The 115,343-nt window shown below is 39.0% G+C and carries 107 protein-coding genes and 1 other RNA gene (2 of these 108 running past the window's edge); 86 read left to right on the plus strand and 22 right to left on the minus strand.

The annotated features are described in order from the left end of the window. A protein-coding gene (gene abc-f / locus IGK77_RS06575) for a ribosomal protection-like ABC-F family protein (protein ID WP_074799692.1) crosses the window boundary here: on the plus strand, positions 1-568 show its end. Its footprint begins 1,016 nt before the window's first position; the window shows 568 of its 1,584 coding nt (coding positions 1,017-1,584); the start codon falls outside the window, past its left edge; its stop codon occupies positions 566-568. Between the two features lie 118 nt (positions 569-686). On the opposite strand, the gene IGK77_RS06580 is transcribed toward abc-f, so the two are convergent. The 3 genes from IGK77_RS06580 to IGK77_RS06590 form a co-directional block, all read right to left on the minus strand. Further along, positions 687-1,520, minus strand: a complete 834-nt coding sequence (locus IGK77_RS06580) for an undecaprenyl-diphosphate phosphatase (protein WP_071867106.1) — start codon at positions 1,518-1,520, stop codon at positions 687-689. Between the two features lie 153 nt (positions 1,521-1,673). Continuing rightward, on the minus strand, positions 1,674-2,378 hold the full coding sequence (locus tag IGK77_RS06585; protein WP_074799691.1) for a histidine phosphatase family protein: 705 nt from the start codon (positions 2,376-2,378) through the stop codon (positions 1,674-1,676). A 23-nt stretch (positions 2,379-2,401) separates the two neighbouring features. Beyond that, positions 2,402-3,028 carry an MBL fold metallo-hydrolase gene (locus IGK77_RS06590; protein WP_010735633.1) on the minus strand — a complete coding sequence of 209 codons (627 nt, stop codon included), beginning with the start codon at positions 3,026-3,028 and terminating at the stop codon, positions 2,402-2,404. A 319-nt stretch (positions 3,029-3,347) separates the two neighbouring features. Between IGK77_RS06590 and IGK77_RS06595 the strand changes: the two genes are divergently transcribed. Continuing rightward, positions 3,348-5,693, plus strand: coding sequence for an ATP-dependent DNA helicase (locus tag IGK77_RS06595; RefSeq protein ID WP_272018207.1), 2,346 nt, complete (start codon positions 3,348-3,350; stop codon positions 5,691-5,693). Positions 5,694-5,751: 58 nt separating this feature from the next. On the opposite strand, the gene IGK77_RS06600 is transcribed toward IGK77_RS06595, so the two are convergent. After that, complete coding sequence (locus tag IGK77_RS06600; protein WP_019723741.1) at positions 5,752-6,246, minus strand: YajQ family cyclic di-GMP-binding protein; 495 nt, start codon at positions 6,244-6,246, stop codon at positions 5,752-5,754. Positions 6,247-6,420: 174 nt separating this feature from the next. Between IGK77_RS06600 and IGK77_RS06605 the strand changes: the two genes are divergently transcribed. From IGK77_RS06605 to IGK77_RS06625, 5 genes are all read left to right on the plus strand, one after another. Next, on the plus strand, positions 6,421-7,350 hold the full coding sequence (locus IGK77_RS06605; RefSeq protein ID WP_034691361.1) for a YitT family protein: 930 nt from the start codon (positions 6,421-6,423) through the stop codon (positions 7,348-7,350). 247 nt (positions 7,351-7,597) lie between these two features. Further along, positions 7,598-7,936: a metal-sulfur cluster assembly factor gene (locus IGK77_RS06610; protein ID WP_019723739.1), complete on the plus strand. Its 339-nt coding sequence runs from the start codon at positions 7,598-7,600 to the stop codon at positions 7,934-7,936. A gap of 324 nt (positions 7,937-8,260) precedes the next feature. Then, a complete protein-coding gene (locus IGK77_RS06615; RefSeq protein ID WP_081308350.1) occupies positions 8,261-8,686 on the plus strand; it encodes an IS1096 element passenger TnpR family protein in 426 nt (141 codons plus the stop codon). Between the two features lie 340 nt (positions 8,687-9,026). Further along, positions 9,027-9,191, plus strand: coding sequence for a hypothetical protein (locus tag IGK77_RS06620; protein ID WP_019723294.1), 165 nt, complete (start codon positions 9,027-9,029; stop codon positions 9,189-9,191). 226 nt (positions 9,192-9,417) lie between these two features. Beyond that, positions 9,418-9,831, plus strand: coding sequence for a hypothetical protein (locus IGK77_RS06625; protein ID WP_074799689.1), 414 nt, complete (start codon positions 9,418-9,420; stop codon positions 9,829-9,831). A 258-nt stretch (positions 9,832-10,089) separates the two neighbouring features. Here the strand turns inward: IGK77_RS06625 and IGK77_RS06630 are convergent, their stop codons facing one another. After that, positions 10,090-10,593 carry a phosphoribosylanthranilate isomerase gene (locus IGK77_RS06630; RefSeq protein ID WP_074799688.1) on the minus strand — a complete coding sequence of 168 codons (504 nt, stop codon included), beginning with the start codon at positions 10,591-10,593 and terminating at the stop codon, positions 10,090-10,092. A 251-nt stretch (positions 10,594-10,844) separates the two neighbouring features. Here IGK77_RS06630 and IGK77_RS06635 point away from each other — a divergent pair, with 251 nt between their 5' ends. Genes IGK77_RS06635 through IGK77_RS06655 form a run of 5 tightly spaced genes read left to right on the plus strand, consistent with a single transcriptional unit; the run spans position 10,845 to position 12,619 of the window. Continuing rightward, positions 10,845-11,333, plus strand: a complete 489-nt coding sequence (locus IGK77_RS06635; RefSeq protein ID WP_074799687.1) for an ASCH domain-containing protein — start codon at positions 10,845-10,847, stop codon at positions 11,331-11,333. Beyond that, positions 11,323-11,781, plus strand: a complete 459-nt coding sequence (locus IGK77_RS06640; protein WP_074799686.1) for a GNAT family N-acetyltransferase — start codon at positions 11,323-11,325, stop codon at positions 11,779-11,781. The genes IGK77_RS06635 and IGK77_RS06640 overlap by 11 nt, the downstream gene beginning before the upstream one ends. Positions 11,782-11,795: 14 nt before the next feature. After that, positions 11,796-11,933, plus strand: a complete 138-nt coding sequence (locus IGK77_RS06645; RefSeq protein WP_169823222.1) for a hypothetical protein — start codon at positions 11,796-11,798, stop codon at positions 11,931-11,933. A 23-nt stretch (positions 11,934-11,956) separates the two neighbouring features. Continuing rightward, complete coding sequence (locus IGK77_RS06650) at positions 11,957-12,148, plus strand: hypothetical protein (RefSeq protein ID WP_086334607.1); 192 nt, start codon at positions 11,957-11,959, stop codon at positions 12,146-12,148. A gap of 24 nt (positions 12,149-12,172) precedes the next feature. Continuing rightward, entirely contained in the window at positions 12,173-12,619 is a 447-nt protein-coding gene (locus IGK77_RS06655; RefSeq protein WP_074799684.1) for a GNAT family N-acetyltransferase, read from the plus strand. Positions 12,620-12,704: 85 nt separating this feature from the next. On the opposite strand, the gene IGK77_RS06660 is transcribed toward IGK77_RS06655, so the two are convergent. Beyond that, positions 12,705-13,283 carry a helix-turn-helix domain-containing protein gene (locus tag IGK77_RS06660; protein ID WP_074799683.1) on the minus strand — a complete coding sequence of 193 codons (579 nt, stop codon included), beginning with the start codon at positions 13,281-13,283 and terminating at the stop codon, positions 12,705-12,707. Positions 13,284-13,543: 260 nt separating this feature from the next. On the opposite strand from IGK77_RS06660, the gene arsC reads away from it, so the two are divergent. Both arsC and IGK77_RS06670 read left to right on the plus strand, forming a co-directional pair. Next, positions 13,544-13,978 carry an arsenate reductase (thioredoxin) gene (gene arsC, locus IGK77_RS06665; RefSeq protein ID WP_074799682.1) on the plus strand — a complete coding sequence of 145 codons (435 nt, stop codon included), beginning with the start codon at positions 13,544-13,546 and terminating at the stop codon, positions 13,976-13,978. Between the two features lie 342 nt (positions 13,979-14,320). Next, positions 14,321-14,878, plus strand: a complete 558-nt coding sequence (locus IGK77_RS06670) for a ClbS/DfsB family four-helix bundle protein (RefSeq protein ID WP_071867096.1) — start codon at positions 14,321-14,323, stop codon at positions 14,876-14,878. Positions 14,879-14,931: 53 nt separating this feature from the next. On the opposite strand, the gene IGK77_RS06675 is transcribed toward IGK77_RS06670, so the two are convergent. Continuing rightward, the gene (locus IGK77_RS06675; protein ID WP_074799681.1) at positions 14,932-15,546 is read right to left on the minus strand and encodes a LysM peptidoglycan-binding domain-containing protein; all 615 of its coding nucleotides are present in this window, start codon (positions 15,544-15,546) and stop codon (positions 14,932-14,934) included. A 340-nt stretch (positions 15,547-15,886) separates the two neighbouring features. Between IGK77_RS06675 and IGK77_RS06680 the strand changes: the two genes are divergently transcribed. Continuing rightward, a complete protein-coding gene (locus IGK77_RS06680; RefSeq protein ID WP_071867833.1) occupies positions 15,887-16,321 on the plus strand; it encodes a universal stress protein in 435 nt (144 codons plus the stop codon). Positions 16,322-16,394: 73 nt separating this feature from the next. Here the strand turns inward: IGK77_RS06680 and IGK77_RS06685 are convergent, their stop codons facing one another. Next, positions 16,395-16,649: a glucose uptake protein gene (locus tag IGK77_RS06685; RefSeq protein WP_071867832.1), complete on the minus strand. Its 255-nt coding sequence runs from the start codon at positions 16,647-16,649 to the stop codon at positions 16,395-16,397. A gap of 170 nt (positions 16,650-16,819) precedes the next feature. On the opposite strand from IGK77_RS06685, the gene IGK77_RS06690 reads away from it, so the two are divergent. Together IGK77_RS06690 and IGK77_RS06695 are read left to right on the plus strand one after the other, a co-directional pair. Then, a complete protein-coding gene (locus IGK77_RS06690; protein ID WP_071867831.1) occupies positions 16,820-17,083 on the plus strand; it encodes a hypothetical protein in 264 nt (87 codons plus the stop codon). A gap of 22 nt (positions 17,084-17,105) precedes the next feature. Next, positions 17,106-17,294 (plus strand): hypothetical protein, encoded by a 189-nt coding sequence (locus IGK77_RS06695; RefSeq protein ID WP_065095892.1) that lies wholly within the window; start codon positions 17,106-17,108, stop codon positions 17,292-17,294. Between the two features lie 156 nt (positions 17,295-17,450). Here IGK77_RS06695 and IGK77_RS06700 read toward each other — a convergent pair whose 3' ends face one another. After that, positions 17,451-17,636 (minus strand): hypothetical protein, encoded by a 186-nt coding sequence (locus tag IGK77_RS06700; protein WP_019724087.1) that lies wholly within the window; start codon positions 17,634-17,636, stop codon positions 17,451-17,453. Positions 17,637-17,795: 159 nt separating this feature from the next. Between IGK77_RS06700 and IGK77_RS06705 the strand changes: the two genes are divergently transcribed. Next, positions 17,796-18,167 carry a YxeA family protein gene (locus IGK77_RS06705; RefSeq protein WP_071867829.1) on the plus strand — a complete coding sequence of 124 codons (372 nt, stop codon included), beginning with the start codon at positions 17,796-17,798 and terminating at the stop codon, positions 18,165-18,167. A gap of 92 nt (positions 18,168-18,259) precedes the next feature. On the opposite strand, the gene IGK77_RS06710 is transcribed toward IGK77_RS06705, so the two are convergent. After that, a complete protein-coding gene (locus IGK77_RS06710) occupies positions 18,260-18,682 on the minus strand; it encodes a hypothetical protein (RefSeq protein WP_071867828.1) in 423 nt (140 codons plus the stop codon). Positions 18,683-18,741: 59 nt separating this feature from the next. Continuing rightward, the gene (locus IGK77_RS06715) at positions 18,742-19,491 is read right to left on the minus strand and encodes a C39 family peptidase (RefSeq protein ID WP_071867827.1); all 750 of its coding nucleotides are present in this window, start codon (positions 19,489-19,491) and stop codon (positions 18,742-18,744) included. Positions 19,492-19,763: 272 nt separating this feature from the next. Here IGK77_RS06715 and IGK77_RS06720 point away from each other — a divergent pair, with 272 nt between their 5' ends. Beyond that, entirely contained in the window at positions 19,764-19,961 is a 198-nt protein-coding gene (locus tag IGK77_RS06720) for a hypothetical protein (RefSeq protein WP_010735604.1), read from the plus strand. A gap of 240 nt (positions 19,962-20,201) precedes the next feature. Further along, positions 20,202-20,690: a hypothetical protein gene (locus IGK77_RS06725; protein ID WP_071867826.1), complete on the plus strand. Its 489-nt coding sequence runs from the start codon at positions 20,202-20,204 to the stop codon at positions 20,688-20,690. Between the two features lie 69 nt (positions 20,691-20,759). Here the strand turns inward: IGK77_RS06725 and IGK77_RS06730 are convergent, their stop codons facing one another. Further along, a complete protein-coding gene (locus tag IGK77_RS06730; protein ID WP_071867825.1) occupies positions 20,760-21,356 on the minus strand; it encodes a nitroreductase family protein in 597 nt (198 codons plus the stop codon). Between the two features lie 372 nt (positions 21,357-21,728). Here IGK77_RS06730 and IGK77_RS06735 point away from each other — a divergent pair, with 372 nt between their 5' ends. From IGK77_RS06735 to pheT, 6 genes are all read left to right on the plus strand, one after another. Next, positions 21,729-23,192, plus strand: coding sequence for a peptide MFS transporter (locus IGK77_RS06735; RefSeq protein ID WP_071867824.1), 1,464 nt, complete (start codon positions 21,729-21,731; stop codon positions 23,190-23,192). Positions 23,193-23,335: 143 nt separating this feature from the next. Further along, the gene (locus tag IGK77_RS06740) at positions 23,336-26,866 is read left to right on the plus strand and encodes a PD-(D/E)XK nuclease family protein (protein ID WP_074799680.1); all 3,531 of its coding nucleotides are present in this window, start codon (positions 23,336-23,338) and stop codon (positions 26,864-26,866) included. Next, positions 26,863-30,582, plus strand: a complete 3,720-nt coding sequence (gene addA / locus IGK77_RS06745; RefSeq protein ID WP_074799679.1) for a helicase-exonuclease AddAB subunit AddA — start codon at positions 26,863-26,865, stop codon at positions 30,580-30,582. The genes IGK77_RS06740 and addA overlap by 4 nt, the downstream gene beginning before the upstream one ends. A 66-nt stretch (positions 30,583-30,648) precedes the next feature. After that, on the plus strand, positions 30,649-30,990 hold the full coding sequence (locus tag IGK77_RS06750; protein WP_019724054.1) for a winged helix-turn-helix transcriptional regulator: 342 nt from the start codon (positions 30,649-30,651) through the stop codon (positions 30,988-30,990). Positions 30,991-31,298: 308 nt separating this feature from the next. Beyond that, positions 31,299-32,342 carry a phenylalanine--tRNA ligase subunit alpha gene (pheS, locus tag IGK77_RS06755; RefSeq protein ID WP_071867821.1) on the plus strand — a complete coding sequence of 348 codons (1,044 nt, stop codon included), beginning with the start codon at positions 31,299-31,301 and terminating at the stop codon, positions 32,340-32,342. A 4-nt stretch (positions 32,343-32,346) separates the two neighbouring features. Then, positions 32,347-34,767, plus strand: coding sequence for a phenylalanine--tRNA ligase subunit beta (pheT, locus tag IGK77_RS06760; RefSeq protein ID WP_074799678.1), 2,421 nt, complete (start codon positions 32,347-32,349; stop codon positions 34,765-34,767). Between the two features lie 70 nt (positions 34,768-34,837). On the opposite strand, the gene trpS is transcribed toward pheT, so the two are convergent. Next, on the minus strand, positions 34,838-35,851 hold the full coding sequence (trpS, locus tag IGK77_RS06765; RefSeq protein ID WP_019724057.1) for a tryptophan--tRNA ligase: 1,014 nt from the start codon (positions 35,849-35,851) through the stop codon (positions 34,838-34,840). 253 nt (positions 35,852-36,104) lie between these two features. Between trpS and IGK77_RS06770 the strand changes: the two genes are divergently transcribed. The 8 genes from IGK77_RS06770 to cbpB all read left to right on the plus strand — a co-directional run bounded on the left by IGK77_RS06770 (position 36,105) and on the right by cbpB (position 42,522). Continuing rightward, positions 36,105-36,842: an amino acid ABC transporter ATP-binding protein gene (locus IGK77_RS06770; RefSeq protein WP_010735594.1), complete on the plus strand. Its 738-nt coding sequence runs from the start codon at positions 36,105-36,107 to the stop codon at positions 36,840-36,842. A 13-nt stretch (positions 36,843-36,855) separates the two neighbouring features. Next, on the plus strand, positions 36,856-37,671 hold the full coding sequence (locus IGK77_RS06775; RefSeq protein ID WP_019724510.1) for a transporter substrate-binding domain-containing protein: 816 nt from the start codon (positions 36,856-36,858) through the stop codon (positions 37,669-37,671). A gap of 12 nt (positions 37,672-37,683) precedes the next feature. Continuing rightward, positions 37,684-38,331 (plus strand): amino acid ABC transporter permease, encoded by a 648-nt coding sequence (locus tag IGK77_RS06780; protein ID WP_071867819.1) that lies wholly within the window; start codon positions 37,684-37,686, stop codon positions 38,329-38,331. 14 nt (positions 38,332-38,345) lie between these two features. After that, a complete protein-coding gene (locus IGK77_RS06785; protein ID WP_010735591.1) occupies positions 38,346-39,002 on the plus strand; it encodes an amino acid ABC transporter permease in 657 nt (218 codons plus the stop codon). 214 nt (positions 39,003-39,216) lie between these two features. Then, positions 39,217-40,044, plus strand: coding sequence for a glutamate racemase (gene racE, locus IGK77_RS06790; RefSeq protein ID WP_019724592.1), 828 nt, complete (start codon positions 39,217-39,219; stop codon positions 40,042-40,044). Further along, positions 40,044-41,396, plus strand: coding sequence for a ribonuclease PH (gene rph / locus IGK77_RS06795; protein ID WP_074799743.1), 1,353 nt, complete (start codon positions 40,044-40,046; stop codon positions 41,394-41,396). The genes racE and rph overlap by 1 nt, the downstream gene beginning before the upstream one ends. Next, on the plus strand, positions 41,397-41,909 hold the full coding sequence (locus tag IGK77_RS06800) for a metallophosphoesterase (RefSeq protein ID WP_071867816.1): 513 nt from the start codon (positions 41,397-41,399) through the stop codon (positions 41,907-41,909). It abuts the gene before it with no gap. A 106-nt stretch (positions 41,910-42,015) separates the two neighbouring features. Further along, on the plus strand, positions 42,016-42,522 hold the full coding sequence (gene cbpB, locus IGK77_RS06805) for a cyclic-di-AMP-binding protein CbpB (protein WP_071867815.1): 507 nt from the start codon (positions 42,016-42,018) through the stop codon (positions 42,520-42,522). 278 nt (positions 42,523-42,800) lie between these two features. On the opposite strand, the gene IGK77_RS06810 is transcribed toward cbpB, so the two are convergent. Next, the gene (locus IGK77_RS06810; protein WP_010735586.1) at positions 42,801-43,718 is read right to left on the minus strand and encodes a mechanosensitive ion channel family protein; all 918 of its coding nucleotides are present in this window, start codon (positions 43,716-43,718) and stop codon (positions 42,801-42,803) included. 177 nt (positions 43,719-43,895) lie between these two features. Here IGK77_RS06810 and IGK77_RS06815 point away from each other — a divergent pair, with 177 nt between their 5' ends. Beyond that, positions 43,896-44,909 carry a branched-chain amino acid aminotransferase gene (locus IGK77_RS06815; protein ID WP_071867814.1) on the plus strand — a complete coding sequence of 338 codons (1,014 nt, stop codon included), beginning with the start codon at positions 43,896-43,898 and terminating at the stop codon, positions 44,907-44,909. 66 nt (positions 44,910-44,975) lie between these two features. Here IGK77_RS06815 and fabI read toward each other — a convergent pair whose 3' ends face one another. Then, a complete protein-coding gene (gene fabI / locus IGK77_RS06820) occupies positions 44,976-45,731 on the minus strand; it encodes an enoyl-ACP reductase FabI (protein WP_074799676.1) in 756 nt (251 codons plus the stop codon). A gap of 210 nt (positions 45,732-45,941) precedes the next feature. Here fabI and fabZ point away from each other — a divergent pair, with 210 nt between their 5' ends. Continuing rightward, positions 45,942-46,382 (plus strand): 3-hydroxyacyl-ACP dehydratase FabZ, encoded by a 441-nt coding sequence (gene fabZ / locus IGK77_RS06825; protein WP_074799675.1) that lies wholly within the window; start codon positions 45,942-45,944, stop codon positions 46,380-46,382. A 463-nt stretch (positions 46,383-46,845) separates the two neighbouring features. On the opposite strand, the gene IGK77_RS06830 is transcribed toward fabZ, so the two are convergent. Further along, on the minus strand, positions 46,846-47,598 hold the full coding sequence (locus IGK77_RS06830) for a peptidylprolyl isomerase (protein ID WP_074799674.1): 753 nt from the start codon (positions 47,596-47,598) through the stop codon (positions 46,846-46,848). Positions 47,599-47,784: 186 nt separating this feature from the next. Here IGK77_RS06830 and IGK77_RS06835 point away from each other — a divergent pair, with 186 nt between their 5' ends. The 9 genes from IGK77_RS06835 (at position 47,785) to IGK77_RS06875 (ending at position 57,764) form a co-directional block, all read left to right on the plus strand. Next, entirely contained in the window at positions 47,785-48,876 is a 1,092-nt protein-coding gene (locus tag IGK77_RS06835) for a DUF871 domain-containing protein (RefSeq protein ID WP_071867811.1), read from the plus strand. A 157-nt stretch (positions 48,877-49,033) separates the two neighbouring features. Continuing rightward, positions 49,034-49,966, plus strand: coding sequence for an alpha/beta hydrolase (locus tag IGK77_RS06840; RefSeq protein ID WP_074799673.1), 933 nt, complete (start codon positions 49,034-49,036; stop codon positions 49,964-49,966). A 251-nt stretch (positions 49,967-50,217) separates the two neighbouring features. Further along, the gene (gene obgE / locus IGK77_RS06845) at positions 50,218-51,531 is read left to right on the plus strand and encodes a GTPase ObgE (RefSeq protein WP_034689254.1); all 1,314 of its coding nucleotides are present in this window, start codon (positions 50,218-50,220) and stop codon (positions 51,529-51,531) included. Between the two features lie 264 nt (positions 51,532-51,795). Then, positions 51,796-52,383: a DUF1269 domain-containing protein gene (locus IGK77_RS06850; protein WP_074799742.1), complete on the plus strand. Its 588-nt coding sequence runs from the start codon at positions 51,796-51,798 to the stop codon at positions 52,381-52,383. A 152-nt stretch (positions 52,384-52,535) separates the two neighbouring features. After that, positions 52,536-53,477: a ribonuclease Z gene (gene rnz, locus IGK77_RS06855; RefSeq protein WP_071867809.1), complete on the plus strand. Its 942-nt coding sequence runs from the start codon at positions 52,536-52,538 to the stop codon at positions 53,475-53,477. Beyond that, positions 53,474-54,262, plus strand: coding sequence for an SDR family NAD(P)-dependent oxidoreductase (locus tag IGK77_RS06860; protein WP_074799672.1), 789 nt, complete (start codon positions 53,474-53,476; stop codon positions 54,260-54,262). Before rnz ends, IGK77_RS06860 begins: the two co-directional genes overlap by 4 nt. 9 nt (positions 54,263-54,271) lie before the next feature. Further along, positions 54,272-54,706, plus strand: a complete 435-nt coding sequence (locus IGK77_RS06865; RefSeq protein ID WP_023519574.1) for a LapA family protein — start codon at positions 54,272-54,274, stop codon at positions 54,704-54,706. 233 nt (positions 54,707-54,939) lie between these two features. Further along, a complete protein-coding gene (gene recJ, locus IGK77_RS06870) occupies positions 54,940-57,237 on the plus strand; it encodes a single-stranded-DNA-specific exonuclease RecJ (protein ID WP_074799671.1) in 2,298 nt (765 codons plus the stop codon). A gap of 14 nt (positions 57,238-57,251) precedes the next feature. After that, on the plus strand, positions 57,252-57,764 hold the full coding sequence (locus tag IGK77_RS06875) for an adenine phosphoribosyltransferase (RefSeq protein WP_010735573.1): 513 nt from the start codon (positions 57,252-57,254) through the stop codon (positions 57,762-57,764). A 203-nt stretch (positions 57,765-57,967) separates the two neighbouring features. On the opposite strand, the gene IGK77_RS06880 is transcribed toward IGK77_RS06875, so the two are convergent. Both IGK77_RS06880 and lexA read right to left on the minus strand, forming a co-directional pair. After that, positions 57,968-58,186 carry a hypothetical protein gene (locus tag IGK77_RS06880; protein WP_023519576.1) on the minus strand — a complete coding sequence of 73 codons (219 nt, stop codon included), beginning with the start codon at positions 58,184-58,186 and terminating at the stop codon, positions 57,968-57,970. Between the two features lie 177 nt (positions 58,187-58,363). Next, positions 58,364-58,987, minus strand: a complete 624-nt coding sequence (lexA, locus tag IGK77_RS06885) for a transcriptional repressor LexA (RefSeq protein WP_010735571.1) — start codon at positions 58,985-58,987, stop codon at positions 58,364-58,366. A 151-nt stretch (positions 58,988-59,138) separates the two neighbouring features. Between lexA and IGK77_RS06890 the strand changes: the two genes are divergently transcribed. From IGK77_RS06890 to IGK77_RS07030, 29 genes are all read left to right on the plus strand, one after another. Continuing rightward, on the plus strand, positions 59,139-59,390 hold the full coding sequence (locus tag IGK77_RS06890) for a DUF896 family protein (protein ID WP_074799670.1): 252 nt from the start codon (positions 59,139-59,141) through the stop codon (positions 59,388-59,390). A gap of 98 nt (positions 59,391-59,488) precedes the next feature. Then, positions 59,489-61,483, plus strand: a complete 1,995-nt coding sequence (gene tkt / locus IGK77_RS06895) for a transketolase (RefSeq protein ID WP_438713113.1) — start codon at positions 59,489-59,491, stop codon at positions 61,481-61,483. Positions 61,484-61,740: 257 nt separating this feature from the next. Then, entirely contained in the window at positions 61,741-62,610 is an 870-nt protein-coding gene (locus tag IGK77_RS06900; RefSeq protein WP_074801879.1) for a glucosaminidase domain-containing protein, read from the plus strand. Between the two features lie 133 nt (positions 62,611-62,743). After that, positions 62,744-63,670 carry a cysteine synthase A gene (cysK, locus tag IGK77_RS06905; protein ID WP_071867954.1) on the plus strand — a complete coding sequence of 309 codons (927 nt, stop codon included), beginning with the start codon at positions 62,744-62,746 and terminating at the stop codon, positions 63,668-63,670. A 182-nt stretch (positions 63,671-63,852) separates the two neighbouring features. Next, complete coding sequence (locus IGK77_RS06910) at positions 63,853-64,278, plus strand: Fur family transcriptional regulator (protein WP_019724202.1); 426 nt, start codon at positions 63,853-63,855, stop codon at positions 64,276-64,278. Between the two features lie 373 nt (positions 64,279-64,651). Further along, positions 64,652-66,004 (plus strand): NADH oxidase, encoded by a 1,353-nt coding sequence (locus tag IGK77_RS06915; RefSeq protein ID WP_010735565.1) that lies wholly within the window; start codon positions 64,652-64,654, stop codon positions 66,002-66,004. A gap of 260 nt (positions 66,005-66,264) precedes the next feature. Then, complete coding sequence (locus IGK77_RS06920) at positions 66,265-66,555, plus strand: DUF5960 family protein (RefSeq protein WP_071867953.1); 291 nt, start codon at positions 66,265-66,267, stop codon at positions 66,553-66,555. Between the two features lie 232 nt (positions 66,556-66,787). Next, complete coding sequence (locus IGK77_RS06925; RefSeq protein WP_010735563.1) at positions 66,788-67,492, plus strand: DnaD domain-containing protein; 705 nt, start codon at positions 66,788-66,790, stop codon at positions 67,490-67,492. A gap of 1 nt (position 67,493) precedes the next feature. Then, entirely contained in the window at positions 67,494-68,159 is a 666-nt protein-coding gene (gene nth, locus IGK77_RS06930) for an endonuclease III (RefSeq protein WP_074801876.1), read from the plus strand. A gap of 397 nt (positions 68,160-68,556) precedes the next feature. Further along, positions 68,557-69,132, plus strand: coding sequence for a hypothetical protein (locus tag IGK77_RS06935; protein ID WP_071867951.1), 576 nt, complete (start codon positions 68,557-68,559; stop codon positions 69,130-69,132). A gap of 538 nt (positions 69,133-69,670) precedes the next feature. Then, complete coding sequence (locus tag IGK77_RS06940; protein WP_074801873.1) at positions 69,671-71,167, plus strand: helix-turn-helix domain-containing protein; 1,497 nt, start codon at positions 69,671-69,673, stop codon at positions 71,165-71,167. Between the two features lie 261 nt (positions 71,168-71,428). Then, complete coding sequence (locus IGK77_RS06945; protein ID WP_074801870.1) at positions 71,429-72,781, plus strand: lytic polysaccharide monooxygenase; 1,353 nt, start codon at positions 71,429-71,431, stop codon at positions 72,779-72,781. Between the two features lie 325 nt (positions 72,782-73,106). Then, positions 73,107-74,567 (plus strand): HTH domain-containing protein, encoded by a 1,461-nt coding sequence (locus tag IGK77_RS06950; RefSeq protein ID WP_081367473.1) that lies wholly within the window; start codon positions 73,107-73,109, stop codon positions 74,565-74,567. A gap of 35 nt (positions 74,568-74,602) precedes the next feature. Further along, a complete protein-coding gene (locus tag IGK77_RS06955; protein WP_074801867.1) occupies positions 74,603-76,342 on the plus strand; it encodes a VirD4-like conjugal transfer protein, CD1115 family in 1,740 nt (579 codons plus the stop codon). A 2-nt stretch (positions 76,343-76,344) separates the two neighbouring features. Then, positions 76,345-76,581, plus strand: a complete 237-nt coding sequence (locus tag IGK77_RS06960) for a hypothetical protein (protein WP_010735554.1) — start codon at positions 76,345-76,347, stop codon at positions 76,579-76,581. Between the two features lie 29 nt (positions 76,582-76,610). Continuing rightward, complete coding sequence (locus IGK77_RS06965) at positions 76,611-77,435, plus strand: hypothetical protein (protein WP_071867947.1); 825 nt, start codon at positions 76,611-76,613, stop codon at positions 77,433-77,435. Between the two features lie 15 nt (positions 77,436-77,450). Further along, positions 77,451-77,801 (plus strand): PrgI family protein, encoded by a 351-nt coding sequence (locus tag IGK77_RS06970; protein ID WP_074801864.1) that lies wholly within the window; start codon positions 77,451-77,453, stop codon positions 77,799-77,801. Next, positions 77,743-80,052, plus strand: a complete 2,310-nt coding sequence (locus IGK77_RS06975) for a VirB4-like conjugal transfer ATPase, CD1110 family (RefSeq protein WP_074801861.1) — start codon at positions 77,743-77,745, stop codon at positions 80,050-80,052. Before IGK77_RS06970 ends, IGK77_RS06975 begins: the two co-directional genes overlap by 59 nt. Then, positions 80,045-83,308 carry a lysozyme family protein gene (locus IGK77_RS06980; RefSeq protein ID WP_438713116.1) on the plus strand — a complete coding sequence of 1,088 codons (3,264 nt, stop codon included), beginning with the start codon at positions 80,045-80,047 and terminating at the stop codon, positions 83,306-83,308. The genes IGK77_RS06975 and IGK77_RS06980 overlap by 8 nt, the downstream gene beginning before the upstream one ends. A gap of 19 nt (positions 83,309-83,327) precedes the next feature. Continuing rightward, complete coding sequence (locus IGK77_RS06985) at positions 83,328-84,257, plus strand: hypothetical protein (RefSeq protein WP_071867944.1); 930 nt, start codon at positions 83,328-83,330, stop codon at positions 84,255-84,257. A gap of 38 nt (positions 84,258-84,295) precedes the next feature. After that, on the plus strand, positions 84,296-88,594 hold the full coding sequence (locus IGK77_RS06990) for a hypothetical protein (RefSeq protein ID WP_438713117.1): 4,299 nt from the start codon (positions 84,296-84,298) through the stop codon (positions 88,592-88,594). Between the two features lie 20 nt (positions 88,595-88,614). Then, complete coding sequence (locus IGK77_RS06995; RefSeq protein WP_438713118.1) at positions 88,615-91,191, plus strand: MucBP domain-containing protein; 2,577 nt, start codon at positions 88,615-88,617, stop codon at positions 91,189-91,191. 31 nt (positions 91,192-91,222) lie between these two features. After that, entirely contained in the window at positions 91,223-91,783 is a 561-nt protein-coding gene (locus IGK77_RS07000; RefSeq protein WP_071867232.1) for a hypothetical protein, read from the plus strand. A 46-nt stretch (positions 91,784-91,829) separates the two neighbouring features. After that, positions 91,830-92,009: a hypothetical protein gene (locus IGK77_RS07005; protein ID WP_074798915.1), complete on the plus strand. Its 180-nt coding sequence runs from the start codon at positions 91,830-91,832 to the stop codon at positions 92,007-92,009. Between the two features lie 67 nt (positions 92,010-92,076). Further along, positions 92,077-93,267, plus strand: a complete 1,191-nt coding sequence (locus tag IGK77_RS07010; protein WP_074798917.1) for a hypothetical protein — start codon at positions 92,077-92,079, stop codon at positions 93,265-93,267. A gap of 154 nt (positions 93,268-93,421) precedes the next feature. Beyond that, positions 93,422-96,298 (plus strand): InlB B-repeat-containing protein, encoded by a 2,877-nt coding sequence (locus tag IGK77_RS07015; protein WP_074798919.1) that lies wholly within the window; start codon positions 93,422-93,424, stop codon positions 96,296-96,298. A 54-nt stretch (positions 96,299-96,352) separates the two neighbouring features. Further along, on the plus strand, positions 96,353-96,877 hold the full coding sequence (locus IGK77_RS07020) for a hypothetical protein (RefSeq protein WP_071867236.1): 525 nt from the start codon (positions 96,353-96,355) through the stop codon (positions 96,875-96,877). Between the two features lie 24 nt (positions 96,878-96,901). Beyond that, positions 96,902-97,465: a hypothetical protein gene (locus tag IGK77_RS07025; RefSeq protein ID WP_074798921.1), complete on the plus strand. Its 564-nt coding sequence runs from the start codon at positions 96,902-96,904 to the stop codon at positions 97,463-97,465. A 5-nt stretch (positions 97,466-97,470) separates the two neighbouring features. Continuing rightward, positions 97,471-97,842, plus strand: coding sequence for an LPXTG cell wall anchor domain-containing protein (locus tag IGK77_RS07030; protein ID WP_074798923.1), 372 nt, complete (start codon positions 97,471-97,473; stop codon positions 97,840-97,842). 87 nt (positions 97,843-97,929) lie between these two features. Here IGK77_RS07030 and IGK77_RS07035 read toward each other — a convergent pair whose 3' ends face one another. Continuing rightward, positions 97,930-100,320, minus strand: a complete 2,391-nt coding sequence (locus IGK77_RS07035; protein WP_071867239.1) for a PBP1A family penicillin-binding protein — start codon at positions 100,318-100,320, stop codon at positions 97,930-97,932. Continuing rightward, a complete protein-coding gene (gene recU, locus IGK77_RS07040) occupies positions 100,310-100,951 on the minus strand; it encodes a Holliday junction resolvase RecU (protein ID WP_071867240.1) in 642 nt (213 codons plus the stop codon). Before recU ends, IGK77_RS07035 begins: the two co-directional genes overlap by 11 nt. A 64-nt stretch (positions 100,952-101,015) precedes the next feature. On the opposite strand from recU, the gene IGK77_RS07045 reads away from it, so the two are divergent. From IGK77_RS07045 to IGK77_RS07075, 7 genes are all read left to right on the plus strand, one after another. Beyond that, positions 101,016-101,555 (plus strand): DUF1273 domain-containing protein, encoded by a 540-nt coding sequence (locus tag IGK77_RS07045; protein WP_010735546.1) that lies wholly within the window; start codon positions 101,016-101,018, stop codon positions 101,553-101,555. Positions 101,556-101,644: 89 nt separating this feature from the next. Further along, entirely contained in the window at positions 101,645-102,058 is a 414-nt protein-coding gene (gpsB, locus tag IGK77_RS07050) for a cell division regulator GpsB (protein ID WP_071867241.1), read from the plus strand. Between the two features lie 18 nt (positions 102,059-102,076). Further along, an RNA gene (gene rnpB, locus IGK77_RS07055) (RNase P RNA component class B) lies at positions 102,077-102,447 on the plus strand. A 298-nt stretch (positions 102,448-102,745) separates the two neighbouring features. Next, positions 102,746-103,915, plus strand: coding sequence for a THUMP domain-containing class I SAM-dependent RNA methyltransferase (locus tag IGK77_RS07060; RefSeq protein WP_010735544.1), 1,170 nt, complete (start codon positions 102,746-102,748; stop codon positions 103,913-103,915). A gap of 81 nt (positions 103,916-103,996) precedes the next feature. Continuing rightward, a complete protein-coding gene (locus IGK77_RS07065) occupies positions 103,997-104,461 on the plus strand; it encodes an ASCH domain-containing protein (RefSeq protein WP_074798928.1) in 465 nt (154 codons plus the stop codon). A gap of 63 nt (positions 104,462-104,524) precedes the next feature. Next, complete coding sequence (locus IGK77_RS07070; protein ID WP_071867243.1) at positions 104,525-106,027, plus strand: carboxypeptidase M32; 1,503 nt, start codon at positions 104,525-104,527, stop codon at positions 106,025-106,027. Between the two features lie 30 nt (positions 106,028-106,057). Then, a complete protein-coding gene (locus IGK77_RS07075) occupies positions 106,058-106,732 on the plus strand; it encodes an HD domain-containing protein (protein WP_071867244.1) in 675 nt (224 codons plus the stop codon). A 181-nt stretch (positions 106,733-106,913) separates the two neighbouring features. Here IGK77_RS07075 and IGK77_RS07080 read toward each other — a convergent pair whose 3' ends face one another. Next, complete coding sequence (locus IGK77_RS07080) at positions 106,914-107,240, minus strand: hypothetical protein (RefSeq protein ID WP_071867245.1); 327 nt, start codon at positions 107,238-107,240, stop codon at positions 106,914-106,916. Positions 107,241-107,367: 127 nt separating this feature from the next. Here IGK77_RS07080 and IGK77_RS07085 point away from each other — a divergent pair, with 127 nt between their 5' ends. After that, positions 107,368-108,513 (plus strand): VanZ family protein, encoded by a 1,146-nt coding sequence (locus IGK77_RS07085; protein WP_074798930.1) that lies wholly within the window; start codon positions 107,368-107,370, stop codon positions 108,511-108,513. Positions 108,514-108,588: 75 nt separating this feature from the next. Then, positions 108,589-109,938 carry a DEAD/DEAH box helicase gene (locus tag IGK77_RS07090; protein ID WP_071867247.1) on the plus strand — a complete coding sequence of 450 codons (1,350 nt, stop codon included), beginning with the start codon at positions 108,589-108,591 and terminating at the stop codon, positions 109,936-109,938. Between the two features lie 109 nt (positions 109,939-110,047). Here the strand turns inward: IGK77_RS07090 and IGK77_RS07095 are convergent, their stop codons facing one another. Beyond that, a complete protein-coding gene (locus IGK77_RS07095) occupies positions 110,048-110,476 on the minus strand; it encodes a GNAT family N-acetyltransferase (RefSeq protein WP_074798931.1) in 429 nt (142 codons plus the stop codon). Between the two features lie 380 nt (positions 110,477-110,856). Between IGK77_RS07095 and alaS the strand changes: the two genes are divergently transcribed. The 3 genes from alaS to IGK77_RS07110 all read left to right on the plus strand — a co-directional run. After that, positions 110,857-113,499 (plus strand): alanine--tRNA ligase, encoded by a 2,643-nt coding sequence (alaS, locus tag IGK77_RS07100; RefSeq protein ID WP_074798933.1) that lies wholly within the window; start codon positions 110,857-110,859, stop codon positions 113,497-113,499. A 167-nt stretch (positions 113,500-113,666) separates the two neighbouring features. Continuing rightward, entirely contained in the window at positions 113,667-114,263 is a 597-nt protein-coding gene (locus IGK77_RS07105) for an ECF transporter S component (RefSeq protein ID WP_071867250.1), read from the plus strand. A gap of 38 nt (positions 114,264-114,301) precedes the next feature. Further along, positions 114,302-115,343, plus strand: partial view of a cation diffusion facilitator family transporter gene (locus IGK77_RS07110; protein ID WP_071867251.1) — the 5' portion only. Its footprint extends 98 nt past the window's final position; 1,042 of the gene's 1,140 nt are visible here — the first part of the coding sequence; its start codon is at positions 114,302-114,304; the stop codon falls past the right edge of the window.

Below are 115,343 nucleotides of genomic sequence, written 5' to 3' on the forward strand. Positions count from 1 at the left end.
AAAATGTTTGTTTTCAGATAGCTCTTTTATGGTCTATCGTGGTGAGCGGATCGCCCTATTAGGTAAGAATGGTTCTGGTAAATCAACGCTATTGAAAGTAGTGATGGGGGAAATAGGAGTAGATGAAGGGGTTATTAAAACTGGCGCAAGTCTGTCAATTGGCTATTTACCTCAACGCTTAACGTTTGATCAACCAGAACAACGGATATTGAATTATGCTAAATACCTGATACCCGATGAACAGAAAGCACGACAAGTATTAGCGAATTTTGGATTCTTCAGTGGAGATGTCGCTAAAAGGATCAAAGATCTTTCTGGAGGAGAGCAAGTAAGGCTGTACCTCTTGAAACTATTCCAAAAGAAAATCAATGTATTGATCTTAGATGAGCCTACGAATCACTTAGATATCTATGTAAGAGAAGAAATCGAAGAATTATTGTCTACATTTACCGGTACCATTTTAGCAGTTACTCATGATCGCTATTTCTTGCGAAAGAATTTTGATCAGATATTGTTAGTGGAAAATGAAAAAATCGAAAAGCTGTTGTATGAGGATCATTCATTTTAGATCAAAGAAGTATATAAAAAAAGTAGTAAGCTCAGCGATGTGTGAGCTTACTACTATTTTTTTGCTGTTGCGCTTACCAATCATTTAGCTGGTTTGCGATGAGCATATCAATGATCCATTACATTGCGATGAACCAGTAACCGATCAAGATGATCCCTAGAATGATACGATACCAACCGAAAACAGTAAAGTCATTACGTTTCAAGTAGTTGATCAGGAACTTGATCGCAAAAATCGATACGACAAATGAAACGACAGTACCCACTAAAAGAATAACTGTTTCTTCCATTTGGAAACTGTTACCATCAGCAAGGTATTTCACGATCTTTAATCCACTGGCACCAAACATCACTGGAATGCCAAGGAAAAATGAGAACTCAGTTGCAACGAAGCGGGATGCACCAATCAGGATTGCTCCAAGGATCGTAGCGCCGGAGCGTGAAGTCCCTGGGATCAAAGCCAAGACTTGGAAAGCCCCAATCAGAATCGCTGCTTGGAAAGTCAAATCATTCAGGTTTGACCAACGAGGTGTTTTATTTTTGTTTCGCTTTTCAACAATGATAAAGCCGATACCATAAACAATCAAGGCGATCGCTACTGGTAAAAATTTATAAAAATGGGCATCTAACCAATCGTCCAATAATAAACCAATAATAGCTGCTGGCACACAAGCAACAAGTACTTTTGACCATAAAACCCACGTATCTTTTTTCTCGATCGAGGATTTACTAGGCGCAAAAGGGTTCAACTTGTGGAAATACAAAACAACGACGGCTAAGATCGCTCCTAATTGGATCACGACATTGAACATCGACATGAATTGTGAACTCGCATCAAGCTTGATAAATTCATCTGCTAAGATCAAATGTCCTGTACTACTGATTGGCAGCCACTCTGTGATTCCTTCAATGATTCCTAGAATCGCTGCTTTTATGATATTTGCAAAAAACATAAATTCCTTCCTTCCCAATTAAAATACAACATTTAGTATACCGTTCTTTGTTTCCAAAGCCAAATTGTTTCTTTGAGATTAAAACAAAAATAAAGGAGTTCAAAAAAAGTACATTGAAATCAAAAGACTTCAATGCACTTATTCAACGAGTCATCACATAAAGGATTCTCTTGTTTGTTGCTTTCCTTGTTCGATATAGCTTGTGTCATTGACACTTTCAATTGAAAAACGACCATTTTTATAGGTTACTTTTGTGACACTACCATTTAACAAACCAGCACGAACTGGTTGAGAAGGATCGATCAAGCTAAGAAGAAAAGCAATCGTTAGGCCGTGGGAGACGACTAAAACATTGCCACCATTGTTCTTCTCACACTGATGAGCGATATCTTCAAAACCTGACCAGACACGTTCTTTTAATTCTGCATAAGGTTGCGCCCAGCCAGCAGTATCCGTCTCATAGATGGCATTAGCGATTTGTTCAAAGGTAACATCTGTGGTGAACATCTCATCGTATGTTTGAAAATTTAGTACGCGAGGAATGACACCCCACATCTCCATATCGTAGCCACCTTCTAGCGAACCAAAACACCATTCACGAATCCGTTTATCAATAAAGTAAGGAATTTCTTTTCCTTTTGTATGTTCGCTTAAAATGATCCGTGCCGTTTCGATTGCTCGGCCACTGTCGCTTGAATAGGCGTAAGAAAAATCGATATCTTTTAGACCTTTACCTAAAAAATGGATACCTTCTTGTCCTTGTTTCGTCAATGGTGTGTCACACCAGCCTTGCACACGTTCAATCGTATTGAACATTGTTTTACCATGACGGACGATATACAGGGTTGTTTCACTCATGTTGAACGACCTCCTAAGTTTGATTAAGCGTTAAAAAATGGGTTTGTTTTTTTCTCGTGTTCAATCGTTGTTGGTTCTCCATGGCCAGGATAGACCACAAATTCATTTGGTAGAACAAAAAGTTGTGTCGTGATGCTATAGAGTAACTGCTCTAAATTACCGGTGTAGAGATCTGTGCGACCGATACTCCCTTTAAAGAGTGCGTCTCCAGATATCACGAAGTCATCGAAAATAAAGCTAACACTGCCGGCTGAATGACCAGGTGTTGGAACGACTTCAAATGACATATTCCCAAGACGGTATTGTTTCATTTCAAATTCATATTCCGCAGGAGAAACGATGATATTATCCATATCATCATGGCGACCAAGTCCTGAGAGATTCAAGATGGGATCTCCAAGCCATTCTTGTTCTAATGGACTGACATAGACAGGGATGTCATAGGTATTTCTCAATGCTTCGACAGCGCCAATGTGGTCGTAATGCGTATGCGTTAGTAAAATAGCGACAGGTTGTTGCTGGGTCTTCTTGATTTGTTCTTGGATCATTTCAGCGTCAGCACCTGGATCAATGATCAGAAGCGCTTCGTCGTTGTAGACAAGGTAACAGTTTTCCTCGATTGTTCCAGTTTTCAATTGTAAAACATGCATAAAAGGAAACCTCCAACTTTTAAAAATTTCTTTCTTCTATCGTTCGATATAAGTATAACGCAAATAGAGATCAGAAACAAAAGTGTCTACTTTTATAACAGTAGTTATCTGAATTGTCAGATTATATGAAAAGTGTTTAAAAATTTTAAACGGAAGAATAGAAAATTTTCATTGATTTTTCATTTAGTCTTGTTACATTGAGTGTATCCAAAAATCCAAATTCTATATCCTATATCCCTGCTTATCCGAGCAGGGTGTTTTTGTTTTTTGCGAAACGGTCTATTTTGCGGTACTCTAATACAAGAAGGAGGCGACCAGGGTGAAAAAATCTAAAATATCCGTCCGTCACTTAGTCGAGTTCATCTTGCGTCGCGGAAGTATCGATAATCGAAAGAAAAGTAATCATACCGCCTTAGAAGGTGCAAAAATCCACCGCAAGCTCCAAAAAGAAGCAGGCGAAGAGTATCAAAAAGAAGTGTTCTTACAAACCAGTGTACAGCTTGATCCTTATGAACTGATCGTTGAAGGACGAGCAGATGGTATCTTCAAAAAAGATGGGGTGTACCACATCGACGAAATCAAAACGTCAGAACCACGCTTTGAAGATTTAGAACCCGAACAAGTCGAATTGTTTTTTCATCAAGCAAGAGTGTACGCCTATATTTATAGTCAAGAAAACAACTTAGAGGAGATCAACCTCCAGCTCACTTATTATCAAACCACAGAAGAAGTAATCACACAGAAAGTGGAACATCAGACGAGAGAACAACTGGAAGTGTTTTTTAAAAAACTGACCGAGGATTACCAAGAGTGGCTGATTTTTCAGGAAAATTGGCGTACTGTACGTAATGCCTCATTGATGGCGCTAAAGTTTCCATACGAAGAGTATCGTAAAGGACAAAGGGAACTGGCAGTTGCTGCCTATAAAACGATCCGGACAAAACAAAAGCTGTTCGCAGAAGCCCCCACTGGTACTGGAAAAACGATCTCTACATTATTTCCAGCCTTAAAGGCGATTGGAGAAGATGAAGGAGAACGTATTTTTTACTTAACCGCGAAAACTATTACGAGACAGGTGGCTGAAGATGCGTTAACAGCGTTAAAAGATGTTGGGGCTGAGACAAAAAGTGTGACCTTGACAGCGAAAGATAAGATTTGCTTCTTAGATGAGACAACGTGTAATCCCGACCAATGCCCTTATGCAAATGGCTATTATAATCGAATCAACGAGGGGCTATGGGATTTATTGAACCACGAAAACCAGATCACTCGTGAGGTGATTGAGAAATATGCCAAGAAACATACTTTATGCCCATTTGAACTCTCTTTAGATGTCAGCTTATGGTGTGACGTGATCATCGGAGATTACAACTATCTTTTCGACCCAACGGTTTACTTGAGACGATTTTTTGATGAAGAGAAAAATGAAGATCATCTTTTCTTGATCGATGAGGCACACAATTTAGTCAATCGTTCAAGAGAAATGTATTCTGCTGAGTTATCTTATGGGAAAGCACGTAAGGTCTATGGAGAGATCCCAAAGGAATTTAAAAAACTACGTCGTCGATGGAATCGTCTTCTAAAAGCTTTTGATCAGATTCAAGAAATTGCTCTTGAAGAAGGATGGAACTATCATCATCAAAAAGCCCCAGCAGATTCATTGATCAATGCAGGGTTTCAACTCGGTGAATTTATTCAAGAATGGTTGGCTGAATATCCTGAGCATCCGATGCAAGAGCAAATTTTAGGATTTTATTTTGACTTGAATCATTTTTTAAAAATCAGTGAATTCTATGACGATCACTATGAAACAACTGTAGAGAAAAGTTACCATGATTTGATCGTGAAGCAATTTTGCATCGATCCTAGTTTATTTTTAGAACAATCGTTGAATAAAGGGCGGAGTAGCCTTTTGTTTTCCGCGAGTTTTTCACCACTTTCTTATTATCAAGAAACATTAGGGGGCAAAGAGAGTTTAGCGTATCGCTTACCTAGTCCATTCCCAATTGAGAATCAACAAGTACTTATAGCAAGTTATCTTGAAACGACGTATCGCAAAAGAGAGCAGAGTATACCACGTTTAGTAGAAACGATTCAACGTTTCATTCAAGGGAAGACGGGCAATTATATGATTTTCTTTCCTTCCTATCAATATCTGGACCAAGTCGCCGAAGTGTTCAAAGAAACTTACCCTTCGACTCGCACACTTATCCAAGGAACCAAGTTGAATGAGCAAGAACGAGAAGATTTCTTAGCAGAATTTATAGTCGAACCGCAAGAAACATTAGTCGGCTTTTGTGTACTTGGCGGCATTTTTTCAGAAGGAATCGATCTACGCGGATCACGCTTGATTGGTAGTATGATCGTGGGTGTTGGCTTACCACAAATGAATCATGAGCAAGAGTTGATCAAATCTTACTATGATGAAAAAGAACAGCTAGGTTTTGCTTATGCTTACCAGTTACCAGGAATGAATAAAGTATTGCAAGCAGCTGGGCGAGTAATCAGAGATATGGAAGATCAAGGCATTGTGCTTTTAGCCGATCAACGCTTTGCCTCATCAAATTATCGTAAACTTTTCCCGCCACATTGGCACGAAGCAAAAGAAGTTCGGACAGTTGAGGCATTATCACAAACTATCCATCAGTTTTGGCAAGACCACTAAAAAAGGACGAAGCAAAATGCTTGTCCTTTTTTGATGATATCTCAATAGTACCCATGAACTAACGGTAGTTCGTAAATTGCAATTCAATCGGCAAGTCTAGTTTTCGTAAAAGTGCAATCACTGCTTGGAGGTCATCACGATTCTTACCAGTTACGCGGATCTGGTCTTCTTGGATCTGTGTTTTCACTTTTAGTTTTTCATTTTTGATCGCTGTCGTGATCTTCTTACCATTATCTCGGTCGATCCCATTGACTAGATCAGCAGACTGGCGCGCTTTACCACCTAAAGCGTGTTCCGTTTCAGAAAAGTGGATATTTTTGATTGGCACATTGCGTTTATTCAATTTTCCAAACAAAACATCTTTGATTTGTTCGATTTTAAATTCATCATCACTTAACACAACTAATTTATTTGTATTCTCTAACTTGATCTCAACCGTTGAATCCTTGAAATCGAAACGGTTAGTTAATTCTTTCGTGGTTTGTTGGATTGCATTTTTTACTTCTTCAACAGATACTTCTGAAATGATATCGAAACTTGCATCTTTTGCCATAATGTCCTCCTCGTTCATTCGGTTTTCTTTTATTGTAGCATAGGCTTATTTTTTTTGTGACAACTTTACTAAAATTCTTCTCATTTAAGTAGTCGCTATTTTATTTTCTGGAAGAAACTGTTATTCTTACATTTGGAATAAACTTGAAAAGGAGAGGTGCTTGTGAGCAGATTCATGACTGTCTATCAAAGAAACGAAAATCTTAAGAAAATAGTGGTTATCTTGATGACCGGTTTGTCTGCAGCGGTGGCATTGAATTATTTTTTGATTCCAGCCAACGTCTTTTCTGCAGGAATGAACGGGATCGCCCAAATCATTGCTTCACTATTATCTGAATGGGTCCATATAGATGTCGATACTGGAACGTTTATTTTTCTATTGAATATCCCTGTATTTATACTAGGCTTTCTAAAAGTCGGAAAACGCGCAACTGTACTTAGTTTCATCAACGTTGTTTGTGTGTCAGTCATGACGACAGTTTTACCGACAGGACAGGTAACAGATAATATACTAATGAATGCATTAGTCGGTGGTGTTTTACTTGGCGTCGGCGTCGGTATTTCTCTAAAAATGGGTTTTACGACTGGTGGAATGGACATCATTTCATTGGTTCTTTCTCAAACGACAGGGAAAACCGTAGGAAACTATATGCTGATTTTAAATGGTATTATCGTCGTAGCAGCAGGCTTCCTTTTTAATTGGGAAAGTGCTTTGTATACGATCATCTCGATCTATGCAATGACTCAAGTCATCGATGCGATCCATACGAGTCACCAAAAAGTGACCGCCATGATTGTCACTGTGAAACCAGAAGAGGTGACTGCTGAAATTGCGCAACGCATGGTTCGGGGGATGACTCTCTTACCTTCAGTTGGTGGATATTCAAAACGTGAAGGAAAAATGATCATGATGGTCATCACACGTTACGAAATGTATGATCTTGATCAAATCGTCCATGAGATCGACGAAGATGCGTTCATCAATATTTTACCAACGCATTCCGTTTTTGGTCGCTTTGCCAATGAGAACGAACAAAAAATGTATCGTTCAACAGGGGTTCTTCCTGAAATCAAACATGCATCTAAAAAGGCGAAAAGCAAATAAAAAAGGGATAGACAAACAAATCTACCCCCTTGTTTGTCACCTTTGAACCGAATAACTGGTGGAAAAAGAAGTAAATTCTTAGGAACTAAGAGGATCTATAAAAAATTTGAAAAACAATTTGCGTAGCTGTTACCTTAGTTCTTGAAGTGAAAGACTTCTGTCCAGACCTTGCTAGTCAAATGAATATTTACAAACCCCTTAAAAAAAGGTATGATAAACAAAAATTGTGAGAAGGAGAATCCGAAGAATGAGTGAACAAAAATGGTCTGCTGAAGAAGTAGATGAAATCAAAGAGCGAATTCTCACCGCGTTAGAAATGGTGATTGACCCAGAACTAGGAATCGATATCGTGAACCTAGGTTTGATCTATGAAATCGAATTTGACCCTGAAAATGGAGATACCGTTGTTAAAATGACTTTGACAACGATGGGCTGTCCGTTAGCTGATATCTTGACTGAATCGATCCATGATGCACTAAAAGAAGTGCCAGAAGTGTCGAAAGCAGAAGTCAAATTAGTCTGGTATCCCGCTTGGACAACCGATAAAATGAGTCGTTATGCACGAATTGCGCTTGGGATTCGTTAGGTAATGGTTCTTTAGAAGGTAGATCGGATCTGTAATATAACGAATGATGAAGTAAACGTTGAACTCTTTAACCAACTTTTTTGAAAAGTTGATTAAAGAGTTTTTTATTATGAAAAATGTTGGGTTAGTTGAACGATACAGACGAAAATTAGCAAACTTTAATGTAATCGAAAATAAATAAATTAGTACGTTTTTACTTTTACAAACGATATAATAGTTATAGTAGCTATTCTCATGATCAATTTTGATGTAAAAACCTGTACATAGAACGGGTAGGTTGTTAACTTATAAAATTTTTGGTTACTTTAGAAAGGTTGGATTAAAATGATTTCTCAAAAAGACAATCAAGCAATTGTATTTAGTATTTCAATAGGATCAGGTTGTTATCGGCACATTAGTGTGTCAACAGATGAGACACTTGAAGATTTTGCTGAAATTATCTTGGATTCATTTGATTTTATCAATGATCACGCACATGCATTTTTTATGGACAATTCTGCTTGGAGTGGAAATAAATGTTACTACATGGCAGAAGTTGACATGGGACACGAATACCTTCATACCTGTGACTATAAACTTTATCAACTCGGTCTGAAAAAAGGAGATAAATTCAAGTTTGTCTTTGATTTTGGTGATGATTGGAGATTTCAATGCAAAGTGTTACGTGTCATTGAAGATGATGAAGGAGGCTATGAAGTATTAAAAAGTGTGGGAGAACCACCTGAACAATATTTCAATTTTTTTGAGTGATTTCTAATAAACGCCAAAAGAGTGAATATGAGTGATTATGTTTCAAAATCGTTGAATCTTTTTTTGTCTTAGATAGTACTACTATAAGGATGAAAGTGAATAAAACAGTTCAAAAAAAAATCATTTTGTTTTTTACTAATTATGTGACACTTTTTAGTTTAGAGGTAACCAAATTTTAAATGGAAGATGACAGAAATGTTTATCCGATCAATGAAACTCTGCTTAAAATTTTAAGTATCGTTAGGGATAACGTGTGTACTTTGTATGTAACGTATTTAAATTACTGCGAAGAAATAATATAATCTATCATGTAGTTAATAATAATAAGGAGTCGGTATTTATGGCAAACATAAGTTTGGAACGTCCAATTATTTTATCTAATGAAGATGTCAAAATTATTGAAAATACCCATCCTACAAAAAAATTCTATGACTTATTAGAAAAGAAATCTAGTGATCGTATTAGTAACAAGGATCAAGTACCTAATTGGATGAGAAAAAAATAATATGGACTATACTGTGATTTCATTAAGTAAAAAGATCAAAATGCTGGTTGAAGTAATTAAAGAAGAGGAAATTGAGATTGGAAATAAAGCTTTTAGAAAGAAGGTAAGAGAACGCTTTTCGAACTTTGTAGAATCTTCTTTTTTTTTGTGGAAACAATTCAGAAATGACTGAATTTTAAAACATGATGCCATACAAAAAGAGCTTTATCATGCGACAAGGACGTACTTGATTTTTCAAGACGAAACACAAGAACATCTCTTAGGTTTTTTTACGTTAGCAATCAAAGATTTAGATATTAGCAAGCTTGAAATAAAAGAGAAAAAGAAATTAGTATTTAACGGAAAATCGCCGAGTAAGGTAGGTGTTGCACCCTCTTATCTAATTGCTCATGTTGCAAAGAATGATTATTTTTCTAAAGAATTTTCAGGAGTAAAAATCATTGAAGAAGCTTTATTTATTGTTGACGATGTTAGAAGATCAATTGGTGGAAAATTAATAATACTTGATAGTATTTGTATTCCTAAGGTAATGGATTTATATAAACAATTTGGATTTCGTGAAATTGGAGAAACATTTACATCACAAATTGGACAAGAGTTGCAGTTGATGGTGCTTTCAATGCCTAACTCATTTGATTGATAAATAAATACGTAGAAATTAATTAAGAGTACATCATTTTTTATGATAGCTTCTCTCTTCTAGACGAATTTTTTTGATTACATATAGCTTGTTTGTTTATCGATATAAAAATAAATAAGAAATAGGATCTTAGACTCTCTTAGCGATCAATTAAAAAATTGATAAGAGAGTCTTTTATTCAATGAATGGACTTGATGCAATGCCTAATTAAATATTTTGATTATAAGTAAAAGTAACTCAATCTTGTAAATTCACTTATTACGTATTCCCATCCATGTACTTTTCCAAATACTCGATCTTTGCTAGATCCTTATGATTATTTTTATCTGCACGGTAACTATCTTTAGCGGAACGTTGATAGACTTTCAAATATTGTTCCGCTGTAGGTAAGTAAAAGGAACAGTCGTCGATCCTGATTAGAGATAGTTCATTAAGTGGAATATCTGCAAAGGCGAGAAGACTGTCCATACTGCCAAATTGGATGGTATAAGAATCTTTAGCAAATTCATGTTCGTGTAAATCAACTAGTTGGTAACTCAACGTTTCCATGATTTTTACGATGCTTTGCCAATTGTGCAAGCGATCTTCATCGGGTGCTTCCCAACCACGGGGATCGCCAGGAACATGGATGTCAATGTCTCTTGGTTGCCAGTCGATATCTGTTAAGTAAGACAAGCCTAATGAACCTAGTAGTAGCGGAGTAATCTGTTGCTTGTTTAATTTTTGCGTGATCAATAAAAATTCTTTGAAATAAAGTTCCATGGATTTTCTCCTTTTCTTTGGTTGCATTTATTGTAACAAAGTGGATGTCTAATTTTCCATTTCATCCTGAAAACAAAACTAGATTCTCTCAAAAAGTGAGTCTAGTTTTTTTATTTCTTGTATTCAAGAAGTGAAGTTGGGGAGTAACTATAAATTTAACTGTAGGAGTTGTAAAAAAATGAGTGTGAAAGGCTTAGTTTTCCTGTTTTTGGTATACTTGATTTACTATCAATCAGAAAGTTGGTGACAGATTGAACCTAGAAGCACAAAAATATTGGGAAAGCTTTTGCTTAAAAAATGGTGTGTCACAAGCGTCATTATATGAAATTTTTGCTTTTGGAAATACGAAAGAACACGCAGATGAATTAGCAGATTTGGTATTGGAAGGGAAGAAAACAGGGACAAGCTCAGGGTATGAGCTTTACCAAATGGATAACGAACCATTACCTAAAGTTGGTGACTACTCCGTCGTTGTGAATAGCTCTAAAGTACCGATAGGCATTATCCAGACTGTCGAAGTGATGATCCTACCTTGGAAAGAAATCACCGAAGAACTGGCAGCTACAGAAGGTGAAGGCGACTTATCTCTTATGTATTGGCAAAAGGGACATTACAATTATTTCAAACCTTACTATGGAGAACATGGACTATTGCTCAATGAAGAAACGAAAATCGTCTTTGAACGATTCCAACTTGTTGATCGATATTTGCCGAAAAGTGAGGAAACCAATGCGTATTGATTTAGTAGAAGAAGCAATAGAAAAGAAAAAAATCGTCCAAGAAATCTTGAATGATTTGCCAGAATGGTTTGGCTTGCCAGATTCGACACAAGAATATGTTGAGGAATGCCAAAAGTATCCATTGTGGGTCTTACAAGAAACCAGCGAGCCAATAGGGTTCATCAGTTTGAAAGAAACAAGTAAAGCCACCGGTGAGATCTATTGTATGGGAATCAAAAAAGCCTATCATCATCGAGGATTAGGTAAGCGATTACTAGGGGAGCTAGAATCGTATGCAAGAGAACATTACCTATTTTTACAAGTGAAAACGGTCGCCGAAGGGCATTACGCTATCTATGATCAGACGATTGGATTCTATCGAAGGATGGGTTTTGTTGAGCTAGAAGTGTTCCCAACCTTATGGGATGAATGGAATCCATGTTTGGTAATGATAAAAAGTCTTAACTAAAAAAGAAAGCGAAGATGGAACTCTCGCACATGACAGTTGTCATTCGTGGTCGTAAATGTTCGACAGAAGTCTTTACGGAGGTCTTTGATGCAAAAGAAGTGTATTCGAGTAAGGAAAACAATACTCCTTATTTCCAGAAACATTCTTATTGATCGGTGATCTGTGGGTGGCGTTGATGGAAGATAAGCAGACAAAGCTTCTCAAAACCTACAATCATATTGATTTTCAAATCACTCCGGAACAACTTCTTTGTTATACAGAACAACTTCGTCTTCTAGACCTCAAAATTGAAGAAGGACGTTCGCGGGTAGCAGTAGACATCCATGCGGGCAATCTAAATGATCGTTTGAAGAGGTATGAAGAATAACTATAAGTTTTCAGGAGTAATGGGATGATTAAAAAAGTGAAGAAACTAGACCGAGAGATAATGGATCGGCTACTAACTATTTGGTTAACGACCAATATCAGGATACATGATTTTATTGATGCGACATATTGGTATGAGAAAAAAGAGGTGTTGAAAAAAGAATTGCCAAAAGCAGAAATTTATTATTGTGAAATGAATAGTCAGATTGTTGGTTTTATGGGAATCGTGGACAAATCTTATTTAGCTGGTATTTTTGTAGAGTCAACATATCAAAATAGAAAAATCGGACAAAAACTGATTGAAGCTGCTAAAAAAGAAAAAGAACGAATAAGCTTGCATGTTTATGGTAAGAATAAAGGAGCAATACGATTCTACTTTAGAAATGGCTTTATAAAAGTGGATGAACAAATGGATGAATCGACGGGTGAGAAAGAATACCTTATGATCTGGGAAAACATTAAACAGATCTAATGAGTACAAAAAAATTTGTTTTGGTTCCGATTAACAAAAAACAAGATCGATCCTTGAAGGTTGATCTTGTTTTTTTGCGATATTACTAGCGATTGAATAGCACAAACGGCAGACTTGTGAGTAATGCGATCACCCCACAAATCAATCCAAACAAAAGGACGATTCCTACCTTTTCGATCCGATTTCTAACCTTGTCTCTTTGTTTACGTAGAGGTGCTACTTCTTTGTTTTCCATGAATGCAACGATTTCTTTGTAGGTTTTGATATTCTCTTGTTTTTTGAGTCCCTCGACTTTTATTGCGCCGTACATGCTGACGATCCAAAAGATCAAGGGAAGAGCTAATCGCCAATTACCAGATAAAAACAAGGATGGCCCAATTGAAATCAAAGCAAGGAGCATTGATACGAGCATGACTTTAGTATATTTGTTTATTTCCAGAAGTGTCACATTTTCTTTCATCTTTTCCACATCTCCTTTGACTAATTGATCCAAAGAAACGTCAAACAGGACACTCAGTAACAATAAATTATGAATATCGGGATAGCTACGCTCATTCTCCCAGTTTGAAATCGTTTGTCTTGAAACATATAATTTTTCGGCTAATTCTTCTTGGGATAAAGCTAGCTGTTTACGATATTTTTTTATTTGATGACTCAAGTCCATAGTATCCGCTCCTTCTTATCTCAGTGTGATCGAAGAGGTCAAAATCGACGATCAAAGGTTTTTGTCATTGCCAGATTTAGCATGTAAAAAGTCTTTGACATGCTTTAAAATGCTGTTTTGTCAGTATTCTTGGTTATTTGTTATGTAAATGGCGGATCATTGCATTATTAAAAACCATACGTTTTTTTTGAATAAACTAACGATCCCTTGAATTTATGATATCATACACTTAATCCTAAAAGGATTAATGGATTGGAGGAATGGTTTTGGAGAAGACAACAAGTGTAGAAAAGAAGAAAGTTTATTTTTTATGTACCGGTAATTCATGCAGAAGTCAGATCGCTGAAGGGTATGGTCATGCATATCTGGAGGAGCAATTTGACGTTCGCAGCGCTGGAGTGGAGACACATGGGGTGAATCCACGTGCCGTAAAAGTGATGGCAGAAGATGGCATCGACATTACGAGGCAAACCTCAGACTTGATTGACCCAGATTATTTTAAAGATGCCGACCTGATCATCACTTTGTGCGGCGATGCGTTGGATAAATGTCCAGTGATTCCAGCTCATATCCGTCATGAACATTGGGATTTAGAAGATCCAGCAAAAGCAACTGGTACGGAAGAAGAAATTATTGCTGAATTTAGAAAGACCCGCGAAATTATCAAGGAAAAAATAAAGGATATGGCTAACTAAGGGTAAAAAAACCTGTCTATAATGAAGAAATATGTATTATTCTTTTGGTAACGAGAATTCAATGGAGTATTGAACTGAAGAAAAAGGTGCCTTTGCCATTGTCAGCGTATCAAAGCGAGTACCGTTAAATGACTTGATCAAAAAAGTGTATAGTGATAGGCGGTTCTCAGTCAAGACATGGAATGAAGATCGTTGAATCAAGTGGATAAAGACGAGTAATCATCTAGAATGTATATTCATTCTAGGATATTACTCGTCTTTTTTTTAGAAATCAGGCATACTAGAATTATAGGTAGATTGGAAACGATTTAAAACGTATGTATTTTTAATAAGGAGAAGAATATGAGACCAAAGTCAAAAGAGGAATTATTGATACTCGCAGCTGAAAATTATGAGAAGTTACAGCAGTTGATCGATTCAATACCTGAGGAACAGAGAGAAGCGACATTTGATTTTGAGGAAGTATTTCTTGAAAAGAAAAAAGAAGCACATTGGCGAAGGGATCAAACGATCAAAGACGTGTTGATCCATTTATACGAGTGGCATTGTTTGCTATTAAAGTGGGTGACTGATAATCAAATGGGAGAAGCGGTGCCTTTTTTGCCGGAGCCGTATAATTGGCGAACGACAGCCGAAATGAATCGTGCCTTTACAAAAAAACACCAGTCTACTACGTTACGGCAAGCGTCTGACTGGTTGAAGGAAAGCCATGCAGAAGTGATGTTACTGGCGAAAACCTTCGATGACGATCAGCTGTTCCAAAAAAAACAGTATCCTTGGGTAGGAAATACGACACTTGGCGGTTATTTTGTTTCGGCTACATCGAGCCATTATGATTGGGCGATCAAAAAAATCAAACAAAGTCAAAGGCAAAAACAAAAGGGAACTAACGCGAAATAAGAACAAAAAAAATAGGAATCAATAAGATTCCCATTTTTTCAAAATCGCTCTTTTTAGTACCAACCGTTAGCTAACCAGAAAGCTTTTGCAGCGTCCCAAGAGCCATAACGAGAGGCAACATATTGTTCTGCTACTCTTTCTTGATTGGCAGCAGAGTAGTCACCGTTCAAGTAAGAAGAGTCTAATTGGTAACGGCCGATATAGCGTCCGTTTGTTGCTGTGTAAGAACCGCTAGATTCTTTTTGTGCGATCCATTCTTTGGCATCGTTCGTACCAGTTGAAACAGCTACTTCAGTAGCAGGTGCTTGTTCCACAACTGGCGCTTCTTCTACTACAGGAGCTTGTTCCACTACAGGTGTTTCCACAACTGGAGCTGTTTCTTGAACAGGTTCTACAGGCGCTTGAGTAGCGACAGGAGCAGCTGCTTGTTCACCAGTAGGAATAGTTAATTCTTGACCTGAAAAAATCAGGTGAATGTTTGAGATTGAGTTCGCTTCGGCAATTGTTTGGATCAAGGAGTTGTCACCAACGTATTTTTGAGAAATCGTTGATAAAGTATCACCTGATTGAACAGTGTAGGCTTCGTCTGCGTGTGCAGAAGTACCCATAAATAATGCAGCGCCGGCAGCCAAAGTTGTTCCAAAAAGAATTGTTTTAAGTGATTTCATGAAAGATCTCCTTCGTGTTTTAAAAAGTTATTTGGTTAGCTGTTTTCGCTAACGAGTAATACTTTACCATGGGATTATATTTCATAGGTGAAAGATACGTGACAGTTTGTGACAAATGCTCCTTTTTTGTAACAAGGATATGTATAAATAATGTGCGTTTTAATTAGAAAAACATCATAAAAGGATATTCATGCGTTTTTGACATTTGTTTTTTATTAGAAAAATGCAAAACAAAAAAGTAGAAAATCGGCAAATTAATTTTGATTTGTCGGTAAAAAAGTGAAATTTTTATAAAAATCGATCAAAATGATACAATAGAAGAAACAAGGAGATGGTATGGATGACGAATATGTATGAAAAAATAATGGTGGCAATTGATGGTTCAGAAAAAGCAGAGAAGGCATTTGCCGAAGCGTTAGAATTAGCTAGAGACAATCAATCAGAATTATTGATCGTTTCAATTATCAATAAAATCGAATTGACACACAGTGCGTATGCATTCTCGAAAATTTATGCGGAAGAAAAGCAAAAAACAGAAGTAGAACTATTGAAGAGGATCAATGATGCAAAAGAATTTGGAATCGAAACGATCCATGCAATCGTGGAAACGGGTGATCCAAGAACCTTGCTCGCCACAGTATTGCCGAAACAGGAGTCGATTGATTTGATCGTGATGGGGGCGACTGGTAAAGGCTCGATCCAACAAGCATTGGTAGGATCAACGGCTTCTTATGTAGTGACACATGCGCCTTGCAATGTGTTGGTCGTTAAATAAATTCCGATTCCTGATAAGCTACGTTGCTGATTTCCAACGTGGCTTTTTTAGTCGTGAAGAGTAGTACTGGTAACTAAGGATGTTTGTAAAGGTAATAAATCCATAAGATCAATATCGTTAATGAAATAATCAACCCTAATTCATGTGACAGTAATTTTGGGGTGGGTTCCCAATGCCGAAGGGAAAATATTTTGTGGGAAAAATAAGCGACTGGTAAAAGTGTCAGCAATACGGAAAATTTCCGCTTCGTCCATTTCGTGTAGTAGATTGCTAAAGTTGTCATAAGAAAAAAAGGAACATAAAAAACCAGTTGTCCCATAGTGTCCATACAATATACGCCTCCAAGAAAAATGAAATACTTAAATAAAAATAACACTTTGTACGTACATGCACAAGGGGAGATGTCATAAAATTTCTTGATTTCAACAAAAAAGTTGTTTTTTTGATTCTGAACGTACTTATTGTTATAATTCTTTTAAAGAAAGGGTGTAATGTTTCATGGACCAAGTTGTTTTAGAAGTTGATCTACATTTAGAAAACGATATCCGTATTTGCTATTATATCGTAAGTAATAGTGTGGAACCGCGAGTTTTAATGAATAAAATCGACGGTATTTTATCAAAAACAGATTTCCATCAATTTAATGATGGGGAAGAGAGTTACTATAGTATTCCAGTGGAAAAGGTAATTTACACGAAAGTGAATGTGCGGAAAGATTTAGATACGAAAGAAATACATGCGCCGATATTCACTGATTATTGAAATAAGCTGGAGGCAATCAAAGATGAATCCCTATGAACAAATGATCCAAGAGTTGATGGATGGAAAAATCCAAAAAATAGAGGTCAAACGTGAGGAAGTCATGGCTTTTCGCGAAGCATGGTTAAAAATTGAGAATCGCAAGTTTATTGTTGGAAAGGCCGAGCTGAATGGCAATGTGACGTATCACTATGATCCAACAAGATTGTACTAAAAGCAGGTTTTGATAAAAGTGTGGCTTTTGCAAATACTCATGATGTTTTAGAGTCGCCAGAACCTTAAAAGATCCCCGACAATCGTTGATTGTCAGGGATCTTTTGTTTCTAAATGTGATATTCTGGCTCGAACCACCTTACGAAAAGATGATTGTTCATTTGAACAGATTTTTGAATTTATCCGTTATTCCTTGAAAATCGACATTTTGGAGAAATTCTTGGGCTTTTTCTTTGTAAGGACCTAGTTGTTCTTTATGCTCTTCGAAAAATGTTTTGGCTTCAGTGAAATTACCACTTTGGACCAGATCTTTGATTTTCTGAAGTATTTCTTCTTTATTCATAATGAAACACATCCTTTCTTTCCTATTATAATAGCAAAAATCTATGAAATTTTGTAAAAATAACTTCTGTGCTAAAGTCCGATAAAAAACTCGATCTAGAGACGGATGAATGTGATTTTTTTACAGGCTATACTCAAAGAGTAAAGAGGAGGTAGGAAAATGAAAGTAATCAAAGTATTAGTAGGTGCCGTTGTATTCAGTGGCTTAGCGTTATTTGGCTTAAAGTTTTATACGCAGGGTGCTAGTGGAGAATTGCCAGCAGTTATTGACCAATTGAATCCGTTAGTCACAAAGGGAGAAGTGTATGTCAAAACAAAACAGCCCGATGAAGTCAATTCGTTCGGTACAGCAAAATATATCCAAAAAGCAGTTGATGCAAATGGTAACGAACGCGAGATTGAATTTAATGGGTTATCTGTTTTAAAAAAAGACCGTTACTTGAGATTGACGAATAAAGGCGCTCATGTTGAAACATACGAAGAAATTCCCAAAGAAGAGGTACCTAAAGAAGCATTAGCTATAATTGGTTGATTTTATTTTTATTATGTAAACTAAGTATTGGATTAAAAAATAAGCCTAAGAATAATTGATTAATGACTTAATCATTCGTTCTTAGGTTTATTTTATTTTCTTGCCATGCTCAATTTCAATTGATCGATCCGCCGTTCCAATTTTTTGATCAATCCAGCAGGCAAGCCAATGATTTCTGCGGATGCCAAGACAGAAGAGAGCAACTGATATTCAAGTGCTTCTGCATGGGTTTTACGATAAATGGTGGCTAGACGTTCGATGTACTCAAAATGAGTATAGCCAGTTTGAATGATCAAAAATTTCAACAAATCAATGGCTTTCTCGTAGTCTTGCTCTGAATAATAAGTCAATGCTTGTCGATAAAGTTTGATTTCAAGTAAATCGAGGGAAGCAGGGCTGTATCGGTTCGTCCATTCATTGACTGACACTTTTTTTTGGATATTCCCAGCAGTATCACGGACGAAGATGATTGGGATTTCATTTGGATCCGCCTTTTTATGAATAAATCGTTCCACAGATTCTTGCTCCTTCCATGCGTTGTTAGCTTGAGTATAAGCTATTTTTCTAGGAAATACTAGTTCTTTTCTAAAGTAAGCATTTGTCCGCCCATAGCAGTAAATACTTGCTCAAAGTCATCGATTGGTACCGCACGATTTTTTATGCCATAAGGATCATTGACATAGATCGATTGATCATCGTAGCCAGTTACAACACAGGCATGGACTAATGGCGTGACTTGTACTTCACCGTTTGCAGTCGTCCAAGTCATGAAATCATTTTCTGTCGGCCCTTGAAAATCGATCGTGACAGAAGCCCACACAGGTTTTTCTTCTTTTAATGCATTTTTGATGTCAGTCAAGCTTGCATCCGTTTGCGGTTCGGTATGATAATCGGTTTGTAGGATTTCTTGCGCTAACGTAGCGATTGGTGGAACATAGACACCCATTGCCCAGTCACCACCCCAAATCTCACCAACGAACCCTTCATTTGGATCGCCATGAGTGCCATCAGCATTGAAAACGGGGACATAATTTAATTGTTCGGCTAATTGATTCTTGGTGGTTTCGTAGCCATAGAAGCGCAGCAACATCGATAAGGCGGTTACTTCACAGCCATTCTCTAGTGCAGGTTCATCGAATTGATTTTCAAGAGGTACGTCGAGTAGTACTTGTTTTTCTTCGGTTTTGCTTGTCTGCTCTATGTTTTCCTCCGTTATTGATTTCTGATCTTCTAATTGTTTATTTGTAAAGTAAAAGACGCTTGAAATCAACACTAGCGTTGCCCCACCTAGTAGTAATCGTTTTTTACTTTTTTGTTTTGACATGAAAGACTCCCCCAGACTTCTTTCTATTATAATTGTTTTTTTAAAAAAAACTACATGAATCTGCCTGATCAGATGTAAAAAAACAAGGAAAAACAGTCCCAAAAACGATTTTTTTATTATGTTTAGCTGTTAAAATTTGTGAAAACGAAAACAGTACGCTATAATGCGGATAGATCAAATAAGAGTTTGATCAAAACACCACTAACGAAACACACAGATAAAACGAAATGATTTTCTGTGGCAAACTGTTTGAGTAGTTTAGGAGGATTTTGATGACGGAAGAAATGATTAATTTAGGAGAACAATATTCATGTAGGCCCATTGGTTTTACCAAATCAGTTGTTGGAGAAGTTGTTTCAAAAATGACGAATTGCGCCGTAGTCAAAGTTGCCCAATGCGCTATAGAAGATCAAGAATTATTAGAAGAAAAAGCTAGCATGGTAGTAGCTAAATATGATACATTTGAATAAGAAGATATGGACATGCAACATCGAATGATAATGTTGCAGGTCCTTTTAAGGTTATGAAAGGAGCATTGAACACTAAGGTATCAGACAGAAAAAACGAAAATGCCTATTTCATTTTTGAGTTTTTTGGCTTATGACCGAAGTGCTGCTCCTTGAATACCGTTTGTTCAGTTAGAGGGGACATGATTTACCCCTTTGATTTTCTAGTTTCAAGAGTTGAAAATAAAGGTGTGGATCGATAAGATGGTTTCCTTTTTTACAATAGTTCTTTTTTTATTTGTCATCGTCATGTGCTTATTTCTATGGCTTGTACGACGAGAGATCGTTTATAAAACGGTTCGGAATCGCTGGGTCTATTTAGTTGTTCCTTTCCTTGCTGTACTGGTTCTATGGTATACATTGGTTAGTCAACCAACCACTGATGAGTTAGTGAAAGGCATCTTGGCTTCTCTTGTGTTATTGAGTTTCTTGTTAGATAGTCGAGGACTTACTACAGAAGGGCTAGTTTTGAACAGCTTTGACCGCCGTGGAGTGCCATATTCTGAAATCAACAAAGTCGTTCTTTACCAACCAAAAGATTCGAAAGAAGTCAAAATGAATTTTTTCCGGAACGGTTGGCGTGGCCCGTTATTGAAATTTTCTGTCTCATTAGAAGAATTGATTCCTTTTTTAGCAAAACACTTAAATGATGATGCAGAACTTGATATCATGATCGAGCATGAGGATGAATGATCCATTGAAATGACAAAAAAGACAGCTCCTTCTTTTAAAAGAGGGAGCTGTCTTTTTGTATTAGTGGAATTAGCCAAACACGCGGAAACGATCAGCATCGTTCATATATTCTTTTTCGCCAGCTGGAGATTCAGGTGAACCAAAGACTAATTGTGCACGTAATTTCCAGTTTGTAGGAATCGACCATTCTTTTGCGACAGCTTCATCGATCACTGGATTGTAATGTTGTAGGTTTGCACCTAAACCTTCTTCGCTTAATGCCACCCAAGTATTGGCTGTAGCAATACCATTTGATTGTTCTGACCAATCAGGGAAGTTATCTGCATATAATGCAAATTGCTCTTGCAAGTTTTTGATCACATCTGTGTCTTTGAAGAACAAGACAGTACCGTAACCTTTTTTGAAACTAGCTAATTTGTTTTGAGTATTTGGGAAAGCATCAGCAGGTGTCAATGGACGTAAAGCTTCTTCTGTCATTTCCCATAATTTTTCATGTGCATCGCCAAATAAGATTACTGCACGTGTTGATTGCGCATTGAAAGCAGTAGGGCTTTCTTTGATTGCTTCTTGGATCAATGTTGTTAATTCTTCATTTGATTGTGATACGTTACGGCCTAGATCATAGATCGAACGGCGGTTTTTTAAGATATTTGTAAATTCAGTCATAGATTAGTTCTCCTTTAATTCGCTTTTCTGCGTTTTTTTCTTGATGACAAAACGAAGTATATCATCTTACAAAAAGTAAGTAAAACAAAACGCTCAACAAAATGTAAGAATAGAAAAAAGATGTTCTTTTACATAAAAAATTCGTTACGAGACCGTTTACATACTGAATATACCGACATTTGAGCTTCATGACATGAAGTAGACTATATAATTATTAAAAATAACCTATGTTTTTTCTTATCGTTTTCCCATTAAAATTTTGTTGTATTTATAGAAAATAAGTATATATTTCTTAAATAAATATTTTTACACGGATTTTCGGTAAATATGTGTATTATTTTCTGAAAATTAAAAGAATTGGGGTATGGGAATATGGAAAAACAAGACAAAGGGTTCTTCGGTCAGCCGAAGGGATTGTCTACATTGTTCTTCACAGAGATGTGGGAACGATTCAGTTATTATGGTATGCGTGCCTTACTGATCTATTATATGTACGACACGGTAGCAAATGGTGGACTTGGTTTACCTCGTGCCACAGCGTTGTCGATCATGTCGATCTACGGTTCGTTGATTTATATGTCGAGTATCGTAGGCGGCTGGTTTTCAGATCGTGTGTTAGGAGCCAAAAAAACCGTCTTTATTGGTGGGATCTTCATCATGATCGGTCATGTTGTTTTGGCATTGCCGTTTGGTGTCTCTACTTTATTTATCTCGATGGCACTGATCATCATCGGTACAGCTTTCTTAAAACCAAACGTTTCGGGAATGGTTGGGCATTTGTATACGAAAACCGATTTAAGAAGAGATGCAGGATTTTCGATTTTTTATATGGGTGTCAATTTAGGCGCATTGCTCGCGCCGTTGATCGTCGGTACGATCGGTCAAGAGTATAACTACCATTTAGGTTTCTCATTAGCCGCTATCGGTATGTTCTTCGGATTGTTGCAATATGTGATCCAAGGACGTAAGACATTGGATGGAGTGGGTATGACACCTCCAAATCCTTTGACACAAGGAGAACGCAAAGGATTTATCCGTAATGTTGTGATCGCTTTGGTCGTATTTGCTATTATTTTTGGTGGAGCACAACTAACTGGACATTTAACGATCGATTTCTTTGTTAATACGATCAGTGTCTTAGGAATCGTTCTACCATTATATTACTTTATTAAAATGTTGACTTCAAAAGATGTGTCGGTGGAAGAAAAACCACGAGTATGGGCATATATCCCGTTGTTTTTAGCAGCAATCATCTTTTGGTCATTGCAAGAACAAGGGTCATCGATCCTTGCGTTATTTGCGAGTGAACGAACACAATCGACCTTGATGGGTGTTCCGATCCAAGCAAGTTGGTATCAATCATTGAATCCGATCTTCATCTTTATTTTGACACCTGTGTTCGTTACTTTATGGACTCGTTTAGGCAAACGTCAACCATCAACTGTCGTGAAATTCTCTCTAGGGTTGTTATTTGCCGGATTGTCTTACCTATTACTGATGTTGCCAGGAATGTTATATGGAACAGCTGGAAAAGTCAGCCCACTTTGGTTGATCGGTAGCTTCTTCATCATCGTGATCGCTGAACTTTGCTTATCACCTGTCGGTCTTTCTGTTACGACGAAATTAGCACCTAGAGCCTTTGAATCGCAAACGATTGCGATCTGGTTTTTAGCCGATGCTTCTTCACAAGCCATCAATGCACAAATCGCTCGTTTTTATACACCTGGTACCGAATCAGCGTACTTTGGGATCATTGGTGTCGTAGCAATCGTTGGTGCAGTGATTTTATTTGCAATCAAAGAACCAATCAAAAAATTAATGGGCTCGATCCACTGATTGGATCAGCGTCATTTGTCGGAGAGGACAGTCGTCCATCTCCGGCTTTTTTATTTTCCAAAATTCAAACGATAATAGAACAAATGTTCAATTATCTTTGTTATAATGAAGAGGTATATCAACCAGGAAAAGGAGGCAATAAGGTGTCGTTACAATTTATCTTAGGGAATGGTCAAAAAGACCACCGCAAAGCACTGATCGATGAAGCCGCCGCTTGGCTTGAAAAAGATGAAGACAATCAAGTATTTTTCCTTGTACCTAACTATAATAAATTTGAACAAGAGCAAGAATTACTCGCTGAGATGCGAAAAAAAAGCGGAAAAAGCTCATTTAGCACAACGAATATGCAAGTATTCAGTTTCTATCGTTTGGCTTGGTACTTATTACAACAAACCACGTTGCTGACAGGTAGTGAATTGACCGAATCTGGTTCAGCAATGATCCTTCGCCAAATCCTAGAAAAAAAACAAGAAGAATTGACGATATTTCGTGGAGAAATCCGTAAAAAAGGGTTTATCCGTCAACTACAAGAGCTATACAGCGAACTGCAAGTCGGAAAAATTTCGCCTGTTGATTTGCTCACTTCTGTGACAGGAGAGTCGCCAAAAGAAGAAGACCGACAATTGAAAATGAAGGATCTACAACTGATCTTCTCGGCATTCGAAGAGGAATTAGTCCAACGTGCGCTACAATCTGAAGACGCGTTGACTGTACTAGCAAATTATATGGCGACACAGGATTACCACAAGATCAAGTTTTTAGTGAGTGGTTTTGCCCGGATCAATGCTCAAGAATACCAGTTGCTGCAAAAAATGATGGAAAAAGGGCATCTTGTGGTGGATTTGCTATTGGATCGCCCCTACAAATCTGATCTACCAGATCCGTTGACCTTGTTTTTCAATACAGGGAAGGTCTATTTCCAACTACTTAACGCAGCAAGAGAATTGAATGTTCCTGTCTCTGTCGATCATTATGCACCGAATCGGGAATATCCAAAAGAACTTCAAACCTTACAACAAATGTGGGAAGAGACCTCCAGCCATCAGAAAAGCCAATCTGTTGAACTTGGCGCGCAAGAGACACTACATCTGTGGGAGGCGGAGAATCCAACGGAAGAAGTCCGGCAATTAGCGGTGGAGATCCGACGTTTGGTCAGTCAAGAAGGCTTTCGGTATCGAGATATCCAAGTGTTGACGAAGGATATGACGCTTTATGGAAATCTACTGCGTCCGATTTTTCAAGAGATGTCGATCCCTTTTTATCTGGATGAAGAGCAACTGATGGAAAATCACCCACTGATTGAATGGATCAACAGCTTATTTGCTTTGGATCGTTATCAATACCGTTTAAACGATATCATGCGTTTCTTCAAGACGGAGTTGACGATCGGTCGGACAGATGAAGAGCTCGATCTGGCTACTTGGGAAGCTACTAGAAATCAATTCCGCACGAATTTAGATATCACGGAAAACGTAGCACTAGCTTACAACTACCAAGGCAATTATTGGCTCCGTGAGAAAGATTGGCAATTTGTTGCCTATGATTTTGAAGCAGAACAGCTAGAAGACGTCAAACAACTGGAAGAGCAATCAAATACGATCCGGAGACTTTTTCGTGACATGGTGCCGGTGTTTTTGAAGAACATCAAAAAATGCCAAACAGGTCAAGAAGCTGTCACTTTGTTTTATCGCTTCTTGATCGAAAGCGGCGTGCAACAACAATTGCTTTTCTGGCGAGACCAAGAAGTGGCACGTGGCGGATTAGCTGCAGCTAGAAATCATGAGCAAACGTGGGGGGCGTTGATGGATCTTTTGGACGAGTATTCATTGATCTACGGAGAAACAGCGTTCGACTGGTCATTATTTCAAGAGATCATCACGAGTGGGCTAGAAAATCTTAGCTATGGGAAAATCCCTACGGCAATCGACCAGGTGAGGATCAACCGCTTGGAACTTGTGCGACCTAATCAAGCAAAAGTAACATTTGCGGTAGGCTTGAATGACCAAGTGTTTCCAGATCGTCATGAAACTAAAGGCTTATTATCGAGCGAAGAACGTGAAGCGTTGAATCAAGGTTTAGGCGAGGATCAATTTTTATTCGATCCAGCAAAAGAAAGTATGTCTTTCGAACCTTTCCAAGCGTATTTAGTCTTTGCTTCGGGAACGGAACGTTTGTATTTAAGCTATGCGCAAAGCTATGATACCAATCGCTTGAAAATGTCTCCGTATTTGAAACGAGTCGTTGACTATCTAGGTGTTCCAGTCGAGCCAAAATGCCAGTTGCAATTGACGAGTAAGCCAGATTGTTACGTTGGCACTTACCGTAGTGGGATCAATACGATCAATCGGGTCTATCGTTTAGCAAAAGAAGCCAAACAAGCAGTACCCCTTTATTGGCAACAATTAAAAGAGTTAGTTTTACGCTCTGACCAACGAAATTTTGCATTGACGATTTTTGAAAGTCAAGATCATCTGAATGTACCAGTTTCCTTATCAGAAGAGATGGCAGAAGCTCTTTATGGCAAAGAAATCTACACGTCGATCTCACGCATGGAAAACTTTTATAACTGTGAATATAAATACTTTGTCCAGTTTGGTTTGAAGCTGAAAGAACGTAATATCTATGGGTTGACACCAGCTGCTACTGGGGACTTTTATCATGAATCATTGGATCGCTTCTTCAAATTGTTATTCTCGAATCAACTGTCACTTGTGGCGATGTCGGAGAAAGAGCGACAAGAATTTACCGAAAAAGTCTTACAAGAAGTATTTGGTGAATTACGCTTTGAGATTTTAGATAGCTCTGCACGGATGAACTATATTCGTTACCAATTAGGGCAGACGATCCAAAAAGTGGCATGGGCGTTACAAAAACAAAGTAAGAATACGGGCATGAAGCCATTGCAAACAGAGATTTTATTCGGACAGATCGCTGGCGCACGAGGGATTCCAGGATTGGAAATACCTTTAGACAAGGGTGGGAAACTCCACGTTCGTGGAAAAATCGATCGCATCGATGTAGCAACTGAACAAAGTGATACGTGGTTGAGTGTGGTCGATTATAAATCAAGTGGTCGTTCTTTTGATGTGACGGAAGCTTACTACGGCATGGCGATGCAACTATTGACATATCTTGATGTGGCATTGATGGATGCTGTACGATTGACTGGGAAAGCTGCAGTCAAACCAGCAGGCTCCTATTACTTGCATGTGCATAATCCAGTTTTGACAGATACGACAGATGTCGAGAAAAATACGTTGAAAAAATTCAGCTATGACGGTGTTTTTGTCGATGATCCCGGTCTGTTAGAAGTGCTCGATCATTCATTGGAAGCAAAAGAAAGTTCGTTGATCTATCCAGTGAAGAAAAACGCCAAAGACGAATTACAAAAGGGTAGTTATAGTAAAGAGAAGTTCTATACAGAAGAAGAACTTCAATTATTTATGAACCATAATCGTGAGAATATGCGTTTAGCGGGTGAAGCGATCACCTCAGGGGAGATCAAACTGAATCCAGCTTACAAAGATAAACAACGGATTGCTTGTGAGCATTGTCCGTTCAGAAGTATATGTACGTTTGACGTCATGCTTAAAGAAAATAATTATCATCGTTTAGAAAAGCTGGATAAAGATGAAGCATTGCGCAGAATACTAAAAAGGAGTGAAGACGAGTGACATCAATTCCTTTAAAACCGGAAAATGAACGTTTTACCGATGAACAATGGCAAGCCATTTTTGACCAAGGCGACAACCTGCTTGTTTCGGCTTCCGCCGGCTCAGGTAAGACGACTGTGTTAGTCCGCCGTGTGATCGAAAAGTTGAAAATGGGCGTCAATATCGATGAGTTGCTGATCGTGACATTTACAGAAGCGGCAGCAAGAGAAATGAAAGAGCGGATTCAAGTAGCCTTACAAGAAGCAGTCAATAGTGAAAGTGATCCGGTCTGGCAAAAACATTTTACGAAACAGCTTGTTTTACTGCCTACCGCAAATATCTCGACACTCCATGCGTTTTGTTTAACGGTGATCCGTAAATATTACTATTTGATCGATATCGATCCAGTCTTTCGGATGTTGACGGATGAAACGGAAACGATCTTGATGAAAGAAGATGTCTGGGATGAGATCAGAGAACAACTCTATGCAGAAAATCGCGAAGGTTTTTTTCAGCTGACGATGAATTTTTCAAATGATCGCTCAGACGATGGTTTGACTAACCTCGTATTTTCTCTCTATGATTTTGCCCGAGCAAATCCTGATCCGTTGGCTTGGTTGGATCGTTTACCAGAAGCGTATCGGCTAGAAGAGGGATTAGCAGCTTCTGCATTGTATCAAGAACAGATCCGGCCACTTGTCTTAGCTGATCTCCTTCATTGTACGCAGTTATACGAAGAAATAGTCGTTTTGGCACAAGAAGAAGGACTTGAAAAGATGTTTGATCAAGTCTCACAAGAACAAGCAAGTATCCAACAAATCTATGAACGTTTCCTGAGTGATGAGTTGGATGAAGCTTACCAAGGTTTAGAAAACCTGACGTTTTCGACCTTCAAAAGCAGTCGGAAAGCAGAGTTGAAAGAACGTTCTGCTGAAGTCAAAAACTTGCGAGACCGCGCCAAAAAAATCTTACAACAAATTGGCAAAAGCTATTTCCCAGTTTCGCCTGCACAAATCGAAGAGTTGAGTCAAAAAGCATTACCCCTCGTTGAACAAATGACAGCAGTCACAAAGCTTTTCATGGAAGGTTTCAGTGCGCGCAAACGTGAAAAAGGCGTGCTAGATTTCAATGATCTGGAACACTTGGCGTTGCAAATATTGACGAAACAAACAGAGGAAGAGTGGCTACCAAGCGAAGCATCGGATTATTATCGCAGAAAGTTTAAAGAAGTCATGGTCGACGAATACCAAGACGTCAATCAATTGCAAGAAGAATTGCTCTATTGGGTCAGAGAGCCAGATGAGGAGAGAGGCAATCTCTTTATGGTGGGAGATGTCAAACAGTCGATCTACTCCTTCCGTTTAGCAGATCCAACTCTATTTATCAATAAATATGAGAAATTCTCGGAAGAAAAAGGGGGACGACGAATCGTCTTAGCTGAGAATTTCCGTTCAAGGCAGGAAGTCTTAGCGTTTACCAACTTGATTTTTGAACAGCTGATGGACCCAACCGTCGGACAAATCGCCTATGATGAAGCGGCTCGGCTGGTTCTAGGTTTTTCTGGATTCCCAGAAAATAAACGATTTGCACCAGAAGTCTTGATCTATGAAAAGGAACAAGAAACGACAGAAATCGAGTTGCCGATAGACGATATGTTGGAAGACAAAACAGAAGGTGAACTCTTGATGACTGGCTTGAAGATCCGTGAATTGATCGATTCAAAATTCATGATCTACGACAAAAAAAGTCAAGAAGAGCGCCCAATCGAATTCAAAGATATCGTGTTATTGACACCAACGAAGAAAAATAATTTGACGATTTTAGAAGTATTCAAAACGTTTGATATTCCGTTGGAACTCAATGATGCCCAAAATTATTTCCAAGCGACAGAAATCAGGATCATGATTTCATTGCTCCAATTGATCGACAATCCTTATCAGGATATCCCATTAGCTTCAGTGTTACGTTCACCAGTCGTGGGCTTGATCGAACCAGAGTTAGCACGTATCCGATTAGCCGATAAGGCACATACTTACTATGATGCAGTCTTAGTTTATCAAAATAATAACCAAGATGAATTAGCGGCTAAATTGCTTCATTTCAATGAGCAACTGGAACAATGGCGAGAGTTCGCGCGGCGTTCTTCGATCACGGACTTATTATGGGAAATCTATTACCAAACAGGGTATTTAGAATATGTCGTTGGGTTGCCAGCTGGTGCACAACGTCAAGCGAATCTGTATGCGTTAGTGGATCGTGCCAAAGCTTATGAACAAAGCTCGTTTCGTGGTCTCTATCAATTTGTACGATTTATTGAGAAAATGCAGGAGAAAGACAAAGACTTGGCGGAACCAGTGATTGCTTCTAGTGACAATGCCGTTCGTGTCATGACCATCCATGCAAGTAAAGGATTAGAGTTCCCCATCGTTTTCTTATTAGATATGACGAAGCAATTCAATCTACAAGACTTGAAAAACCGTTATGCCTTCGAAGAAAAACTAGGTGCGGGCGTGCGCTACATGGAGCCAGACACGCGGGTCTTGTTTGACACATTACCTTATCAAGCCATCAAATTAGCCAAACAGAAGAAATTGCTTTCCGAAGAAATGCGTAAATTATACGTAGGACTGACTAGAGCAGAGCAAAAATTGTTTATTGTCGGTTCGTACAAAAGCAAAGAAGACACGTTCAAAGCCTGGTCAGAGGCAAGTGAGCAAACGGATGTAGTGTTAGATCCTGTGATTCGCCTGAAAAGTTCGAGTAGCTTGATGAATTGGATCGGTTACAGCTTGATCCGTCATCCTAAAATGACCGAATATTTTCCAGAAGTCACGCCTTTACCACAACTGAAACATTCACCGGGAGATTTTACGATCACCTGGATGGATCAACAAGCGATTTTAACACAACGTCAAGCATTGACAGTCAAAGGAGAGCAAGCAGAAGAACAAAAAGGAGATCAAACACCATTAACGGCTGAGCTACAAGCACGTTTAGCCTTCACTTATCCTTATGAAGCTTCTGCACAAACAACGAGTTATCAATCGGTTTCTGAGATCAAACGACTGTTTGAAGATCCAGATGATTCTCCAGAGGCACGTTTGACTTGGGAAAGCAGTGATAAAAAAGCCTTTGCCCAGCCTTTCAGGTATACACAAGACCAATTAGCTGAACCACGCTTTGTACAAAAAGAGCGTAAAGTTTCTGCCACAGCTATTGGGACAGCGACACATTTCCTATTACAAGTGCTGCCGCTAGAAAATGTGACGAAACAAAGCATCGAAAACGAATTGACAACCCTCGTCAAAAAACGTTTAGTCGATGAACAAGTAGCGAAACGTGTGCCGATTGATTCGATCTTATGGTTTTATGAATCTACCCTTGGCCGATCACTGATCGAACATCCAGAAAAAGTGAAACGCGAACAACCATTTTCAATGCTTCTACAAGCAGAAAAGGTATTCGATCACTACCCGAATGAAGACGATGAATTATTGATCCATGGGATCGTCGATGGATACCTTGATTTTGGGGAGTACGTGCAGCTTTATGATTTCAAGACTGATTTTATTTTACATCCTGAAAACCCAGAGGAAAGCACTAAGGTCATCAGCAAATACCGCGGGCAATTGAACTTATACCAACGTGCATTGAGTGAAGCGTTGAATAAACCCGTTCAAGATGTCTTTTTGGTTTTGTTACAGGCGAAGAAAATAATAAATCTTAATAAAGAATAAGAAGTGAGCAAACTGGACTTACACTTTGTAAGTAATATGCTATACTCATGAAAAGAGGTGAGTAAGATGGAGCTAACACAGACAGAATTCATTCTGTGTCCCAAATTTGAAAAAACATTCTCGATTTTAGGGAAAAAATGGAATGGATTGATTATCGATGTATTACTCGAAAATGGTCCGCAGCGCTTTGTTGATCTCTCTGCAAAAATCCCGATGGTCAGTGACCGTGTCTTGGTCGAACGATTAAAAGAGCTTGAAAAAGAAAAGATCGTTACCCGTAATTTTTCGTGTAATGAATCCAGCCGTTCAGAATATATGCTGACAGAAAAAGGGGCAGATCTACAAAAAGCGATGGTCCAGTTGCAGCTTTGGAGTGAGAAATGGGTCACACCCGAAGAATGCAGTTGATTTTGCATCAAAAATCTTGTACACTAGTTTTTAGTTGAATAGACAAAAAGAATGTTGACGAAAAAGAGTAGTTTGGCTAAACCAGTATAGGGAGATCTGTCATGGACTGAAAGCAGATCCTGTGTTTGAAAAATGAAGTTCACTTTCCGAGTTCGTCTGAGAGATTTTTCAGACCGGCAGTATATCTGTCGTTATTAAAATGAGTGTACGATCTCGTTGGGATCGTAAATTAGGATGGTAACGCGAAGACCTCGTTCCTTGATAGGAATGAGGTCTTTTTTGTAGTTGAATTTAAAGGAGGAAATCGCATGTCTTTACAAGCACAACTCGAAAGCTTGAAAGAAGCAACGATCGTCAAGATCAAGCAGGCGCAGGATTTGAAAGAACTAAATCAAATCCGTGTCGAAACATTAGGGAAAAAAGGACCGATCACTGAGGTCTTACGAGGAATGAAAGATCTAAGTGCCGAAGAACGTCCGAAAGTGGGAAGCTTTGCCAATGAGATCCGTGATCTATTGACACAAGAAATCGAAGAGAGAAAAGCAGTATTGGAAACCGCTGCAATGAATGAAGCATTAGAAAAAGAAACAATCGATGTCACGCTTCCAGGTCGCTCAGTCAAACAAGGGACACGCCATATCTTGACGCAGATCATGGAAGAAATCGAAGATATTTTTGTCGGCATGGGGTATCAAATCGTTGAAGGATATGAAGTCGAGTCAGACCATTACAACTTTGAACGAATGAATTTACCAAAAGACCATCCAGCGCGTGATATGCAAGATACTTTCTATATCTCAGAAGAAATCTTGATCCGTACGCATACGTCGCCTGTCCAAGCACGTACCATGGAAAAACATGATTTTTCAAAAGGTGCGCTACGCATGATCTCACCAGGAAAAGTTTTCCGACGTGATACGGATGATGCAACACACAGTCATCAATTCCATCAAATCGAAGGATTGGTGATCGACAAGAACGTGACGATGGGTGATCTAAAAGGAACACTTGAAGTCGTGATGAAGAAAATGTTTGGGGAAGATCGCCAAATCCGTTTACGCCCAAGCTACTTCCCATTTACAGAACCATCTGTTGAAGTCGATGTCAGCTGTTTCAAATGCGGTGGTTCAGGCTGTAACGTCTGCAAACACACAGGTTGGATCGAGATCTTAGGTGCTGGTATGGTTCATCCGAATGTCTTGGAAATGTCAGGGATCGATCCTGAAGAATACTCCGGATTTGCTTTTGGACTTGGCCCAGATCGTGTCGCAATGTTACGTTATGGGGTCAACGATATTCGTAATTTCTATCAAAATGACTTGCGCTTCTTAAGTCAGTTCAAGGGGGAGTAAAAGAATGTTAGTATCATATAAATGGCTGAATCAATACGTTGATTTATCAAATGTGACACCGCAAGAACTTGCAGACAAAATGTCAGTCACAGGAATCGAAGTCGAAGGTGTAACTGTACCTGAAGAAGGCTTGAAGAAAATCGTTGTCGGAGAAGTGAAGGAATGTATTCCACATCCTGATTCGGATCATCTATCGATCTGTCAAGTCGACATCGGCGAAGAAGAATTATCACAAATCGTTTGTGGCGCACCAAATGTCAAAGCAGGAATCAAAGTCATCGTGGCTTTACCAAATTCACGGATTGCGGGCAATGTCAAAATCAAAAAAGGCAAGATGCGTGGACAAGTCTCGAATGGGATGATCTGTGCCTTACAAGAAATCGGTTATTCTGACAGTGTCGTACCGAAAGAATATTCAGAAGGCATCTACTATTTGCCACAAGAAGCAGTCAATGGAGAACCAGTCTTTTCTTATCTAGATATGGACGATGCTATCATCGAACTATCGATCACACCTAACCGTGCCGATGCGTTATCAATGAGAGGTGTGGCGTACGAAGTTGGCGCGATCTACCGCCAAACGCCGACATTCAATGATGAAAAATTAGTAGAAGTTGAACGTAAAGCTTCAGAGAAAATTGCGGTAAAAGTAGAAGACGAAGAATTGGTACCAGCATACCAAATCCGCATCATTGAAAACGTCAAGATCCAACCGAGTCCACAATGGCTACAAAATATCTTGATGAATGAAGGAATCCGACCAATCAATAACGTCGTTGATATCACAAACTATATCTTATTATTGTTCGGTCAACCGTTACATGCATTCGACTATGATAAGTTAGGTTCAGAAGAAATCGTGGTGCGTCATGCAGCAGAAGAAGAGAACATCGTGACGTTAGATGGCGAAACGCGCACATTGACCTCAGAAGACTTAGTCATCACGAATGGGCAAGTACCAGTGGCTTTAGCTGGAGTAATGGGGGGACTAGACTCAGAGATTACGGAAACAACGACAACCGTTGCGTTAGAATCTGCTCTATTCGATCCAATCTCGATTCGTCGCACAGCAAAACGTTTCAATTTACGTAGTGAATCATCTGCACGCTTTGAAAAAGGTATCAATAAAGGAACCGTTGGCGAAGCAAGTGATGTTGCAGCGGCGATGATCGTTGCTTTAGCAGGAGGAGAAGTATTACAAGGAGCGGTCAAAGGTTCTGAGTATCAAGCAAAAGAAGTCGAAGTACAGATCACATTGAACCGCATCAACCAGTACCTTGGCACAGCCTTAAATGTCGCTGAAGTAAGTGAGATCTTTGAAGCATTAGGATTCGGCTATCACGTCGATGGAGAAACTTATACTGTTGTTGTGCCTCCAAGACGTTGGGATATCCAGATCGAAGCAGACATCATCGAAGAAGTGGCACGTATTTATGGGTATGATCGTTTGCCTTCAACGTTACCAAGCGGCGAAACAGTTGCAGGTAGTTTGACACAAGAACAAGCGACAACACGAAAGATCCGTACATTACTCGAAGGCAGTGGTCTAACTGAAGCCATTAGTTATGCACTGACAACGGAAGATAAATCTCGTCAATTCGCTTTGAAAGAAACAGCCATCACTCGCTTGGATTGGCCGATGAGCGAAGACCGTTCTGTCTTACGTATGAACCTGATCAGTGGTCTATTGGATAACGTCCAATATAACACTGCACGTAAAAATGCAGATGTCGCATTTTATGAAGTGGGTCGCGTCTTCTATCAAGAAAATGATCCGTTGACTCATCTGCCACAAGAAGTCACTCACGTAGCTCTTGCGGTATCTGGCACATGGGAAGAGAAAAGTTGGCAAAGTAAGCCACAAGCGGTTGATTTCTTTACAGTAAAAGGAATATTAGAGAATGTATTCGAACAACTTTCCATCAAAGAGGAAATCACTTATCAAGCGTTGACAACGATTGATGAGCTTCATCCAGGTCGTACAGCAGCCATTTATTTAGGTGAAACAATGATCGGGTTTGTTGGTCAAGTACATCCTATGACTGCTAAAGCTTACGATATTCCAGAAACGTATGTGGCAGAGTTTGATTTAGCAACAGTCGTGGAAGCATCACAAAAAGGCATCACTTTCCGACCAGTCACAAAATTCCCAAGTGTGACGCGTGACATTGCCATGTTAGTAGCTGAACAAGTGACGAATCAAGAAATCGTCCGCACGATCCAATCAGCTGCTGGCCGATTCTTGACAAATGTCGAACTATTCGATGTCTACCAAGGAGCAAATATTGAAGCAGGGCATAAATCAGTTGCCTATACGTTAAGCTTTGAAAATCCCGAAGCAACGTTGACAGATGAAGAAATCAACCAAGCAATGAGCAAGGTTGAAAAGGCGTTGACAGAAACAGTCGATGCAAGTATTCGTTAAACCTTAATAATAGAAGAAAAAACTGGAACAAAAATCATTCAATGATTTTTGTTCCAGCTTTTTTGTGTGATTACTGATTGAAATAATTGATGCCCATTGCCGCTTTCACTTCAGAAAGTGTGGCTGCCGCAACTTTAGCGGCTTCTTCACTACCATGACGTAAGATATCCATCACGGCTTGTGGGTCCTTCGCCAATTCTTCACGACGTGCGCGGATCGGTGCGAACTCTGCTTCTAATACGTCGATCAAGTAACGCTTGATTTTCACGTCACCGAGTCCACCACGACGATAGTGGGCTTTCATCTCTTCGATTGCTTCTTTGTCTGTACCAAAAACATCTAAGTAAGTAAAGACCATATTGCCTTCGACTTGTCCTGGATCTTGGACATGGATGTGATTTGGATCAGTATACATACTCATGACTTTTTTCTGTAAGACATCGGCAGGATCAGAAATGTAGATGCCATTTCCTAATGATTTACTCATTTTTCCGTTGCCATCGATTCCAGGTAAACGGCCCATCCCTTTAGGAGGGAAGACGCCTTTCGGCTCAACTAGCACTTCACCGTAGGTATGATTGAAGCTTTGGACGATCTCTTGCGTTTGTTCCAACATTGGTTTTTGGTCTTCACCAACTGGTACCAAATTAGCTTTGAACGCAGTGATGTCAGCAGCTTGTGAGACAGGGTAGATAAAAAATCCTGTTGGGACACTTTCGCCAAATTTCTTTTGCTCGATCTCTGTTTTTACGGTCGGGTTACGACGCACACGACCAACACTCACTAAGTTTAAGTAATACATTGTCAACTCAGCTAATTCAGGGATCTGTGACTGGATAAACAATGTTGATTTGGCAGGATCTAAACCAACCGATAAGTAATCTAAAGCAACTTCTAATACATTGGAAGACACTTTTTCAGGGTCTTTCGCATTGTCAGTCAAGGCTTGCATATCTGCGATCATTACGAACAGCTGATTGTTCTCATCCGCTTGCATTTCTACACGTTTTTTCAAGGACCCGACATAATGGCCTAAGTGTAGTTTGCCAGTAGGACGGTCTCCTGTTAAAATAATATTTTTCAAAAAAGAACACCTCTTTGTAATTTCTAAGACTAATACTTAATATCTTACCGTTTTTTTGCAGAATTAACAACAGGATAAACCGAAAATCATTGAAAAAATCAATTAGGAAATCGTTATTTATACAAATGGTAAAAGAAAACAGACAAAGGAATTTTCTTGGAAACTTTACAAGTTGCTTCGCTTTCGGATATAATGTGTTCTATTATATATCTTTAAATGAAATCTTACTAAATAATAATGGGAGTGTAATGTTATGACAATGATTAAATTTGATAGCGTGGAAAAGTATTACGGCAAATTCCATGCGTTGAAAAACATCAATCTTGAGTTTGAAAAAGGGGAAGTTGTCGTTGTCATTGGTCCATCAGGATCAGGAAAAAGTACGATGCTTCGCTGTATCAACGGCTTGGAAACAATCACTTCAGGAAAGCTTTTGATCAATGATGTTGATATTCGCGATAAAAACACAAAATTGACGGAGATTAGAAAAAATGTCGGAATGGTCTTTCAACATTTTAATCTTTACCCCAATAAAACAGTTTTAGAAAACATCACATTGGCACCAATCAAAGTATTAAAACAAGATGAGGCAACTGCTGTAAAAAATGCGGAAAAGTTTTTAAAGACAGTCAATATGCTAGATAAAAAAGATTCCTATCCTTCCATGTTATCTGGTGGACAACAACAGCGTGTAGCGATTGCTCGTGGCTTAGCGATGAATCCCGAAATGCTGTTATTTGACGAGCCAACATCTGCCTTGGACCCAGAGATGATCGGCGATGTCTTGGACGTAATGAAAAAATTGGCAAGAGACGGCATGTCAATGATCGTGGTCACCCATGAAATGGGCTTTGCGAAAGAAGTGGCAGATCGTGTCATTTTTATGGCGGACGGACAAGTATTAGAAGATAGTCGCGATGTGCGCAATTTCTTCGATGATCCAAAAGAAGAACGTGCAAAACAATTTATCAGTAAAGTAATCAATCATTGATAGGAGGAACGATATGCGTAAGACAACATTCACTCGTTTATTATTTCTTTTTGGGCTAGTATTTCTAGTATTGAGCGGCTGTAAAGGTAGCAGTTTGGCAGAAAAAGATATTTTGACTCGTAGCAAAGAAACGAACGAGATCATTTGGGGTGTCAAATACGATACACGATTGTTTGGGATGATGGATATCGAAAGCCGCACAGTTCAAGGGTTTGATATCGATATCGCCAAAGCAATCACGAAGAAGATTTTAGGAGAGGACGGAAAAGCAGAGTTTGTCGAAGTCACTTCTAAAACAAGAATCCCATTATTAAAAAATGGGAATATCGATGCAATCATTGCGACGATGACGATTACCGAAGAACGTAAAAAGCAAGTCGATTTCTCTTCTGTTTATTTTGACGCCGGACAATCATTGCTCGTTGAAAAGGGTAGTCCCATCAAAAGTGTGGAGGATCTAAACGCTGAAACGACTGTTTTAGCGGTAAAAGGCTCGACTTCAGCTGCCAACATCAGAGAACATGCACCTGATGCACGGATCTTGGAGTTAGAGAACTATGCCGAAGCATTTACTGCCTTACAATCGGGGCAAGGCGATGCCATGACAACAGATAATGCGATCTTACTAGGAATGGCAGCGGAGAACCCTAGCTATGAATTAGCAGGAGGAACATTTACCGAAGAGCCTTATGGGATTGCAATCAACAAAGGACAAGAAAATTTCTTGGATGCAGTCAACCAAGCATTAGCAGAAATGGTTGAAGACGGCACCTACGATAAGATTTATGAAAAATGGTTCCCAGATACGACTCAGGGAAAAATTGATTAAGGAGGGAATAAAATGAGTGAATTGATACAAACTTATGGGCCAGCCTTCCTTGATGGATTTAAAGTAACGATCCTATCAAGTGTCTTGGCGCTTTTATTCAGTTTGATCATCGGAACGTTGATGGCGATTTTTCAATTGTCACACAATAAATGGATTCGTGGTTTTGCGAAAGCCTATGTTGAATTTTTTAGGAATATTCCGTTATTGATCATCGTGATGTTCTTCTATGTCGTATTACCACTTTATTGGATCAGCTTTGACGGTTTTCAAGCAGGAACGATCGGGCTGACGATCTATACTTCCGCATTTATTGCAGAAACCGTTCGTTCTGGCATCCAAACTGTGCCAAAAGGTCAAATGGAGGCTGGTCTTTCATCGGGGTTTACTTACTCAGAAACAATGCGTTACATTGTATTGCCACAGGCATTTAAAATCGTTATCCCACCATTAGGCAATCAATTTATCAATTTGGTCAAAAATTCATCGATTTTAGCAATTGTTGCTGGTTTGGATATCATGTACCAAGGGGATTTGATTGCCAGTGAAACCTTCAACACGTTTGATACCTATATCATTGTCGGTTTATTTTACTTGATCATTACCTTACCATTGTCTTATTTGATGGTTTATCTTGAGAAAAAATGGGCAGTTCGTTCATAGAAAGGAGAATCTCAATGGATTTTAGTGGTGCATTTTCATGGATGAATATTCGCTTTTTACTGGAAGGACTAAAAGTAACGATCGAAGTTTCGCTCTTCTCCATCATTTTTAGTTTTCTGATCGGTGGGCTGACAGGTGTTCTTCGTTTTGCGAGTATTCCTTATTTATCAAAAATAGTAGGTTTGATTATCGACATCATTCGTAATCTGCCATTATTGCTTATCATCTTTTTCACTTATTTTGCTTTGCCACAAATCGGTATCCAAATGAACATCTTTTGGTCAGCAGTTGCAGCATTGACAATTTTTGAATCTGCCATGTTATCAGAGATTTTCCGTGCAGGTTTGAATGCTGTGCCGAAAGGTCAGATGGAAGCAGGGCTTTCCACGGGATTAAGCTATGTGGAAACGATGCGTACGATCATCATGCCACAAGCATTCAAGTCAATGATCCCTGCTATCGTCAGTCAGTTGATCTCGTTGATCAAAGACACTTCTTTAGCGGTGATTATCTCGTTGCCAGAATTGACACACCAAGCGCGGATCGTCTACGGTCAAAATACCAATTATGTCTTACCAATGTTCGTTATGATGACTTTCATGTATTTTGTCGTATGTTACGCACTTTCTTTACTTTCTTCTTACCTAGAAAGAAGAAAGTACAGCTATTAGTAGAAAAAATCGTATTTTAAATGGTAATTAAGAAGGAATCCACGAAATTTTTTTAAAAAATTTTTTGTGGATTCCTTCTTACTGTTATCCAAAAATTCCATCGATATACAAGGAGGATCCCAATGTTGGAAAAGAGCCGGAAAGCAGATTGTAGGACTTGATAATTCACGTCAAAAAGTCCACAATATAGAAGGTAGAATTTTTTTGAAAAAGGATGATTCGATTGACAGATAAACGTCCGATCGGTTTTATTGATTCAGGGGTTGGCGGTCTTACAGTCGTCAAAGAAGCATTGAAGCAATTGCCGAATGAAAACATATTATACGTTGGCGATACCGCGCGCTGTCCATATGGACCAAGACCCGCAGAGCAAGTGATCGCTTATACATGGGAAATGACAAATTATTTAGTTGAAAAAGGCATAAAGATGCTTGTGATTGCCTGTAATACGGCAACTGCGGTCGCATTAGAAGAAATCAAAGCAACACTCTCGATTCCAGTGATCGGTGTGATTTTGCCAGGAACGAGAGCGGCAGTCAAGCAGACGAAAAATCATCGAGTAGGGGTGATTGGAACAATTGGTACCGTCAAAAGTGCTGCTTACGAGACGGCATTATTGGATAAAGCACCCGAACTGAAAGTTACCAGCTTGGCGTGTCCAAAGTTTGTTTCAGTCGTAGAAAGTAAAGAATACCGATCATCAGTCGCTAAAAAAATCGTGGCTCAAACTTTGGCTCCATTAGAATTAAAAGGGATCGATACCTTGATTTTAGGTTGCACCCATTATCCGCTCCTTCGCCCAATCATTCAGAATGTTATGGGGGATAAAGTCATGCTGATCGATTCAGGAGCAGAAACGATTGGCGAAGTTTCGATGTTACTTGACTATTTTGAAATCAGTAATTCACCACAAAATGGCCGAACGCTTTGTCAGTTTTATACGACAGGATCAGCTAAAATGTTCCATGAGATTGCCCAAGATTGGTTAGGATTAAAAGAACTGATCGTTGAATCGATTGATTTAGGAGGAAAAGAGCAATGATGCGTCATGACGGAAGAAATGTCCAAGATTTACGTAAAATCACGATTGAAACAAATGTGCTAAAGCATCCAGAAGGATCAGTTTTGATCAGCTTTGGCGATACGAAAGTGATTTGTGCGGCAACGGTTGAAGAGTCAGTGCCCCCCTTTTTAAAAGGGACTGGTAAAGGATGGGTGACAGCAGAATACAGTATGTTACCTCGCGCCACGAATACGAGAAATCGTCGTGAAAGCAGCAAAGGTAAGTTAAGTGGACGGACGATGGAGATCCAACGCTTGATCGGTCGTTCGTTGCGTGCGGTCGTCGATCTCGAGAAACTTGGTGAACGTAGTATCATCGTTGATTGTGACGTGATCCAAGCAGACGGTGGCACACGAACAGCAAGTATTACCGGTGCATTTGTGGCTTTAAGATTAGCAATCGAAAAATTATTACAGACAAAAGTGTTAGCGAATGATCCAATCAAAGAACATTTAGCCGCCATCAGTGTAGGGATTTTAGCTGATGGGACATGTGTGACTGATTTGGATTATCACGAAGACGTGGCAGCGGAAGTCGACATGAACTTAGTGATGACGGAATCAGGCAGATTTGTGGAGATCCAAGGCACAGGCGAAGAAGCTACCTTTGATGGTGAACAATTGAACGAAATGCTTGTTTATGGTAAAACAGCGATCGAATCACTGATTTTTGAACAAAAAAATGTTTTGTTGAGCGAATGGTCAGACACTACGCCTGAACCGACAGAAAAAACGATTGTGATTGCTACTCGAAACGCAGGCAAAGCAGAAGAATTCCGTACCTTATTTGCGAAGGAAGGCTATACAGTCAAAACATTGTTCGATTATCCTGAGATACCTGATGTCGAAGAAACAGGTACAACATTCGAAGAAAACGCCCGGTTAAAAGCAGAAACGATTGCTCAAGTATTGAACCAGCCAGTATTGGCGGATGACTCTGGCCTGAAAGTCGATGCGTTAGGTGGCAGACCAGGAGTTTATTCTGCCCGTTTTGCTGGCGAACATAAGAGTGATGCGGCAAATAACGCAAAACTGCTTTTTGAATTAACCGATGTAGCTGATGAAGAACGCACCGCACAATTTCATTGTACGTTGGTTTTTGCTGAACCAAATAAAGAAAGTTTAGTCGTGGAAGCAGAGTGGCCTGGACGAATTGGTCGGATACCTAAAGGCGAAAATGGCTTTGGCTATGACCCTTTGTTCATTCCTGATGGGTACACTCAAACAGCGGCAGAAATCTCAAGTGAAGAAAAAAATAACCACAGTCACCGAGGCTTGGCCATGGCAAAACTAAGCCAAGTTTGGCAGGCATGGTTGGAAGGAGTGGAGTAGATGCGCTATTTAGTCGTTAGTGACAATCATGGGGATCGAGCAATCATCAAAGAATTGCTGTCCCAATACCAAAATCAAGTTGATTATTTTTTTCATTGCGGTGATTCAGAACTTGACGCAACAGATGAAGTTTGGGAAACTTATTTCGGTGTACAAGGCAATTGTGATTTCGGCACAGACTTTGAGACTAAACGAGTTGTAGATACTGGGCTTGATCGGGTATATATGACTCACGGCCATTTATCGAATGTCCGCTTTGGTTTGACTCAGTTAGCCCTTGAAGCAAAAGAGCAACACGCAACGATTGCTCTTTTTGGTCACACCCATCAACTAGGGTGTGAATTTGAAGAAGGTATCTTGTTCTTGAATCCAGGAAGCATTTCCCAACCTCGAGGAATGATCCAAATCCCAGCATACGCAATCATCGAGAGTACGAAAGAGACACTTGCTGTCCAGTACTATAATCGATCACACAAAAAAATCGATAACATGGCATTTGAATATAAACGCTGACAAACAAACTCTAATTTTTGCTAAAAATAGAAATGTTTGTATAGATTTTGCATCCGTTTTCGGTAAAATAGAGATATTGAAAGAATTTGAAATGGAGGGCCAATACATGATTGGACCAATTGTAAGAGAGTTATTACTGCAAAATCAAGAGACATTTTTGGTTCCAGCAGAAAACGTGGCAAATGTTATGTATCAACATCCGTTATCGCATGGACTATTAGTTTTATCGAAAGTTGGCTACACTAAAATCCCTGTCTTAGGGAAAGATGATCGCTTTGTTGGTCTAGTCAGTCTATCAAATGTTGTCAATAAGATGATGGACCTACAAACAATCAGTATGGAACCATTAGAAGGCCTAACAGTGGCTGATGTAATGGAAACCGATGTACCAACCATTGATGAAAATTGGGAACTAGAAGAAGTTCTTCATTTACTAGTTGATGCTTCGTTCTTGCCAGTCGTCACAGAGGATAAAGTGTTCAAAGGAATCATCACACGAAAAGAGTTACTGAAAGCAGTCAATTACATGGTACACGAATTAGAACGCCAAAATATTGTATCACCAAAAATAGATGTAGATGAATTGAGAGAAAGAATCGATATCGTTAGTTAAAGGTAATTGATCCTACTCACTAAAGATAAAGACATAAAACAAACGAAGCGACGCCCAAAAGTTAGACTATATTTCTAACTTTTGGACGTCGCTTTATTTGTTGTATTAAGGAATGACACGAGTGGGAATAAAGTTGTCCTGAGAATCAAATACTTTAGTCATTTTAGACATTTTTCTAATGATTAAAAAAAGAGGTCAAACCTAAACACTTCTGTTCATTCGGTTTTAGGTGGTAGGAGAGGGCTAATGTCCCACGCCCAGCGTAGACGCTACATAAACTATTTCAACACGATTGGTGTATTTGGGATGCTGTAACCGGCAGCTGTCAGTTCTTTGACATATGAACTCAAAAATTCTTCTTTCAATTCGAACTGTTTACCATTTAAAACGTAGCAGATCGTCCGAATCGCAAAGTTGCTGTTGCCGATATCGACCAATCCAAAGATCGATGGCTCAGTTTGTAATTCCTCTTCGTATTTTACAGCTAACGTTTCATTAACTTTTTGAATGATCTCATAGATCTTATCATAGCCTTCTTCCGGAACGATCCGAATATCAAGAACGACTTGCATATTGGAACGAGAGAGGTTACTGATCGTTGTGATACTACGGTTTGGAATGAAGTGAACGGTACCGTCAACACCTTTGAGTTGCAGTGTCCGGATACCAACGGATACCACGGTTCCTTCGATAGTTAGATTCGTTAATTTGACATAGTCGCCTACGTCCATTTGTTGTTCCATGATGATAAAGAAGCCAGTGATCACATCACTCATAAAGCCTTGTGCCCCTAAACCGATGGCTACTCCGGCAATCCCTGCTCCGGCTAATAGTGAACCAATCGGCACACCAATCACGGATAGGATGGCATAAATAAAGAAAAAGCCAATCGTATAATTGAAAATGGTATTTAAAAGACTTTGTAACGTTTTTAAGCGGCTACCGTTAAGAACGGTTTTTTTTGAATATTGTTTAAAAGATTTGTCGATCAAGTATTTACCGATTCGATTGATGAGTCCAAAAAGAATAATCAAAAAAATAAGGAATAATCCTTTTTGGATCATTGTAGAAAAAATCCCATCCCAATCAATATTATTCCAAAAACGTTGGAACGCATTGAGTTGACTGACCGCTTGATCGGTCAAATTTTCTCCGGTTGAGCTTGTTGTTTCTGCTGTTGCAATGAATGAAAACATAAAATCCCCTTTTCTAATTAGTCTCTTTTGTATTGTAACAAGAACAGCATAAAAATCAAAATAAATCATTAGATAAGCTACCAATCACACTTGCAATAACAAGTGGTTAAAATAAACGATGACAAATGGGAGAGATAGTGCTAAAATATTTCAAAACTGACGATTGGTGGTATGAACATGCAAATAGATTGGGATAACTTAGGATTTTCTTACATCAAAACACCTTGGCGCTTCGTTGCCAAATGGAAAGATGGAGAGTGGGAAAAAGGCGAATTGACCGAGGATAATTATCTGTCACTTCATGAAGGATCGCCCGCACTTCACTATGGCCAACAGTGCTTTGAAGGATTAAAGGCTTATCGCAGAAAAGATGGAAAGATCAATTTATTCCGTCCAGAGCAAAACAGTCGTCGCTTGAACCAGAGTGCCAGACGTTTATTGATGCCCATGGTTCCAGAAAAAATGTTTGTTGATGCAGTGAAAGAAGTCGTAAAGGCAAATGAATCCTTTGTGCCACCTTATGGTTCAGGAGCAACGTTATATTTACGTCCTTTCCTGATCGGTGTCGGAGAAAACATTGGTGTTCATCCAGCGCCTGAGTATTTGTTTGTAGTTTTCTGTACGCCTGTAGGAGCCTATTTCAAAGGTGGATTGAAACCAACGAACTTTATCGTTTCTGGTTATGACCGAGCTGCTCCGAATGGTACGGGAGCTGCCAAAGTTGGTGGAAACTACGCAGCAAGTTTATTACCAGGGACTGAAGCGAAAGAATTAAATTATTCAGATTGCGTTTACCTAGATCCAGCGACGCACACAAAAATTGAAGAAGTCGGCGCGGCGAATTTCTTTGGTATCACTAAAGACAACCAGTTCATCACACCGCAATCGCCTTCGATTTTACCAAGTATTACGAAGTATTCCTTGTTGCAGATTGCGGAAGAACGTTTGGGACTTAAAGCAGTTGAGGGAGATATCTACATCGATCAACTTGATCAATTTGCAGAAGCAGGTGCGTGTGGAACCGCAGCAGTGATTTCACCGATTGGTGGGATCTACTATAAAAATGATTTACATGTCTTTTATAGTGAGACAGAAGTAGGACCAGTAACTAAGCGCTTGTATGAAGAATTGACGGGTATCCAGTTTGGGGATATCGAAGCACCAGAAGGTTGGATCGAAGTCGTCGAATAATGACTGGCTTTAAAAATAACTACAAAAAAATCAGCTCTCACATTGGAGGGCTGATTTTTTATTGGATCAAGATAAGTGAACACCTTTATCTACGTAAATGATATCACCGATGATCCCGCTAGATAGGGGGCTGATCAAGAAGGCACAAGTATTTCCGACTTCTTCGATCGTCACACCTTGTTGATCGGGGGTGCGTGATTCGGATAACTCGATCAATTTTTGGTAATCCTTCACACCAGTCACTGCTAACGTTTTGATCGCACCAGCAGAGATCCCATTGACACGGATTCCTTTAGGTGAGAATTCTGCGGCTAAGTAGCGAATGGCAGCTTCTAGTGAAGCTTTTGCGATGCCCATCATATTATAGTTAGGGATCGCTCGTTGTGAACCAAGATAAGACATACTTACGATGCCGCTGTTGGGAGCTAAGTACTTTTGGGCATACTTCGATACAGCGATCAATGAATAGCTACTGATGTCTTGTGCTAATTGATAACCATCTCTTGAAATATCAGAAACGTTACCTGAAAGCTCTTCTTTGTTGGCATAAGCAACAGCGTGGACCAAGCCATGGATCTCATCGGCATATTCACCAATCGTATCCATCGCTTTTTCGATGCTCTCATCGCTAGCGACATCACACTCTACAGTGAAGGCATCTTCACCGACTAATTTGACTAACGATTTCTTCATCCGTTCATTTTGGTACGTATAGATGATCTCAGCGCCTTGTTGCATCATTGCTTCCGCACAACCCCAAGCAATACTGCGTTTATTCGCAACACCCATGATCACGATTTTTTTTCCTTCTAAAAAAGACATATAGACACTCCTTTGATTCAATAAAAGTTTTGTTTGACGATAATATAAGTGCAAAAAAATAACTTCTTGATTTCTTATTATTCAGTAAAATGCTTTGATTGTCAAACTATTTTTTTGATGAATAAAAAATGATTGCCAAATAATCAAGAATATGATACTTTGATAATCAAAGTATTGATTACGGCTATTGCCCGAAAGAAGGAGTAAACTATGTCATACGCATTATCAGCAACGGAAGTAATGGATCTTATTCCAAACCGTTACCCAATTTGTTACATCGATTACGTGGATTCGATCGATTCAGGAAAGAAGATCATTGCAACAAAAAATGTAACGATCAATGAAGATTTTTTCCAAGGGCATTTCCCTGACAATCCGGTCATGCCAGGAGCGTTGATCCTAGAATCCCTTGCACAAGCAGGTTCGATCTTGATTTTAAAATCAGAAGAGTTCCTAGGGAAACGTGCGTATATCGGTGGGATCAACAAAGCAAAATTCCGCCAAAAAGTCGTTCCTGGGGATGTGATGAAGTGTCATTTTGAGATCATCAAAATGAAAGGACCTGTAGGGACTGCGATTTCTGAAGCTTTTGTTGACGATACAAAAGTGTGTGAATGTGAATTTACATTTATCGTCAATGAGCAAGCATAAAGATAAAAATAAACTTTAGGAACCCATAGAGAGGTTCTAAAAATATCAATAGATATGGCAATAGGGGAGCGGAAAGCAGCTTTCCACAAAAAAAGAATCATCTTCTGAATAGTTTTCTATTCTTGGATGGTCTTTTTTTGTCTATTTAAGACTGTTTTGAAAATGTTAAGTTTTACTAAAGGTGAATATGAAAACAACTATTTTTTAGCGAAAATATAAAAAATAGTTGTAAAGTCCCAGCCATCAAAAGTTTTTAATTAAAAAAAGGGAGTGGGACATTCGTTCACCTCTCCCACCTATAACCGAATAAACGGCGGGAACAAAAAGTAACCTCTTCGAAAATAAGGCGCCATCCACAAAAATTTGAAATACAATTTTCGTGGATGGCGCCTTATTTCTCGAGGCTGAACACTTCTGTCTCCACCTCATTTGATGTTTCAGTAGAAAGTGATTAAATGTGTGTTTATTTTGCTTCCTGTAAGATGTTGATTTTTTCGATCTTCACATCTTCTGTTGGCTTATCTGAGCTATCTGTTTCGACAGCAGCAATCGCATCAACAACGTCCATTCCTTCAACGACTTGACCAAAGACCGTATATTCACCATCTAAACTAGGGTAGCCGCCGTTTTTATAGGCGTCAATAATGGCTTGTGGGTAATCATCTTTCAATAAACCATCATGCATATCATCAGAGTTTTGTACGATGAAGAATTGGCTACCATTACTATTCGGGTCTTGTGTACGAGCCATTGAAAGGGCGCCGCGGATGTTATAAAGTTGGTTTGAGATCTCCGTTTCAAAACCTTCTCCCCAAATACTTTCTCCACCAGTTCCGTTCCCATCAGGATCGCCACCTTGGATCATAAAGTCTTGGATGACACGATGGAAAGTGACGCCATCGTAGTAGCCATCTTTGGCATGAGTCATAAAGTTCTCCACAGCTTTTGGTGCAAGCTCTGGGAATAGTTTGATCTTGATCGTTCCTTTAGTTGTGACCATTTCAACTAGATCTTCGTTATCAGCGACTTCTGTATTCAATTGAGGTAACTCTAAAGAATTTAAATCAATACTTTCTACAGTGCTAGTCTCTGTTGTTTTTTCTGTTGATTCTTTCGTGCTTGAAGAGGCGGTATCTGAACCGTTCGACGTACAACCAGCTGCAAATAATAGCGTTGCAGCCATACTCATAGTTAAAAATAATTTTTTGTGTTTCATAAGTAATTCCTTTCTTTTTTTGTTCGTTGTTATCTTTAATGATAGCAAATTATCAGATAAATACCTACACTTTTTCGAACAATAAGCGAAATTATTTAATAAATAGTAAAAGGTGTAGACCATTTGAAAGCGGTTTGTTATAATGTAAGTGGATACAAAAACGCACATCCAGGAGGGTATCAACACATGGGAAAATTAGGAATTTCAATTTATCCAGAACGTTCAACGTTTGAAAAGGACAAAGAATATTTAGATTTAGCACATAAATACGGATTTAAACGTGTATTCACAAGTTTATTACAAATTGCAGACGATAAAGAAAAAGTCTTAGCAGACTTTAAAAAAGTCGTCGATTATGCCAATCAATTAGAGATGGAAGTCATGGTGGATATCAATCCAGCGTTATTTGAACAGTTAGAGATCTCATATGATGATCTATCGTTCTTCGATGAGATGGGCGCCGACGGCATTCGTTTGGACATTGGATTTACTGGAGCAGAAGAAGCAAAAATGACTCGGAATCCATACAATATCAAAATCGAGATCAACATGAGTTCAGGCACGAATTATGTTGACAATATCATGAGTTATTCGCCGAACACAGATAACTTACTAGGTTCACATAACTTTTACCCTCATCGTTATTCTGGTTTAGGCTATGATCATTTTGTCGCTTGTTCGGAGAAATTCCGCAAATATAATTTGAATACGATGGCATTCGTAAATTCACAAACAGCTGACTTTGGCCCATGGCCGACGCAAGACGGACTTTGCTCATTAGAAGACCATCGTGATCTTGAAATCGCGACGCAAGTCAAACACTTGATGTTGACAGGTTTGATCGATGATATCTCTGTAGGAAATGCTTATGCGAGTGAAGAGGAATTACGTGCAATGTCTGAAGCTTTCTTTGCAAGCTATCCTACATTAAAAGTTGATGTAGCAGAAGATATCACAGAAGATGAACGTATTTGTCTATTCGATAATCTTCATAGTTATCGTGGAGATCGCTCAGAGTATATCTTGCGTTCAACGATGACACGCATCTATTACAAAGACAAACCATTCCCAGCGCATAATACGAAAGATATGACCCGTGGGGATGTATTGATCGATAACGTTGGTTACGGACAATATAAAGGTGAAACACAAATTGCTTTAAAAGAAATGAAGAATGATGGACGAGTGAATGTCGTCGGACGTATCTCAGACGATGAGTTATTCTTACTTGATTTCTTGAAACCATGGTCAAACTTCAAGTTGATCGAAAGTAAATAATTGTGTAATTATAAATATTGAAAAGCCCCGTAAAGCGATCAGAGCTTTACGGGGCTTTTCAATGACGATTATTATTTATTCTAGATTGCATCACACGTCCTCTTTGTTTATACTAATTTTAGACAGTACATCAATGTAAAAGCAAGGAAGGTATAAGATGAAACTTTGGATCAAAATTTTAATCGGCGTGACATTACTCGTGACAGTCGTATTAGTCTTTGCGGGTAATTATTTTTATAACTATGCCGTTGTTCCTTCAGAAAAAGACTTTTTAGAAGGCGATACTCCTGGCACAACAAAAACAAATGAAGAATCGAGTGCACATTCTTGGTTTGCGAACCCTGAAAATCGTAAAGAATGGCAACAGACATCTGCGGATGGATTGAAGTTATCAGCCATTTATCTACCAGCAACAGACAGTCATAAAACAGCGATCGTGGCTCATGGATATATGGGAAATGCGGAAACGATGGCAAATTACGCAAAGATGTTCCATGATCTTGGCTATAACGTATTAGTTCCTGATGCCCGCGGACACGGAAAAAGCGAAGGGGATTATATCGGCTTTGGCTGGCACGAACGGAAAGATTATGTGAAATGGATCGATCAAGTGCTTGAAACAAACGGTCAATCTGAAGAAATCGTTTTATACGGTATTAGTATGGGGGCAGCTACTGTGATGATGACTAGCGGAGAACCATTGCCTACAAATGTTAAAGCGATCATCGAAGATTGTGGCTATTCCTCTGTTAACGAAGAATTGGCTTATCAGCTTAATGAATTATTTAGCTTACCACCGTTCCCATTGATCCAAGTAACTAGCTTGATGACAAAAATCAGAGCCGGCTATTTCTTTGGAGAAGCTGATGCAATCAAACAATTAGAAAAAAACCAATTACCGATGCTGTTTATCCATGGGGATGCGGATACATTTGTTCCTTACGAAATGTTGGACAAAGTCTACCAAGCGACGAACGGACCAAAAGAAAAATATATCGTCCCAGGAGCAGAGCATGCCAAAGCATATTCGATCGATCCTGAGAATTATCAAAAGACTGTAAGTAGTTTCCTAGAAAAATATGTAAAATAACTGTTGTGACCAAAGTGTTTCTTAAAGAACTTTAAGAACTTTCTTGAAACTTTTGGTCACAACGTTTTATTTTGTCTCCATTCGTTCTTGCAGTAAAATAAAGAAAGAGCCACGAATTTCCGTGAAACTTTCAGTTTAATGATGGACAAACGGGCCATTCACCGATAAAATAGACAGGACTTGTGTTTATTGTGGAAATTCAGGTAGTCAGTATAGTTAGAATAGATAAAAGGAAATAGGAGGACGATAATATGTCCATGTTTTTAGATCAAGTAACAATCGACGTGAAGGCTGGTAAAGGCGGAGACGGGATGGTTGCGTTTCGTAGAGAAAAATATGTACCTGATGGAGGACCGGCTGGTGGTGATGGCGGTCAAGGAGGCGATGTGATCTTAGTCGTTGATGAAGGCTTACGTACGTTGATGGACTTCCGTTTCAATCGTCACTTTAAGGCTCAGCCCGGTGAAAATGGCATGAGTAAGGGAATGCATGGACGTGGTTCTGATGATACGTATGTCAAAGTCCCTCAAGGAACAACTGTACGTGATGCAGAAACAGGGGCACTCTTAGGAGATTTGATTGAAGATGGCCAGACTTTAGTAGTAGCAAAAGGTGGCCGCGGCGGTCGCGGAAATATCCGTTTTGCTTCTCCAAGAAACCCTGCGCCGGAAATCGCTGAAAACGGCGAACCTGGTCAAGAACGTAAAATCGAATTAGAATTAAAAGTACTAGCAGACGTAGGTCTTGTTGGGTTTCCATCGGTTGGAAAATCGACTTTGCTTTCTGTGATCTCTTCGGCAAGACCAAAAATCGGTGCGTATCACTTTACTACCCTTGTGCCAAATCTAGGAATGGTCACTACAAGTGACGGACGTAGTTTTGCGGCGGCGGATCTTCCAGGACTGATCGAAGGAGCTTCACAAGGCGTCGGATTAGGCACACAATTTTTGCGTCATATCGAGCGAACTCGTGTCATTTTGCATGTGATCGATATGAGTGGAATGGAAGGGCGCGATCCTTACGAAGATTACTTGGCGATCAACCATGAGTTGTCTTCTCATAACTTGCGCTTGCTAGAACGTCCACAGATCATTGTAGCAAATAAGATGGATATGCCAGATGCAGAAGAAAATCTAGTGAAATTCAAAGAACAACTAAATAAAAACAAAGAAGATGAATTTGCCGATGACATCCCAGTATTCCCGATTTCTGGCGTGACTCGTAAAGGACTGGATGCCTTACTGAATGCGACAGCTGATCTATTGGAAGTAACACCAGAATTCCCATTGTATGAGGAAGAGATCGAAGAAGAAACCGTTCATTATGGCTTCAATCCAGAAGGTCCTGAATTTACGATCGATCGTGAACCAGATGCGACATGGGTATTGTCAGGTGAGAAGATCGAGAAGTTATTCCAAATGACTAACTTTGACCACGATGAAACGGTGATGCGTTTTGCTCGCCAATTACGTGGGATGGGTGTCGATGAAGCCTTGCGTGCCAGAGGTGCAAAAGATGGTGACTTGGTGCGTATTGGTGAGTTTGAGTTTGAATTTGTCGAATAGTATTGGATACACCACATATTTAGGTGACTAGAGAGCCGTTCAGTTCCAAGTAGTAAGGTAGAATTTAAGAAAATAATCGTTCATTTTTTTGGGTTTTGACTTACCCTCTTAGGAGCAAGCTTTCGTAGAACCTTTAGCGGATTTGAGGAGTTGACGAATGTCAAACTCCTTTTTTTGTATACTGCGTTATTTTTTAAAGGTTTTCCCTTTTATTTTTGTTTATTCCAAGGTACACTAAAAGAAAATGAGAAAGAGGCGATCTCCATGAGCAAACGAGTGATCATATTGAATTTTGAGTTAGAAAGTCAAGCTTACCAAGCATTTTCCGAAATCAAGAAGCTTCACATGACGAGAGCGATCAAAGGCGAACAAATGGCGGTCATCAGCCATCAGTCTAATGGCGCCCATCAATTCAAAATCGAAGACTTCTTAGATTTTACCGGGAACAATAAATCCTCTAAAGGTGGTCTGATCGGCATGCTAGTTGGCGTTTTAGGTGGCCCATTAGGGATCTTGCTAGGATGGTTTGCGGGTGGAATGATTGGTGCGAGCCAAGATGCCAAAGAAATCAAAGATGCACAAACGGTGTTTGATTTTGTCGGAAATAAGATCGGCGAAGGCGCAACAGGTCTGATCTTGATCGCAGAAGAAGAGGACAACCGCCCATTGAACCAACTTGTGATGATGGAATTAGGTGGAGAAATCACTCGATTGGATTATGAAGAAGTAGAACAAGATGTTCAAGATGCTACTGAGGTAGAAAAACATGCAAAAGAAACAGCGCAGAAAAATTGGGATGAAAAGCACAAAAAAACAACCGATAGCTCAGAGGATGCTACACCTTCTGAATAACGATAAAAAGAATGGATGTAAGAATAGTGGTACTTATTCACTCTTTTCATTTATAGGGACAGTCTTCTAAAAAATTATCCTGCGAATTTCAGTTGATTGTCGACTGATTTTACCCTAGAATTAATAAGAATGAATAGAAAGTTAGGTAAATTATGGAACTAGAATTTTTAGGTACAGGCGCAGGGGTTCCTGCTAAACATCGAAATGTCTCAAGTATCGCATTGAAACTTTTGGACGAGCGAAATGAGGTTTGGTTGTTTGATTGTGGGGAAGGCACGCAAATGCAGATTCTACGAACAAATATCCGTCCAAGAAAAATAGAAAAAATATTTATCACTCATCTTCATGGGGATCATATTTTTGGTTTGCCAGGTTTAATCAGTAGTCGCTCTTTTCAGGGTGGCGAAACACCATTAGAAATCTATGGCCCTAAAGGAACGGAAGCATTTGTACGCAATGCGCTGACGATTTCTCAAACAAAACTAGGTTATCCCCTTGTTTTTATTGATTTATCAGAAGATCAAGCTATTTTTGAAGACGCACACTTTTCTGTGTATGCAAAAAAATTAAGCCATGGTATCGATAGCTACGGATATCGGATCGTTGAGCATGATCACAAAGGCGAATTACAAGTGGATAAGCTTAAAGAACTGAATATTCCAGCTGGCCCCATTTATGGAAAACTAAAAAAAGGGGAGACGGTCCAATTAGATAACGGACAGCTCATCAATGGACGTGATTTTGTCGGTCCAGATAAAAAAGGCCGAATCGTGACCATTTTAGGAGACACTCGAAAAACGACCAATTCTGTTATATTAGCAAAAAATGCAGATGTCTTGGTTCATGAAAGTACGTTCAATAAAAACGAGGCAAGAATGGCCCATAACTATTTCCATTCGACGACTCATCAAGCCGCAGAAGTGGCGAAAGAAGCAAATGTCCAAAGATTATTACTGACCCATATCAGTGCGAGATATCTAGGAAAAGCAACACAAGAACTTGAACAAGAAGCACAAGAAATCTTTCCAAATACAAAAGTCATGAAAGATTTTGAGGTTGTGGACGTTCCGTTTCAAGAGGAGGAAAAAAGTTGAATTTAGAAAATAAAGTCGTATTAGTCACTGGTGGCTCTGGTGGTTTAGGTGAACAGATCTGTTATGAAGCAGCAAAACAAGGGGCAATCGTTGTCACATGTGCGAGAAGAATCCAACAAATCGGCGAAGTGAAGGCGGTTTGTCAAGAATTAAGTGGAAAACCAGCATACGCGTATCAACTAGATGTTAGTAATCCTGACAGTGTAGATGAATTGTACGACAAGGTGATAACTGAGGTCGGACGTGTCGATATCTTAGTCAATAATGCTGGATTTGGTATCTTTGAGGATTTCTTATCCTTTGACTTAGGAAAAGCCTACGATATGTTCGAGGTCAATGTCTTGGGGATGATGGTATTGACACAAAAATTTGCGATCGATATGGCAGAAAGACGTCAAGGACATATCATCAATGTGGCATCCATGGCAGGAAAAATGGCGACAGCTAAATCTACGATTTATTCTGCTACTAAATTTGCTGTTCTGGGCTTTTCCAATGCGTTACGTTTAGAGTTGAAACCACTAGGCGTTGCGGTCACGACGGTGAATCCTGGACCAATCGAAACGGAATTTTTTGATAAGGCTGATCCAAGTGGTAGTTATTTGGAAAAAGTCGGTCACTTAGTTTTGGATTCAACTAAATTAGCACAAACGATCGTGCGAGCGATGAAACATCCTAAACGTGAGATCAATCAGCCGGTATTGCTAGAAATCGCGTCTAAATTTTATGCACTTTTCCCAACCATTGGGGATTATTTTGCAGGTGGAATTTTTAATAAAAAGTAGGTGAAGTAAATGAAAAAGCAAGGTAGTGTGATCGTTGGTTTTTTACTTGTACTTGTCATTGTCGTGTTCGCTGTGTTGAACAATCAAAATGTTCCTGTAAGCTTTGGATTTGCTTCTTTTAATGCGCCATTGATTCTAGTGATCATTGGTTCAGCATTGATTGGTGCATTGATTGTGTTTTTAACAGCCTTTACGACACTGTGGCAACAGAAGAAACAATTGAAACAACTAACAAAAGAATTAGCAGAGAACCAAGCAGATATCCAAAAGAAAATCGAAGAGGCGACAGAAGAACAACAAAGACAATTTCGTAATGAACGTGCGGAACTTGAAGCGGCCTATCAAGCAGAATTACAAGCAAAGCAAATACAGATCGAACAAATGCAAACACCTTCTGAATCACCTTCTCAAACACCAAAGCAAAGTGTCAATTACTTTGATTGATCAAGGATCACTGTTGATTTTCTAAAAGCAAATAGAAGAAAGTGATAGAAATCATTATCTCAGAAATTATTAGAGGATGTTTTATCCAATTTCTAGCAGGCAACCAAAGTGGGCAAACGAATCTGTTTTGCCTACTTTGGTTTCTTTTAGTTGGATTTGTCAGAATCTATTCTTCTGAAATTCTTTTTTTTAGAGAAGACGTTTGCTATAATGACTAAGTTAGGGGTGAGCATGTGAGACGAGCAAATTTTGATTGGAAGGTCAATGAAACAACACCTTCTGAATCTTTTATCCAAATAATCAAACAGCAGCAATTGTCTCCTTTGATCGGGCAATTACTGTGGCAAAGAGGATACCGAGAGGAAGAAAGTATCCATCAGTTTTTACATCCAAAAGAACAAAAACTCTATGATCCTTATTTGATGTTTGACATGGACAAGGCAATCAGCCGTATCCAAGAAGCGGTGATCAATGGCGAGCAGATCTTAGTTTATGGAGATTACGATGCAGATGGTATCACCAGTGCGACCGTCATGAAAGAAACGTTAGAGTTGCTAGGTGCTCAAGTTGAAGTCTTTTTACCTAATCGATTTGAACATGGGTATGGACCTAATCTAACCGTTTATCAAGAGAAAATAGCTGCAGGTACCCAATTGATCGTGACTGTCGATAATGGTGTAGCTGGGCATGAAGCAATTGTTTATGCACAACAGCAGGGAGTAGATGTGATCGTGACAGATCATCATGAGTTGCCTAGTGAATTACCGGCGGCTTATGCAATCATCCATCCCCGCCATCCACAAGGCAATTATCCTTTTGGAGAATTAGCGGGTGTCGGTGTCGCATTTAAAGTAGCGACCGCTTTGTTGGAAGAACCACCAGCAGAATTTTTAGATTTAGTCGCAATTGGAACAATCGCTGACCTTGTCTCTATGACCGATGAGAATCGGACGCTAGTGGCGTTAGGTTTAGAGGCAATTCGTCATACCGAGCGAGTAGGCTTACAGGCACTGTTTGCGAAAAGTAGTGTACGTGCGAATGAAGCGGATGAAACGATGATCGGTTTTTCGATTGCCCCGCGCTTGAATGCCATCGGCCGGATGGGAGACCCTAATCCAGCGGTTGAATTACTAGCCACATTCGACGAAAGTCAAGCTCAGACATTAGCCGAGCAGTTACAAACGGTCAATGAAGAACGTAAAGCGATCGTTGAGCAAATCACCTCAGAAGCATTGGCGATGATCAATGACGAGAACCAGATCCATTTGTTAGCACATCCAGGCTGGCATGAAGGTGTACTAGGGATCGTCGCTGGAAAAATCATGAACCAAACAGGCAAACCGACAATCGTTCTAGGCATCAAAGACCAGACCATTGCAAAAGGATCAGGTCGAAGTATCGAAGCGTTGAATCTTTTCGATATGCTGAATGAGATGCGTGAATTGTTTACATTTTTTGGTGGCCATCACGCAGCAGTCGGATTAACAATGCCAACGGAGAATATCCCTCAGTTACAAGACCGGATGAATGCCTATATAGAAGAAAAGAAAATTGACTTGTCCAAAGGTCCTGTGTTGGCGATCGATGAAATCGTCTCCCCAAAGGATGTAACGGTCGAACAAATCGCTACATTGAAATTACTGGCACCATTCGGAACAGATAATCCTGTACCTAACTTCTTATTCAAACAGGTTGCTGTCCAAAATGTAAAACGAATCGGTTCGAACCAACAGCACTTGAAGCTTTCTTTAGTGGATGATGATAGTCAATTAGATGCTGTCGCGTTTGGTTTTGGTCCACAAGAAAACGAATTTGTAGATGATTCACTTGATATTGTCGGACAATTATCGATCAATGAATGGAATGGGCGTAAAAAACCGCAGCTGATGGTTTCTGACTTTGCAGTAGAAGGATTGCAAGTATTTGATTGGCGGGCGAAACGTTACCGAACATTAGCAAATGAAATCGAAAGTCCGTTCTATTTAGCGTTTAATGAAGCATCGATCAAAGAACTAAATGAGTCGATACAAAAACACATCATTCTTGGGACAGATAAAGAAATGATTCAATCATGGATTCAGGAAAATGACCCAAAAGCATTAGTAGTGATCGATTGTCCAACGGATCTGACCGACTTGAAAGAGATCTTATCTTTTGGGGCATTTAGTCGAGTTTACTTCTTAGGTATTTCTGTTGATGAAGCATACTTGAACGGTGTAGGAACAAGAGAACAATATGCACGACTCTTCAAATTGATCCATGCGCAAGAACGGATCGATATCCGACATAAATTAGGTGCAATGGCCAACTATTTAAAAATCCCACAAAAATTATTAATTTTTATGATACAGGTGTTTTTTGAGTTGAAGTTTGTTACAATAAACAATGGTGTTTTGGAGAAAGTCGCAGATCCGGCGAGTCATCCTTTGACTGCAAGTGACCGCTATCAGAAGCGATTGAAAAAAATCAAATCAGAGGAATTCTTACTATTAAGTGACATTCCCACAATAAAAAAATGGTTAACAACCTAGGAGGAAACAATAAAGTGGATTTAAAAAATTATATTGCTAGTATTCCTGACTATCCGTCAAAAGGAATTATATTTAGAGATATCTCGCCATTGATGGCTGATGGAGATGCTTATCGTGAAGCAACGAAGCAAATCGTTGATTATGCGAAGGAAAAACGTATCGATATGGTCGTTGGACCAGAAGCGCGCGGATTTATCGTAGGTTGTCCAGTAGCTTATGAATTAGGTGTGGGCTTTGCTCCTGTTCGTAAGAAAGGAAAATTACCTCGTGAAACGATCGAAGTCACTTACGGACTTGAATACGGTACAGATACCTTGACGCTGCACAAAGATGCAATTCAACCAGGACAAAGAGTCTTGATCTGTGATGACTTATTAGCAACAGGTGGAACGATCAAAGCAACAATCGAATTGATCGAAGAACTTGGCGGAGTTGTTGTTGGTTGTGCCTTTTTGATCGAGTTGATGGACTTGCATGGTCGTGACAAAATCGAAGGCTACGACATGATTACTTTGATGGAGTATTAATCAAATAAAATATTGAACAGAACCCCCCCTTCCACAAACGGATGAACCGTTTGCGGAAGGGGGGGTTCGTTGGATGAGTAGCCTCAATTTATTGATGGAACAAATGAGTGCAAGGGTAGGTAGTCAGTTTGTCGTTAAAAAAAGCAAACGAGCGATCATCGTTTGCTTGGACGGATTTTTCATAGAAGCGATCTTATTTACTTTTACGAGTGCCTGGAGCTGTAATAGGTTTCGTGATAGAAGGAGTCTTCATGGGATTGCCGACGTTGTGATTGACGGTATTTTTTTTCATCCCACAACATAAACCACAATGTAAACAAAGGAACAAAAACCAACAGCGCTGTACGTAGACCAAAATTACCAATAATAATACCTAAAAACAAAACGATCAATACTAAACCAAAACGTCTCATTGATTTCATGATTTTCACCTCTTTATAGAATGCGAACAAAAGTTCGTATTATTAGTATACGAACTTTTGTTCGGTTTGTAAAGAGGGAAGTTCAAAAAGAACAAAGATATCTGCTAAAAGAGGAAAAGACGAGCTTGAGATCATGATCTCAAGCTCGTAAATAAATAACTGAATTTTCTTTTCTTATCAATAAATATGACTACGGTACAGACCAACGACTCGACCTAAGATCGACACCTCATCTAAAATGATCGGTTCCAGTAAATCATTCTCGGGTTGCAAACGGAAATGATCTCTTTCTTTATAGAACCGTTTGCAAGTTGCTTCGTCTTCTGCAGTCATCGCAATAACGATATCACCATTTTGTGCAGTTTCTTGTTTGCGGACAATGACATTATCGCCATCCAATATCCCAGCATTGATCATACTTTCTCCTCGGATCGTCAACATGAACAGACTGCCTTCTTCTGATGAAAGGTTTGGTGGTACTGGAAAGAAGTCAGAAGCTTCCTCAACAGCTAGTATCGGCTCTCCGGCAGTAACAACTCCGAGAACAGGGATCGTTGTTGGGCGAATCCCGATTTTTGATAATCCTTGTTGCGTCAATTCGATGGCACGTGGTTTCGTAGGGTCTCTTTGAATAAAGCCTTTTTTCTCTAATCGGGCAAGATGACCATGGACTGTCGATGTTGAAGAAAGCTGAACAGCTTCTCCGATCTCACGGACAGTCGGTGGATAGCCTTTTTGGGTCACTTGTTCGTGAATATATCGTAAGACTTCGATTTGTCTTGTTTCAGTTTGTCGGGCCACAAGGTACACCTTCTTTCACTTGATAACTAAATAGTACCATAGAAAATACTTGATTTCAAACAAATGTTCGCATTAAAGACTATTGATGTAGTTGTTTTTTTTTCATTTTTTATATAAGATGTAGGAGAAGCAAAAGCGAGGAGGAATAGTTGTGTTATCGCCTGAAAAAATCGAACGTATCAATCAGTTAGCTAAAAAGAAAAAAGCAGAAGGATTGACACCAGCTGAAGTCAAAGAGCAAAAGGAATTACGAGAAGCATATCTGACAGCCTTTCGTTCTGGCATGAGACATCATATTGAAGGGATGAAAGTTGTTGATCCCGATGGAAATGATGTCACACCAGAAAAATTGAAAGAAATCCAGAAGAGAAAAGGCCTACACGACCGAAATAGCAAGTTTTAGTAAAAAAAACTAAAAGTCGTTGCTTTTTTAGAGGAGATACTATAAAATTAGAAGTAGAAATATAGGTAAAAAAAACCTAAATTACAGGAGGGGTTACATTGTTTGATAAAATTGATCAGCTTGGTGTGAATACGATCCGTACATTGAGTGTTGATGCAGTACAAAAAGCAAATTCAGGACATCCGGGGTTACCAATGGGTGCCGCGCCAATGGCTTATGCCCTTTGGACGAAACACTTGAAAGTGAATCCGAAAACTTCTAAAAACTGGGCAGACCGTGACCGTTTTGTCTTATCTGCGGGACATGGTTCAGCGATGTTGTACAGCTTGTTACACTTAGCAGGGTACCAAGTGACGATTGATGACTTGAAACAATTCCGTCAATGGGATTCAAAAACACCGGGACACCCTGAGGTCAACCATACGGACGGCGTCGAAGCAACGACTGGTCCTTTAGGTCAAGGGATCGCGATGGCTGTTGGGATGGCAATGGCAGAAGCGCATCTAGCTGCGACCTATAACAAAGATCAATTCAACGTCGTTGATCATTATACGTATGCGTTATGTGGCGATGGCGACTTGATGGAAGGCGTGTCTCAAGAAGCAAGTTCGATGGCTGGTCATATGAAACTTGGTAAATTGATCGTTTTATACGATTCAAACGATATTTCTTTAGATGGACCAACCTCAAAAGCCTTCACTGAAAATGTTGGCGCACGGTATGAAGCTTACGGTTGGCAACATATCTTGGTCAAAGACGGCAATGATTTAGAAGCCATCTCAAAAGCAATCGAAGAAGCGAAAGCCGAAACAGACAAACCGACATTGATCGAAGTGAAAACGGTCATCGGATTTGGTGCACCAAACCAAGGAACTTCTGCGGTCCACGGCGCACCACTTGGCTTAGAAGGCATTCAAAAAGCCAAAGAGATCTATGGTTGGGAATACCCTGACTTTACCGTACCAGAAGAAGTGGCGGAACGCTTCCGTCAAACGATGGTTGAAGAAGGCGAAAAAGCTGAAAATGCTTGGCGTGAGATGTTCGCAGCATACAAAGCAGCATATCCAGAATTAGCGCAACAATTCGAAGATGCTTTTGCTGGGAAATTACCTGAGAATTGGGATGCAGAGCTTCCAACATACGACGAAGGTGAAAGCCAAGCGAGTCGTGTTTCAAGTAAAGAAGTCATCCAAGAATTATCAAAAGCGATCCCAAGTTTCTGGGGTGGTTCTGCCGATCTATCCGGTTCAAACAATACGATGGTCACAGCAGACAAAGACTTCACGCCTGAACACTATGAAGGCCGCAACATTTGGTTTGGTGTTCGTGAGTTTGCGATGGCATCAGCGATGAACGGGATCCAATTGCATGGCGGTACCCGGATCTATGGGGGAACATTCTTTGTCTTTGTGGATTACTTGCGACCAGCTGTGCGTTTAGCAGCGATCCAAAACACGCCAGTCATTTATGTCTTGACCCATGACTCTGTGGCAGTTGGTGAAGATGGCCCGACGCATGAGCCAGTGGAACAATTGGCTTCGGTTAGAAGTATGCCAGGTGTCCATGTCTTACGTCCGGCGGACGGGAACGAAACTCGTGCGGCATGGAAAGTAGCGTTGGAATCTACAGATACACCAACGATCTTAGTCTTGAGTCGTCAAAATCTACCAGTTCTTCCAACAACGAAAGAAGTGGCGGATGATATGGTTAAAAAAGGTGCCTATGTCTTGTCTCCAGCTAAAGGGGAACAACCAGAAGGAATCTTGATCGCGACAGGTTCAGAAGTGGATCTAGCTGTTAAAGCGCAAAAAGTATTGGCGGAACAAGGAAAAGATGTCTCAGTGGTTTCTATGCCAAGTTTTGATTTATTTGAACAACAATCCGCGGAATATCAAGAAAGCGTCTTGCCAAAAGCAGTGACGAAGCGTGTTGCGATTGAAGCAGCTTCACCATTCGGTTGGGAACGTTATGTGGGTATCGAAGGTCAAACGATCACAATTGATCACTTTGGCGCATCTGCTCCTGGAAACAAAATACTTGAAGAATTTGGTTTTACAGTAGATAATGTAGTCAACGTCTTCAATCAATTATAGACAAATACTGAAAGCAGTTCGATTGGAGTGCTTGGAGATTTTTTCCAAGCCTCCAATTTTCTATTTTTTTAGGTACAAATTAGTAAAAAAGGATAATTGTCGTTACTTTTGTGTTACTTTTTGATTACGTGAAGATTACAAAAAGTAAATAATTGAAGATTCGTTTGAGTTTCAATAAAATAAAACGTATAATTTAAATGATTAAGTTTCGTTTAAGAGGAAGTTTTATTTACTGTTTCATTTGAGGAGGAATTTGAATGCAAGAGCTGAGAACCCGTAGCGCTCGACACCATAGGCCCAAAAGGAAAATGACCATCAATAAAAAAGCCATTGCACCTTTAGTGGGGACAAGCCTATTAGTTGGGCCAATGTTGGTTACAGCAACACCACAAACTGTACGTGCGGATGAGTTAGATGTCGCATCTTCTGCCGATCCGCAAGCATTTATCAATCAAATCGGATGGGCTGCTTCTGAAGTTGCAGCAAGCAATGATTTATATGCGTCTGTCATGATTGCACAAGCATTACTTGAAAGTGCGTATGGTACATCTGGATTATCAAGTGCACCATATTACAACTTATTTGGAGTCAAAGGTAGCGCAGGTCAATCTGTGGTATATATGAATACGCAAGAATATTTGAATGGTCAATGGGTAACGATGAACGAACCTTTCCGTCGCTATTCATCTTATTGGGAGTCATTCCAAGATCATGCGAATGTTTTACGTTCTACTAGTTTTTCGACAGGCGATTATCATTATTCAGGTGTATGGAAAAGTAATACTACCAGCTACTATGATGCAACAGCTTATTTAACTGGACGTTATGCAACAGATCCTAATTACGCATACAAATTAAATGAATTGATCAGCACATATAATCTGACTCGCTTTGATACACCATCAACTGGGTCAACAACAACTAGTACGACAAGTACCACAACGACTAGTACGACAACCTCTACAACGACTGCGACAAGTAGTAACCAAACTTATACTGTCGTCTCTGGCGATACACTTTGGGATATTGCTCAAAAATTCGGTATGTCCGTCGATGATCTGATGGCAAAAAATGGCATGACGATGTCAAATTATTCATTATTGGTTGGACAAGAAATCAATGTCTAACTTTATATCAACTTAAAAAAAGAGGCATATCAAAAGATGTGTCTCTTTTTTTTACTTCTCCAGTAAGAATCACTCGCAGAAGTACCTTTTTTGTATTATGATTAATAGAGAAGCAAATGAAGGGGGAAAAAACATGACACAGATTTATCAATCGATCACAGAATTGATCGGTAAAACACCTATCGTTCGATTAAATAAAATGGTTCCAGAAGGAGCTGCGGATGTTTTTGTTAAGTTGGAATTCTTCAATCCAGGTGGAAGCGTGAAAGACCGTATTGCCTTGAATATGATTGAAAAAGCAGAACATGATGGGCTATTGAAACCGGGTGATACAATCATTGAACCTACTTCAGGAAACACTGGTATTGGTTTAGCGATGGTCGGTGTAGCAAAAGGATATCATGTGAAACTTGTCATGCCTGAAACGATGAGTATCGAGCGTCGCTTATTGATGAAGGGTTACGGAGCAGAACTAATTTTGACTCCAGGGACAGAAGGCATCAGTGGTTCAATCAAAGAAGCAAAACGTCTAGCGGAAGAAAATGGCTATTTCTTACCTCTGCAATTTGAAAACCCTGCTAATCCACTAGTTCATGAAAAAACGACTGGGCCAGAAATCCAAGCGGCGTTTGGTGTGAACGGGTTGGATGCGTTTGTCGCAGGAATCGGTACTGGTGGAACAATCACCGGTGCGGGACACGAATTAAAACGGATCAATCCAGCGCTTAAGATCGTTGGAGTTGAACCAGCCGAATCTGCCGTTTTAGAAGGCAAAGAACCTGGGCCACACAAAATCCAAGGTATCGGAACAGGTTTTGTCCCGGATACGTTAGATACGAATGTCTATGATCAAGTCTTATCAGTATCTAGTGAGCAAGCAATGATCACAGCTCGCCGTATGGGGCAAGAAGAAGGAATCTTAGTTGGTGTTTCAGGAGGAGCCGCAGTTGAAGCTGCGCTTAATGTAGCTAAAGAACTAGGGGCTGGAAAAAAAGTTCTTGCGATTATTCCTGATAATGGAGAACGTTATTTGTCTACTCCTTTGTATCAGGATATGTAAGTCTACGTGAAAATCTGAATAAAAAGTGTGAAATAATGGTGAAACATCCGTTATTTTACACTTTTTTTGTATAAAATAGGCAAAATTATAAAATTCTTTTCTTTTTCTTTCCATAATATGTAGATTTAAAAAAATAAAAATAGTATGATAATAAAAGAACAATAAGGTGGGGTTTTGTTTATATGGAAAATAAAAAAGTAGAAGCGGCGATCGAGCAGCTGAAAAAAGAAAATATTCGGATTACGCCGCAAAGATACGCAGTTTTAGAGTATCTGATTGAGCATCGTTCACATCCAACGGCAGATGAAATCTACAAGGCGCTTGAGCATCGCTTTCCTAATATGAGTGTTGCTACAGTTTACAATAATTTACGATTGTTCACATCAATCGGGTTTGTTCAAGAAATGAAATATGGTGATGCATCAAGCCGATTTGATTTTAGTTCACAAAGACATTATCATGTGATTTGCCAAAATTGCGAGACGATCGTCGATTTTCATTATCCTGGGCTAGAAGATATTGAAATGGCGGCGGGGCGCTTAACTGATTTTGAAATCCATGATCATCGTTTAGAATTATATGGGCTATGTCCGAATTGCAAAAAATAAATCGTGCGAACATCTGAAACATCGATAAGGTCAAATGACTTTGTTGATGTTTTTTTGTCTTTCATTTGTGACGTGTAGAAAAACATGGAATACCTACTCCTGTGAAACTAAGAGGAAAACACACTAACAATTTTAAGAAAGGTGAAAATATTTATGCAATTTTTTATGCGATTTCGTATTCATTCACAAGCGTAGAGGTGTTAGTTTAAAAATTCACAAAAAGAACGTTTATTTATCAGTGTTTCAAATCGAAAATGCGCAAAATATGATAAGTAAGACCTTGTGAATTCACAAGCATAAAACTGTTGGATACGTTTTAATTTTGCTATAGTAAAAATTGTCAAAGGACAAATCGTTTATCGGAGGGACACACATGAAAGTAGTAGTAATCGGCTGTACCCATGCAGGAACAGCAGCAGTAAAAAGCATCTTAAAAAACAACCCAGAAGCAGATGTTACAGTTTATGAACGTAACGACAATGTTTCATTTTTATCTTGTGGGATCGCATTGTATGTTGGAGGCGTCGTGAAAGACCCAGCAGGCTTGTTCTATTCAAACCCTGAAGAGTTAGCTTCGTTAGGTGCGAAAGTGAAAATGGAACATGATGTCACTGATGTTGACACAGAAAACAAACAAGTCACAGCGAAAGATTTAAAAACTGGCGAAACTGAAACAGTTTCTTATGACAAATTAGTAATGACTACTGGTTCATGGCCAATCATCCCGCCAATCAAAGGGATCGAATCTGAAAATATTCTTTTATGTAAAAACTATAACCAAGCAAACGAAATCATTGCTAAAGCAGAAGAAGCGAAGAAAGTAGTGATCGTTGGTGGTGGTTATATTGGGATCGAATTAGTTGAAGCGTTTGTCGAGTCTGGCAAAGAAGTGACATTGATCGATGGTTTAGATCGTATCTTGAACAAATATCTTGATAAACCATTTACGGATGTGTTAGAAAAAGAATTGGTTGATCGTGGAGTTACTTTAGCTTTAGGTGAAAACGTTTCTGAGTTCATTCCAGATGAGAATGGTAAAGTAAAACAAGTAACTACAGCTAGCCAAACATTTGATGCGGATATGGTTATTTTGTGTGTTGGTTTCAGACCAAATACAAAATTAGTAGAAGGTAAAGTAGAAACATTGCCAAATGGCGCAATCAAAGTAAATGAGTACATGCAAACAAGCAATCCAGATATTTTTGCAGCGGGCGATTCAGCAGTTGTCAATTATAACCCAAGTGGTACGCAAAACTACATTCCTTTAGCAACAAATGCGGTCCGTCAAGGATTGTTAGTAGGAAACAATTTAACAGAGCAAAAAATGGCTTACCGTGGAACACAAGGAACTTCTGGTTTGTACTTATTCGGTTGGACAATCGGTTCAACAGGTGTGACAACAGAAAGTGCCCCAATGAATAACTTGGATGTCCAAGCAACACTATTCGAAGATAACTATCGTCCAGAATTCATGCCAACGACTGAAAAAGTCATGATGGAACTAGTATATGAAAAAGGAACAAATCGTATCGTAGGTGCACAATTCATGTCTAAATACGACATCACTCAATCTGCTAATACGATGTCATTAGCGGTTCAAAATAAAATGACTGTTGAAGACTTAGCTCTTTCTGACTTCTTCTTCCAACCTCATTTTGACCGTCCTTGGAACTACTTGAATCTTCTTGCACAAGCAGCTCTAGGAGAAATCGAGACAGCTCAATAATTTGTCAAAGTGTCATAGAAGAACCATCTGGAAGCAATATTGTTTCCAGACGGTTCTTTTTTTTGGAACTCAACCGGCTATTTAAAGGTCAAAATTTTTTATTGACACTTTTTGTTTTATTTCTCACGAGACAGGAATGGTTTGTTGCAGACTTCACCAGTTGCAATTAGTTGTTTTCCTTTGTTTTTTTTGTCAAAATAATAGATGTAATTAATTTCCAACAAAGCAGATGTAGTGAGTTGGACTAGAGGAGGATCATTATGGAAAAAGAATATTTTGTACAGCAGGATAATTTTATTGAAGATTACAAAAAGGTGACAGGCAGTGAAACGATCGATATTGATTCTTTAGCAGAAGAAGTGATCAATCAATTAAACGAAACCCAAGCAGAAGAATTCGTTTTATCTGGTGATGAAACAAAAGATGGTGAGGATCATCAATTCCCATTTAGTCGACGGATCTATACCGATGAAAATGATGGAACATTGAATACAGAGTATACGTATGAAGGACAACCATACGAGCTACGAACGGATGACGAGGTACAATAATAAACGTTCTATCGATCGTACGCGTCATTCTCTAAGCTGCTTGTAAAGATATGAGACCTTTTTATAGAGGAGAGCATATCCTAGTACAAGCAGCATTTTCTTCTGATGTACATATATTCCGAAAAGTGAAAAGCAATATAAAAATCACTAAAACATTTCAAAAAATTCAAATAATCCTTTCTTGCTTCAAATCTTGTTTTTACGTATACTAATTTTAAAGAGAGGGATAATAATGTTGAATTTAGAAAACTATTTAAAAGCTGGTCAAACGATCGTTTCCAATCTTTTGCTTAAAAATTATCATCGTATCGGCCTACAAGCAGATGAATTTTTATTTATATTACAGTTGCATATGGCACAATCAGAAGGTGATTCATTCCCGGATCTGATGAATATTTCCCAGAATATGGGTGTCAAGCAAGAAAAAGTTTTTCAAATTTTGAATCGATTGGTCAGTGGTCATTTCATAGCGATCGAAACGACACTTATTGATGGACGTAAAGCGGATCGCTATGATTTGACACCAACGTATGTGCATTTAGAAAGATTATTAGAAAAAGACTCTCTAAAGCAAGAAGAAGAAGTCCAAGAAAAAACGACACGTTCAGTCTATCAATTATTTGAACAAGAGTTTGGACGTCCCTTATCCTCTATTGAATTCCAACGGATCGGACAGTGGTTGGAAGAGGATCATTATCATCCTGAGATTTTGAAACTAGCTTTACGGGAGGCTGTATTGAACCAAGCGTATAGTTTCAATTATATCGACCGTATCTTATTATCTTGGGAACGGAAAAATTTAAAAACCAAACAGCAAGTAGAAGAAGATCAAAAACGCAGAAAGCAGCAACTGCTTCAAAAAGAAATCGATCAGCCAGCCCAACAAGAAGAGCTGCCAAAAGTATCATTAAAGAATTGGCTGGAAGAATGGGAGTAATATGTTAGGTAAACAACGTACAATGGAAGCTTTTGAGAAAATGTATGAGATGTTTCCAGAAGCGCATGGAGAATTACAACATAAAAATCCTTATGAATTATTGATTGCAGTCATTTTAAGCGCACAAGCGACAGATGTTTCGGTCAACAAGGCAACACCTGCTCTATTTGAAGCTTTTCCAACTCCTGAGGCGTTAGCCAAAGCTCCATTAGAAGAGATCATTCCTAAGATAAAAACAATTGGATTGTATCGAAATAAAGCCAAAAACATCAAAGCATGTGCGCAACAGCTGCTTGATCAGTTTGGAGGACAGGTTCCTCAAACAAGAGAAGAGCTTGTTTCACTACCTGGTGTAGGTAGAAAAACAGCGAATGTCGTGCTTGGAGATGCGTTTGGAGTACCAGCTATAGCAGTCGATACTCACGTAGAACGTGTGACAAAACGATTGAGGATCTGCAAATTGGATGCTTCAGTACAAGAGGTTGAACAAACATTGATGAAAAAGGTACCAGAAGATCTATGGGTAAAAACGCATCATACATTGATTTTCTTTGGGCGGTATCATTGTACTGCTAGAAGCCCACGTTGTGAAGTATGTCCTTTACTGGATATGTGCCAAGATGGGAAAATGCGTATGAAAAACCCTGCCAATAAAAATATAAAATAAGCAAAAAGCGTTGAAACCAATCGCGATGTGTAGTGACCTCAAAAAGTTAGGCTTTTATAGAGTGGAGAAATCCACTCTTTTTTTTGCAATAAAATAAGGGTAAGCAGCTTTTTGAGAAAGAAGGTGTGTAAGAAAAAAGCTTGTCAATTGTTTATAACATTACAAGAAATTATTCTTGGATACATAGAGATTAATATTCTTGACTAAAAAAATAATAAGTAGCCTTATGAAAATAAAAATAAATCAGTTATTTTATTATGATTTTTTTTAATATGTATATGTTTAAATTAAGTAATTATAACACGTTTAATTTATTTATTTTATTTTAAGTATGTTATATTTTTAGTTTTAAATAAAAGAGTTTTCTGTTAAAATTTAATTATAGAGGAGGAATTATATGATTAAAAAAACATTACTTTTATCAACTTTAGTTTTAACAATGGCTGGATGCGCTACATCTGCCCAAGGAGAAGATACAACTAGTACAACAAATGAGTCACAGAAGGAAACACCGGTCATTACCCTTTCGGATGTAGAAGAAGCACAACAAGAATGGGCAGAGAATATTATTGCGATTGGTGAAGCTAGCTTGGAAAGTGACGAAAAAGCCGAAGAAAAAGCGCTTGAGACACTGGAAAATCTATATGCTTACGATGACGGTCAAGTGCTCTTCAAACCAACGAAAGCTGCGGAAGTACCATTTCGTGGAACAAAAGATGAAGCACTATCTTATTTTGTTGGTGGGGACATCGCAGAAGATGGTGGATTTGCCTTAGAGCCTTGGACAGATATCCGCTTTGATAATCATGATACGATCTTGAACGGTGATACAGCGATTTCTTCAGGTGTCTATTATTTTACTTCTGGGGAAACCAACGAAGAAGTCAAAGTTGAATACACATTTGGTTATATCATGGATGAGGATGGCGACTTAAAAATTCAGTTACATCACTCAAGTGTGCCATTCGGATAAGAAAAGATGTATGGTTAAATCAACAAAATGACTGACTATCCTGCTTGATCTTTTAACACTTCCACCATGTAAGATTGATACATAATGTAGGATAGTCAAACGAATCATCGAAATAAATTATAGGCACTAACTGAAATGATTTTAAGCAATATTTGTCAAGCAACTGGAGGATCAAACGAGGCAACTCGTGGGTTCTTCAGTTTTTTGCTAGGTATCGCATGCAAATAAATCAATAAATTTCTCTTAAATTTATTGGAATAAAATAAATTCAAGAATATAATTATTGGAATTTTATGAAGAAATATTCTAATATTAAATTGTACTTGTTTTTTTATAATAGTTATTTTAGGTTATCACTTAAAAGTGAACGAAGGTTTACACCGTTCTCATGTCAAATAATTACTATAAATCAACAAGTATCTTTTGTTTTCTGAATAGTAAGAATATTTTTTCTATTTAAAAATGACAAGGAAAGATTGAGGTGATGTTATACTATTTGAATTTTACATTTCAACTATAGATTGAGGAGAAAATAAATATGCTGCCAGATAAATTAATATTATTATTCATTACAAAAACACAATTTTTACAAATGAAGGTATTAAAAGAAATGAAACATGGAGCAGTCTCAATAAAAAAGCTGGAAGATGAAATGGATCTAACAAAAAGACAAGCAAGAAAGATACTTCAAAATTTGATGAGAGAATATGAAGAAATCGGATTCTCAAAAAAAACGCACACCTCTTTGATTCTAGATAAAGATGAATTGCGCTGTATGCCACAACTAACCGATACGGAATATCTCGAATTGATCAATATTTTCCAAGAAAGATATTTTGCAGAATCAAATTTATATCAGACATTGTTATATGTGTTGGAAAAAAGGAAATTCAGTGTTTCAGATATTGCAAAATATCTAATCTATAGTGAGTCACATGTATACAAACTTTTAGGAAAGTTGAAAGAATTGTTTCAATTATTAAAAATCGATATTCGATTGATGAAGATCAATGAAACATTGATTGAATTAACAGGTAGTGAATCTACTATACGTATGTTGCATTATCTGGGGATTGCTGTCATTTCAAAAGGAAACTATTGGCTGTTCAAAACGATTACTCAAGAAGAAGTGATCGATTTCCGGTTGTCAATCAACTTTGATCATTACGAAAATTTATCTCCGCTTGGGAAAAAGCGTATCAACTATTTATTAGCGGTCTGTTTGATATCATTGAAAAACGGGTACCAAATCCATGATCTACCCTCAGAACTCGTAGAGCTAGGAGAAACAGTCTATAAGGAGGAGATGGATGCGTGTTTAGAAAAGCTGACTGTCAAAAAGATGATAGATGGAACAAATTCACGAAATGAATGTATCCATTTCGCCTTTCTATCCAACTATTTTGCACAAGATTTAAATAAGAAAGAAGAAAAAGAAGAACTGGGGAGAAAGCTAGGGGATCTAAAGAAGAATTCGATCGTCACCAAATGTAAAAAATTACTTATGTGCATGATTGATTACTTTCATATACCAGAAACGATTTTTTATCAATTACTCTATTATTTGACAAACAAATTAGTCACTATCCATCATTTGGAATTATATAAATTTATGCCTATATACCATGATGCACTACCAACAAATCGTTATGGGTCCTATATAGAGCGTTGCATCGATAAAAACTTAAAATCTTACCAAAATGAGTCTTCTTACAATCACATCAAAAATAGTTTTGTGCAAGTCATTTTAGGAAGCTTAGCCTCCAACAGTCTTAAATCTGAACATAAAGTTTATGTGGAATTTTTTAACCTTCCAGAATCTAAAAATATAGTCGAAAATGTTATTACACATTACTACAATAATAAACGAATAAAAATCGTAGAATCGTATCATCATGCTGATATCGTTATTTCGGATACCCATGGATACGAAGATAAAGATTTATTTTATTTTAAGCATATCTCAGATAAGGATTCATGGACGAGGTTGGGATCGTATTTTAATAAAGTCATCGTAAATACGTACAAATTTTGACCACCGATTGACTAAATAACATAATCAGATACGATGAATCGAATTTATTTGCCAAATCTGTTTATCATCTCTTGGTTTAAATGAACAATAACTGAATAATAGTTTTGTTTTTCACAATATATAAATATCTATATATAAGTATTTATTTTTATCCAATACACTATATTGTGATTAATTGAACAATATAAGGTCGCTATTTTTAAATAAGTTATTATGTTATAAAAATAATGTAACAAAAAAATATTGGAAGGAAGGTATGATATGAAAAAAAGATTATTGGGTAGTGTGGTATTGGTTTTAAGTCTAGGAGGAATAATTTTTGGTGCTACAAAAGATGTTTCTGCACATGGGTATGTAAGGGAGCCAATTAGTCGAGGATACCAAGGGTCATTAGATGCTCGCACCAACTGGACTGCAGCATTTCAGAAGTATGGGGCAGTGATCAATGAGCCACAATCTTTAGAAGCATTGAAAGGCTTCCCAGCAGCAGGACCAGCGGATGGACGAATTGCTTCTGCAAATGGCGCATTAGGTTTTCAGTTAGATCAACAAACAGCAACTTTATGGACAAAGCAAGATATCAGTACTGGTCCTAATAATTTCACTTGGCATTTTACGGCAAATCACCGGACTGCGAAATATCATTACTACATCACGAAAAATGGTTGGGATCAAAACAAACCACTTGCGAGAGAAGATCTAGAACTATTATCGGAAATCGATGGTGGCGGACAATCTTCTGCGAATATTAGCGCAACGCACACAGTCAATATTCCAGAAGACCGAATGGGGTATCACGTTATTTTAGCAATTTGGGATATTAGTGATACTGCGAATGCCTTTTACAATGTGATTGATGCGAATATCAAAAGTAATGGAGCAATACCAGTCGTACCAAATAAACCAACAAATGTCAGAGCAGTGAATACGACAAAACAGTCAGTTTCACTTTCTTGGGATGCACAAGCAGCTGCTGAAAAATACAATGTGTATCGTGATGGTCAACTGATTACTACAACTTCTGCGAACAACTATCAAGATAATCAATTAACAGCAAATACCACGTACAAGTACGAAATCGAAGCAGTATCGTTTACCGGACAAGTATCTGAAAAAAGTGATGCGCTTCAGGTAACAACGTTAGCAGATAACGAAGTAGAAGTGCCAACAAGACCAGGTAACTTACATTCAATGGGAGAAACAGTGAACTCAATCTCATTGATGTGGAATCCTTCTAGCCACTCTGCAGGAATCAAAACATATGAAATCTATAGAGATGGCCAATTAGTTGGTCAAACTGCAAATACAACTTATCTAGATACTGGATTGAATGCTGGGACTCAGTATACGTATACAATCAGAGCAGTGAGTAATGATTCTATTCGATCAGAGGACAGCAACCGTTTAGTGATTTCAACAAAAACAAATGAAATTGCGCCACCAAGTGAACATCGTCAATTTGAATTAGGAAGTTTAACTAATCCTGTGTTGTACACAAAAGATGAAATCATCTTCCATGAGGGGAAACTGTATACAACATTAGTGACTCATTTTAATTATGGTGATCCATCTTGGGCGCCAGATAGTGCAGCTAGTTTATTTAGAATTAAATAACTTTTAAAAGTCTTTTAGCCTTTTGGATTATTTTAGGATTCTAATAGAATAACTTTTTTGTAGAAAGCTTAAAAGCATCAGAGGGCCATTTATTGTAGATAAATAAAAACAGTGGTATATCGTTATTAATTACGCCTTAGAGAGGCTATACAATTTGTATAGCCTCTTTTTTCTTGTTATCTCTCAAATCTAAGATCTATAAAAAAACTTTAAAAAAACTTCGTCTTCTAAAGAAATTTTTTTCTCTAAGTCGGGAAATACAATACCTCGAAATAAAAAAACATATTGTTTATAGTGAAGTTGTTATGTGAAAGGGGGAAGGTAAGTGGAAGAGATTCTTGAACGATTAATATCGAATGATTACAAAAAACGTGTCGTATTTATCTTGAATACTTTAGAGAGAAGAAAAAATGTGACCGTTCAATATCTTGCAAAAAGTCTCAAAGTAACTAGAAGAACGATTACCAATGATTTAAAAACGATTCAAGATGAATTTTCCGACACAATTGAAATATTGACTTCCTATAAAGGGGTCAGCATGTTTGTATTGAACCATTTTAAGTTATTCGAGAAAAAAAAATCTTATTACATGAATGAAGACTTAGTAAAAGTGACAACAAGTATCCTTACAGGTGAACTGAAGCAGGTGATCGATTGGAGCTGGGAATTACACTACTGTGAGAAAACAGTGATCCAAAAAATGCGAAAGCTAAAGAAAATCTGCCATCAATATGGTTTGAATTTAAAACTTTCACCGGTTGAATTTATAGGGAAAGAAATCAGAATCAGAAAACTGTTTATTGATCTTTACATTAAATCAGCATATCTAGAAATCGAAGATTATTGCCCCTATAAAAATGAAATGGAAGAAATAACCAAAATCGTTTTGGCGTTATGTTCGGATGTTTCCCAATCAATCACAAAGAAAATACTTGCTTTAACTTTTATCCGGTTTGGAAAAGACAAATTATATATCCAGTCGCGATTGTTAGATTGGTTTAGAAACAATCCCTTAACGAATCAATTATTCGTTGAATTTATTCAATTAGATTGTTTCAAGACCTACTCTAAAGAAGTCATTTTTGAAGAATGTTGTTTTATAGCTTGTATGATCCATTTACATGAATGTTATTACACAGAGATTGAAAAACACAATAAAGGATTTGCAGAATACTTTGGTTTTTCTGAGACAGTCAAACATTTGGTTTTAGATCTCAAGAGTGTTCTGGGGAATCGGATCCAAGTTGATAATGAGCAACTGTATTCAATTGTCAATTGCTTTTTATTTCAAGAGAAAATCAAACAGGAACTTGAAATTGATTTTTCATATAACGATGAAGAATCGGCGATACTGATTGATTCAATCAACCGGCGACTATATAAAGAAATGAATACAGTCATCAAAAGAAATAAAGCGATCCAAAAGAATTTCCTGCAAAAAAGGTGTGCTTCATCATTTACTTCTGACTTATTACTTTTCTTATATACGAACAAGGCATGTGAAGTTTTAAGTACAGTTGTTGTTGCATTGAAACGGGGATTTTTAACGGATTTTGCTTTAAATGAAATTATTGAAAGATATCTACACACCAGAGCAAGCATCATGTACCAGGAACAATTGGAAACCATTGAAAATCCACTTGACGTAGATATATTAGTGACAAATATACTACCATTTCCGTATCAAGTTGGTGATAAAACCAAAATGTTTTATCTACCAGAAAAAGCAGATATTGACCGAACGATGGACATCGTTTCAGACTTGCTCGTTACAGATTTTAGATAATAACAAAGATCACTTATGTCGTTTAGGAGGGCAAGTTGAAAAACTCAAAGACTTGGTATTATAAATTACTTTTACTATTTTTATTTCTTGTATTCGCGTATACGGCAAATCGGACCATCCTAATTTACGAGAATTTCCGACAACAGACAGAAGATATCGCACAAGTCTTGGTTCGCACAATCGATCAATTTGGACTAGAAGTCAGTCGCTTTGAGTTTGACTTTAGTTATAGTTTAGCAAGTATCATTGGTACATTGACAATCGTGGGGGGGCTTGCTCTTGGTATCTTGTATCACTCAGGTATGCCGAAACATACAGAGTTTGAATATGGAAGTGCCAGATGGGGCAACAAAAAAGACATCAAGCCGATGATGGATAAAAAAAAAGACAACAATATCATTCTCACAAAAAGTGAATCGCTGTCTATGTCTGGTCGTATGAAGATCACTAAATCTAATAACTTTAATCGGAATAAGAATGTGATCGTAGTAGGAGGAGCCGGGTCAGGTAAAACAAGATTCTATGTGAAACCTAATTTGATGCAACTGCATTCCTCTTATGTCGTCAGTGATTCTAAAGGACTCTTGTTAAGTGAAACAGCAACGATGTTTAAAGAAGCAGGTTATGAAATCAAGGTTTTTGACTTGATCACGCGGGAAAATACAGATTATTATAATCCTTTTACTTACATCCGGACCGAAGACGATATTTTAAAAGTCGTCAACAACTTGATCAAAAATACTTCAGATCCTGAAAAAAAGGGTGGCGATGATTTTTGGGAAAAAGCTGAAACGGCCTTATTGATGGCTACGTTTAGTTATCTTTTACAAGAAGTTGATGAGGAAGATCAAACATTGACAAACGTCGTTGAAATGGTCCGCTTAGCAAACTGTCCAGAGGATGTGCCTGATTATGTTTCCCCACTGGATGTGATTTTCAATGAACTTGAAGAAAAAGATCCTGCCAACTTTGCAGTCGCGCAATACAAAATTTTCAAACTAGCGGGGGATCGCACCGCAAAAAGTATTTTAGTCAGCTTAGGAGTGCGATTATCGCCTTTTGATATTCCGAACATCAAAAAAATCGTGAGTAAAGATACTTTAGCACTTGACACTGTGGGTGACAAAAAAACGATCATCTATATTTTATTATCAGATACAGATACGAGTTTCAATTTCTTAGCAAGTATGTTGTACCAACAATTATTCGATAGTTTAGTGTACAAAGCAGACAATGTCTACAAAGGTCGTCTACCACATCATGTGCGATGTGTCTTAGATGAATTTGCCAATATTGGACAGATTCCAGACTTTGAAAAAGTGATTTCAGTGATTCGAAGTCGCGAGATATCGGTCAATGTGATCTTACAAAACATCAGTCAGCTTAAAAATTTATATAAAGATACTTGGGAAACAATCATCGGGACCAGTGACGTTTTTCTGTATTTAGGTGGAATGGAGTTAAGTACGCATGAGTATATCTCCAAATTACTAGGGAAGAAAACGATCCAGCACAAGAACATCAGTATCACCAAAGGTAGTAATGGGAACTACAGTGAGAACTATCAAAAAATGGGTCGAAATTTATTGGATGTAGATGAAGTGGCGAACCTAAGTGGAACAAAAGCGATTTTGAAGATTCGTGGAATAGTTCCGTTTATATCAGAAAAATATGATATTACCAAACATAAAAATTATAAAAAACTCGGAGATGTGGCTCCAGAGAATTGGTACGAACGAAATCAATCACCGAAAAACGAAGAGGAGAATGGATAGAAATGAACAATAATCAACAATTATTACAGGATGTATTTAATTTGATTTCAAGATTTACGATGGTTGGCGGAGGATTATGGATCATTTGGGGAACCGTGATCTTAGCTGGTGCGTTAAAAGATAAAAATGGCCCGCAACTACAACAAGGGATCTGGCAAGTCGTCGGCGGTGCATTGATTTTAGTTGCCGCAGTTTGGTTCGTGACCGCATTTGATGTCGGCTCACTTTTAAGTAGGTAGAAAATTTTTTATAGAAAGAAGGTTAATCAGTGCGCTCAGCGATAATGATGCTATTTGATCGAATGATGGAATATTTGAATGGGGACAATATTGCAGAAACCTTAAGCCGTGGTTTGCAAGATTACATGGCAGATGCCTATCGAGTAGCAGGAATCATCCAACAAACGATCATAGCTCCAGTTGCATTTTCAATACTAGCGATATTCATCTTATTTGAATTTCAAAAAATTTCTTTAAAAGTAGAGAATGCAGGTGGTGCTCCAACTTTGGGATTTGAAATGATCATGAAAGCATTTGTAAAATTTATTATTTGTTATATTGTCATCTTAAGAATCCAAGTGATTCTCGATGCCATTGTCGCATTAGGGGCAATGTTAGCAGGGCAAATAATGGCCCTAAATAGAGATGATTTTTTAAGTTCTTATCGCAATGTAGTCAATTCAGCAGTAAGCAATCTTTCGTGGTGGGAAGTAATGGTCGTATTAATGATTTTTGTTGTTCTATTTTTAGTTTCTTTAGTAGTAGGGGTCTTTATCAATGTCATCGTTTATATAAGATTTTTTGAATTATATATATTCAGTGCGATTGCTCCTATTTCGATGGCGGCATTACCCCATCAAGAGTTTTCATCGATGGCAAAAGGATTTTTCAAGAATTTTGCAGCTTCCTCCTTACATGCTGTAATGATCGCATTAGTATTGACCATTTATCCTTTGATTTTTGTGAATTTCTTAAATAGTCATAGGAGTGGCATGTGGTCGCTGATTTTTGGTTTGACGATTTACATGATTGCTTTGATGTTTGCAATAAATAAGACAAAAGGATGGGCGAAAATGATTGTATCCGCCTCATAGAAAGGAATAAAAGCAATGGCAATTGAAGTCAAAGTCCATAAAGATGTACGTGAATATAAAGAACGGATCGTAGCAGGTATGAGCGTACGACAATTAGGCTTTCTGTCTGTGGCGGTGTTGGCTAACATCGTGATCAGTTTTGTGTTTGTGCGCTTTTTTGGTTACTCCATGGACGTGATCAGTTGGCTGATGATTCTCGTTTCAATGCCAATCGTCGCTTTTGGGTGGCTAAAAAAAGAGGGACTGCCTTTTGAACGCTATTTGAAATACTATTTTATTTACCATTTTGATCAAGGAGTAGTTGTTTATGAAGAATCTGATACGTCCCAATTTCATGAAGGTGAACTTCAGGCAAAACAAGAATAAAAAAAATATGCAAGAAGAAAAAAAATCTTTTTTACTTTATGAAGAAATCTATGATAACGGTATTTGTTTAATTACTGAGAATGAATACTCAATAACGATCCATATTGACGATATCAGTTATCAACTTTGTTCCGAAGAACAACGTATGCAGATATTCATTAAATATTGTGAGTTCCTAAATTCTTTGGAAGCTTCCATTGATTACAAAGTCACGTTAGTAAAAAAGAAAAAAACAGTCGAAGAATTGACTCATGTGCTGTTTAAAGAAAAAAATGAACAATATGATGATAAGTACCGCCAAGAAATGAATGACTATCTAACAGCGAAAATCAACGAAAAGAAGAATGCGTTTGAAAAGAAAATTTTTATTACGTTTACTCAAAAACATGAGAATCAGGAATTTGCGGAAAGAGAGTTATTCTTGATTGCCGATCAATTGGATCTATTCGCTCGAAAAATTGGTTCGACTATCCATATTTTAAAAGGGGAAGAACGGAAAGAATTGATCGGTCAAATCATAAATAATGAGAATCATACATTACTACCGAAACAAGTCGATCTCAAATTAGATAAGCGCCTGATCAAGATCGATGACAAACTAAATCAGACCCTCTATTTGAATGGTTACCCTGCCGAACTATCTGATGAATGCTTAACAGGTCTTATGGAGATCGATGAAGAAATCACTCTTACGGTTAGTTGCAGGCCGATACCGATGGCAAGCAGTTTCGACTTAGTAAAGACTAAAATGGCTTACATGGATCAGCAAAAAGTGGATGAACAGCGAAAAGCCTTAAATAGTGGGTACGATTATGACATGCTACCCTATGACCTGACTTATTCCCTGGATGAAGCAAAAGAGCTTTTAGATTCATTACAAAGTAAAAGCCAGAAACTATTTGAAGTAACTGTGTTGATCAATTTCTCCGCAGAGGATCAGGATAACTTAAATAAAATCGCGAGTAAAATCAAGTCGGTAGGGCGAAGATTTGGTTGCACGATCATTGAACTAGCGTATTTACAAAAATTTGCTTTAAATACAATATTACCAATAGGAAAGAATCATGTTCCTTTAAATCGCTTATTGGCAACTTCTGCGGTTTCGGCGTTGATGCCATTTTCGATTTCTGAAATGCTTCATGAGAATGGCAATTATTATGGGATCAATTCTGTGACAAAAAATCTGACGATTCTTGATCGGAAAAAACTAATGGCGCCCAATGGGTTTGTCTTGGGCACACCAGGATCAGGTAAGAGTTTCTCTGTCAAACGGGAAATCGTCAATGTTTTACTGAGAAACGCCAAAGACGAAGTGATCGTCATTGATCCTGAATCAGAATATCAGCATATTTGCTCGGAATTTGATGGTCAAATGGTTCGGTTGGCTGGTAATTCAAACACCTGCATCAATCCGATGGATATCAATAGTAACTATGGCGATGATGCAGACCCGATCGCTTTAAAAACACAGTTTTTGATTTCACTTTGTGAGTTGATCACGGGGGGGATTTTAGGGCTATCTTCCCAACAAAAGACGATCATCGACCGAGTATGCCGAAAAATTTACCAAGAACAGACACAGTTGCCGACATTAAAAGATTTTTATACGGCGCTAAATGCACAGCCAGAAGAAGAGGCAAAGCAATTGGCGATTGAATTGGAACTTTATACAGAAGGTAGTCTAGCGCTATTTTCCAAACAAACGAACGTGGATTTAAATAAACGTTTGGTCATTTTCGACATCAAAGATTTAGGGAAACAACTCAAACCATTCGGAATGTTGGTCGTTTTAGATCAAATTTGGAATCGAATCACATTAAATCGAGAATCAGGAATCCGTACATGGTTATATATAGATGAATTACAGTTGCTCTTTACAAATGAATATTCAGAAAATTATTTCTTTGAATTGTGGAGTAGAGCAAGAAAATGGGGGGCTATACCGACAGGGATCACCCAAAATGTCGAGACGCTATTATTGTCGGATCTAGCCAGAAGAATGCTTTCTAATAGCGATTTCGTTGTCATGTTCAATCAAGCAAAATCTGATCGCTCAGAGTTGACTCGTTTATTCGATATATCGGAAGAGCAGGAAAAGTATGTTTTAAATGGGAGTGAAGGTACTGGTTTGATGGTGTTTGGGGACACGATCATTCCATTTGAAGACCGACTGCCTAAAGAGACGAAACTCTATCAAATCATGACAACTAAACCTGGTGAAGAGGTAAAAACAAAGCAAGATTATGAATGAAACATACGAGGGGAATAAACAAGAAAACAACAAGCAGCAAGATCTGTTATCGATCAAATTGAAACGTGTCAGTACGAAAGAGCAAAAAAAGAAAGCACTGAAAAAACGACTCCGATTCAAAAAACGTCAACAAAAATTAGCGAGAAAAAAAAGAGATAGCTTACAGCCGAAAAATAGAAATATCGTTGATTTCAAACAACATATGGTGAATAGCCAGTCAAGAAAAGAGCCATTAAGTAAAGGCGCAACAAGCAAAAAACCATATGCTAGTCATTTTAAAAAGCGTCATCTTATAACAAATAAAAAAAAGTTAAACAAAATCAATAGTAACAAACAACATAGTACCACAAGAGAAAAGGCCTATTTCATAAAGAATAAACATCGCTCTCCTAAAGAAATCAATCATGCGCTTTTAGGAATAAAAAAAAGACAAACTTCACCCAATCATAGTGGGACGAATCAGCGAAGTCAGCTCTCTACTGAAAAAATCAATAAACAAAAATTAGGATCAAAAAAATTCTATCATAAGAAACAAGAAAAACTAGGTAAAAATGTTCTCAATCTATCTGGCATAAAGAATACACTTACTACGAATAAGCAGACCAGAGCAAAGAAGCTTGAAGAGAAACTATTCGGCATCAAAGACAAACTTGAACGTAAACATCAAGTGTTAAGTAACTCCAACAAAGTTAAACGATTAAAAAAGCAAACAAAAATGCCATCGAAAAAAAAATTCAAACCCAAACTGAAAAAAAATCTGGCACAAACGGCCATAGACACAGTTGGCAGGAACAAAGATGGCGAATTGAATATTCTTGGAGTTCTTTTAGTCTTATTTATTATTCTCAAACTGATCCTCATGTTGTTGTCCGTCAAAGTAATGATGATCTTGGCGGTCGTCATCGTCGTTATCGTCGTGATTATCGCCATCTTTAATTTTATCGCTAGTATATTTACTATAAAAACGGAAGATATGGCATTAGCAGAGGCGTATGAGCATGTCACACTTTTGGATGCCAGAAAGAACAAAGAAGTGCAACAAGTTTTTGAAGATTTTTCAGAAAATTCTGAAATTGAAGAAGTATATTTTGTTGTAAATGGTGTTGCAAGACCAGATAACAATTTTATCTATAGCTCTGATGCAGATACGTACCTCTATTACCTGAATGCAAAATATGAAGATTATAACATCAGTAAACGTATCTCAGCGAGTAGCAATATCTTTGGTGCAACAAGAGTTCGTGGAGAAGTAGAAGGAATCCATGGGTATACCTTTAGTTACACAACGAAAATCGAAACAAGAGAAGTACCAATTATTTATCCTGATGAGACTGATCCAGAAGAGGATGGATCGGAAGACTCTGAAGAAGCTGATGAATCAGAAGAAGCTGATGGTTCGGAAGACGACGAGGACTCAGAAGAAGAAGCGGATGATTCAGAAGAAGATGAGGACTCGGAAGAAGAAGCAGATGATTCAGAAGATGATGAGGATCCAGAAGAAGAACCGGATGATTCAGAAGAAGATGAGGACTCAGAAGAAGCGGATGATTCGGAAGAAGATGAGGACTTAGAAGAAGAACCGGATGATTCAGAAGAAGATGAGGACTCAGAAGAAGAAGCGGATGATTCAGAAGAAGATGAGGACTCAGAAGCAGAACCGAATGATTCCGAAGAAAATCAAACGAATGACACTCTAAATGGGGACCAACCCGCTACCCCTCGTAATGAAGAAGATCGTCCAACGCATCGTACGATAAAAGTGGCGTTGATCAATATTGAGATCAAAACAATCAGTCAGTTTATTGATGAAAATTCAGATACGCTGACAGAGGAAGAACTAGATAAGTTTGGACCGATCCAAGAATTGGACCGATTTGAGAATAAAGTATTTTTGCAAAGTCCTTTTGGCATGAACCAAGACGCCATCGTTGTTCAAAAATATGGCTATCGAGGATCAAATGACAGAAATAGACATGATCATATCGAGCTGTTGGCTGAGCCTGGCACGCCTGTCTATGGCATCGATAATTCTGGATCAGGAAGAGTACATGCTGCTGGCAATGATTATGTCACTATCAATACTTCTTTGAGCAAAAGAGTTGTGTTGTCTCCATTAAAAAATGTCCGAGTGAGAAATGGTGAGTGGGTAGATGCCGATACAATCGTAGGAGAAACCACAGGAAATTTAAAGGTTGAAGTCATTGAACGTCGAACATTCTGGCCAAACAGACATATTTATCCATCTGCTTATATTTTTGATCTGGAATTTCAATATCCTTCTGAGATAGAAGGATTTACACATCATTCTTCAAGAACGATCTCAGGAAGTCTTAAAAATCCTGGACAAATGATTTTACAATGGGAACATCTTGTTCGAGAAGCTTGTGAAAAGTATGGGATTCCAGAGTATGTCAACATGATTTTGGCAATCATCCAAGTAGAATCCGGTGGTGATGCAGAAAGATTCCCTGATATTATGCAGGCTAGTGAGTCACAAGGTTTGTCTCCTAATACGATCGATGATCCAGAACTATCAATTGATCGAGGCACCCACTATTTTGCCCAATTATTAAGCAAAGCGAGAGACTTACATCTTGATGATCGTGCGGCTCTTCAAGCCTATAACTACGGAGAAGACTTTTTAAACTGGTTAGCAACTACCAATAACCAATATAGCTTCTTTCAGGCAGAGTTATATGCAAGGGAAAAAAGCAACAGACAGACTGTTACTTATACCCATCCAGTTGCGTTAGCATATGGATTTTCATGGCGATATGCTTACGGAAATATGTTCTATGTTCCTATAGTAACTAACTATCTATGGCTCGAAAACTCAGATTTCCTTGAGGCTGCAATCAATGAGATTGGCACGATCCAAGGAGAGAAGTACTGGCGATGGTATGGATTTGAAGGAAGAGTAGAGTGGTGTGCGATCTTTGTGAGTTGGGTAGCAGATCAAGTAGGGTATCTCAACCAAGAAAAAATAATCAAGTCTGCTAACTGTTTACAAATGATCAACTGGTTAACTGAAAAAGGGAACTATAAGAAAGCTTCAGAGAACTATCATCCACAACCAGGTGATTTGATTTTCTTTGATTGGAATGGAGGTGGTACTGGAAAAGATCACGTTGGGATCGTAGAGTTTACAGATGGTAATATCATCCAGACCGTCGAAGGTAATACTGCTGATAAAGTAGCTAGAAGGACCTATTTTATCAATGATCCAAGCATTTCAGGTTACGGTATTCTTCAATAAAGAGAGAAAGAGATAAACAATGAAACAAATAAAAAATATAGTTGAGTCAAAAGAAGGAAAAAGAATCGTGTTTATAGCTATCGGCATTTTCATCACCATGTTCAGTTTTATTTTTTACTCGCTATTTTTTCATAGCGGTACGAATGAAAACTCGGAAGGTACCGCTAGTAGTAAGCCTTTGTCTGCAAGCGAGCAAAGAAAAGAGGACCTAAATTTAGTAGAAAGAAATGAAGCCTTAGTTTATAGAGGTATTTGGTATTCTGATCGAGCGGATGGCATGGTTTTGGAATTAAAAAATGACGGAACTTATCAAAGTACCAGTTGGCTCACAACGGGTCAGTATCGCTTAGTAGATACAAAGCTTGTTCTGACGGACAAAGAGAAAGAGGAAGTTTCTTTTGAGCTGATGACAAGGTTAGGCGAAACGATTTTCTTTTATGAAGACAATGAAGGGAACACGACCTATTTCTATCCTAGTGTTGCATTGATGGAAAGGGCCAAAGAAATTATTGATTCCAGTGGGGAAGAAATCGATGAGATAATCAGTCAAAAATGGAATGACGTGTTACTTCAAGGTAGTTGGACGGGAACGACGATGAATAGTCAAGTGTTGATTGATTTTACAGAAGACACATTTGTCCAAAGAAAAGTGGAAGACGGAAACGAAATAAGTCGAATTTTTTACTATCGCGTCATTTCTGAAGATATTTCTGAGACGCTATGTGTACTTGAACTATCAGTCACAGATGAAAATTCAGCAGTGATGACATTTGAGGTCACCTTAGAAGAGACACAATTCGGTTATCGCATGCATTCCCTCCCAGGGATGTTTTTATGGGTAAATGATTACGAAAAACCACATCAAGCTGTGCGATTAACTCAAACAGGTATTTTTAGAGAAGAAAATTCATCTTTAGAACAATTACTTGAACATCGCTTGAATGGTTAATCGACTCTAAAAAATTCTTCATTGAATGGAGGAGACCGATGTTTTATAAAAAATTTGAAAACTATCTTAAAGAATATATAAACAAAGATATTTCAGTAAAATCAGTAAAACTTTATGAAGAAAAAGTATTCAATGAGTTTCAAGCAAAAGCAATATTAGATAGCAACCCTGAAACTTTGAGAGAAGAATTCCACTTCGTTCTAGACTTGATTTCTTCAAGAAAAGAAGTGAAGGAAGAAAAGACCAATGATTTAAAACAATCATTTGAAAGAATGCTCCAAGACATTGATCCATCAGAATACAATGCCTTGAGATTCTCGATTTATAAATCGCGGATGATCGTCTTAAAACAAGATATACGTGAGCAAGAAACAAGGACAAAAGATGCGGCACCCACTTTTACGTCAAACACACAGTTACAAGCATCTGACGAATTAGTAAGTCCTAAATTAGTGGCTGAACAAGAAAGAAGATTTGCAGAACAAGCCTCACTCAATAAGAGAGACAACGTAAAGCAAGAAGTTTTATCTAATGAGCAGATCAAAGAGAATGTCTCGATGCACGTAAATTCTGTCCACACGACGAATCAATATACAAAAGAAGAACACCATGAAAGGCTTAAAGTGAGTGATTTAAAAGAACAATTTGAAAAAGAACGTTCTTTTAATAAAGAACCGCATTCAGCTGGAGTACCATCAGGAACAGTCAACAGATTGCGACAATACTATGAAGGTCTGAATCATTCATCAAATGATCATTCACCAGTAGAAAGTCGAAAGTCATCTAGATGGAGAACCCCGCAAACGAACGATTCGCTGAACGTTCAAAATAGGCAAAATCAACCGACAGATCGACGGAGCCAAAGAGATGAAGGAACATCGTCCTATCAAAAGGCTCCTCCATTAAAAGGTACTAGCGAATTTGTGCGTAGAGGAAATGAAAGCACAGTCTATACGAATGAATCATCACCCACAAATAAAGCAGAGCCGGATCAAACCGGCATGACGAACGAAGAATTTCAAAGACGGCGAGACCGATTTGGCAATCTGCCTGGACCAAGTAACGAACCACCAGTCATCGAAAGAACAACTCAAAGAGAACCGGATAACTACCAGACAGCTGCTTATCAAAATCCACCTAGGCAGCAACGAAGTAGTGAGCTAGTGCAAGAAGCTCAAGCTAGTAGGGTAGATAACAATGACTCGTTAAGGACAAACAATGCAGAATGGAATCAAACTGGTAGGGCGAACGAAGAATTTCAAAGATATCGAGACCGATTTGGTAATCTGCCTGGACCAAGTAACGAACCACCAGTCATCGAGAGAACAACCCAAAGCGAACCGGATAATTATCAGACAGCTACTTATCAAAATCCACCTAGGCAGCAACGAAGTAGTGAGCTAGTGCAAGAAAGTCAAGCTAGTAGGATAGATAACAATGACTCATTAAGAACAAACAATGCAGAATTGAGTCAAACTGGTAGGGCTGACGAAGAATTTCAAAATCTTCGTGCTCGATTTGAAAACCTGACTGGTACAAGCAGTGAACCATCACTTTCAAAGAAAAAGAGTCGTGGAGAGAGTGAACATCAAGGAACTTCTTATCATAGAGCTATCACCAGGCATGACAGTAGTGAAAGCGTACGTAAAGTAAACGAAAGCGCAGTTGATACGAATGATTCATCATCTGCAAATAAAATAAAATCGAATCAAACCGGCTTGACGAATGAAGAATTCCAAAACCGTCGCGCTCGATTTGAAAATCCTAGTGTAAAAAGTGATAACCGCCTTGCAACAGAAGCAACGGGTCAAGTGAGGGCAGCGAGAGACCAGTTTGAAAAAGCGAGCAATCTTCCTGACGACCGACCAGGTCCAGAATCCACGGGACGAGTGAGAGCAACGAGGGACCAGTTTGAAAAAGCAAATGCCCATCCAAATGAGCGACCAGTTCCAGAATCCACGGGACGAGTGAGAGCAACGAGGGACCAGTTTGAAAAAGCAAATGCCCATCCAAATGAGCGACCAGTTCCAGAATCCACGGGACGAGTGAGAGCAACGAGGGACCAGTTTGAAAAAGCAAATGCCCATCCAAATGAGCGACCAGTTCCAGAATCCACGGGACGAGTGAGAGCAACGAGGGACCAGTTTGAAAAAGCGAATGCCCATCCAAATGAGCGACCAGTTCCCGAATCCACGGGACGAGTGAGAGCAGCGAGGGACCAGTTTGAAAAAGCGAATGCCCATCCAAATGAGCGACCAGTTCCCGAATCCACGGGACGAGTGAGAGCAGCGAGAGATCAGTTTGAAAAAGCGAGTGACCTTCCTGACGACCGACCAGCTCCAGAATCCACGGGACGAGTGAGAGCAGCGAGGGACCAATTTGAAAAAGCGAGTAATCTTCCTAATGACCGACCAGTTCCCAAATCAACGGGTCGAGTTGAAGAGATGCGAAGACAGTACGAGTCCAGAAATGGGAGAGAAACTGAAGCTAATGTCTCTAACGAAACATTCCAACAACAAAATGGCTTGGCTAATGAAAGATTTCGTCAACGCCGAGACCAATTTGAAAATCCTGTTGTAACAAGTAGTGATGGATCAAAATCAGAAGAAACTGCTATAGCCGATCAGCTAGATCGTAGAAAAGAAACAAGCAACCAACCTACTGCTAACTCTGCTGATCAAACAGGTATCGCTGCTGGTAATACGAAAAAAATCCGTGAATTGTTAGCTGATAAACTCAAATTTAATCCAGTAGAGAAAGTACCACCTGAAACAAATACCCAAACAGCTACTCAAATAGATAGTTCCCATCCACCAGTAGAGGAATCTGCCTCTGACACTCAAAACAGCCAAATGAGAAATCAGATGCGTGAAGGTGGTGAACTGAGATCAACGAAACTGGATGGAACGAGTACAGCAACTGGAGGAATGGATAAAAAGCAGTCGCAAAGCACAGTTGATTCTTTAGATAAACTTGGAATAGACGTGAGTAGTGATACTTTTGGTTTAAATGAGAATGCTTCAGATAAAACGGATAAATCTACTGAGACCGATTCTATGAACGACGATGTAGAATTGCCAGGATCAGTACCGCTTACAGAAAAAAAGAAAATCCATACAAAAAAAAGCCGAGCGATTCAAATCGGAAGACTTTTGTTGAACTTACTACCATTAGCATCTTGGCCGTTGATCAGTATGTGGGTAACTGGCATTTTAGGTATCGTTCCAGCCTACCTTGCTATGTATGGACTACCACTAACTCTGTTTATTTACGGGACTATTTTGGCTGCCGTTTATGGGCCAAAACTCATCAACTATATTCGTAAACTTCATTCTAGAATACAAAACTATCGCCAGGCAGAACGAAGTCGACAGAGAAACTTAGAGGATCGAGTGATTGATCCAAAAGAAAAATCGATTCAAAGAGAAACTGCTGCTCATGAGAAAGAAACAGCAAAAACAAAACAACAGAATCACTCATCAGAAAAAGACAGTCCTGAAAATGCAGAAAAAGACAAATCTGTAAAGGGTTATCTTAAAAGAAATTGGAAATCTCTCGCCATCATCTTTGGTGTTGGGATAGTTGTAGCAGGAATTGGTATCGCACTGACACCAGTAGTTGCACCATATATATTTGCGATAGCCACTTCAACTCCTTTATTTATGTACAAAGTAACTTCAGTTATTGCAATGGCACTTGCGGTTTCCTTTGGTGTGACCGCCTTGAGTAAAGGACTGCATGCACTACAAAGAAAGTTTTATAAAAAAGAAGATCAAACATTAGAAACGACAACACAAAAAGAAACAATCGAAAAAAATTCTTTAGAGGTAGATAAGAATTTTGATAAAGCCTATGAAAAAGTGGATAAGGATGATCGTGCATCTGCCCATGATAATTCGTCAATAAAAAGTGCTGGATCAAAAGAAGATGGCATAAAACTCGCTAGTAATGAAACGAAGTCAATGGAAAAAAGTCCATATGCATGGGTCTATGGTCAAGAGACAGAAAACAAAACCCCAAATGAATCGAATCGTTCAAGTCGGTCGAATTCGTTTAATACCCATGAAACACTTCATGTGAAAGCGGATATTCATGAGCCACCGTCACAGTCATCACGTGAAAACCGTGCGACGAATCAATTAGGTGAAGCCGCAAGACATCGGTTGGATAATACAAAATCTGAAAGAAATCCACAGATTACTGAACAGAATAAGGGAATCAATCGTCAGCCGGCCGTCAAAGAGGCATTTGATTCAATCAAACAAAAAGCAATTTCGAAGAGTAATAATGTCAGTGGCAAGCCCCTACTGAAAGGTCAAATATCTTTTGAAAAATAAAGAATACGGAGAGAGATTCAATGAATAAAATCAAACTAATGAGCATATTTAGCGTCATCTTGTTGCTCTTGCATTTTCCAGTGAGTGTTTATGCTACTTTTAATGATTATATGCTCAATGAGATCCATCAAGGAAAGAGCTTACGTGCATGGTTGTATGACGAAGGAGAAAACGCAATCTCTCAACAAATCAATGCTACACCACAAGTAGATGGTTCTTTGGGGGTTGATGTGGGGGATAGTGTGAGTTTTTCGGTTAATATTCCTACCTACGCCCTGGTGGCAGACCGAGGTGGTTGGATTCCAGCACTGACGGGAGGTAAGAGTGGAAATACGCCTGTCCCCAATTACTTTTATACTCAGATGCGTTATGGAAAGTCACCAAATCTGCCAGGTAATTTTAGCATAGGTGAGGTGACCGCGACAAATCTTCCTTCGGGAGTGACCATTAGCAGGGTAGTTGGCCCGACTACGGGAAATCTTACAAGAGTTGATGTGACAGTTACTAGGTCACAGGTGAGTGCGGCAAATGGCCATACTAACTCAATCAATCTTAACTTGAGTTCGCTTTATTTAGATACATGGGCAATTGATCCAACAACTGCTGATTTTTTTGGAAACAACCCGATTAATGTAGGGGGTATTACACTTACTAATCTTAATTTGGGCACATTGTCACTGCGAACAAAAAATTCAATCAGAGTGAGATATATCGATGAGGAAGGTAATGAACTCCGAGATCCACTGGTAGAACAAATGGAGGTTGGTCAAAACTATGCGTATACACCTCCAGTCATTCCGGGATATACCTTCAGCAGATTATCATCTGGAAGCGCAAGTGCTTCCGGTCAGATGGCAGCTGGTCCGGAAAGACTTGTTGAATTTGTCTATACAAAGAATCCAACGGTGGGCGGAGCGATCACGGTGAACCACGAATTTATCGGTGCTTCAAGTATGAATAGCAGTGAACGATTCACAAACGTGGGGAATGTGGGCGATCGATTTGAATTGACACCTAGAACAGAAGCTGGCTGGCAAGTAAAAGGTGAGTTGCCAGAAGTGATAGTGACAGAACAAGCACAAACGGTGACGATTCAATACGAGCGAAAACCTGGAGGTGCCATCACCGTCAATCATGAATTCATTGGCGATTCTTCTATGAATACGAACGAAGTGATTACAGATGTCGGGAATGTCGGTGATCGTTTTGAAATGACGCCACGAAAAGAAGCGGGTTGGCAAGTAAAAGGTGAGTTGCCAGAAGTGATAGTGACAGAACAAGCACAAACGGTGACGATCCAATACGAGCGAAAACCTGGAGGTGCCATCACCGTCAATCATGAATTCATTGGTGATTCTTCTATGAATACGAACGAAGTGATTACAGATGTCGGGAATGTCGGTGATCGTTTTGAAATGACGCCACGAAAAGAAGCGGGTTGGCAAGTAAAAGGTGAGTTGCCAGAAGTGATAGTGACAGAACAAGCACAAACGGTGACGATCCAATACGAGCGAAAACCTGGAGGTGCCATCACCGTCAATCATGAATTCATTGGCGATTCTTCTATGAATACGAACGAAGTGATTACAGATGTCGGGAATGTCGGTGATCGTTTTGAAATGACGCCACGAAAAGAAGCGGGTTGGCAAGTAAAAGGTGAGTTGCCAGAAGTGATAGTGACAGAACAAGCACAAACGGTGACGATCCAATACGAGCGAAAACCTGGAGGTGCCATCACCGTCAATCATGAATTCATTGGCGATTCTTCTATGAATACGAACGAAGTGATTACAGATGTCGGGAATGTCGGTGATCGTTTTGAATTGATGCCACGAAAAGAAGCGGGTTGGCAAGTAAAGGGTGAGTTGCCAGAAGTGATAGTGACAGAACAAGCACAAACGGTGACGATTCAATACGAGCGAAAACCTGGAGGTGCCATCACCGTCAATCATGAATTCATTGGCGATTCTTCTATGAATACGAACGAAGTGATTACAGATGTCGGGAATGTCGGTGATCGTTTTGAATTGATGCCACGAACAGAAGCGGGTTGGCAAGTAAAAGGTGAGTTGCCAGAAGTGATAGTGACAGAACAAGCACAAACGTTAACGATCCAATACGAGCGTAAAGTTGGCGGTCAAGTAGTCGTCAACCACATTTTTGAGGAAGCACCTGAAAAAAATCGAATGGACATTCTACTTGGACGTTGGGGAGAAGCATTTAAGGCGGAGCCAATGCAAATAGCTGGTTGGGAAGTAAAAGAAACCATCGGCCAACCTACAGGTGTATTTACAGATGAGGAGCAAGAGATAAATTTCATCTATGTTAGGAATGAGGAGCAGCCGATACCAGAGGAAGACAAACCTAATGATAATAAGGATAAGTACCCTGAGACAAAACCGGTGGACCAAACAACTAACAAAAAAACTTCAACTAAAAAGAATGATGGGGTCGCAATCAGAAGAAAAGAAGAGAAGCGTTCGCTACCAAGATTGAATAGTCAAGCAGGTATTTCCTTAACTGTAGTAGGGACGTCAATGGTTGCATTTGTCTTTTGGAAACAACTAAAAAAGCGAACTAAATGTAAAAATAAATGATACCAAACGTTTGATTTAAAGGAGGAGTTCGATGATCACCAATGAACAGCCAGATCCAGAGGTAAAAATGCTACAAAAAACATCCTTGAAAACACCTAAATTTGGTTTTATGGGACTGAAATATTTAGGAAGATTTGTCGTAAAAGTGACGAAGATGATCAAAAATAGAATCACAAAAAAGAAAGAAAAAGAGCAATCACCTTTAGAAGCATCTGCTAATACGACGAAGGCAACTAAAAAACAACCTGTCAAGTTGGAAGCTGCGAAAGAAAAAGCGCCTGTTGTAAAAAATATCGCAACAAAAACCAATCGGAACCTTTTTCAGTTTTTATACAAATTAGGAGCGAACTTCATGAAGTTTGATCTATTAAAGAGTATAAAGACACTCGGTATTGGTGCTACCTCTTCACAACGAAGAATTAAATCAGCCGAAGTCAAAACAGTGAAAGCGGCAAAACAACAATCCGTTGCTAAAATCAAAAAATTGAGCTTTTCCACAGTAAAAAAAGAGGCAATCAGTAAAAGTAATAAAATCAATCAATTATCAAAAAATAATCAGTTAACAAGAAGACCGTCATTGCAAAGATCATAAAGAATTCTCATGATCAATTGGAGGCATCCTGATTGGAGGAGAAAGAATGGAATATGAGCGTATGAGTGATGAACAACGAAGAAACGGTCGCGAAAATAAGCGAATCCAAACAACGAAAAGGATAGAAGAAAACAAGAGAGAGCAAGAACGCGTTTATTTGGAGAGTGTTCGATCGTCAGAGGGATTCAAACGTTCGTTACAAAAGAAAAATAAAAATAGGAAATAAGTCATTTTGTTCATAAATAATATCGCGAAGAAAGATAAAGGATTTCTTTAAGAAAGTGGGAATGATAATGGATGAACAACTCGTAAAATTAAACCAAAGAATTGCACGCATAAAAGATATCAATGATCCTGAATACGATCGCTTAGTAGCAGAGAGAAATAAGGTGCGACAACAAATCGCTGCGCGGAATGAAAGACAGTCGGCCGCTTCATCCAGTACCTCGAGAGTAACTGAAGTAAAAACTGATCCTAAAAAGATTCAGCAATTAACGGAAAAAATTTCAGAGAAACAAGCGCAAATAAACCGTATCAAAGATATGAGTGATCCCCGCTATGAAAAATTAGAAGCGGAGAAAACACAGTTGATCAGAGAAAGAGAAACTGAACGTCTCAAATCAGCTAAGAGTCATGAACTTACAGACAAAACAGGCATAGCTGGGCAAGCGAATAGGGACTCAACGATCGTCAAAACAGATTTAAAAAATGTCCAAAAAATGATCCACCACGATCTGGATCAACAATTTGAAAAACTATCTAATTTTTTTGAGGAGTATAAATTTCAGTATGATTCATCAAAGGATGAAAAAAACATCAAGGAATTAGGTGAGAATATCGACATGCATAAAAAAAGATATGACCTGAAGATGAAAAATAGTTTTAATGACGCGGGTTTCTATGGCAGGTTTAAGAAAAATGAAAAACAAAGTGAACTAGCACTCGGAAATTTTATCGAAACCTGGAAAGAAGACCAAGGCTACCATCGAGATACTCATTCCGCTATTGAAAAAATCCATGAATTGAAAGAAAAAATTGTAAAAAATCATAATTTAGAGAAATACAGTATGAAAGTCAACACAAAACAAAATGAATTAGCCGAATTACAAAGTAAAAAACAGCGAATCAATTTTTTTAGTAAGTATATTTTTAACCGCGAAAAATATCGTCAATTAAAAAATCAGATCCATGAATTAAAAAACGAATTGAATATTATAGGAGAAGCTCGATCACTAGCTATGAAAGGCGATTTCACAAAAGCAGAGGCTTTATTCAATGTGAGTGAACGCACAGGGACTTCTCATGAAGTGAAGCAGCGAAGACTTACTCAAAAAACGTTATCGCCTTCCTTGGCTACAAGTATTCCTGGTCCTAGTAAACTGCAAAACAAAATGGAAGCAAGCATAAGCAAATCAGCAGAAATCATGCAACAAAAGAATACGGACAAATTACGTAGTTCTTCACATAAGGAATTACGAGCATAAAAACGGGTCTCCTATTGATATCAATTTTATCAATAGGAGATATCACTGATCAGTGTGTAAAATAATGACAGATGTTTTTTATTCGGAACCATTCATTAAAAGAAAAAGATCGATATGTTTATTTATTCCAACAGTTAATCATTAAGGAGCACCAATGAAAAGTAGAATTAATCATAATAAAACTATCATTTTATTGACCGTATTCGTTGTTCTATTGTCTCATCTACCTTTTCATTTTGTTTATGGATCAGAAACCAGTGAACCCGCTAATGAAATCCAGAATGAGGCAAGGGTAGACTTAGCTAGAGATGTAACGATTACATTTGAAACAAGTCCGTCAGAAGGTGGAAATCCTTACCGTACAAGTAGTAATCAGATGCCACCACTTGGAACGGTGTATACCATACATGCGAATCCGAATCCAGGATTTCGTTTTGTTCAATGGGAATTAGTATCCAGTGATGGCGTTTCTATACAAAACCCAAATGCAGAGGTAACAAATCTCAATACAGGTGGCGGACCTACAGGACCGATAAGTGCGACAGCAAGGATTCGAGCGGTTTATGAGCGAGTGTACAACTTAACCTTTCAATCTTCTCCAAATGCTGGAGGAAATCCAAGAGCGGATCAAACAATACTGGCACAAGGTGAAACGACCACGATCCATGCCAACGTTTCGAATGGATATCGCTTTGTTCAATGGGAACCTGTTTCTGGAAACACGACTATCGCAAACCGAGCGAGTCAAAGTACATCCATTACGATGGGGGCAGGAGATTCGTCCATTCGAGCAGTCTACGAACAAATCACCCATAGTGTGAGTGTGCAGGCAAATCCAACGATTGGTGGCAATCCTAGGGTTTCAGCTTCATCCGCTGCCCAAGGAGCAACCATCAATTTGAATGCAAATCCAGCTACCGGTTATCGTTTTGTCAATTGGCAGTTTCGAACCCAAAATGGGGCAACCATAACGAATAGTAATCTGGCGAATACCAGTTTACGAATGGGTACGGGACCTGTGAGCGTCCAAGCCAATTATGAACGCTTGCAACAAGGTAGTGTCGTCGTAAGGTATGTGGACGAAGAGGGTAATGAGTTAGCGCAAAGCGATATTTTAACGGGATTTAGCGGAGAAGCATATCGTACAGAAGCAAAAGAAATCGAAGGGTGGGAATTGCTTGTTACACCGGAAAATGCAACAGGGGTTTTCACGAATGTGGAGCAAATAGTCACCTATACTTATCGGAAGAACCAGCAGTTATGGGGAACTGTCCCTTGGGAATACGACGAGGCAACGAAAACGATCCATTTGTATGGTGGAATCGCTGGATCGGTCCCAGAAGCGCCATGGAAAAGCCATTCCGAAGTTGAAACGATCATTGTCACCAACGAGGTATTTTTACCGGAAAATAGCGCCTCTCTTTTTGACATGGCAAGACAGTTAGAAAATATTGAAGGCGTAGGAAACTTTAATACGTCCAAAGTAACAAATATGGATCGGATGTTTGCAAGTACAACAGCTCTAAAAGAGTTAGATATTAGTAACTGGGATGTATCTAATGTGACGAGTATGGGATTAACATTTGCTTGGATGAGTAATTTAATAAAGCTAGATTTAAGTAACTGGGATATATCTAGTGTAACAACTATGGCCAACATGTTTATATGGACAACCTCACTTACTGAATTAGACTTGAGCAATTGGGACACAAGAAATAAAAATATTAGTGGTTTGTTTTCTGATTTATGGAGCCTTTCATCTCTTAAATTAGGAAAAGAAACAGTTATCGGAAATACCAGCTTACGAACTATCGTTCCTACAGCGGAATATACAGGACGATGGGTGCTTGAAGAAAGTTTGGATAGTTCAGTTCGAACAATCGCTTTTGAGAATTCAAACGAATTTATGGCAAATTACGACGGAAATCATCCAGGAACTTATGTATGGGAACGTTCTCGTCCGGAAGAATTAGTGGCAACATTAGAGCCATTAAGTGACCAATCAACAGCAATCACTGGCTGGATGACAGAAGTAACGGATAGTCGAACAATCACTTACCAAAATATAGCGGGACAAACAGTCAGTGTAACTAAAGAATCACCGAGGATCAAGTGGGGAGATTACCAAGATGCAGATCAACGGATTCGACAGTTTGAGATACCCTTAGCAGAAAATGAGCGTTTAGCAACAGACACACAGGTAACGCTCGCTATTGCTAAACCATCCGTCGAAACAACTGGTGATTTGACGATTGACGAAAAGGTAATCAGAGGGATCGACTACACTGCAAATCACTTTACATTAGAACGTAAGAAGTTAGAGGGATTAACCAGTGAAGCAGAACTCCATGAATTGATTCTGAAGGAAAGTCAGGCAACAGCACACGATGTTTTGACACAGGACGATCGCAGTCAGGAAATTAAAATCGTAGCTACGGATTTAACCAAGGATGAAGTGGACGATGGCACGTATTTTGCTACATTTCAAGTAGGGAACAAAGCCTATCAGTTTACAATAGGCATTGATGTTAGCTCGAAGATCCATCATCTAAAAGTTTCCATACCGACGAAAATGGTGTTCGAATCCCTCTACCAAGGCGAGGAAACTAATCGTGAATTTGTTAGTCCAGATTACGAGATACGTAATCATTCAGATCTTTCTGTTGATACGTATGTGAATCAGTTCATTGTTGAAGATGATGCAGGGGTCACCTTGTTAAGGGAGGATGAAAATCCTTTAGATCACGCGCCATTGCAAGAAGGACAACCGAAAAAATTCTCTGATATCAAACAACCACTATTGGAATTACAGTTGATGTCTAATGAAACCAAAATTTCTTTATATGGACGAAGAAGTGAACAACGCTTGGCACAAGTTGCACCATATTCAAGTGTCCCTTTCCATTTGACCGGTCGATTTTATGGGCCATATCCTAAGTGGATCTCGGAAAGTGAAAATGAACAAGGGGGCTATTATCAAGAGTCATTCGTTCCCACCTATCGTATGATTTTACGATTTGTTCCCAGATAGCGGGCATAGATGTACGAGATAAAAGAATGATAATGACTAGGAGACGTTCAACCAATGAGTAAAACAAAACGAAGGAATCAACAAAAGAAACGACGGAAGAACGGCGTCTTATTGTTGTTTGTTTCTTTGTTGGTGATGGCTGTTGCTAGTTGGTATTGGTTTGGTCACAAAGAACCCACTCCAGTTATCAGCGCAGATTTGTTGCCTGAAATCAGTGATGCGAGTGATCAACGGATTTCTGAGCGTGCGCAAGAACTAGCAGATGCAAATTATTTCACCTTGCAGATCAACCCAGAAGCAGTTTTCGAAAATGGCAGAAGTCGTGGATCGATCGAAATCGTCAATCCTGGCACGAATGTTTATCCGATTGCGGTCGATATCACGATCAATGATACGAAAGAAGTGATTTATTCTTCTGGCGCGATTTATCCCAATCAATTGATTGAAGCGGTGTATTTGAAGCGACCTTTAGAAAAAGGAGAATATCCAGCAACAGCGACAGTCAATATCTATGATCCAGAAACCAAAGAAAAACAAGGCGTAACCGAAGCAGAAATCAGCATATTGATAAAAAATTAATCCAATTTAAGTGAGGCTACCTAAATGAAAAAAGCAACAAAATTAGTGTTAAGTATTCTAACAATTACAGGAGTATGTATTAGTGGAGTTACCGCTTCTGCTAGTCCAGTCCAAACCATTGATGGGCGAGAAGGTGCAACTTCTGGAGATATCACTATAAAGGGGATCATCGGTGAATTTGATAATACAAAGCCTGGTCCAAATCCAGAAAATCTCGATCAATGGATCAATGTGACCCTACCGACGACAGCTATTTTCCGGACAACAGAAGAATCTGAGCATAAAAAGATTACTTCTCCGGCTTATCACGTGACGAACCATTCTGCGCTAAGTGTGCGGGCTTCCGTCTCAAATGTGACAGAAGTCAAAGAAATGAGCGAAGTGGATCGACTAACGATCAACACGATCGAATTATTCAACAAAGGAGTTTCGACAGTTACAGCTACGCCTTTATTCACCTTATCTGGTAATGAGGGGAATCATACAGTCGGTAACTTCCAATTTAGTGGGGATGCGACACCGAGAAATGCTTCCGTAGAAAGTAATCCGAGCTTTAAACTAGTATTGAATTTTGCAGTAGAGGAATAAAGCGAATGGAAAATCTACTATCAGATAGTACGATGAGGAAGTCTAGAAGTAAAAAATGGCAAGTTTTATCGGTACTACAAATACTTTTTATTATCAGCTTATCCTGTTCAACCATAGTCAAGGCAGAAGAGGTGCACTCCACTCACAATATCAGAGTATCTGGTACGATTGGATCAACTGTTGAAGAAACAAAAGAAGCAAATAAGCACCAGACACTAGTCGCTGATCTTTCTGCGATCATAAAACAAAATCTACCCGAAACAGGAACAGTAGTAAATCAACGAATTGTTTTCTTAGGTTATCTGTTGATTGGTATTTCTGGGGGAGTAGTTTTGTTTTCTAGAAAACGAAACTATCCTATTGAATACTTAAAATGATCGATCTAGTAGGGAAATGAGCGTTGAAAAATGACAGAAAACGAGTAAACAAAAAAGCCATCCGCAGAGGATGGCTTTTTTCTATGGTCAATCACTACTGTTTCTAGACGAAGATCGAGTAGAAGGTGCAGTTCGTGTCCCGCTGTCACCACCAGCAGCATTTGTATCTTCGGAACTTGGCGGCGTAGCAGAGGATTCAGGTGGTGCTTCCTCGCTAGAAGATGCTGGTGGTTCTGTAGAAGGCTCACTACTTGGTTCAGTTGGTTCACTACTTGGTGGCGTCGACTGTTCAGAGCTACTAGGTTCAGTCGTTGAGCTTGTAGAAGTCTCAGGAACAGTTTCGCTCGTTGAAGAATCTGGAACAGGAGTTACAGGGACGACCGCAGATGAAGAAGGAATCGTCGTTGACGGCACCGTAGCGTTTGAATTGCCAGATGATGATGCATTTCTAAAGAATAATTCACCACCAGAACGGTACAGTCCGTTAGGCATCGTCCAATCCGTATTTGTCACATTTGCGGAGACAAATTTCATCAATTCGCGATAAACATCTGAAGCTACATCTGTTCCAGTGGAAGTGATCGGAGTCATTTTATCATTGTATCCCGTCCACACAGAAATGGCATAATTCGGTGTGTAACCAGCAAATAAAATATCTGGATAAACGCCCGTTGAGGTACCTAACTTAGCATATTCCTCGTCCGTATAATTAGATGTTCCTGTTTTACCTGCTTGGATCAACCCTGGGATTGCGGCATTCGTACCGGTTCCGCGAGTAATCGTATCTTTCAAGATGTCAGTAACCATATACGCTGTCTCTTCAGACATCGCTCTTGTTCCTTCTGGTTCAAATGTTTCTTCAGTGCCATCTTGGAAAACGATCCGATTAACGTATTGTGGTTTATAGTAAGTACCACCGTTTGCTAAGGCAGCGTATGCTGCGGCCATTTTTTCAGAAGAAGCACCGTATTTCGTCCCATCTTGTTGTTCAGTATTACTTGAAATCGCATTTGACTGATGGATCGTGCTATATTCGATCCCTAAGCTACTCAAGAATTCTGCGACTTTATCTGCGCCAACTTCATTGAAGAGCTTGACTGCCGGGACGTTTCTTGAAAGGTATAACGCTTGGCGCAAGGTGACCATTCCCATGTAACGGTTGTCCCAGTTCGAAACAGGAATAGAAGTTCCTTCATAATTGTAAGGTGCATCGGCGATCAATTTGCCAGTAGAATAGTTCAATTCTTCAAATGCTGGCGCGTAGTCAGTGATCGGTTTCATGGTTGAACCAAAGTCACGAGAGGTATTAACAGCCAAGTTATTACCTAAAGCGACATCATCCGGAATGTTTCTTCCGCCGATTTGCGCGGTGACTTGTCCAGTATTGACATCGATCAACGTAGTGGCTACTTGCATTTGATCATCTGGATATGCAACGTATTGATCTGTATTCACCACATCATATAAGTGTTTTTGGGCATTCAAGTCTAAGTTCGTATAAATATCTAAGCCATCGGTATAGACATTCTTGTCTGTTTTAGCATGGACTTCATTGATGACCTCTTTGACATAATTGTCGACGATCCGTGTATTAGTGTCTTCTTGGGTTAATTCTTGTAACCCATCCGTGATCGGTGTATTGATCGCTGTATCGTACTCTGTTTGAGAGATTTTTTCGTTTTGGAGCATCGTGTACAAGACAGTATCACGACGTTTTTTTGCTTGCTCTGGAAACTGGTAAGGATCATAAGCTGACGGTGCTTGAGGCATTCCTGCTAAAAGCGCGGTTTGCGGTAAATTCAATTCGCTTAATGTTTTTCCAAAGTAAGATTGAGCCGCTGTTTCCATGCCATAAAGACCGTTAGACATATAGACTTTGTTGACATAGTAGGTCAATATCTCTTGTTTTGATTTCGTTTGTTCCAGTCTGACAGCCATCCAGGCTTCTTGGGCTTTACGTCTGATTGTTTGGTCTTCGGTACTAGTCGAGAAGAAAGAGAGCTTGATCAGCTGCTGAGTCAACGTACTACCACCTTGTAAGCCGCCAGATGTAAAGTTGGATAAGGCGGCACCGATGATCCGAACAGGGTCGACACCGATATGTTTGTAAAATCTTCGGTCTTCGACTGAAACGATGGCATCTTCAAGTGTCTTTGGCAGTTCATTGGCAGAAATTTTTTCTCTTTTTTCTGCTCCTAGATCCTCAAATAACTCGCCATCTTTCGTATAAAGTTTTGACGAAACTGTTGCATCCAGTTTTTCGTCTGTCAGAGCGGGAGCATCTTTGGCATAAAACCAAAAAAGTCCGACCCCTGCGAGAAAAGCGACACAGATCAAGGAAAGACCAATTAAAAGAATACGTGTGATCAATCCTTTTCGATCTTTTCCAGTGCCTTTTTTCGTTGATTGTTTTCCTCTTTTCTTTGGAGAAGAAGAGGAGGTGCTTCTTTTAGAAGATCTCGTTTGATTAGTTGGCATTCTTTGGTTCTCCTTCATTAGATTCTAAGTACTGGTCGATTGCTTGCAAGTATGGAACACGAGGGGCAAAGCCACTTGGAATCTCGATTCCTAATTCTTCAATCAATGAAAGCGGCAAGGATTTCCTTCCTTGTGTCTGTTGTTCGTGCCAATAGTGGACTAAATGTGTACTATCTAAATAAAAACAACGCTGTAAGGCAGAAAACCATAAAAGGACAAAACAGATTCCTCCTTGTTTTTGACAAGCTTCCATATGTGAGATTTGATGGGGATGAAAATTTTTAAATGGAAATGAAGTTTTGTTTTTTGTCTCTTTTGCTTCAAAATCCAAATAGAAACCTCGATAGACACCGTTATAATCAGTTGTGGAAGCCTGTGTAAAATAAGCTTCTTTAATGACAGCGGCACTACGTCGAGGGTAGTCAACTTTTACGATTTGAACCGGTGTTGGCTTTTTATGGATAACGGCCATTTGATGTGCCAGATAATACTCGTTGCTTTCATTGATGGCTTCTTCAAATCGCATTCCGCGATTGCCAAACTCCGTATTTGGGTTCCTTTTTACTTGTTTTTTTTCTTTGGACGAGGCATCCTTGATATAAGGACGGCCATTTGGATAGCGTAAAACCATGATCGAATCACTCTCCTAGGCCACATTATAGCAAAAAAGCACAGAGAAAGAAAAGGAAACTGGAATGGATACAATAAAAGTAATGTATATCTCTGGTTATCGCAGTTTTGAATTAGGTATATTCAAAGATAATGACCCTAAAATGACAGTTATTAAAAAAGTTTTAAAAAATGAATTGACCCAATTGGTGGAAGAAGGATTGGAATGGGTGATCATCAGCGGTAACTTGGGCGTCGAATTATGGGCAGGTGAAGTCGTCGCTGAAATGAAGACGGATTATCCAGAATTGAAGCTTGGGATCATTTATCCGTTTGCAGAGTTTGGCAATGGTTGGAATGAGAACAATCAGGAAAAGAAAAGGCTGGTAGAACAGCTTTCTGACTATCGTGAGTCGGTGAGTCACCAACCCTATCAATCACCAAGTCAACTAAGAAATCATACCCAATTTATTCTACAACATACAGACGGAACACTATTGATTTATGATCCAGAATATCCTGGAAAAACAGACTATTTTTTTAAGGATGCACAAAAATATCAAGGGAGTCATCCTTATGAGATTCGAACCGTCAGCATGGATGATTTGCAAAATTTTAGTGAATAAAATAATATAGTGTTTGATTTATCAAGTCTTTTCCGATACAATAAAAAAGTAGAAACGTTAATACGTAAATGAGAACTAGAGGTGTAAATATGGCGAATTTGATTTATAGTCCTAAAGACATTTTACAACAAGAATTCAAAACAAAAATGCGCGGATATGATCCGATCGAAGTGGACGAATTCTTAGACAATATTATCAAAGATTATGAGAATTACAGCAAACAACTCCTTGCTTTACAAGAAGAAAACGATAAATTAAGTGCAAAAGTCGCTCAATTGTCGAAAAACCAAGGAGCAGCTCCAAGTCGTGCACAACAAACAGAAACTCCGAAAAGTGCGGCAGTAACGAATTTTGATATTTTAAAACGTCTATCAAATCTTGAACGTGAAGTATTTGGTAAAAAATTAGATGCACAAGCAGGAAATGTACCACCAGTAACACCTAATCCAAACAACTATACATCAACAAATGAACATGACAACGAAGCAACACGTCAGTTTTAAGCAATGAATCGATTTGTGGTTTTCGGGTAATCGCGGTCTGGCTTTGACCAGACTGAGGAAAGTCCATGCTCGCACAGGCTGTGATGCCTGTAGTGTTCGTGCTTAGCGAAAAAATAAGCTAAGGTACTCTTTTAGAGTAACGGCAGGAAAACAAGCTAAGGTTTCGGCTATGCTTCAGTATCCTTGAAAGTGCCACAGTGACGAAGCGAACGAGGAAACTTGTTCGGTGGAACGCGGTAAACCCCTCGAGCGAGCAACCCAAACAACGGTAGGGGCGCTTTTTGTCGGGGAATCAGAACGAGACAAAAGGGCAGTTGATCTGCAGATAGATGGTTACCGCTTTGTTTTTTCTCCCTGGAAAAACAAAGTACAGAACATGGCTTATAGAAAACCACATCTTCAGGGAATAAATCGATAGGCGAATAACAGCCTACAAAATCAGTACTAAGAATAGCTTTTTTTCTACGTCAGGCCTTTTCACATTGAAAAGATCGGATGTAGGGAATTTAGAAGAGGGTGTGACGGAAGCGCACAGCTCCAAGAAATAAGCAGCAACATACGAAAATAGCTTATCGTATTTTTGGGTGTTGTTGCTTATTTTCTAAGGGCTGCTTCTGCCACACCATTTGTTTGATTATAGAGGACGAAGGTCATCATGCCTCTTTTTTGATTGATAAGGAGAATACAATGGATAAAAATAGAGAATTCAATTTAATAGCGACAGCGGCAAGCGGGCTAGAAGCATTAGTAGGAAAAGAACTTAGAGATCTTGGCATCGAGTGCCAAGTCGAAAATGGTCGTGCGCGTTTCAAAGGAACGATGGAAACGATTGCTACAACAAATCTATGGTTACGTACAGCAGATCGTATCAAGATCGTCGTGGGTGAGTTTGATGCCCGTACGTTTGATGAATTATTTGAGCAAGTCAAAGCGTTACCATGGGAAGACTACCTTCCGTTAGACGCCTCTTTCCCTGTTGCAGGAAAATCGATCAAATCGACGCTTTATAGTACACCAGACTGTCAAGCCATCACTAAGAAAGCAATTGTTGAAAGACTACGTACGTATTATCATCGTCCGTCTACTGTGCCATTGACAGAAACCGGCGCACATTTCCAACTAGAAGTTGCTTTACTGAAAGATCATGTGTTAGTGACCCTTGATACGACTGGTCCAAGTTTATTCAAACGCGGTTATCGTTTAGAAAAAGGTGGTGCCCCATTAAAAGAAAATATGGCAGCAGCTTTAGTGATGTTGACGAACTGGCGAAAAGATCGTCCGTTTTATGATCCAGTTTGTGGTTCAGGAACACTGTGTATCGAAGCTGCACTGATCGGTCATAATATCGCCCCTGGTTTCAATCGTGAATTTGTGTGTGAGACGTGGGATTGGTTCGATCCGGCTATCATGGAAAAAGTTCGTGCAGCAGCAGAAGAACAGGCAGATTATGATATCGAATTAGATATCACTGGGTCTGATATCAATGGTCAATTGATCGGTATCGCCAGAGCCAATGCGGAAGAGATCGGTTTAGGCGATTCCATCACCTTCCAACAACGGGCAGTGAAGGACTTCAAAACGGAAAAAGAATACGGCGTGATCGTTGCTAATCCCCCTTATGGTGAACGCTTAGGCGAAGAAGAATCCGTTCGTCGTCTCTACAAAGAAATGGGTGAGGTTTTCCGACCATTGAAAACGTGGAGTAAGTACATCTTGACAAGTGATTTGGCATTTGAAGAATTTTACGGACAAAAAGCAACAAAAAAACGTAAATTATACAATGGTGCATTGCGCACAGATCTGTTCCAATATTGGGGAACTCGTCCACCAAGAAAAGAACGGACTGAAAACGAATAACTAGGATATAAGTATGGACACCTAAAAAACATGGTTGGGACTTTAAGACCTTTGACCCTATGATTTTTGGAGGAATTGAAAATGAATGAACAAGCAAAAAAGTATTGGAAAGAATTTTGGCAAGGTGAACTCCCTCCAACAAATGTTACTGCAGAGCAGTGGGGTTGGGAAGGAACACCGATGGCAGATGAGTTGGCAGACTTGATTTTAAAGGGGATCAAAACGGCGTCATGTTCATCATACGATGAATGCCTGTATTACGATGAAGACCCTTTGTCTAAAATCGGAAGTTATACCATTGTTTTAAATAGTAAAGACGAACCTGTAGGCATCATAAAATATACAGATATGACGATAATACCGATGAATGAAGTAACAGAAGAAATTGCCCGTGCTGAGGGTGAGGGTGATTTGAGCTATGATTACTGGTATAAAGTTCATAAAAAATTTTTTAGGGAATTAATGCCCCAAATTGGAAAAGAATTTTATGAAGAGATGCCCCTTGCTGTTGAACGGTTTGAATTAATCAACGCAAAGGAAATGTAGTAAATGTAAGTGAGCGATAACTATTGGATAAATGATAACTAGGATAAGTTGGAGGATTTTTGGATGAATGAAAAGGAATTTTTGAAAGAAGTCAAAGAAATCGATTTAATGAGTCAAGCGTTAACAGTATTGGACTGGGATATCCAAACAGGTATGCCAGAAAAATCAAGTGAAGAACGCAGTGAAGTCAACAGTTATTTATATGGGCTATATTTCTCAAAAAAAGTCGGACCGAAAATCGCAGAAGCAATCGAATACTTCTCTGCGCACCCTGACGAGTTGTCTGAAGTCGGAAAAACGGTTTTTGAGAAAGTCAAAGAAGACTATGAATTAGAGCATAAAGTACCGGAAGAATTGATGATTGCATTAACTTCTGCGACTTCTAAAGCCCACACAAAATGGCAAGAATCGCGTGAATCAAACCAATTTGCTGATTTTGAATCCGCGTTATCTGAGAACATCAAGATCACAAAACAGTTGATCCCATATTGGCGTAAAGAGGAGAAAACAGACTATGATGTGCTGTTGAATCAATATGAGCCAGGAATGACTGTAGAGATCTTAGACCAAGTATTTGACCAAGTCAAAGAAGGTATTATATCCATCCGTCAAGCCTTAGTCGAAAAAGGAACAGCACCCGAAACGGATTTCCTCTCACGTAAAATGACGAAGGAACAACAAAAACGCTTTGTAGTCGGTGTGATCAAACAGTTAGGCTATGATTTTTCTAGAGGTCGCTTAGATGACACGATCCATCCATTTATGATCGGGATCAACCGTAATGATGTCCGCATCACGACACGTTGGAATGAAGAGGACTTCAAAATGGCAACGTTTGGAGTGATCCATGAAGCCGGACACGGGATGTATGAACAAAATATTGATGAAAAATATACGTATACACCAGTAGGCGAAGGCACATCAATGGGCATCCATGAGTCGCAATCACTTTTCAATGAAATCATTGTCGGCAGCAACCGCAGTTTCTGGGAAAAGCAGTACCCATTCTTCCAAGAGTGTGCTGAAGGAACCTTTGATGATATTTCTTTTGATGATTTCTATCGTTCATTACAGTATACAAAAGCAAGCTTGATTCGGATCGAAGCAGACAGTTTGACGTATCCATTACACATCATTATACGTTATGAGATCGAAAAAATGATGTTCAATGAAGGGTTAGAAGTTGAGAAATTACCAGAAGTATGGAACCAAAAATATGAAGAGTATTTAGGTATCCGTCCAACAAACGATTTAGAAGGGATCTTGCAAGATGTCCATTGGTCAGGTGCAAGTTTTGGTTACTTCCCATCTTATGCGTTAGGATTCATGTATGCTGCACAATTATTACATGCAATGAAAAAAGATATCGCTGTTGATGAGATTTTAGCTTCTGATGATTACTCACCGATCAAAGAGTGGATGACAGAAAAAATCCATCAGTACGGCGCATCAAGAAAACCAAATCAATTGATCCAAGATGCGACAGGAGAAGCATTGAATCCGCAGTACTTGATCGATTTTATGCGAAAACTTTACTTTAGCGTTTATGGTGTTGAAGAAGTCTAAAAAATTCTCTAATAGAAGGTGAAAGCGGCAGTGGATAAATTAAGTGAAATTGCTAACTACAGCATGGCACAATTGTCTTTGGATCGTTCAGGACATGGTGTGGACCATACGAATCGAGTAGTCGAACTTTCTCGACAAGTCCTTGAGACACTACCGCAAGCCGATTCTTTTATCACGCTGGCAGCGGCATATCTACACGATACGATCGATGATAAAGTGGTCGAAGATGAAGAGCAAGCGAAAGAAGGACTCAGAGTCTTTTTGGCAAACATCGGAGTGGCAGAATCAGAGATTCATCAAATCTTTCATATCATCGAAAATATGTCTTTTTCAAAAAGTTTGTCTGATAACGTCGAATTGTCCTTAGAAGGCAAGATCGTACAGGATGCAGATCGTTTAGAGGCGTTAGGTGCGATGGGTATCTTACGTACAGCATATTATGGAGGACATAAGGGGCATCCGATTTTTGACCCAGTTATCCAGCCAATCAATTATACGAACAAACAAGAGTATCGTAAAGGTTCGACAGTCATCAATCATTTTTATGAAAAATTGTTGTTACTGCCAGATCAAATGAATACGGAATTTGCGAAGCAAGAAGCAAAACGACGTGAAGCGTTCATGCGTGAATTTCTAGAGGAGTTCTACAAAGAATGGTTTGTGGGCGAGGATTCACTTGATGCACAAACCTGGCGTAACCGATAATTAAATCAAAAGACATATCTTGACCATTCGTCCTCTTGCGTCATCTAAAATCAAATAGACGGCGGGAACAGAAGGAAGTTCTTCGTAAAATAAGGCGTCATCCACAAAAAGTTGAAAAACAATTTTCGTGGATAACGCCTTATTTTTTGAGGCTAAACACGTCTGTCTCGACCTCATCTTTCTATTTGTTTTTTTTTCGAATTTGCTTGATCCTTAACAAAGCTCGGAAGATATTCAACAAAAATAATAAAGTAGCAATACCAATCGGTACCCAGATCAAATAGACAGAATAGCCAAGTTCTGCAGAAAGTTCTGCACTTGAAGTATGTGAAAGCTCAGAGAGTGCTTGTTGCCATGTCTGTAGGTTGAAAACAAGCATAAAGCCTGCGATGATCAATAGAATAAAGCCTAAGTAATGGATCGATGTCCGCTTACGAATCAATGCAAAGACTAAATACAGAATAAGTAAAAATGCTGGAACACCAAATACAAAATAAATATTAAGCAAAATGAATCGCCTCCTCATAATAATCATACTTCAATTGATAGGAATTTAAAAATAATTTAGTCATTACTTGCATTCTTTTCACCAATATTGCTAAGATAACTGTATTCAAAGGAGGTCTTTTTGTTTTATGGCAAGTTATATCGAGCCGATTCGTTTTGCGTTGATTGTCTTTCCTTTTCTCGCATTGGCGATTTCTGCTATCTTTTTTATTTATGAATACCGAAAGTATGGAACGTTTCTCCTAACTAGAGCGGTCATTTTATATTCATTTGTCTTTTATCTATTATGTGCTTACTTTTTAGTGATTTTACCTTTACCTACTAAGGAAGCTGTTGCGCAAATGACAGGTCCAAAAATGGAATTACACCTATTTGCGTCTTGGGAGAACTTCAGAGCGAATACAGTCCTCGTCTTGTCCGATCCGAGTACCTATTTACCTGCGATGCGACAAAGTGTTTTTTTAGAGCCATTATTCAATGTCTTTTTACTTTTACCGTTTGGCATCTATTTAAGGTATTATTTCCGACTGTCCTTTGTCAAAACGGTCTTTGCAAGTTTCTGCCTCTCTCTATTTTTTGAGTTGACACAATTAACAGGTCTTTACTTTATCTATCCACGTCCGTATCGATTATTCGATGTCAATGATTTACTAACGAATACATTTGGCGGAATGCTTGGCTATCTTGTGACGCCAATCTTTACGTTTATGTTGCCAACAAGAGCGAGAATGGATGAAGTATCGTATGAAAAAGGCAAGACAGTCTCTTTGACACGCCGTCTGGTTGCCTATTTGATCGATTGGTTTTTCTTATCTATTTGTTCGTCGATCATCGGATTGGTAGCCGGATTATCGTTTGGAAGTAGCGAGTTCACTTCCTACAGTTGGTGGTTGTTCGTGCAAGTCTTTCTATATTTCATGATCCTTCCTTTCTTAACGAATGGCAGAACACTTGGAAAAAAAATCGTCCGGATCAAGCTAGTTGAAGATGGCAGAGAACGAATCAGATTTCGTGCGTTGTTCATTCGCTATGCGTATCTCTATTTCTTATTTTATGGGCTAGGCTGGTTGAGTCAATTAGTTGGTCCAGTCATCAATCAAGCGACTGGTGTCACACAGATGAGTGCAGTGTTCATTTTCTTATGTACCTTGGTCGCACAGTTCATTTTCGGTCTGAATCTATTCTTATCTTTTATTCGCAAAAAGAGAGTTTTATTCTATGAGAAAGCGAGTCATACTTACACGATCAGTACGATCAAAGATAGAAAAGCCTGACCTTTTCAAGCAAAATAAGCAAATTTATGGTATAATTCCAAAGTCGTGAAAAATACAAAGAGAAGAGGTGTCGAAATGAGTCATTTTAAACAATTCAATTTTCATCCGTTTATCAACGAAGCGTTAGCAGAAAAAGGATTCCAACAACCAACAGAAGTGCAAGAACGATTGATTCCTTTGATTTTAAAAGGGAAAAATATCATCGGACAATCACAAACTGGTTCAGGAAAAACGCATACGTTTCTTTTGCCTCTATTTCAAAAAATCAATGCCAATAAAGAAGAAGTCCAAGTGGTGATCACAGCACCAAGTCGTGAACTGGCGACACAGATCTATGAAGCTGCTGTTCAAATCGCTAAGTTTTCCGATCCAGAGATTCGCGTATCGAATTTTGTCGGCGGAACAGACAAACAACGTCAATTAAATCGCTTGAATCACCAACAACCGCAAATCGTTGTCGGTACACCAGGGCGTATCCTTGACATGATGAATGAGCAAGCTTTAAAGATCCATACAGCCTTTGCTTTCATCGTGGATGAAGCAGATATGACCTTAGATATGGGATTCCTGAATGAAGTTGATCAAATCGCTAGCCGCTTGCCAGAAAAATTACAATTTTTAGTTTTCTCAGCAACGATTCCAGAAAAATTACGCCCATTCTTGCGTAAATATATGGAAAATCCAATCATCGAAGAAATCAAGCCAAAAGCAGTGATCTCAGAAGATATCGAGAATTGGTTAGTTTCAACAAAAGGAAAAGATAAGAATCAAACGATCTATCAATTACTGACGATCGGGCATCCTTATTTAGCAATCGTCTTTGCAAACACGAAACAACATGTAGATGAAATCGCTGATTACTTGAAAAACCAAGGACTGAAAATAGCGAAGATCCATGGAGATATCACTCCTCGTGAACGTAAGCGTGTGATGCGCCAAGTGCAAAACTTAGAGTATCAATATGTAGTTGCGACAGACTTAGCTGCTCGTGGTATTGATATCGAAGGTGTTTCTCATGTCATCAATGCGGAGGTTCCAGAAGATCTAGATTTCTTTATCCACCGTGTCGGTCGTACTGGTAGAAATGGCTTAAAAGGAACAGCGATCACTTTATATGCACCAAGTGATGAGCCATTGATCGAAGGCATCGAAAAAATCGGGGTTGTCTTTGAGCCAATGGAAATCAAAAATGGTGAAATCGTTAAAACCTATGACCGTAACCGTCGGACGAAACGAGAAAAATCAAAAGATAGTCTTGACCCAACACTGATTGGTTTAGTCAAAAAGAAAAAGAAAAAGATCAAACCTGGTTACAAGAAAAAAATCGACTGGGCAATTGCGGAGAAAAATAAAAAAGACCGTAAGATCGAAAAACGTCAACAAACGCGTACAGCCAGAAAAAATAAAAAGAATTCCAACAAATAAAAGCAGTCATGAGCGAATCACGCTGCCCTTGACTATCAGCCCCAAAAACCTAAATAGTAAATCTATTTTTGGTTTTGGGGCTGATTTTTTTATGAATAAACAGTTCATATTAGGAGAACTGTTTTCGCATCTGTTGACAAAGGATACCGTCTTCGATTAGTGGGTCTGAGAAACTCTGATAGCCTTGCTTTTCGTAGAAAGGAACGGCGGGGATCTCTGCAATCAAATAGATTTCTTTGAATGCTTCATTTATTGCTCGTTTTTCTGCCAATTGAAGCATTTCTCTGCCAATCCCACGTTTGCGCCAGTCTTTTGCGACACAAAAACGATCAAATTGGATTTGCTCATCGCTTTGTTTTTGGTAACGCAAGGTAGCAATTGGCTGTTCGTTATGGATCATGACAAGGTTCGGGTAATAGGCATCCTTACCGTCAAATTCTAAATGAGCAGGTATTTCTTGCTCTAACACGAATACGTCATAACGTAAAACGTAACTGCTGGCTTTTATCCATTCTTCGGTTCCAAAATACGTTTCCATTATTTTGCCTCCTTTTGGATTCTTTCTTGATTATAGCAAGGAAAACGTAGACCGCAAACAATGAAAAATCAAAAAGTAGGATTGACAGCATCGCTAAGAATACGTATACTGATAAAGTACAAAAAGGACATATAAAGTACAAAAAGGACATAGTTTGTTTTAGACTGACTCACAGAAAATTCTTTCTCGGCTGAAAAAAGAATAGTCACTGTTCAAACTGCTCCCTTTTTCAATTTGATAGAAATATCAACGCGACTCAGCGTTAACGAGTTTAAGAGGTAATGAGTAAACATCATTGCAATCAAGGTGGTACCGCGAGTTTTCGTCCTTGGCTGTAATGGTGTTTTTTGTCGTTTATTATGTAGAAAGAAGGTAAAACAATGAAAAAATTAAGCAGTGCAGAAGTACGTCAAATGTTTTTAGACTTTTTCCAAGAAAAAGGACATACGATCGAACCTAGTGCTTCACTAGTACCGGTCAATGATCCAACCTTATTATGGATCAACTCAGGAGTGGCGACACTAAAGAAATATTTTGATGGATCTGTTGTACCAGACAATCCAAGAATCACGAATGCGCAAAAATCGATTCGGACGAATGATATCGAAAATGTTGGGAAAACAGCTCGTCATCATACGATGTTTGAAATGTTAGGGAACTTCTCGATCGGCGATTATTTCAAAGAAGAGGCAATCCACTGGGCATGGGAATTTTTAACAAGTCCAAAATGGATGGCGTTTGATCCTGAGAAATTATATGTCACTGTTTATCCAAAAGATACAGAAGCAAAACGTATCTGGCACGAAGAAGTTGGGTTATCTCTTGACCATATCGTGGATGTAGAAGATAACTTTTGGGATATCGGTGCTGGACCATGTGGTCCAGATACAGAGATTTTTTATGATCGTGGCGAAGCCTATAATGACTTGGAAGAAGATGATCCTGAAAACTATCCTGGTGGCGAAAATGAACGTTATCTTGAAATCTGGAACTTAGTATTCTCAGAGTTCAACCACAAACCAGATAATACGTTTGAACCTCTTCCACATAAAAACATTGATACGGGCATGGGCTTAGAACGAATGGTTTCCATCGTTCAAGATGCACCAACCAACTTTGAAACAGATTTATTTATGCCGATCATCCATGCAGTTGAGCAATTGAGCAACAAAGTAAAATACGGTGAGGATGCCTTAACTGATATTTCATATAAAGTAATCGCAGACCATATCCGCGCATTATCTTTTGCAATCGGTGACGGGGCATTGCCTTCAAATGAAGGACGCGGCTATGTGTTGCGCCGTTTGTTGCGTCGAGCAGTCATGCACGGAAAAAAATTAGGGATCGAGCAAGCTTTCTTATACCGTTTAGTGCCTGTTGTTGGCGAAATCATGGAGAGCTACTACCCTGAAGTGTTGGAGCAAAAAGAATTTATCGAAAAAGTCGTTCGTACGGAAGAAGAACGTTTCAATGAAACGATCAACGAAGGTCTTGAGATCTTGAACCAAGTGATCAAAGAGGTAAAACAAGCAAACGGAACAACGCTTGCCGGAAAAGATATCTTTAAACTTTACGATACGTATGGATTCCCAGTCGAATTGACAGAAGAAGTGGCGGAAGATGAAGGATTGAATGTCGATCACGCAGGCTTTGAAACAGAAATGCAGGCGCAACGTGAGCGCGCGCGTGCGGCTCGTAATACAGAAACATCGATGGGTGTTCAATCTGCTTTATTGACAGATATCAAAGTAGACAGCAAATTCATCGGTTATGACCATATTGAATCTGACAGTGAATTACTAGTGATCGTCCAAGACGAAACAATCGTCAGTGAACTATCGGATGGGGAAGCTCAATTGATCTTTGATCAATCACCATTTTATGCTGAAATGGGTGGACAGGTAGCCGATCAAGGTTGGATCATTGATGCAGCTGGTGAAACAGTAGCTAATGTGACCGATGTTCGTAAAGCACCAAATGGACAATTCTTGCATAAAGTAGAAGTCCTTTCTGAAATCAAAGAAGGAAACACCTATCATTTATTGATCGATGAACCAAGACGTAACCGAATCATCAAAAACCATACGGCTACTCACTTATTGCACAAAGCATTAAAAGAAGTATTAGGCGATCATGCCAACCAAGCAGGTTCATTGGTTGCACCAGGCCATTTACGTTTTGACTTCACACATTTTGGGCAGATCACAAGTGAAGAATTGGCGAAAATGGAACAAATCGTGAACGAAAAAATCTGGGAAGCGATTCCTGTCGAAACCATCGAAACAGATATCGACACAGCGAAAAACATGGGCGCAATGGCATTGTTTGGCGAAAAATATGGCAACGAAGTCCGCGTGGTCAATATCGGTGGTTGGTCGATCGAATTATGTGGTGGTACGCATGTCGGTAATACCGAGAACATCGGAATCTTTAAAATCGTTTCTGAATCAGGGATCGGTGCAGGGGTTCGTCGGATCGAAGCGGTGACAAGTAAAGAAGCTTATGAATTGTTGGAAAGCGAAGAACAACAACTAAAAGAAGTTGCGGCAATCGTGAAATCACCACAATTGAAAGAAGTCGTAGCTAAAGCAGAACAATTGCAACAACAAGTAAGAGAACTACAAAAAGAAAATGAACAATTGGCAAGTAAGTTAGCCAACCAACAAGCAGGGGATATTTTCAAAAATCCAGAGACGATCAATGGCAAAACGATCATCACTGCGCAAGTTAAAGTAAAAGATATGAATCAATTGCGTCAATTAGCTGATCAATGGAAACAAAAAGCAGTTTCAGATATTCTTGTCTTGGCAAACGAACAAGAAGGTAAAGTCAGCTTGTTAGCAGCAATGACACCTGAAGCAAATGAAGCAGGCTTAAAAGCCGGTGATTTGATCAAAGCAATCGCACCGAAAGTCGGCGGTGGTGGCGGTGGTCGTCCAGATATGGCGCAAGCAGGTGGAAAAAACCCAGCGGGTATCTCAGACGCATTGACAGAAGCAAAAACATGGTTAGAAAATAAATAGAAGCAAGCGTAGGTTTTTACTACAAATAAATGGCAAGCGAGTTTGGGCTGATTTCCCAAACTCGTTGCTTTATTTTCATTGGCTCAACGGTTGTTGCTATGTACACATTTATTGACAAATCAACAAAACGCTATAGGATTAGAGTAAAGCAAACAGGGGGAGATTCAATGAATAGCAAAAACAAAACATTTCGGTTAGTACTTCGTGCCATTTTGTTAGCCATCATTATCGTTCAATCAATGATTCCATGGTTAGGCTTTATTCCATTAGGTTTTATTAGCTTGACGATCATCCATATCACAGTGATCGTAGCGGCCGTAGTATTAGGACCGAAAGATGGCATGTTGATCGGCTTGTTCTGGGGAATTGCGACGATCATCCGTGCCTACGCGATGCCAACTACACCCTTCGATACATTGGTTTTCACCAATCCAATCATCTCAGTTGTACCCAGAGTTTTAGTGGGACTCGTTGCTGGCTTTGTATTCCATTGGTTGTATAAGCGTTCATCGACGATCGTCGTACCGGCTGTTGTAGCTGGGATACTAGGCTCTTTAGTCAATACGGTCCTTGTTTTAGGATTGATGGGCTTATTTTATACGAATGCCACAGCTCAAGCTTATGGTGTCGATGCTTCGGTCTTGTTCAAGACACTTGCTGGAATTGCAGCAATCAATGGGATTCCAGAAGCTATCGGCGCAGGGATCATCACACCATTACTCGCCAAAGCATTATTTGCAGCAACACCTTTAAAACCTGAATGATATAAGACCAGCAATCACAGATAAAAGGAGTCACAAATTTGGCAAAGAAACAAGAAACACTAACAGCAAAAGAACGAACAAAAAAAGCATTGATGGCAGGAGTATGGGGTCTGTTAACTAATGTGATCCTATTCGTTGCGAAATTGATGATCGGACTACTCTCTGGAAGTGTGTCGATCATGGCGGATGCCATCAACAGTTTGTCGGATACCGCTTCTTCTGTTTTGACTTTGATTGGCTTTAAAATCGCGGCAAAACCAGCAGATCCGGAGCATCCTTATGGACACGAACGTTTTGAATATATTAGTGGATTATTCGTGTCTCTCATCATCACGTACGTCGGATTCCAGTTCTTACACTCCTCAATTGAAAAAATCATCGATCCGGAAAATATCGCCCTATCACCGATCATCTTTTTAGTTTTAGTCTTTTCGATTGCTTTAAAAGTTATTCAGGGGCGTATGTACAAGAGAACCGCAAAAATGATCGATTCGGAAACCTTACATGCAACTGCCAAAGACAGTTATAATGATGTATATACGACATTTGCTGTTTTACTCTCAGCTTCTGTCGAATGGTTGACAGGTTGGCGCGTGGATGGCTATATTGGCTTCTTGTTAGCACTTTACATCTTGTACAGCGGCGTAATGATGTTAAGAGAATTCGTGTATGAATTATTAGGTAGCCGTCCCACTGTCGAACAGATCCAGGCGATGGAGGAGCAGCTGAATGGCTATACGAAAATCCTCGGTTATCATGACTTGTTAGTGCATAATTACGGACCAAATCAGCGCTTTGCTTCTGTTCATGTGGAAGTGGATGATCGGCTAGATTTAAATGAAGCGCACAAGATCATGGACATCATCGAAAAAGACTTCAAAAAATCTTTGGGTGTAGAATTAGTCTGTCATCTAGATCCGGTACCAGTTGATAATGAGAATTATCAAGAGATTCTCAATGAGTTGAAAAAAATCATCAATGAGACAGCAGAAGGCTTGAAAATCCATGATTTTCGCATGATCCATAAAGGCCAGATCCTACAATTTGATGTCGTTGTTCCTGAAGGTACACGTTTGTCAG

Origin of the sequence: Enterococcus sp. DIV0806c, from assembly GCF_051710905.1 — a bacterium.
GTDB lineage: Bacteria > Bacillota > Bacilli > Lactobacillales > Enterococcaceae > Enterococcus_B > Enterococcus_B mundtii.

Coding starts and splice junctions, on each gene's coding strand:
- IGK77_RS07020 (WP_071867236.1), top strand. CDS start 96,353: ATGAGTAAAACAAAACGAAGGAATCAACAAAAGAAACGACGGAAGAAC.
- IGK77_RS06770 (WP_010735594.1), top strand. CDS start 36,105: ATGACAATGATTAAATTTGATAGCGTGGAAAAGTATTACGGCAAATTC.
- IGK77_RS06880 (WP_023519576.1), bottom strand. CDS start 58,186: ATGAAATCAATGAGACGTTTTGGTTTAGTATTGATCGTTTTGTTTTTA.
- IGK77_RS06670 (WP_071867096.1), top strand. CDS start 14,321: ATGAGACCAAAGTCAAAAGAGGAATTATTGATACTCGCAGCTGAAAAT.
- IGK77_RS06730 (WP_071867825.1), bottom strand. CDS start 21,356: ATGACTGAATTTACAAATATCTTAAAAAACCGCCGTTCGATCTATGAT.
- IGK77_RS07095 (WP_074798931.1), bottom strand. CDS start 110,476: ATGGAAACGTATTTTGGAACCGAAGAATGGATAAAAGCCAGCAGTTAC.
- IGK77_RS07015 (WP_074798919.1), top strand. CDS start 93,422: ATGAAAAGTAGAATTAATCATAATAAAACTATCATTTTATTGACCGTA.
- IGK77_RS06925 (WP_010735563.1), top strand. CDS start 66,788: ATGTTGAATTTAGAAAACTATTTAAAAGCTGGTCAAACGATCGTTTCC.
- IGK77_RS06700 (WP_019724087.1), bottom strand. CDS start 17,636: ATGAATAAAGAAGAAATACTTCAGAAAATCAAAGATCTGGTCCAAAGT.
- IGK77_RS07060 (WP_010735544.1), top strand. CDS start 102,746: ATGGATAAAAATAGAGAATTCAATTTAATAGCGACAGCGGCAAGCGGG.
- IGK77_RS06910 (WP_019724202.1), top strand. CDS start 63,853: ATGGAAAATAAAAAAGTAGAAGCGGCGATCGAGCAGCTGAAAAAAGAA.
- IGK77_RS06715 (WP_071867827.1), bottom strand. CDS start 19,491: ATGTCAAAACAAAAAAGTAAAAAACGATTACTACTAGGTGGGGCAACG.
- IGK77_RS06840 (WP_074799673.1), top strand. CDS start 49,034: ATGAAACTTTGGATCAAAATTTTAATCGGCGTGACATTACTCGTGACA.
- IGK77_RS06725 (WP_071867826.1), top strand. CDS start 20,202: ATGGTTTCCTTTTTTACAATAGTTCTTTTTTTATTTGTCATCGTCATG.
- IGK77_RS06935 (WP_071867951.1), top strand. CDS start 68,557: ATGATTAAAAAAACATTACTTTTATCAACTTTAGTTTTAACAATGGCT.
- IGK77_RS06645 (WP_169823222.1), top strand. CDS start 11,796: ATGGAACTCTCGCACATGACAGTTGTCATTCGTGGTCGTAAATGTTCG.
- IGK77_RS06780 (WP_071867819.1), top strand. CDS start 37,684: ATGAGTGAATTGATACAAACTTATGGGCCAGCCTTCCTTGATGGATTT.
- IGK77_RS06995 (WP_438713118.1), top strand. CDS start 88,615: ATGAATAAAATCAAACTAATGAGCATATTTAGCGTCATCTTGTTGCTC.
- IGK77_RS06695 (WP_065095892.1), top strand. CDS start 17,106: ATGAATCCCTATGAACAAATGATCCAAGAGTTGATGGATGGAAAAATC.
- IGK77_RS06810 (WP_010735586.1), bottom strand. CDS start 43,718: ATGTTTTCATTCATTGCAACAGCAGAAACAACAAGCTCAACCGGAGAA.
- IGK77_RS06685 (WP_071867832.1), bottom strand. CDS start 16,649: ATGGACACTATGGGACAACTGGTTTTTTATGTTCCTTTTTTTCTTATG.
- rnz (WP_071867809.1), top strand. CDS start 52,536: ATGGAACTAGAATTTTTAGGTACAGGCGCAGGGGTTCCTGCTAAACAT.
- fabZ (WP_074799675.1), top strand. CDS start 45,942: ATGTCATACGCATTATCAGCAACGGAAGTAATGGATCTTATTCCAAAC.
- rph (WP_074799743.1), top strand. CDS start 40,044: ATGCGTCATGACGGAAGAAATGTCCAAGATTTACGTAAAATCACGATT.
- IGK77_RS07105 (WP_071867250.1), top strand. CDS start 113,667: ATGAATAGCAAAAACAAAACATTTCGGTTAGTACTTCGTGCCATTTTG.
- IGK77_RS06640 (WP_074799686.1), top strand. CDS start 11,323: ATGCGTATTGATTTAGTAGAAGAAGCAATAGAAAAGAAAAAAATCGTC.
- IGK77_RS07085 (WP_074798930.1), top strand. CDS start 107,368: ATGGCAAGTTATATCGAGCCGATTCGTTTTGCGTTGATTGTCTTTCCT.
- IGK77_RS06990 (WP_438713117.1), top strand. CDS start 84,296: ATGTTTTATAAAAAATTTGAAAACTATCTTAAAGAATATATAAACAAA.
- IGK77_RS07090 (WP_071867247.1), top strand. CDS start 108,589: ATGAGTCATTTTAAACAATTCAATTTTCATCCGTTTATCAACGAAGCG.
- fabI (WP_074799676.1), bottom strand. CDS start 45,731: ATGTCTTTTTTAGAAGGAAAAAAAATCGTGATCATGGGTGTTGCGAAT.
- IGK77_RS06705 (WP_071867829.1), top strand. CDS start 17,796: ATGAAAGTAATCAAAGTATTAGTAGGTGCCGTTGTATTCAGTGGCTTA.
- IGK77_RS06660 (WP_074799683.1), bottom strand. CDS start 13,283: ATGGACTTGAGTCATCAAATAAAAAAATATCGTAAACAGCTAGCTTTA.
- IGK77_RS06800 (WP_071867816.1), top strand. CDS start 41,397: ATGCGCTATTTAGTCGTTAGTGACAATCATGGGGATCGAGCAATCATC.
- IGK77_RS07010 (WP_074798917.1), top strand. CDS start 92,077: ATGGATGAACAACTCGTAAAATTAAACCAAAGAATTGCACGCATAAAA.
- IGK77_RS06690 (WP_071867831.1), top strand. CDS start 16,820: ATGGACCAAGTTGTTTTAGAAGTTGATCTACATTTAGAAAACGATATC.
- pheS (WP_071867821.1), top strand. CDS start 31,299: ATGTCTTTACAAGCACAACTCGAAAGCTTGAAAGAAGCAACGATCGTC.
- IGK77_RS06865 (WP_023519574.1), top strand. CDS start 54,272: ATGAAAAAGCAAGGTAGTGTGATCGTTGGTTTTTTACTTGTACTTGTC.
- IGK77_RS07005 (WP_074798915.1), top strand. CDS start 91,830: ATGGAATATGAGCGTATGAGTGATGAACAACGAAGAAACGGTCGCGAA.
- IGK77_RS06620 (WP_019723294.1), top strand. CDS start 9,027: ATGGCAAACATAAGTTTGGAACGTCCAATTATTTTATCTAATGAAGAT.
- arsC (WP_074799682.1), top strand. CDS start 13,544: ATGGTTTTGGAGAAGACAACAAGTGTAGAAAAGAAGAAAGTTTATTTT.
- IGK77_RS06615 (WP_081308350.1), top strand. CDS start 8,261: ATGATTTCTCAAAAAGACAATCAAGCAATTGTATTTAGTATTTCAATA.
- IGK77_RS07065 (WP_074798928.1), top strand. CDS start 103,997: ATGAATGAACAAGCAAAAAAGTATTGGAAAGAATTTTGGCAAGGTGAA.
- obgE (WP_034689254.1), top strand. CDS start 50,218: ATGTCCATGTTTTTAGATCAAGTAACAATCGACGTGAAGGCTGGTAAA.
- IGK77_RS06600 (WP_019723741.1), bottom strand. CDS start 6,246: ATGGCAAAAGATGCAAGTTTCGATATCATTTCAGAAGTATCTGTTGAA.
- IGK77_RS07030 (WP_074798923.1), top strand. CDS start 97,471: ATGGAAAATCTACTATCAGATAGTACGATGAGGAAGTCTAGAAGTAAA.
- IGK77_RS06980 (WP_438713116.1), top strand. CDS start 80,045: ATGAATGAAACATACGAGGGGAATAAACAAGAAAACAACAAGCAGCAA.
- IGK77_RS06590 (WP_010735633.1), bottom strand. CDS start 3,028: ATGCATGTTTTACAATTGAAAACTGGAACAATCGAGGAAAACTGTTAC.
- IGK77_RS06630 (WP_074799688.1), bottom strand. CDS start 10,593: ATGGAACTTTATTTCAAAGAATTTTTATTGATCACGCAAAAATTAAAC.
- IGK77_RS06945 (WP_074801870.1), top strand. CDS start 71,429: ATGAAAAAAAGATTATTGGGTAGTGTGGTATTGGTTTTAAGTCTAGGA.
- IGK77_RS06940 (WP_074801873.1), top strand. CDS start 69,671: ATGCTGCCAGATAAATTAATATTATTATTCATTACAAAAACACAATTT.
- IGK77_RS07070 (WP_071867243.1), top strand. CDS start 104,525: ATGAATGAAAAGGAATTTTTGAAAGAAGTCAAAGAAATCGATTTAATG.
- IGK77_RS06985 (WP_071867944.1), top strand. CDS start 83,328: ATGAAACAAATAAAAAATATAGTTGAGTCAAAAGAAGGAAAAAGAATC.
- nth (WP_074801876.1), top strand. CDS start 67,494: ATGTTAGGTAAACAACGTACAATGGAAGCTTTTGAGAAAATGTATGAG.
- IGK77_RS06970 (WP_074801864.1), top strand. CDS start 77,451: ATGGCAATTGAAGTCAAAGTCCATAAAGATGTACGTGAATATAAAGAA.
- gpsB (WP_071867241.1), top strand. CDS start 101,645: ATGGCGAATTTGATTTATAGTCCTAAAGACATTTTACAACAAGAATTC.
- IGK77_RS06750 (WP_019724054.1), top strand. CDS start 30,649: ATGGAGCTAACACAGACAGAATTCATTCTGTGTCCCAAATTTGAAAAA.
- IGK77_RS06785 (WP_010735591.1), top strand. CDS start 38,346: ATGGATTTTAGTGGTGCATTTTCATGGATGAATATTCGCTTTTTACTG.
- IGK77_RS06655 (WP_074799684.1), top strand. CDS start 12,173: ATGATTAAAAAAGTGAAGAAACTAGACCGAGAGATAATGGATCGGCTA.
- IGK77_RS06960 (WP_010735554.1), top strand. CDS start 76,345: ATGAACAATAATCAACAATTATTACAGGATGTATTTAATTTGATTTCA.
- IGK77_RS06585 (WP_074799691.1), bottom strand. CDS start 2,378: ATGAGTGAAACAACCCTGTATATCGTCCGTCATGGTAAAACAATGTTC.
- IGK77_RS06720 (WP_010735604.1), top strand. CDS start 19,764: ATGACGGAAGAAATGATTAATTTAGGAGAACAATATTCATGTAGGCCC.
- IGK77_RS07045 (WP_010735546.1), top strand. CDS start 101,016: ATGGATACAATAAAAGTAATGTATATCTCTGGTTATCGCAGTTTTGAA.
- IGK77_RS06850 (WP_074799742.1), top strand. CDS start 51,796: ATGAGCAAACGAGTGATCATATTGAATTTTGAGTTAGAAAGTCAAGCT.
- IGK77_RS06610 (WP_019723739.1), top strand. CDS start 7,598: ATGAGTGAACAAAAATGGTCTGCTGAAGAAGTAGATGAAATCAAAGAG.
- racE (WP_019724592.1), top strand. CDS start 39,217: ATGATTCGATTGACAGATAAACGTCCGATCGGTTTTATTGATTCAGGG.
- cbpB (WP_071867815.1), top strand. CDS start 42,016: ATGATTGGACCAATTGTAAGAGAGTTATTACTGCAAAATCAAGAGACA.
- IGK77_RS07035 (WP_071867239.1), bottom strand. CDS start 100,320: ATGCCAACTAATCAAACGAGATCTTCTAAAAGAAGCACCTCCTCTTCT.
- IGK77_RS06580 (WP_071867106.1), bottom strand. CDS start 1,520: ATGTTTTTTGCAAATATCATAAAAGCAGCGATTCTAGGAATCATTGAA.
- alaS (WP_074798933.1), top strand. CDS start 110,857: ATGAAAAAATTAAGCAGTGCAGAAGTACGTCAAATGTTTTTAGACTTT.
- IGK77_RS06920 (WP_071867953.1), top strand. CDS start 66,265: ATGGAAAAAGAATATTTTGTACAGCAGGATAATTTTATTGAAGATTAC.
- IGK77_RS06975 (WP_074801861.1), top strand. CDS start 77,743: ATGAAGAATCTGATACGTCCCAATTTCATGAAGGTGAACTTCAGGCAA.
- IGK77_RS07025 (WP_074798921.1), top strand. CDS start 96,902: ATGAAAAAAGCAACAAAATTAGTGTTAAGTATTCTAACAATTACAGGA.
- IGK77_RS07000 (WP_071867232.1), top strand. CDS start 91,223: ATGATCACCAATGAACAGCCAGATCCAGAGGTAAAAATGCTACAAAAA.
- recU (WP_071867240.1), bottom strand. CDS start 100,951: ATGGTTTTACGCTATCCAAATGGCCGTCCTTATATCAAGGATGCCTCG.
- IGK77_RS06735 (WP_071867824.1), top strand. CDS start 21,729: ATGGAAAAACAAGACAAAGGGTTCTTCGGTCAGCCGAAGGGATTGTCT.
- pheT (WP_074799678.1), top strand. CDS start 32,347: ATGTTAGTATCATATAAATGGCTGAATCAATACGTTGATTTATCAAAT.
- IGK77_RS06675 (WP_074799681.1), bottom strand. CDS start 15,546: ATGAAATCACTTAAAACAATTCTTTTTGGAACAACTTTGGCTGCCGGC.
- IGK77_RS06830 (WP_074799674.1), bottom strand. CDS start 47,598: ATGAAACACAAAAAATTATTTTTAACTATGAGTATGGCTGCAACGCTA.
- IGK77_RS06680 (WP_071867833.1), top strand. CDS start 15,887: ATGACGAATATGTATGAAAAAATAATGGTGGCAATTGATGGTTCAGAA.
- IGK77_RS06915 (WP_010735565.1), top strand. CDS start 64,652: ATGAAAGTAGTAGTAATCGGCTGTACCCATGCAGGAACAGCAGCAGTA.
- IGK77_RS06835 (WP_071867811.1), top strand. CDS start 47,785: ATGGGAAAATTAGGAATTTCAATTTATCCAGAACGTTCAACGTTTGAA.
- cysK (WP_071867954.1), top strand. CDS start 62,744: ATGACACAGATTTATCAATCGATCACAGAATTGATCGGTAAAACACCT.
- IGK77_RS06605 (WP_034691361.1), top strand. CDS start 6,421: ATGACTGTCTATCAAAGAAACGAAAATCTTAAGAAAATAGTGGTTATC.
- IGK77_RS06650 (WP_086334607.1), top strand. CDS start 11,957: ATGGAAGATAAGCAGACAAAGCTTCTCAAAACCTACAATCATATTGAT.
- IGK77_RS06815 (WP_071867814.1), top strand. CDS start 43,896: ATGCAAATAGATTGGGATAACTTAGGATTTTCTTACATCAAAACACCT.
- IGK77_RS06900 (WP_074801879.1), top strand. CDS start 61,741: ATGCAAGAGCTGAGAACCCGTAGCGCTCGACACCATAGGCCCAAAAGG.
- IGK77_RS06775 (WP_019724510.1), top strand. CDS start 36,856: ATGCGTAAGACAACATTCACTCGTTTATTATTTCTTTTTGGGCTAGTA.